The organism is Shewanella spartinae (genome assembly GCF_019457555.1).
Lineage (GTDB): Bacteria > Pseudomonadota > Gammaproteobacteria > Enterobacterales > Shewanellaceae > Shewanella > Shewanella loihica.
In genome coordinates, this window is sequence record NZ_CP080418.1 from 1,782,577 (window position 1) to 1,897,919 (window position 115,343).

Sequence of the window (115,343 nt, forward strand, 5' to 3'; positions counted from 1 at the left end):
AGGGTGTTGAGTTGTTGCTTGGCCGAACTAAGCTGTAACTGGCTCGCAGCCAGTTTCGCTTTCGCCTGATTGTTCTTATTGGTTTGCGCTTCAAACTGTGATTGAGAAATGAGTTCCTTATCTAACAGGTTTTGCAGTCGATGCCATTCTGCTTGGTGAAATATGGCATCGGCCATAGTCGAGTCTATCTGAGTCGATACCTGTTTTATCGATATCTGCTGTAGCTTTATACGCTCATCTATATTGGCAATTGCCGCCTGCGCCATGGTCAGTCCTGCCTTGGCTTGATTGTATTGAGCCAGATAATCTCTGTCGTCAATTTGTGCCAGCAGTTCACCTGCTTCTACATATTGGTTATCGGTTATGTAGACGTGATTAATAATGCCCGATACCTCGGCACTCACTTGCGAAATTTCCCCCTGAACATAGGCGTTATCTGTGCTGATCAAGCCTGCTTTGGGAAACTGGTAATAATAAAACAGAGAAGCGAATAACATCATGCTGCTGATAATTATCGCTTTTTTAATTTTGTTGCCCTGTGTTTTGCGAAGAAGTTGTTTCATGATGACGACCATATATACAATACTGTACCGTTCAGTATCATATCTGTGGTTCGAAAAGGATGCAACCTTATCCTATAAAAAAGTGTACTATGGGGTATCAAAAGTTAGAGGAGGTGTTTATGCGACCATCGAGTTTGAGAAAGCGGCAGAGGTATTTGCAGGTAGCCGCAGAACTCTTTTTAGAGCAGGGCTATGAAGGCACCAGCCTAGATCAGTTGATAGAGCATTGTGGTGGCTCAAAGCTTACCTTGTATAACTACTTTAATGATAAACAAGGCCTGTTAAAAGCCGTGGTTGTTGAACTGACCGAACGCCTGCAACTGGGGTTAAGCGTAGATGTAGATGCCGATAGAGTATTTAGGGAAGAGTTATTGTCTTTCGCGTTGAAATATTTGGAGTTTATCTATCACCCTGAGCTCTTGAAGTTGGCGCGCTTACTGATGACACAGACAAAAACCGCACCGGAATTAGTGGCATTTTTTCTTGAGCGAAGTTCAGGCCATTCTCAACAAGCATTACAGGATTATTTGATGCATCGACAAGCGATGGACAAACTCGTCATCACAGACTTGGCCATAGCGAGCGAACAATTTCTCGGTGCATTAAAGGGAAATCGTCATTTCGAAGCCTTATTCGGTGGGCAAATGCTGACATCTGATGAAATGAAAATTTACGCAAAGCATGCAGTAGATAACTTTATTCGCTGTTATCAATCTTGAATACAATGCTGCCGAAAGCTGCGGACTGGAGTCGACTGGTTCGGTTATTTGCCAAAAGTGCTTATTTATGAGGAATGCTTCTTGGCTGAGATCTATTGAGGCTTGGGAATAGACAGGGAGAGAAAGGGAAGATCTTAGGATCTTCCACTTAGGTTATAGCTCGACCTTTTCCATCTCCAGCTGCTGCAGGGCGATAACTGCCTGGGTGCGGTTTCTCACCCCGAGTTTTCTAAAGATGGCGGTGGCGTGGGCCTTGATGGTGGCCTCGGATACGCCTAAATCGTAGGCGATCTGCTTGTTGAGCAGGCCTTCGGCAAACATCTGTAGCACCTTATATTGCTGCGGCGTGAGATCGGCGAGCTTGGCCGCCATCTGATCCGTGGCATCTTCGTTGATCTCTTGCAGTTCTATGTTTTCTGGTAGCCAGATATCGCCATAGAGCACAGCCGTGAGGGCCTCCGAGAGGGTTTCCATGGAGGCAGACTTGGGAATAAACCCGGCGCTACCATAGTGGACGGCGCGGCTGATGGTCATGGCATCTTCGTGAGCGGAGATCACCACCACAGGCAGTTCGGGGAAATGGGTTCTTAGGTGTATTAAGGTGGAGTAACCATGGGAGCCGGGCATCTGTAGATCCAGCAACACTAAGTCATAGGCGTTGTTGCCCTGTTCCAATAGGCCTTGTAGGGCTTCGGCGCTATCGGCCTCAAACCATTGGGTGTCGGCAAAGGCGCCGCTCAATGCCTGTCGCAGCGCATTCCTAAATAATGGATGATCATCTGCGATGATGATGTGCAAGTTTTCGAGCTTCATTGCTTTTTGATTATCTTTGTTGCACTTGAAGGTAAAGTCAATGTAACAGATAAATGACTCAGTATTCTATTGCTTTTGTGTCTGGGCGACGGGATTTTTTCGTTTTTACAAACAATTATTAGACTTAAGTCTAATGAGTCTTGGCTGAGAGCAGGAGATACGAGGTGCGAGATTAGGGAAGGTTAGAGGCGAGAGGTAAGAGGTAAGAGGTCGGCAGGTGTGCGCCCGCCGACAGGAGACCTTCTTAAAATCAGTCGCCGCTCCACACCTTGGTGGGTTTACGATCTTCATCCAGCGCCACAAAGGTGAAGACGCCGCGAATGGCATGCTCACGATGATCTTGGTACATATCTTCGACGAAGATGTTGACCTCAACCTTGAGGGAGGTGTTACCCACATAGATCACGTTGGCGATGATCTCTGCCAGGGTGCCGGCAGGAATCGACTTATTGAAGTCGATACGATCTGAACTGACGGTCACTAGGGTCTTGCGGCAGAAGCGGGTTGCGGCGATAAAGGCGGTCTCATCCATCCAGGCCAAGGCCTCGCCACCAAAGAGGGTGTTGTGGTGGTTGGTGATAGAGGGAAAAATCGCTTTGATCACCCGGGCTTCTGACTGCGCGATGCGCGCGCGAATGGCGTCAGAATACTGAGTTTCTGTATCGGTTAGGGGCATACGGCAACCTTAAGGTTATGCATTGAAAAAAACCGGCGGATTATACTGATAATCGCGGCGTAATGACAGCGCTGTAGCCCGGTAATGTGGTGGGTTTCATGACATTAAAAAAGGCTTCACGAGGAAGCCTTTTTAAAATAATCACATTAGGTATTAGCTAAGCTTTGCCATGCGCGCCTTGGAGGCTGCAGCAAGGTCTCGCAGTAGCTTTTCAGAGTCGGTCCAGTCGAGGCAGGCATCCGTGATGCTCTTACCGTAAACCAGTGGTTCACCGGCAACCACCTTCTGGTTGCCCTCTTCGATAAAGCTCTCGGCCATGATGCCGGCAATCGCGGTCGAGCCTGAGGCGACCTGTGCCATGATATCTTTGGCGACCTCGAGTTGACGCTTATGCTGCTTCTGGCTGTTGCCGTGGCTAAAGTCCACCACCATACGGTGAGATAGACCCACGTCTTTAAGCTTCTGCGCCGCAGCCTGAATGTCGGCCTCATGGTAGTTAGGCTGCTTGCCGCCACGCAGTATGATGTGGCCATAAGGGTTACCACTGGTACGGTAAACGGCCATGGCGCCATCTTTATCGGGCGAGTAGAAGATGTGGGGTTCCTTGGCGGCGCGCACCGCGTCGATGGCGATATTGATGTTGCCATCGGTACCGTTCTTAAAGCCTACGGGGCAGGAGAGCGCCGAGGCCATCTCACGGTGGATCTGACTCTCAGTGGTTCGGGCGCCAACCGCGCCCCAGGTGATGAGGTCGGCAATATACTGACCGTTAACCATATCTAAAAATTCGGTGGCGATAGGCAGGTTTAGCTCGGTGATCTCTTGCAGCAGGTGACGCGCCAGGCGCAGGCCCTTGTTGGCATTAAAGCTACCGTCGAGATCCGGATCTGAGATCAGTCCCTTCCAACCAACCGTGGTACGAGGTTTCTCGAAATAGACGCGCATCAGGATGCAGAGTGAGTCTTTGAGTTCTTTGTGCAGCACGGCCAGACGCTTAGCGTAGTCGATGGCAGCCTGGGTGTCGTGGATAGAGCAGGGGCCGATGATCACCAGAAGACGTTTGTCTTCACCTGTGAGAATGGCTTCAACTTCACGTCTCTGTTGAACCAGGTAGTCGGCGGCGTCTTGAGTAAGCGGGTATTCAGATGCGAGTTTAGCAGGTGAAATGGCCTTACATAGTAATGTGGTGCGTAGTTCGTCTGTTTTAATGGTCATTCAATATACCGAGCGTTTGTCTTGGCTTTCGCCTGATTGCCTCGGATTATAACCAATAGTTGCTAGCTGCACAGGGGTAAACAGATGAAAATTTCCGGTATTTGTCTACATCTGTGCAGTTAGCTTGCCATTTGGGGCGCTTAACTTGCCTCTATATAGGCAGAGGTCAGCCTAGTTTTAGAACATATGACGTTCCAGGCCGGTGACATCCAGAATCTTGGTGGCGATCTCTTCTACCGAGTGGTTGGTGGTGTTGACGAAGGGAATGCGCTCGCGCTTATACATCATCTCTACCTCTTTTACCTCGATACGGCACTGTCTCAGCGAGGAGTAGCGGCTGTTCTCCATGCGGCTCTGACGGATCTCATGCAGGCGCACAGGGTCGATAGTCAGACCAAACAGCTTATGTTTGTTCTTCTTTAACACCTCGGGCAGCTTAAGGTTGTCCATGTCATCTTCGATGAAGGGATAGTTAGCCGCCTTGATACCAAACTGCATCGACAGATACAGGCTGCTGGGGGTCTTGCCGCAACGGGATACACCCAGCAGCACTATGTCTGCCTTGTCGATATGTTTGAGGGTCTGACCGTCATCGTTTTCCATGGCGTAATTGATGGCGTCGATACGCGCCTCATAGCTGTGGTTTGCTTTGCCGTGAGTTCTGTGGGTGACGGGAACCGCCTTGACGCCTAACTGATCTTCCAGGGGGGCAACGAAGGTGTTCAAGAAGTCATAGTCGATACACTCACTACTGTAGATGATGTCTCGGATCTCGGCTTTGACGATAGAATGGAACACAAGTGGTCGTTCGCCTGTTGTAATAAAACAATCATTAATTTGTGCTTTTACCGCCTCGGCTTTCTGAGTTGTCTCGACAAATGGAATAGTAAGTGCTTCAAACTCAACTGGAAATTGAGACAGTACCGCATGGCCAAAAACCTCGGCCGTGATCGCCGTCCCATCTGAGATATAAAAGACTTTACGTGACATTTTGACCTCTTGTAGTAATAAAATTACAAATAAAATTATAGATTTACGCGTCTTGCTGTGGAGTGTAAAATGCCGCTGCCCTCGTGTGAAGGGGCCACACTGAAATAAACTTGCGGAGATAGAACTGTGCAGCAATATGTACTCTGGTATCAAGAATTAGGCATGGGTGACGTCAACAAGGTAGGCGGTAAAAATGCCTCTCTTGGGGAGATGATCAGCAATCTAGCTAATGCAGGTGTTCAAGTGCCTGGTGGCTTTGCGACCACTTCCTTTGCGTTCAATGAATTTCTTGAACAAAGCGGACTTAACCAGAAGATATACGAGACGCTAGAAGCTCTAGACGTCGACGACGTGAATGCACTCGCCACCGCAGGTGCACAGATCCGACAGTGGGTTATCGATACCCCGTTCCATAGCGAATTTGAGCAGGTTGTACGTGAGTCGTACGACAAGCTTTCCTCAGAAACTAACGATGCATCGTTCGCAGTACGCTCTTCAGCGACTGCTGAAGATATGCCAGATGCTTCATTTGCCGGCCAACAGGAAACCTTCCTGAACGTTAAAGGCTTCGACGCAGTACTGGTTGCTATCAAGCACGTATTCGCCTCTCTCTTTAACGACCGAGCTATCTCATACCGTGTACACCAAGGTTATGACCACAAAGGCGTTGCGCTTTCAGCTGGCGTACAGCGTATGGTTCGTTCAGACACCGCCGCTTCAGGTGTAATGTTCACCATGGATACTGAGTCAGGTAACAACGATGTAGTCTTCGTGACCTCTTCATTCGGCCTGGGTGAGATGGTAGTACAAGGCGCGGTGAACCCAGATGAGTTCTATGTTCACAAGCCAAGCCTGACCGCAGGTCACAAGGCCGTTGTTCGCCGCAACATCGGTAGCAAGTTGATTCAGATGGTTTACTCTGACGACCTGAGCCACGGTAAGCAGGTGAAGATTGAAGATGTACCCGCCGATATGCGTCGTCAATTCTCTATCAGCGATGAAGAGGTGATGGAGCTGGCTAAGCAAGCCATGATCATCGAGAGGCACTACGGTCGTCCAATGGACATCGAGTGGGCTAAAGATGGTAACGACGGCAAACTGTATATAGTACAGGCGCGTCCAGAAACCGTGCGTTCACGTGAAGATGTACAGCTGATTGAGCGTTTCCACCTCAAGACCAAGAGCGAAGTGATTGGCGAAGGTCGTGCCATCGGTCATAAGATCGGTAATGGTACCGCAAAGGTACTGGCTTCTATCGAAGATATGGATCAGATCCAAGAAGGTGACGTACTGGTTACCGATATGACTGACCCAGATTGGGAGCCAATCATGAAGCGCGCCAGCGCTATCGTTACTAATCGTGGTGGCCGTACTTGTCACGCGGCGATCATCGCCCGTGAACTCGGCGTACCGGCGGTAGTAGGTTGTGGCGACATCACAGACAAGATCAAGCATGGTCAACAGGTGACTGTTTCTTGTGCCGAAGGTGACACAGGTTACATCTACGAAGGTATCCAAGAGTTTGACGTTATGTCTTCTCGCGTCGATTCCATGCCTGAACTGCCGATGAAGATCATGATGAACGTTGGTAACCCAGACAGAGCGTTCGACTTCGCTCGTCTGCCTAACGAAGGTGTGGGTCTGGCGCGTCTTGAGTTCATCATCAACCGTATGATCGGTATTCACCCTAAGGCGCTGCTTGAGTTCAACGACCAAAGCGCCGAGCTGCAGCAAGAGATCCACGAGATGATCGCCGGCTACGAGTCACCAGTAGAATACTACGTGGCACGTCTGGTTGAAGGTATCGCGACTATCGCATCGGCCTTCCATCCGAAGAAAGTTATCGTACGTATGTCAGACTTCAAGTCTAACGAGTACGCTAACCTGGTTGGTGGTGACCGTTACGAGCCGGAAGAAGAGAACCCAATGCTGGGCTTCCGCGGTGCGAGCCGTTACATCTCTGAGTCGTTCCGCGACTGCTTCGCCCTTGAGTGCGAAGCCATCAAGCGTGTTCGCAACGAGATGGGTCTGACGAATGTAGAGATCATGATCCCATTTGTACGTACGCTTGAAGAAGGCCGTCAGGTTATCGAACTGCTGAAAGAGCAAGGCTTGGAGCGTGGTAAAGATGGTCTACGCGTCATCATGATGTGTGAGCTGCCTTCTAACGCCCTACTAGCCGACCAGTTCCTCGAGATCTTCGACGGTTTCTCAATCGGTTCGAACGATTTGACCCAGCTAACCCTAGGTCTGGACCGTGACTCAGGCATCATCAGCCACCTGTTCGACGAGCGTAACGAAGCCGTTAAGGCTCTGCTGGCAATGGCTATCAAGGCCGCCAAGGCGAAAGGCGCTTACGTGGGTATCTGTGGTCAAGGTCCTTCTGACCACGCGGACTTTGCGGCTTGGTTGGTAGAGCAGGGCATCGATACCGTATCGCTTAACCCAGATACAGTGATCGATACCTGGTTATACCTGGGTGAAGCTCACGCTTAATTATTCTTTAGATAGAATAAGCTAATTGACGAAAGCCGCTTTTTAGCGGCTTTTTTTTGTTTATAATGGCAACATTATTTTAATAAACACCAATTAAAAAGAAGTCATCATGCTCCCTAAGTTATCCCATCAACAGACCCTAGAGCCTGTCTATTTGGCGTTTCTCGACGCCCTTGCCCAAAGCAATTATTGTGGCGATATCGACAAGCGTTACAGCGCGCGTCTCGCCCAGGCAACGGATAACTCTATCTACCAGTTTCTGCCTCAGGCGGTCTTGTATCCCAAGACTCAGGCCGATGTTAAGCTGATCATGACCCTGGCGACTAAGCCAGAGTTTAAACAGGTCGTCTTTAGTGCGCGCGGGGGCGGCACAGGCACCAACGGTCAGTCGCTGACCCATGGCCTCATTCTGGATCTGTCGCGTTATTTCAATCAGGTGGTTGAGATCAACGAGAAGGAGCGCTGGGTGAGGGTGCAGGCCGGGGTGGTCAAAGATGCGCTCAACGACGCGCTGCGCCCTCATGGTTTCTTCTTTAGTCCAGATCTCTCAACCTCTAACCGCGCCACCATGGGCGGCATGATCAACACAGATGCCTCGGGCGCCGGCTCGCTGGTCTATGGCAAGACTTCTGATCATGTGCTCGAGCTGACCAGCGTACTTTACGACGGTAGCGTGTTGGAGACCAAGCCGCTGGATCTTAAAGCGCTCGAAGCCTTAGATGCGCTGGAGTCCCCAAGCCTGGGGCAGGCACTGCAGCGTGATATCGCCCGCATGACCCGTGAGCACAGAGGCGAGGTAGAGAGCCGCTTTCCCAAGCTTAATCGTTTCCTGACGGGTTATGATTTGAAAAACGTCTGGAACGAGGCTGTCGATGAGTTCAACCTGTCGCGCATTCTTACCGGCTCCGAAGGCACGCTGGCGGTGATCACCGAGGCCAAGCTGGATATTACGCCGCTGCCCAAGACGCGCATGATGGTCAACATCAAGTATGACTCTTTCCAGTCGGCGCTGCGTCATGCGCCGGACTTGGTCAAGGCCGAGGCGACCGTGGTGGAAACCGTGGACTCTAAGGTCCTTAATCTGGCCAAGCAGGATATCATCTGGCATTCGGTGTCATCTCTGATTGAAGATGTGCCGGGCGCCTCCATCGATGGCCTCAATATGGTGGAGTTCGCCGGTGAGCCTGACGAGGTGGAAGCCAAAGTTAAACAATTAGAGGCGATGCTAGATACTCAGCTTGCCGCTAATCAGGCTGGCCTGCTGGGTTATCAGGTCACATCGGATAAGGCGAGCATCAACACCATCTACGCCATGCGTAAGAAGGCGGTGGGGCTGCTTGGCGCCACTAAGGGAAGCCGCAAGCCTATCGCCTTCGCCGAAGATACCGCTGTGCCGCCTGAGAAGCTTGCTGACTTTATCTTAGAGTTCAGGGCGCTGCTGGACAGCCATGAGCTGCAGTATGGCATGTTCGGTCACGTGGATGCGGGCGTGCTGCATGTGCGTCCGGCGCTGGATATGTGCGATCCGCAGGATGAGCGACTGCTCAAGACGGTATCTGATCAGGTGGCGGCCCTGACCCTCAAGTATGGCGGTCTGATGTGGGGCGAGCATGGTAAAGGGGTACGTGGCGAGTATGGTCCATCTGTCTTCGGTGAGACCTTGTTTGGTCTGCTCGAAGAGGTCAAAGGTTATTTCGACCCCAATAACAAGCTTAATCCCGGCAAGCTGGTGGCACCCAAGGGCAGCGGACCTCTGCTCTATAATGTCGACAGCGTTAAGCGCGGAGCCTTCGATCGTCAGATCCCGGTCAACACCCGCGAGGCTTTCCCGGATGTGATGAACTGTAACGGCAATGGCCTCTGTTTCAACTACAGCGTCTATTCGCCGATGTGCCCCTCATTTAAGGTGACCGGAGACAGGGTACAATCGCCGAAAGGGCGCGCGGGTCTGATGCGCGAATGGCTGCGCTTATTGGAAGCAGAAGGAGTGGATGTCGAGGCCTTAGCCAAGGCCAAGCCTCTGGGCTGGCTGCAGCGCACCCAGAACACCCTGAAGAAAGAGCGCGAATATGATTACTCCCATGAGGTGATGGAGTCGTTGAAGGGCTGTCTCGCCTGTAAGGCCTGCTCGTCTCAGTGCCCGGTGAAGGTGGATGTGCCCAAGTTCAGGGCGCAGTTCTTTAACATCTATTACCAGCGCTATCTCAGACCGGTGAAAGACTATCTGGTGGCGGGGATTGAAGAGAGTCTGCCATTGATGGCCAAAGTGCCTCAGATCACCAACTTTGCCTCACAAAACAAACTGAGTCAGTGGGTGATTAAACAATCTATCGGCTATGTGGATGCGCCGGCGCTGTCAGTACCGACCCTCAAGCAGCGTCTGGAGAACCACGCCTGCCGTGGCTATGACCTCAATGCCTTGCAGCAGATCCCTGAAGCCGAACGTGACCAATATGTGCTGGTGGTGCAAGATCCGTTCAACAGCTTCTACGAGGCCGAGACGGTTTATCACTTTATTAAGCTCATCGAGAAGCTGGGCTTCAAGCCAGTGCTGTTGCCCTTTAAACCAAATGGCAAGCCGATTCATATTAAGGGATTCCTGGATAAGTTTGCCAAGACGGCTCAGTCCAGCGCCGATTTCTTGAATCAGGTGCACGCCCTTGGCATGCCTATGGTGGGGGTAGATCCTGCCATGGTGCTCTGCTATCGCGATGAATATAAAGAGATCCTGGCTGAAAATCGTGGCGACTTTAACGTGCTGCTGGCCAACGAATGGTTGCTTCAGGTGATCGACGCCGTGGCGCCGACAGCCAAGTCAGCTAAGTTAAATGTGTCAGCAGATTCGGCTAATGCGGCTAGTTCTGATAGGCAGTTTACCTGGTTCAGCCACTGCACCGAATCGACGGCCAAGCCCAATACGGCTAAAGAGTGGCAGGCGATCTTTAGCGCATTTGGCGCCGAGTTAAGCACAGTCAGCCTTGGCTGCTGCGGCATGGCGGGCACCTATGGTCACGAGAGCGATAACCTTAAGCGCTCCAAGGCCCTGTATGAGATGTCCTGGGAGAAGGCCATAGAATCGCTGCCACATGAGCAGATATTGATCTCGGGTTACTCCTGTCGTAGCCAGGTGAAACGTTTCGGTGGCTTCAAACCTAAGCATCCGGTGCAGGCGCTGCTAAGTCTTATTGATAATGTTTAGTAAATGCATGGCTAATCTGTTCATGGCTAATCTGTGCATGGCTAATGAGCCAATGAGAGACTATGCCTGAACTCGAACCCGCCGCCCAGCTGCGGCAAATCACTCAGGGCGCGCCGCTATGCGATGAGGCGCCCCTGTTTCATATCGATAACCTGGGGCGCTGGTTTTATCGCGGCGAGCCCTTGCCTGATAAATTTTGCCGGCTTTTTGCCACCATTTTGCATCTTAAATCTGAGGGATATTTCCTGATGACGCCGGTGGAGACGGTGAGGGTGGAAGTTGCCGAGTTTCCCTTTATTATCAATGATTATGAAGAGACGCAAGACGGATGTTTTACTCTGACCAGCTCCATAGGCACCCAGTTTCAGGTGGCCGGGTATGATGCTTTTGTAGTGGATGAGGCGGAAATATCCGTCTCCTTAGCCAGAGGATTATCGGCTAAACTTGGAAGAGCCTGTTATTATCGTTTTATCGAGCAATACCTGCTAAATCAAGACGGCGACGCGAACTAAGAGTTAAGCCTTTCTTAGATAAGACAATTGGTTTTTCGTTACGAATTAGCGTTAGCCGAGCCCTAGTTTCTTTAGGACCAGATGTTAGTATTAATGCATGACCGCTGTATCTGGAGGTGCTGATTGAAACATTATGAAAGCTTGGGATACCTAGTGTCTCATCTTAATATCGAGCTTCAGAAGGCCTTGGATGAGAGGCTAAAGCGCTATGAGCTGGACATTAAGCTCTGGCCCGTCCTGTTTGCCCTGTGGCAGGAGGAGGGGATCACCCAGACAGAGCTGTCTAAGCGCTGTGACGTGGCTAACTACACCATGACCCGCCTGTTAGATCAGCTGCAGGTGCAGGGCTATATCACCCGTCATCAGGAGGCGGACAATCGCCGCGCCTTCAAAATCTTCCTAACCGACAGTGCCAAGGCGTTGGAGCAAGACCTTATCTGCGAGGCCGAGCGGGTCAACGAGCAGTTTCTCGGTAATCTGTCTGAATTTGAATCACAACAATTTATCTATCTACTCAATAAGATCAATGGCCTATCCTAGGCAATCTGACCTATTATCAAACCTCACCTAAATCAACGGATGATCGAAATGCTGAAACCTCTGCTAACGGCGACGCTTGTAATGAGCCTGTCTGCTTGTATGGTCAATATCGAGAAATCGCCCAAGTCTTCAACTCAAGCCTCAAACCAATCCTCAACTCACTCTTCCACATCTCAAGCTGCTGCCTCCGAGCCAGAAGCGGTTGGTGCATCGAGTGTGGGCAGTGATAGCTATGCTAAAGCCTTTACGCTGGCAAACGGCTACAGCCTGGTGGTGGTCGAGGGGGCGCTGGAGCCAAGATCTATCGGCAGCGTGCAGGTGAGTCTGTATCGTAACCTGGATGTGGGGGATTTTGTCGCTAGTCTGGCCTTTGTGCGGGACGGCACTATCTTAAAGGCCGAGCTGGTGGATAATTCTCAGAAGCAACAGAAGCTAGTGGTTACCACGGTGACGGCGGGCAGCGGTAACTATCAGAGCACTCAAGCCGTCTGTGTGGTGGGGGAAAGCCTGACGCTTTGCTAATAAGCAGAGCTTTATTTTGGTGTCTCGGCGCGGATGGTCTCAGAAGCTTGAATACTTGTCTGCGCTATTGTGTCTGTCTGGTTAGATCTGTTCTTTTATTTGAATAGGCGATTAAGCTCGGGATGTCGTCACTTTGAGTTACACCACCAGCAACATGCCCAGGCTCGAGACGGCCATCACTATGATGACAGATTGTAGCAGCAGGCGGCTCTGCATCAGGTTTTCCTTTCCCTGTTTGATGCTGGTGATCAGGCGGTTTTGTTTGTAGATGCGGCAGATCATCTGCTCGCTATTGGGATCGATAAAGAGTTGAAACTTACAGGGATCGCCGCTGTGTAGCTTCACCTCATGTTCGCTCTTGGGACCGAAATTCAGCTTACGCGAGACCCGCTTGCCGTTAACAAATACCTGCTCCAAGCCTATCCAGTTACTGGCCTGTAACTCCACTAAATCCTGATTAAAGTGGTACTTGAAACTTATCATAATGCAATCCTAGCGAAGATGATGAGCCTCTAAGTCAAGCAGAGGAATATGACATTTTCCAGTACGCCTTTGTGAAAAATCTGTGTCTGAAAATTATCTCTTTGGCGCTAAAAGAAAAATCTAATCAGAAAATTTTTGAGCTGTTTTTTATCGGTTGAGTAGTCTATGGCCTAGCGCAAAACTCGGGTTGCAGGCAATAAAAAAACCACCGAACTTGTCGGTGGTTTTTCAATCCGGCTAGCACCAGTAATTAGCGTCAGAAATTATTTTTCGCCGTTGATGATGGCGCGTGCCAGTTCGTCGGCAACATCCGCAGTGGTGCGGTTTTGCGCATCAGACTGCTCGAAGATCTTCAGAAGGGTGTTGTAGATCTCTTCTACCTTGGCGGTAGATTTTTGTGCGTCGTAATCTTTTTCGAACGAGACGTTGATGATACCGCCGGCGTTGATCACATAGTCTGGCGCGTACAGGATGCCCAGCTCTTTAAGCTTCTCGCCATGGCGCAGTTCGGCAAGCTGGTTGTTGGCACAACCTGCCACAATCTTAGCCTTCAGCAGTGGAATCGTGGTGTCGTTGATGGTGGCACCCAGGGCACATGGCGCGTAGATATCGACATCTTGATGATAGATATCTTGAGGCGCAACCACGGTAGCACCAAACTCGGTAGCGACCTTGTCCAGTGAAGACTGGTGAATGTCGGTTACGATCAGCTCGGCGCCTTCTTCGTGCAGGTGACGACACAGGTAGTAACCTACGTGGCCAACGCCCTGAACGGCAATCTTAAGGCCCTTGAGGCTGTCCAGGCCACGTTGATGCTTAACGGCAGCCTTGATACCCAAGTAGGTGCCAAGCGCAGTAAATGGTGATGGGTCACCGCTCTGACCTTCAAGACCCGCCATGTATGGGGTTTCCTGGTGAGCAATCATGATGTCGCTGGTAGACACGCCCACATCTTCTGCAGAGTAGTACTTACCACCCAGAGTATGAATACAACGACCGAAGGCGCGGAATAGGGCTTCGCGGTTTTCCACTTTAGGATCGGCGATGATCACCGATTTACCGCCACCCATGGCCAGACCGGCGAGGGCGTTCTTGTAGGTCATGCCACGAGACAGACGTAATACGTCGGTCAGTGCTTCGTCATCAGACTCATAGTTCCACATTCTGCAACCGCCGACCGCTGGGCCCAGGTTGGTGTTGTGAATGGCTATGATTGCACGTAAGCCACTTTCTTTATCATGACAAAATACGACCTGTTCGTGGTCATCAAATGAGATATGATTAAATACTGCCACTTTATGAGTTCTCCGCTTGGGAATTAAAACGCCGAATGCCAAAGAGGCACCTTCGACGGCTTGTTATATTTATTGCAGAACGATAGCATTTAGCGATACTCTCAACAAAGCAAAGATTGGGATTAATTGTGATCGGTGTGGCAATTTTGCTTTCCACTTTACGTTAACGTAAAGTTGTGTGTGAATTTTCACGCAATATGCAGTTTGTCAGCTCCATTTCGCCCTTCACAGCATAACTATAACAATAGGAAGCAGTATGACGGAACAAGCAGTCGAGAACACTAAAGCACTCTCTCCAGAAGAACAAGAAGCCCTGACACAACAATGGGTTAAAGAGCATTTTCAGAAGGCAAACCGCTTTCTGGCGGAAAAAGGGGTGATCCCAAGTAAAGTGATTGCCGAAGAGAGCCGTTACCTTGCGCCTTTCCTCGCGGTATGGAAGATGGAGTCTAAGCAGCCAAAGCCACAGACCTTCTGGGTGATGTCTGGCGATCTGCCTTCAGACTATGTGGATGTTAAGGTTGCTGCCACCGCGCGCGACGCGATTCGCCATTTCTCTATGATGTGGCAGCTTAAGGCGGAAAACCTGGTGAAATCTGGCGCCGTAAAGGACAAGACCCAGGCTCAGTTTGCGCAGCTGTTGGTGTCACGTGCCGAGAGCCTGTATCAGATCCACAACGACGAAAAATTGTGGAAAGAAGGCTAAGCGTTTTAAACAGCCATCGCTGTTAAGAGTGTCTTTAAAAAGCGCTTGAAACGAGAGCCTAAAGCCCAATAAAAAGCCGCCTATTTGAGGCGGCTTTTTCGTGTTCTCAGCTTCAATACTTTCCTGTTATCAGATACAGGTCATCAGCTATTTGGTATCAGCTACAGGGTATCAGCGACTGGAGAAGAGCATCTGGCTGCTTATGCCAGGTAGGCGTAGCCAGAGTTGAGTAACCAGACAAAGTATTGGCCTATGGCCTCATGCTGACACAGGTCCAGCGCCTGCTCGCCCTCGAAGCTAAATGCATTAGCCAGCAGCATAAGTTCGTCATCTAGCTCATCTGCATCGTCATCATCAACAGCATCAAAGTCGTAGATCTCACCATTGATAAAGAGCCTAGCGTGTTTATCGTCTTCGAGACGAATCACCTTCAGCCCGCCGATGCGTTGTAGGCAGGCGCCATCTTCCAGGGCCTCCATCAGCTCATCCTGGCTGTAACTTTCCCCTTGCTCAGCCAGATCAAGTTCGAAGCGGTTCTGACTCAGGGTCTGACCCAACACGGTTTGATAGTGGTCCGGCTGCGATAATATCTCAGAGACCAAGGCTAGCATGCCTGCTTGTTGCTCGACGCTCAGCAGCCCTGGGCTAGCGGGTTCCTGGTTCGAGGTAAAGCGCTTATTGCCGCTGTTGGTGTCGATCAAGTGATCGGCTATGCTGCTAAAGAGCTCCTGCTGGCTGGGCGCACGAAACCCTATGGAGTAACTCAGCGCCGTCTCCAATGTCTCACCGCGGTGAGGGAAGCCTGGCGGGATATACAGCATGTCGCCAGCCTCGAGCACCACATCCAGGATGGGCTCAAAATCATCGATCAGCGCCGTGTGGGTATCGCCGCCGCGGGGCGAATATTGTCCTTTGGCACCGACTTTCCAGCGGCGTTTACCTTCGCCTTGCAGTAAGAAGACATCATAGTTGTCTATATGAGGGCCGACGCCACCACCGGGGGTGGCGTAGGAGACCATAAGATCATCGAAGCGCCAGTCGGGGATGAAACGAAAGGCGTTGACCAAGGGTTCTACATCCGGGTACCAGTGGTTGACTGCCTGGACCAGTAGCTGCCAGTTGGTATCGCCAAAGGGGGAGTAGTCTTCGATGGGGCCTTGGATGATCTCCCAATTATCTTTTTTGGTCAGGACGATGCGTGAGGCGACTTCCTCTTCGCAGGCGAGTCCCGCCAGTTCATCGGGAGCGATAGGATCTTGAAAGTGCGCGAAGGCGCCTTTAATCACCAGAGGCTGCTTCTGCCAGTGATGGGCTAAAAACTCTTGGGTATCGAAGTTGGGAGTATACATGGCGTCGGTCATCAGGCCTGAATAATAGGGGGCAGTATATGCCGAAAATAACATAATCCGGAAACTACATATTCAGGAAAGTGCATTTTCCTGAAACTAGGTGTTGCGGAAACTAGATATTCCAGAAATAAAAAGGCGGTAAGCTGCTGCCTACCGCCTTTCATAAGGTGTTAGGGATGATTACTTGAGATCATCCACAAAAGCTTCGGCGCGGCCAATGTAGTTGGCAGGCGTCATCTTCTTCAGCTCAAGCTTCACATCATTTGGTAGCTCGAGAGTGTCGATGAACTGTGCCAGTTGCTCGCCATCGATACGCTTACCGCGAGTCAGCTCTTTAAGCTTCTCGTATGGCTTCTCGATGCCGTAGCGGCGCATAACGGTTTGTACTGGCTCGGCCAATACTTCCCAGTTTTGGTCCAGCTCTGCACGCAGGTGAGCCTCGTTCACTTCAAGCTTGCTGATGCCTTTCAGAGTTGCCTGATAAGCGATCAGCGAGTGCGCCATGCCCACACCCAGGTTACGCAGTACCGTCGAGTCGGTCAGGTCGCGCTGCCAGCGAGACACAGGCAGTTTAGCCGCCAAGTGCTGCATCAGGGCGTTAGCGATACCCAGGTTACCCTCTGAGTTTTCGAAATCGATAGGGTTAACCTTGTGCGGCATGGTCGATGAACCGATCTCGCCGGCAACCGTCTTCTGCTTGAAGTGACCCAGGGCGATATAACCCCAGATGTCACGGTCAAAATCGATCAGTACGGTATTGAAACGGGCGACGGCATCGAACAGCTCTGCGATGTAATCGTGTGGCTCGATCTGTGTGGTGTATGGGTTCCAGTTAAGGCCCAGGCTGGTCACGAAACGCTCTGACAGTGTATGCCAGTCAACTTCAGGGTAGGCCGACAGGTGAGCGTTGTAGTTGCCCACGGCGCCATTGATCTTACCCATGATCTCAACCGCTTGGATCTGCTTAAGCTGACGCTCAAGACGCACGGCAACGTTGGCCATCTCTTTACCTAGGGTAGAAGGTGAGGCTGGTTGGCCATGGGTACGTGACATCAGTGGTACAGAGCGATATTCATGGGCCAGTTTCTTCACGCCATCGACGATCTGTTGGCAGTATGGCACCAGTACCTGCTCGCGGGCTTCGCTCAGCATCAGGCCGTGAGACAGGTTGTTGATATCTTCCGAGGTACAGGCGAAGTGAACAAACTCACCGATGGCGGTAAGTTCGCTGTTGTCTGCGATCTTCTCTTTGATAAAGTACTCAACGGCCTTCACATCGTGGTTAGTGGTGGCCTCGATGGTCTTGACGCGCATTGCGTCTTCTTCGCTGAAGTTGTCTTTGATCTGGTCGAGCAAGGCCAGTGCGGCTTCGCTAAAAGGAGGAACTTCTTCAATTTCTGGGCAGCTGGACAGCAGCTTTAGCCAGTTGATTTCGACTTGAACACGGTATTTGGTCAGGCCGTACTCGCTGAAAATCCCTCGCAATGAGGCGGTTTTACTACCATAACGACCGTCTACCGGAGAGATAGCAGTTAGTGCGGAAAGTTCCATTAGAAGCTCCTTTAATGAACTTAACTTATTATTTATAGGGTGAGGCTTTTCTTAGCTGTATCAACTATTGTTTTTCGCGAGAAGACAAGGTGCCTGCGCTTGCCTCCAAGTTGGCGCCACAGGACTGCGCTGCGCATGGCAGCCAGTAGCAGGGCGCGTATCTTATGTTGCACCATAGGTTGTTTCAGGTACTCGGGATTGCCCGAGATCTGTATCTTGGGGCCTAAGGTGCTGATTATATCGCTGTAGATGCCAGCGAAGTTAGCAACCACCTGCTCGTCGGTAATGGCAAAATGGTGCAGCTGACGGTGTACTTGATTGATGCGCTCGGCCAGCATGCCCATGGCGTTTGAGCTGCGTGACAGCTTACGCTCCAAAGCCAGGATACCGATAAGGTAGCGGGTTACCTCGACATCTTTCTGCTTGTCATCGCCCAGCTGGTTCAACACCAGTTGGTAGCCGCGATTCAGCGCGACCTTGTCTTGATATACATCGGCAGTGCTGTCTGGGTTGGTCACCATTATGGTACCCAAACAGGCGCCAAGCATCTCATCGTCAGCCTGGCCGTGTCTGGCAACCTTTTGTACCTGACCTATCGCCTGCAATATACCGGCAAAGGCCATGGTTCTGTCGAAAATCGGCTCGCTCACGGCTTACTCTCTAATCAGATTGTCTATGATGCCGCCGCCAAGGCAGACTTCGCCGTCATAAAACACGGCAGACTGACCAGGAGTTACGGCGGCAACTGGCTCGTCGAAGATCACCTTGATGCGATCGTCCCCTTCATAGGTGAGGGTACAGGCCACGTCCTGCTGACGGTAACGTGTCTTGACCGTGATCTTGGCGCCATCAACGGGCCCTTTTCTATCGACCCAGTGTAGCTGATCGGCGTAGAAACCCACCGACATGAGGCGAGGGTGTTTGCCACCTTGACCGACAACCAACACGTTACGCTCGAGATCTTTATCGACCACATACCAAGGATCGTCGTTGCTGTTCTTCATGCCGCCTATCCCCAGCCCTTTACGCTGGCCCAGGGTGTGGTACATCAAGCCTTGGTGCTCACCTATGACTTCGCCTTCGGCGGTCTCTATTTTGCCGGGCTGCGCGGGCAGGAAGGTGCGCAGAAAATCGGTGAACTTACGCTCGCCGATAAAGCAGATGCCTGTGCTGTCCTTCTTGTCATGGGTAACCAGCCCCATCTCCTTGGCGATTTCACGCACTTCGCTCTTCTCCAGTTCACCCACAGGGAACAGGGAGCGGGCGATCTGCTCATGGCTCAAGGTGTAGAGGAAGTAGCTCTGGTCTTTGTTGCCATCGACGCCACGTAGCATCTGGCTTTGACCCGAGGCATCGCTTCGGCGCACATAGTGGCCCATGGCGATGTAGTCGGCGTCTAAGATGTCGTCGGCAAATTCGAGAAACGCTTTAAACTTGATCTCTTTGTTGCACATGATATCTGGGTTAGGGGTACGGCCCGCCTTATATTCGGCGAGGAAGTACTCGAACACGTTGTCCCAGTATTCGGCGGCAAAGTTGACCGTGTGCAGCTTGATCCCCAGTTTGTCGCAAACGGCTTGGGCATCTTTAAGATCTTCTGCGGCGGCACAATACTCATCGGTATCGTCCTCTTCCCAGTTTTTCATGAACAGGCCTTCGACCTGATAGCCCTGTTGCATGAGGAGATACGCCGAAACAGATGAGTCGACACCGCCGGACATACCGACGATCACTTTTTTACCGTTTGGGTTGGGTTCGATTGCTGCCATAAATCCTAAAAACCATTAAATTCGTGTAGCTATGGTGGCTGTTTTCTGGGGTTAAGCAAGCCGGTTTGCCTGCTTAGCCCTGTGTCTAATTGCGCGTTGATCGTGCATCACTTGCCGGGAAAATCATCACCATAATATGCGGGGGCATATTCTATCACGCATTGTGACTTTGGGCTAACTAGAGAAAGCGGCAATTGACCACATCAGTCGAAAAGAGTTTTCCCTGACGAAAGTCGTGAATACATTGCAGTACCAGGGGGCTTCTGAGCTGGCCCTTGAGCTGGGTTATCTCATCGAGCGTCATCCACAGGGCGCGGCAAATCGCGCTGTCTTGGGGCTTGGGTGTGAGCGGCTCATCTAAGGTGCAGGCATAGGTGAAGCGCAGGAAGGCCAGATCGTCTCTTGCTTGAAATTGATAGATGTTGATCAGCGACTGCACCTTAATGCTAAGGCCTGTCTCTTCCCATACCTCGCGTTCGCAAGCCTGGTTAAGGCTCTCAAAGGCTTCTAGATGACCTGCGGGCTGGTTGTAGGCGAGCTTGCCATCGATGAGCTCCTCGACCATCAGGTATTTGTCGTCACAATTGATGACGCAGGCGACGGTGACATTGGGTTTATAACGTTCCATCTATTACCTCGTTAGGATTGGGGGGGCACCTTATATTCGCCATTTGCGATACCATCCAGGCTCCATTGACCTATTTTATAACGAATCAATCTTAGCGTCGGGTAGCCCACATGGGCGGTCATGCGCCTGACCTGACGATTACGTCCCTCGCAGATGGTGATCGCCAGCCAACTGGTGGGGATCTGTTTGCGCTCTCGCACCGGTGGGTTGCGGGGCCAGACATCCGGTTCGGCGATACGCTCCACCTTAGCCGGCAGGGTCGGACCATCTTTGAGAGTGACGCCATCTCTTAGTGCCTGAATCGCCTCGTCGCTGGGAATGCCTTCGACCTGCACCCAGTAGGTCTTATCGGTTTTCTTCTTGGGCTCTGTGATGCGCGACTGCAGCTGGCCATCGTTGGTCAGTAGCAGTAAGCCTTCGCTGTCTCTGTCGAGCCTGCCAGCGGCGTAGACATCTTGAATCGGGATGAAATCCTTCAAGGTCTGACGGCCCTGCTCATCGGTGAACTGACACAAGACATCGAAAGGCTTATTAAACAAAACGATGACGGGGTTCTGCGGCCTTGGCTTTGGCTTAGGTTTGGACTTAGGCTTAGTAAGCTTAGGTTTGTGTTTGACACCCTCTGCCGCGGTGGCGCTCACCCCTCGTTTTGGTTGATTAGAATTGCCTTTGGATTTAGTGGCTGGGGCGTTGGTTTTCGCTCCCTGACGACGAGAAGCTAGCTTATTGGCACTGGGTGTTTTTGGACTCACGAGGCAAACTTTTGGCTGAGTGTATGCTAATGCTGACATTGTACTGTGCATTCGCCATTAGTGGAATTTGAATATTGGCGTGAATGATTTATGATGTCGGCCAACTAAATGTGATCGATAGCAAAACGTGAACAGATTTTGAGATGTTAACCGCGCTTTGTTTTGCATTAAATCGATTTAAGTGTCAGGGGAGAGCCCCAGGGCGTTCACCCTTACTATTTATCCTTTTCATGCCTCGCATTCGCCATCGTAAAATTATAATAATGACATCATAGTGGTTTGATTAATAAACGATTTATTTTACAAAAAACGTAGGAAGTAATAATGAACGACAATCCAACGATCATCTATACGGAGACAGATGAAGCTCCGGCTCTCGCGACCCTATCTCTGTTGCCTATTATCAAGCATTTCACCGCAGCTGCCGGAGTTGGCGTTGAGACACGCGACATCTCTTTATCTGGCCGTGTTATTGCCAATTTCCCTGAATTTTTAAAGCCAGAACAGCAGATCTCTGACGCGCTCGCCGAGCTGGGTGAGCTGGCCACTAAGCCAGAAGCAAATATCATCAAGCTGCCTAACATCAGTGCCTCGATTCCACAGCTAAAAGCTTGTATCAAAGAGCTGCAAGATAAGGGTTATGCGCTGCCTAACTACCCTGATGAGCCGCAAAATGAAGCAGAAGCCGATATCAAGTCGCGTTACGACAAGATCAAAGGTAGTGCCGTTAACCCAGTGCTGCGTGAAGGTAACTCAGACCGCCGCGCGCCGACTTCTGTAAAAAACTACGCCAAGAAGAACCCACACTCAATGGGTGCTTGGAGCAGCGATTCTAAGTCTCATGTTGCGCACATGGAAGCCGGCGATTTCTACGGTAGCGAGCAGTCGGTGACGGTTGCCGAGCCAACCAGCATCGATATCCTGTTCGAAGGTAAAGATGGTAGCAGTAAGACACTAAAATCTGGCCTTAAGTTACTGGCCGGTGAGGTGATTGACGCTTCGACCATGAGCAAGAAAGCTCTGGTTGCCTTCATGGAGCGCGAAATCGAAGCCGCTAAGGCCGAAGATGTATTGCTGTCTCTGCACCTTAAGGCGACTATGATGAAGGTTTCTGACCCTATCATGTTCGGTCACGCGGTTAAGGTGTTCTACAAGTCACTGTTTGAAAAGCATGGCCAGCTGTTTGAAGAGCTGGGCGTCGATGTTAACAACGGTTTCGGTGACGTCTATGCCAAGATAGCCAGCTTGCCAGCCGACAAGAAGGCCGAGATCGAAGCCGACATCGCCGCTATCTACGCCGAGCGTCCAGCCCTGGCTATGGTCGATTCAGACCGTGGTATCACCAACCTGCACGTGCCAAGCGATGTGATCATCGATGCCTCTATGCCTGCGGCGATTCGCTCTTCAGGTCAGATGTGGGGTCCAGATGGCAAGCTGAAGGACACTAAGGCGCTGATCCCAGATCGTTGCTACGCAGGTGTTTACCAAGAAACTATTCAATTCTGTAAAGAAAATGGCGCCTTCGATCCAACCACTATGGGCAGCGTACCAAACGTTGGCCTGATGGCTCAAAAAGCCGAAGAATATGGTAGCCATGACAAGACCTTCGAAATTGCCGCCGACGGTGTGGTCAAGGTTGTCGATGCCGCCGGTAACCTATTGATGTCTCACGACGTCGAAGCCGGTGATATCTGGAGAATGTGTCAGGTTAAAGACGCGCCTATCCGTGACTGGGTTAAGCTTGCCGTTAATCGTGCGCGTCTGTCATCGACGCCAGCCGTGTTCTGGTTAGACGAAAACCGTGCCCACGACGCACAGCTGATTGCCAAGGTGGAGCAGTATCTGCCTGAGCATGATACCGATGGATTAGAAATTCACATCATGGCGCCTGTGGCGGCGACTCGTTTCTCACTGGAGCGCATCAAGCAAGGTCTGGATACCATCTCGGTAACCGGTAACGTGCTACGTGACTACCTCACCGATCTCTTCCCAATTCTTGAGCTGGGGACCAGCGCCAAGATGCTGTCAATCGTGCCGCTGATGAGTGGTGGTGGATTGTTCGAGACTGGTGCCGGCGGCAGTGCGCCTAAGCATGTTCAGCAGGTGGAGAAAGAGGGTCACCTACGTTGGGATTCTCTGGGTGAGTTCCTGGCACTGGGCGCCTCACTCGAGCATCTGAGCCAGAACTATGGCAACCCTAAGGCGCAGGTATTGGCCGATGCGCTGGACAATGCTATTGGTAAGTTCCTCGATGAAAACCGTTCGCCTTCACGTCGTGTGGGTGAGCTGGATAACCGTGGTAGCCACTTCTACCTGGCGATGTACTGGGCACAGGCTTTGGCCGCACAGGATAGCGACGCTGAGCTAAAAGCGCAGTTCGCGCCACTTGCCGAAGCGCTCACCAATAACGAAGCTAAGATTGTTGCCGAGTTAAATGGTGCGCAGGGCCCTGCGGTTGATTTAGGTGGTTACTATCGCCTGGATGCCACTAAGGCGGAAGCGGCGATGCGTCCAAGTGCGACGCTGAACAAGCTGATTGGCTAATTTAGCCATATAATGAAAGAGGGCGCCACGGCGCCCTTTTTTTATTGCTTTATAGGTGCCTGTTAGCGATTAAAAATCAGTAATAAAAAAGGCAGGGTTAACCCTGCCTTTTTTGTTTTTTTGACCCACTATTTAGTGGGCGATATCGCTGACGCGTGCATCCCTTTAGGCCCCTGTTCCACCTCGAATTGGACTGATTGGCCTGCTTTTAGAGTTCGATAGCCTTCCATTTCAATGGTAGAATAGTGTGCGAAAACGTCTTCACCACCAGCTTCAGGGCAGATAAACCCGAATCCTTTGGCGTTGTTGAACCATTTCACAGTTCCGTTTGCCATACTTCCACTTCCTTCTGTTGTTTACTGACCAGTAAGATAGTAAAACTTATGAGGCGGGGTAAATTCACCGCTCGATGAACAGAATGAAACCAGTAAAAGCGGATGTCAAGACCAATTTAACAAAAAGGCAACATTTACGCTAAATTCGTCAGCAATTGGTTCTAATGGTCGGATGAGTAACAGGTTTATCCCGGGTGGTCAGCAACTTTTGGAAGAAGCCAAAACTAGAGGCTAATATTGAAATATGGGTAAAGTAGGTAATATTGAGCATATCGAAGAGCGCGCGGAAACTGAACTCATGCCGCCTTCGATGTACAAAGTGATCTTAAACAACGATGACTATACCCCGATGGACTTCGTCATCGAGGTGTTACAACTCTTTTTTAATAAAAATGAACAAGAAGCCACAGATATCATGTTGGCAATTCATCATCAGGGTAAGGGAATTTGCGGCGTTTTCCCTTTCGGCATTGCAGAAACCAAGGTCGCACAAGTAAATCAGTTTGCAAGACAAAACCAACATCCGTTACTGTGTTCATTAGAGAAAGCCTGAATATCGAAGTTTTGTGATTATTTTAGGGGGTGCTTATGTTAAATAAAGATTTAGAGGTCACCTTGAATCTGGCGTTTCAACAAGCCAGAGACGCGCGACACGAATACATGACCGTAGAGCATCTGCTATTGGCGTTAATCGATAATCCTGCGGCTCAAGAGGCGCTGCTCGCCTGCGGTGCAAACCTCGATAAGTTAAGAGAAGAGGTGTCGAGTTTCATCGAGCAGACCACGCCTATCATCAGCGATCCTAACGACGACAGAGAAACCCAGCCTACCTTAGGTTTTCAGCGCGTGCTGCAGCGCGCCGTCTTTCATGTGCAATCTTCGGGTCGCAACGAAGTGACAGGTGCCAACGTCTTGGTGGCCATCTTCAGCGAGCAGGAATCTCAGGCGGTTTATCTGCTGCGTAACGGTGAGATCACTCGTCTGGATGTGGTGAATTATATCTCCCACGGCGTGTCACGTGATGAGCTGGATAATGCTCAGGAACCCGAACAGATTGAAGATCACAGCGAATCGGAAGAGCACAGCAAGCTGTCGCAATTTACTTCTAACCTCAACGAAGAGGCCCGCAAGGGCAATATCGATCCCCTGATCGGCCGCTCCGATGAGATAGAGCGCTCGATTCAGATCCTCTGCCGTCGCCGCAAGAATAACCCGCTGCTGGTGGGTGAGGCCGGCGTCGGTAAGACGGCGATTGCCGAGGGGCTTGCCTATCGCATCGTCAACGATGAGGTTCCCGAGGTGATGGCCGATGCCACTGTCTACTCGCTGGATCTCGGCGCCTTGCTGGCGGGCACCAAATATCGTGGCGACTTTGAGAAACGCTTTAAGAGCCTGCTCAAGGAGCTCTCGCAAGATAAGCACGCCATACTGTTTATCGACGAGATCCACACCATTATCGGCGCAGGAGCGGCATCTGGTGGCGTGATGGATGCGTCTAACTTGCTAAAGCCGCTGCTCTCTAGTGGCCATCTTCGCTGTATGGGCTCGACCACCTTCCAGGAGTATCAGAGTATCTTCGAGAAAGATCGTGCCCTGGCCAGACGTTTCCAGAAGGTGGATATCAACGAGCCTTCGGTGGCGGAAACCACTAAGATCCTACAAGGTCTCAAGAGCAAGTATGAGGAGCACCATGGCGTGCGCTATACCATGGCGGCCTTGTCGGTGGCGGCGCGTCTGGCTGATAAGCATATCAACGACAGACATCTTCCCGACAAGGCGATTGACGTGATCGACGAGGCGGGCGCGCGCATGGCGATGCAGCCGGCGAGCAAGCGCAAGAAGACCATAGGTCAGGCGGAGATCGAGTCTATCATAGCTAAGATAGCGCGGATCCCTGAGAAGACGGTATCGGCCACCGATAAGGATATGCTGAAGAATCTCGAGCGTAATCTTAAGATGGTGGTGTTTGGCCAGGATAAGGCTATCGAAGCTTTAAGCTCGGCGATTCGCCTGTCACGCTCTGGCCTCAGCGGCGCCCACAAGCCTGTGGGTAGCTTCCTGTTTGCCGGTCCGACCGGTGTGGGTAAGACAGAGGTCACCAGTCAGCTGGCATCTTGTCTCAGCCTCAAGCTGGTGCGTTTCGATATGTCCGAGTATATGGAGAGTCATACTGTGTCTCGCCTTATCGGTGCGCCGCCAGGCTATGTTGGCTACGATCAGGGGGGCTTGTTAACCGATGCGGTGATCAAGAACCCACATTGCGTGGTGCTGCTCGATGAGATCGAAAAAGCCCATCCCGATGTCTATAACTTGCTGCTGCAGGTGATGGACCACGGTACCTTGACCGACAACAATGGTCGCAAGGCGGACTTTAGACACGTGACCCTGGTGATGACTACCAACGCAGGTGTGCAGGAGACGGTACGTAAATCCATTGGCTTTAAGCAGCAAGATCACAGCCAGGACGCTTTGTCTGAGATCAACCGCGTCTTCTCGCCCGAGTTCAGAAACCGCTTGGATGAGATCATCTGGTTTAACCATCTCGATATGACGGTCATCGCCAAGGTGGTCGACAAGTTCCTGGTCGAGCTGCAGGCGCAACTGGATGAGAAGTCTGTGGTGCTGGATGTGAGCGATGATGCCAGAACCTTACTGGCCGAGAAGGGCTATGATAAGGCGATGGGGGCACGGCCTATGGCCCGTGTGGTCACCGAGATGATCAAACGACCACTTGCCGATGAGATCCTCTTTGGCAAGCTGGAGAAGGGCGGTGTGGCCCATGTGGATGTCGACGGTGATAAGCTGACGATTAAGATTGAGCAGTCGGAGCGGCTGACACAGGCGTAATACACTGACGTAATAAAAAGGCTGCAGATGCAGCCTTTTTTCATGATTTGGTTTTTGTGGCAGATCCTGCTTAGTTGCTAGAACTTTCCTCAACTTTCTTCGCTGCCTGATTCGGCTTGGTCGGGACTGTGTCGGTTTCCGCCAGTCTCTGCCATTGTCGCTATCGATTAGGAACAAAAAAACCGGCACTGCCGGTTTTTATTATTCGCAAGCTAACGATTAGCGTGAACGGAAGACGATGCGCCCTTTGCTCAAATCATAAGGGGTCAGCTGAACTGTGACCTTATCACCCGTTAGAATACGGATGTAGTTTTTACGCATTTTGCCTGAGATATGGGCGATTACTACGTGACCATTCTCTAGCTCTACTCGAAACATTGTATTTGGCAAGGTTTCAAGAATAGTGCCTTGCATCTCAATGTTGTCTTCTTTCGCCATTAATCAGTTATCCTGTTAGCCTTCAAATATTAAAAACGGGCGTATCATGCCGCAAATTAGCGCTTCTGTAAAGAGGTGTTCGTTATCTGGGCAAATATCTGTTTGCTTTATTTTTTCTAATTAAGCGCGCTTATTCACTGCGTTGCCAACCATTTGCGGTCAATATCTCGTAGGGATGGTAGGCGGTCTTGTAATTCATCTTACGAGACTCATGGATCTGATAACCCAGGTAGACATGCGCCTTGTGCATCTGCCTTGCGAGATCGCACTGCAATAGAATCATCAAGGAGCCCAGAGAGCGTTTATCCAGCTCGGGAGCAAAGAAGCTGTAGATGGCCGACAGGCTGTTTGGTAACACGTCTGTGACCGCTACGCCTATCAGCTCACCCTCGAGCCGCAGTTCCAGCAGCTTTGGTGGATGCCAGCTGCACTGCACGAAATGATCGTATTGCTCTCGTGAGGGGGGATACATGGGACCATCGTGGTGGCGCGCCTTGATGTACCTGTCATAGAGCGCGTAATGCTCGTCGGTGCAGGTGTCGACCAGGCGCCAGCTAACATCCTGATTCTGTTTCAGGGTGCGTTTCTGCCGTCGTGACGGCGTAAAGAGTTCCACCGGAATACGTATCGGCAGGCAGGCCTGACAGTGGGGGCAATGTGGCTTATAGATGGTCTCGCCACTGCGGCGAAAACCCAAGGCCAAGAGCTTCTCAAACAGGGTGAGGTCGAGAGACTCCTCCTGCAACACTAACAGTTGTTCCTGCTTGCCCGGCAGGTAGCTGCAGTCGAAGGTATGTGTCATACCCACCTGTATGGTGTCGGATCTAGAGTTCAATCTGCACCTCTTGTGGGTGCCAGGCATCGCTGGCGACCTCGATATCGCGAAAACGCTTCAATAGGTTGATGAAATCGGCTCGCTTTAATGCCTTGGCACCCAGGGATGCCAGATGAGGGTTCATGACCTGGGCGTCGATCAGTCGGTATCTGTGTGATAGCAGGTGTTGGTGCAGCATGGCCATGGCTGCCTTGGAGGCATTGCTCTGCAGGTGAAACATGGACTCGCCGCAAAATACCTGGCCGATGGCAACCCCATAGAGGCCACCAATGAGCTTATCGCCGTCCCACACCTCAATCGAATGGGCCTTGTTGTACTTGTGCAGCGCCTTATAGGCTTGCTGTATCTCTAAGGTTATCCAGGTACCCTCCTTGCCTTGGCGGGTGAGGGCGCAGTGCTCGATCACGCTGTTAAAGGCGCGATTGACGCTGAAGCGCCACTGACGGCGTTTGATATCGCGCTTCAGGCTACGACTGACCTTAAGTGAACCGGGCACAAACACGGCGCGGGGGTCGGGGGACCACCAGAGAATAGGGTCGTTTTCATTAAACCAGGGGAAGATCCCCTCATAGTAGGCGTTAAGCAGACGCTTGGGGTGTAGATCGCCGCCGATGGCCAAGAGTCCGTTTGGATCGGTTAGGGCAAACTCCGGCGAAGGGAACTTTGCCAGCTCATGATTTAAATAGGACAGTGAGTTCACAATTGAGTAAAATTAGTTATCGGCCTCTTTATAAGTTAGCGGAAAACCTCTTATGTTGAAACCTACACCCCGCCTCTTTCGCTTTATTTGGTCAGTTTTTATCTTGCTTGCCAGCCTAGGGCTGAGTGCTGGTGTCAGTGCCGCCTACGAGCGTAATCAAGCCGTTCCCGTCGAGAAGGTAGAGTATGGTTATGTCACCTCGGTACGTAATATTACCCAGACTCAGTTAGTGGAAGATCGTAACCAAGGCTGGCGCACATTTGGTGGCGCCTTGATAGGTGGCGTCATAGGGCATCAGTTTGGTGGCGGTAGCGGTCAGGACGTTGCCACAGTATTGGGGGCCCTCATTGGTGGCGGCATTGGACATAATGCGGGCGGCGATTACTATCAGCAGTTGAAGCTGGTGGAGCTGATGATACGTTATGAAGATGGTCGGGAGGTAATGGTGATTCAAGACCTGGATCCCGGCATGATTTTCAACGTCGATGATGAGGTGCGCGTGATCTATCTGCAGGGGGACGTGCGAGTCGACCTGGCGATGTAGCAGTCGTACAGCGACGTAATTTAAAGCTAATTCAATGAAAGCTAGTCGTATAAAAGCATTCAACAAAAAAGGAGCCATGGGGCTCCTTTTTTATGACGATACGTTTTTATAGCGATAAGCTACTTAATTAGAAGCCGCGAGGAAGTTGTCCTTTACCCGCCAGCTTTGCACGCCAAAGCTCTTTCGGTGTCATGCCACCAGAGGTTGATTTGCTGGCTTTCGACTCTGCCTTAGGCTTGGCTGCTTTCGCAGGTGCGGCTTTCTTAGGCGCTGCCTTAGGTTTTTCCGCTTTCGCCGGAGCCTTAGCTGCAGGAGCTTGCTCACCTTGTTCAGCCAACATAGCTTCTAAATCACTAAAACGAAGAGACTTACCACCATCGATCTTGTACCAGCTTCCTTTCTGCTCGATGGTAACGCTCTTACCCTGCGCCTTGCTCAATGCAGCCTCGAGTGTGCTGATCACCTCTTCTTTGGTCAACTTTGACATAGTATTAACCTATTTCTTTTAATGTGTAATTGAAGGTTTGGCCTAATTTTATAGCTGAAACGCCTGAATTGTCCAATTTTCACAGAAATTCAACGTATTTCTATGAACTGAGGCTCAGATATGGCTAAACTAGGCGCTATCGTCACGGTCATTTTTTCAGCCCTTGAGCGCTGGAACGACCAAAGTTATCTGATTCATATGAGGAGCTTAGATGAATCGCACAGCATTGACTCGATACCTTACGGAATTTCTGCAGGTAGGCAACTACAAGGATTACGCCCCCAACGGGTTACAGGTCGAGGGGAAGGAGCGGATTAAGACGATTGTCACCGGGGTAACCGCCTGTCAGGCATTGATCGACAGGGCGGTTGAGCTAAACGCCGATGCCTTGCTGGTGCACCATGGCTTCTTCTGGAAGGGTGAGCCTGAGACCATTACCGGGATGAAGTATCGCCGCATCAAGTCGCTGATTAACAATGATATCAACCTCTACGGATATCACCTGCCGCTCGATGGCCATCCTATGCTGGGGAACAACGCTGAGTTGGCGCGAGAGCTTGGGATCATAGATGCCGAGTCGGTGGAGGGGGTTGCCCAGGGGCTGGTGTGGCAGGGGCGTCTCGATGAGCCTATGGCGCCGAGTACGTTTGCCGAGTATCTGGCCGGCGTTCTGGGTCGTCAGGCATTACATCTGGGTGAGAGTAACAAGCCGATTTATCGTCTGGCCTGGTGCAGCGGCGGGGCACAAGACTATATAGATATTGCCGTGGATTTGGGCGTCGATGCCTTTATCAGTGGCGAGGTGTCTGAGCGCACCTTCCATAGCGCGGTCGAGCAGGATATTCACTACTTTGCTGCGGGTCATCACGCCACGGAAAGATTTGGCATCAAGGCATTGGGTGAGCATTTGGCTAACGAGTTTGGCCTGACTCACCATTTTGTGGATATCGACAATCCGGTGTAGCGAATCGATTGTTAAAGCTGACTCAAGTCGAGTATCTAAAACAAAAGGCCGCTAGTTAGCGGCCTTTTTTGTGTCGTCTCGGCTGAGTCCCGAACAAGCGACTTATTTCACGCGCATGCCAGGTTGGGCACCTTCATGTGGCTCTAGGATCCACAGATCTTTCTTACCTGGACCGGCCGCAAGCACCATGCCTTCAGACATGCCGAAACGCATCTTACGCGGCGCCAGGTTGGCCACCATCACAGTCAGCTTGCCTTCCAGATCTTCTGGGGCATAGGCAGACTTGATGCCTGCAAACACCTGCTTAGTCTCGCCACCCAGGTCCAGCTGCAGCTTAAGCAGCTTGTTGGCTTCAGGCACATGTTCCGCCTTGGCGATACGGGCGATACGCAGATCTAACTTGGCAAAATCATCGAAGCTGATCTCTTCGCTGATAGGGTCGAGATCCAGCTGGCTCTTAGGCGCCTCGGCTACCTGCAGGTTCTCGGTCGATGCTTCGATAATAGCTTCGATGTTCTTCATCTCGACACGTTGCATCAAGGCCTTGAACGGCGCAATTTCGTGACCGCTGAGATCTCTTGCCAGATCATCCCAGGTCAGCTCAAGTTGCAGGAAGGCTTCCACGTCCTGGGCCAGCTGAGGCAGCACTGGCTTGAGGTAGGTCACCAGGATGCGGAACAGGTTCAGCGCGTTGCTACATACCTGGTGGGCTTCCTCTTGCTTATCTTCCTCTTTCACCAGCTGCCATGGGGCGGCATCGGCGACAAAGGCGTTGGCGATATCGGCTAGCGCCATGATCTCACGCATCGCCTTACCAAATTCACGGGTCTCGTAAAACTCGGCGATGGCATCGGCCTTGGCGAGGAAGGTCTCGGTCAGGCTAGCGTCGGCAACCTTGGCCAGCTTGCCGTCGAAACGCTTGCTGATAAAGCCAGCGGTGCGAGAGGCGAGGTTGACCAGCTTACCCACGAGATCTGAGTTGACGCGCTGGGCGAAGTCTTCCAGGTTTAGGTCGAGATCGTCGATACGGCTGCTGAGCTTAGCCGCGTAGTAGTAACGCAGGTACTCAGGATTCAGGTTATCCAGATAGGTCCTGGCCTTGATGAAGGTGCCTTTAGACTTTGACATCTTGGCGCCGTTCACCGTCACATAACCGTGGGCATAGACGCTGTTTGGCTTACGGAACCCCGCGCCTTCGAGCATGGCAGGCCAGAACAGGCTATGGAAGTAGACGATATCTTTACCAATGAAGTGGTATACCTCGGCGGTTGAGTCTTTGGCCCAGAATTCGTCGAAGTTAAGGTCGCCGCGCTTGTTGCACAGGTTCTTGAACGAGCCCATGTAGCCGATAGGCGCATCTAGCCAGACGTAGAAGAATTTACCCGGTGCATCTGGGATCTCGAAGCCGAAGTAAGGCGCATCACGGGTGATGTCCCACTGCTGCAGGCCCTGTTCGAACCACTCGCCCAGCTTGTTGGCCATCTCTTGTTGCAGTGAGCCTGAACGGGTCCACTCTTTCAACATCTCTTCGAAGGCGGGTAGGTCGAAGAAGAAGTGCTCAGTCTCCTTCATCACAGGTGTGGCACCCGATACCGCCGATTTAGGATCGATCAGATCCGTTGGGCTGTAGGTCGCGCCGCAGCTGTCACAGTTGTCGCCATATTGATCCACAGACTTACATTTAGGGCAGGTGCCCTTAACGAAGCGGTCCGGCAGGAACATAGACTTTTCAGGATCGAACAGCTGAGAGATGGTCTTTGACTTGATATAGCCGCCATCGCGAAGTTTGAGGTAGATCTCGCTCGCCAGCTCTCGGTTTTCGTCGCTGTGGGTGCTGTGGAAATTATCGAACTGAATATTAAAGTCGGCAAAATCCTGCTGATGCTCTTTCTGTACCTGAGCGATCATCTCCTCGGGTGCCATGCCGAGCTGCTGCGCCTTAAGCATGATGGGCGTGCCGTGGGCATCGTCTGCACAGATATAGTGACATTCGTGGCCGCGTAGCTTTTGAAAACGCGCCCAGATATCGGTTTGAATATATTCAAGCATGTGACCTAAATGAATGGGGCCATTGGCGTACGGAAGTGCGCTGGTCACGAGAATTTTACGTTGTGAAGTTGCCATCTTGTCTCTAAATCAGTAAGTGCCCAAAAAGAATGGCATAGATACTAACCGATCATCGCTAAAGTTTCATCAAAAGCTGCTTTAAGTGAACTAAATCTATCCGAATATGAGGAGTTTTTCTGATACACTTAGCCAAATTTATTTTTGGAGGTAGTCGTTTTGTCTTCAGCGTCTCAGAATTATCATCTCAGCGATGATCTGCTCGGTCCGGTTTTGGCTATTTTAGATGCCCATCAAGACCCCTATTTAATGCAAGGTCTGGTGAGCGCAGGTTGCGTGACCAAGCTGGATATTGAAGGCAAGCGATTGCAGCTGGGGCTGTGCTACCCCTATCCCTGCCAGAGCCAGTATCGCGATACCGTCATGGCGATCACCAATAAGCTTGCGGTGCTCGATGCCATAGATGAAGTCGAGTGCGAAATCGATTTCCAGCCTGCGGTGATTTCGGCCGGTGCGGTCGAGCCGCTACCAAACGTCAAACAGGTAATTGCCGTAGCCTCGGGCAAGGGCGGCGTGGGTAAGTCGACTACCTCGGTCAACCTGGCGTTGGCGTTAGCAGCTGAAGGCGCCAAGGTGGGGATTCTCGATGCCGATATCTATGGCCCCTCGATTCCGCTCATGCTGGGCGTACCCAACTTTAACCCTGTTTCACCGGACGGCAAGATGATGACCGCCGCCGAGGCTCATGGCATCGCCGCTCAGTCTATTGGCTTTATCGTCAGCGGTGATGAGGCCGCCGTATGGCGCGGCCCAATGGCGGCTGGCGCACTGGCGCAGCTGTTAAACGAGACCCTGTGGCCCGAGCTGGATTACCTGGTGATCGACATGCCACCAGGCACAGGCGACATTCAGCTGACCCTGTCACAGAAGGTGCCGGTAAGCGGCGCCGTGGTGGTCACCACTCCGCAAGATATCGCCTTGGCCGATGCCAAGAAGGGGATCAGCATGTTCCAGAAGGTGAACATTCCTGTGCTGGGTATCGTCGAGAACATGAGTTTCCATATCTGTAGCGATTGCGGTCATAAGGAGCATCTCTTTGGTGAAGATGGCGGCCTTAAGATGGCTGCACGTTACAATGTACCGCTTTTGGGGCAGCTACCGCTGCAACTGAATATCCGCGAGGATGTGGATAAAGGCACGCCGACCGTGGTGGCGGATGGCGAGAGCCAGGTGGCCTTGTTGTATAAGGAGATCGCCAGAAAGGTGGGGGCACAACTTGCCCTGAGCCAGACACAGAGTGTCGTATCTATTTCAATTTCAGATGATGAGTAAGGTTTACAAAGCATGAATTCGCAATGTGTCATAATTGGTATCGCAGGGGCATCGGCATCGGGTAAGAGCCTAATCGCGAAGACGATTTTCGAGGAGCTATGCCGTGATCTGGGCACAGATCAGATAGGGGTTATCGCCGAGGATGCCTACTATAAGGATCAGGGTCATCTGTCGATGGATCAGCGTGTCCTAACCAATTACGATCACCCAAAGGCGCTGGATCATCAGCTGCTGTGTGAACACCTTAGCGCCCTGAAAAATGGCGAGGCGGTGGAGATCCCTCAATACAGCTATACCGAGCATACCCGTATGGCCGAGACGGTCACCATGACGCCTAAGAAGGTGATCATCCTTGAAGGGATCTTGCTACTGACAGATCCTAACCTGCGCGAGCAGATGGATGCCAGCGTCTTCATGGACACGCCACTGGACATCTGTTTCATGCGCCGCCTGACCCGTGATGTGGCGGAGCGTGGCCGTACCATGGAGTCTGTGATGCAGCAGTACACTCAGACAGTGCGTCCTATGTTCCTGCAATTTATCGATCCTTCTAAGCAATATGCCGATATTATCGTGCCGCGTGGTGGTAAAAACCGCATCGCAACCGATATATTAAAGGCTAGAATTCAACACCTTTTAGCAAAATAGTCGCTTGATATGGGGAGTTAGGCTGGGATGCGTTTAACGGATTTAGAGATAGCAGCATGTTTAGAGGAGGGGAGTATTGTCATCGATCCCCGTCCCGACGCCGAGGCCATCAGTGGCGTCAGCGTCGATGTGAAGCTCGGTAATCAGTTCCGCGTATTTCAGGATCATACGGCGCCCTATATCGATCTCAGTGGCCCCAGCAGCGAGGTGCAGGCGGCCCTTGATCGCGTGATGAGCGATAAGATAGTGATCCCCGAAGGGGAAGCGTTTTTCCTCCATCCCGGCGAGCTCGCACTGGCCGTCACCCATGAGAGTCTCACCCTGCCCGCCGATATCGTCGGCTGGTTGGATGGCCGCTCCTCTTTGGCACGGTTAGGGCTCATGGTGCATGTCACGGCCCATCGCATCGATCCCGGTTGGCAGGGAAAGATAGTGCTTGAGTTCTTCAACAGCGGCAAGCTTCCCCTGGCCTTGAAGCCCATGATGACCATAGGCGCCCTCAACTTCGAGCGCCTAAGCTCGCCCGTGGCGCGCCCCTACAATAAGCGCAAGAGTGCTAAGTACAGGGATCAACAAGAAGCCGTTGCCAGCCGGATCAGTCAGGACAAATGATGTCGCAGACTATCTGGGTAAATGGTGAACAAGCAGCAAGTGTTTCGGCATTCGACAGGGGACTGGCCTACGGCGATGGCCTGTTTGCCACCATGCGTTGTCGAGGCGCTGAGGTACTCTTCCTAGAGAGTCACCTGCTTCGTTTGGCTCAAGGGGCTCATCGCCTTGGATTCCCGCTGCCAGATTCAGCTGCGCTGAGCGAGCAATTAGCAAAGGCCTGTGAGCAGGGCTGCAAACAGTTTACCCAAGATTATTGCCTCAAGTTACTCGTAAGCCGGGGCACTGGCGGACGCGGTTATCTGCCGCCGCAAACGCCCGCGCCGACTTGTGTGTTGTCGCTGCATGAGATCCCGGCGCATTACCGTCAGTGGCAAGTTGCTGGCATCAAGTTGCAACTAAGTCCGGTGACGCTCGGTCAGCAGCCGCTGTTGGCGGGCATGAAACACCTTAATCGTCTCGAGCAGGTGCTGATCCGCACACACAAGTTAGATGACGGATTCGATGATTGGCTGGTCTGCGACACGGCCGGTAACATCATAGAGGCCTCCATGGCCAATCTCTTCTTTATAAAGGGTCGCACCCTAGTTACGCCGAGTCTGGAGCAGGCTGGGGTGGCTGGTGTGATGCGCGAGCAGTTGCTGCTCTGGTTTGTCGAGGCCGGGTTTTCTCTCGAGGTGCGCCGCGTTACATCCGATGAACTAGCAGATTTTGACCATGTTCTGGCCAGCAACAGCCTGTTTGGCGCTGTGCCCGTGAACGGCATAGCCAAGCACTCATTCGGCCATAGCCCTCTGCTAACCCAATTGCTACACGATCTAAAAATAATATTATGAAAAAACTGATCAAAGGCGTGCTGACCGCACTCTTTAGCCTATTAACCTTGAGCGCAATTGGCCTGTATTGGGTCTATCAGAGCGTGGTGAGTTACGGCCAGATGCCGCTCAAGCTCGATGCCCCCGTCGAGTTTGAGGTGGCGCGTGGTACCTCCTTTTCACAGATGGCGAACACCTTGGCACAAACAGGTGCCGTGGATGAGCTTTGGAAGCTTAAGCTGCTGGTTAAGCTGCGCCCCGAACTTGCCAAGATCCGCAGCGGTCTGTATCAACTCTCCCCCAATGACACTGTGGTCGAGCTGCTCGAAAAGCTACGTCAGGGTAAGGAGATGGTCTTCACCGTGACCCTGGTCGAAGGGCAGAGCATCAAAGAGTGGCGCGAGCAGCTAAAGCAATTACCGCGCCTGAAGTGGCAGGAGGGTGCCTTCTTGGAAGTGCTCCAGGATAATGGCGATGAGTCTAAGCTGCCCGAGGGCAAGTTTTATCCCGACACCTACCATTATGGCAATGGCGATTCGGTCAAGGTAATTCTGCAGCAGAGCTATCAGAAGATGCAGCAGGAGCTAGACAGGGCCTGGCAGGAGCGCGACCAGAGCATACCGCTAAAGAGTCCCTATGAGCTGCTGACCATGGCATCGATTATCGAGAAAGAGACAGGCAAGGCCAGCGAACGCCCCTGGATCTCCGCGGTTTTTACCAATAGATTGCGTAAGGGGATGCGTCTGCAGACAGATCCTACGGTGATCTATGGCATGGGTGAGCGTTACCAGGGCAATATTACCCGCAAAGATCTGCGTGAACAGACGCCCTACAACACCTATCGTATTCATGGCCTGACGCCGACGCCTATAGCCGCACCGAGCGGGGCATCCCTGATGGCGGCGGCGCGTCCGGCCGATGTCGACTACCTCTACTTCGTGTCGAAGAATGACGGCAGCCATATATTTTCTAAAACATTAACCGAGCACAACCGTGCTGTAGACAAGTATCAGAGAAATCGATGAAGCAAAACAGCGCGAAATTTATCGTTATCGAAGGATTGGAAGGGGCAGGCAAGTCGAGTGCCATCGCCCTGGTGAGAGATTTTATCGAGAAACACAATGGCGTTCCGCCCGTGTGTACCCGTGAACCAGGCGGCACGCCGCTGGCCGAGCGCATTAGGGATCTGGTGAAGATTGCCGACCCTAACGATCCCCTGTGTGATGAGTCTGAGTGTTTGCTCATCTATGCGGCCAGGGCGCAGCTGGTGGCTAACGTGATAAAACCGGCCTTGGCCCAGGGTAACTGGGTGCTGGGCGATCGCCACAACCTCTCATCTCTGGCCTACCAGGGGGGCGGGCGTCAACTCATGCCGCTGGTTGAGGCGGTGAGTAACGCGACCCTGAAAGATTTTAAACCTGACCTGACTCTATACTTGGATATCGATCCTCAGCTTGGCTTGCAGCGCGCCAGAGACAGGGGCGCCCTGGATAGAATCGAGCAGCAGGCGCTGAGTTTCTTCGAGCGTGCCAGGGCAACTTATTTGCAGCTGGCGGCGCACGACGAGTCTATAGTGGTGATCGATGCCAGCCAGACGATGGCGCAGGTGCATAAAGAGATCTTGGCCGTGTTACAGCGCCAAGACTGGTGATGACAGTTGTGGAGTCTTTGATGGATCTACCTTGGTTAACCCCGGCTCGTGAGGCTTTCTGTAGTCAGCTAATATCTGGCCAGCAGGGCCACGCCTATCTGTTGGGGATCCACCAAGGCTATGGCGGCATGCAACTTGCCAATACCTTGGCTCAGGCCAGCCTGTGTATGGCGGCGCCGACCCAAGGTGGTGCCTGCGGGGTGTGTAAGAGCTGTCAGCTGTTTATCGCCGGTAACCATCCTGATTGCTATCAGCTGGAGGCCGACGGCAATCAGATCAAGGTAGATCAAGTCAGGGAGCTGTGTCAGAAGTTGACCGCTACCGCCCAGCAAGGGGGCAGACGGGTCGCTGTGATTAAAAACTGTGAGCGACTCAATACCGCGGCGGCCAATGCACTGTTGAAGACTTTGGAAGAGCCGGGCAGAGAGACTCTCTTGCTGCTGCAGAGTGATACCCCAAGTCGTTTGATGGCTACCATCAGCAGTCGTTGTCAGCGCCTGCATTGCCAGCTGCCGAGCCGTGAGGCGGTGCAGGAGTGGCTGGCGGCGCAGTTTACACTTACCAGTGATGTGACCTGGTGTCTGCCGGTTGTCGGCGGCCCTGTCGATCTGCTCACCGCCTTAAATGATGGCCGCTATGAAGCCTTGATCGGCCTGAGAAAAGCCTGGGTGCAAAGTTTGTCGTCTGGGCACCTGTGTGCTAACTTAACTAATATAGATGAAAAGCAAGTTTCTGATGCACTTAAGGTTTTGTATGTTGTCCTGCGACAAAAACTGGTGAAGCAGAAAAATGCTGATGCATTAATTAACATCAAGATAACAAAATTTGCAGCCAAGGTTATGGAGACGTATCATAGCCTGAGTATGATGCCTAATGTGAATTTTATGGCCGTTTTTCAGGCGTTTATCTTAGAGTATCAGTCGCTAACAACAAGTTAAAATAATATGGTCGATCTCGTGGTTAATTTTGATACATTACATCAGCTATATAGAGCCTACATGCCCTTCATACAGCCCGCGGGCCTGTTTGTGGCGACTACCGAAAGCCACTATCTGGGGCAGGAACTTACTATCGCCTATCAACTACCGGGCTCAACCGTGCGTCATGAGTTTCAGGGGCTGGTGGTGTGGATCAATCCTCTGGGGGCATCCGGTGGCCGACCGGCGGGCATAGGGGTGAAGATCATCACCGACGCCCAGACCCACAAACATCATATCGAAAACCTACTTTCCCGCGAACTGGCCTCAGGCGATTTGACCTGTACCATGTAGATAGCTATCCTTTGGCTCCTTTTGTAGTGACTTAGGATTTTTGCGTGCTTATCGATTCCCATTGCCACCTCGATCGCCTCAAGGCGGCGCCCGATCAAGATTCATTGAAGACCTTGCTAACTCAAGCCAAGGAGCGTGGCGTGGAGTATTTCCTGTGCGTCAATGTGCGCCAGCAAGGTTTTGCCTCTATGCAGGCAAAAATGGCAGCCTTCGACCAGGTGTTCCTATCGGCGGGCGTGCATCCGCTGGATGTGCAGGAGGGGCTGGATACGGCGCAGCTAAACAGCTATCTGCAAGATCCTAAGGTGGTCGCCATCGGTGAGACAGGCCTGGATTATTACTACTCGGGCGAGACCAAGACGCTACAACAGCAATGTTTCGAGCAGCAGATCGCCCTGGCGGTCGAGGTAGATAAGCCGTTGATCGTCCACACCCGTGATGCCCGTGAAGATACCATCGCCATGCTGAAAGCAGGTAACGCGGACAAGGTAGGCGGTGTGCTGCACTGCTTCACCGAGAACTGGGAGATGGCCAAGGCCGCCATCGATCAGGGCTTCTATATCTCTGTGTCTGGCATAGTGACCTTTAAGAATGCCGGTGAGCTGCGCTCTGTGATCCGCAAGGTGCCAAAGGACAGACTTCTGGTGGAAACCGATGCGCCGTATCTTGCGCCTGTGCCTCATCGCGGCGAAGAGAATCAACCTGCGTTTGTTCGGGATGTGGCGGAGTTTGTGGCCGAGCTGCGCGGCGAGAAGTATGAAGAACTGGCAGAGTATACCGGTGATAACTTCTTCAGGCTGTTCAAAGACGCGGCTAAGTTAGTGAAAGCCTAGTGGCTGTTGAGTGATATAGGTTCACAGTATTTGGCATTTATAGCGTATTTAGCATATTTGGCGGCATTGAGAAGTGTTGCTGAGCAAAGCGTTTAAGAAAGGCTGCGAAGAATAGGCTTATCTAACAAGCCCAGAGAAGCAGATAAAAAAAGACCCAAAACTATTCCAATTGTTCTGGGTCTAGGGGAATGGCTCTTTGCAGAGCCGTGCGCTACTGTTTGAGATTGCCTCGAATTTCATCTCAGGCTTTTAGTGTAGTCAAACTCCACCTCACTGCCGGGCTCGTCTAGGCAAATCTCAGATTAAAATGTAACAAAATGTTAATGCATGGTCGCTGACGTGAATTCAGTGGCTTATGCTTTAGTCTGCGCCAGTAGCTTGCTGATCCACTGCCATCGCCGAAGAAGAGCAGATTTTATCCCGCACCAGGTCTCTTGGCAGGCTGTTTTTAAGCTTATTGCCCAGGTGTTTCACCAGGCCTAAATGGGCGCCCTGGTAGCTGACCAGCTGCTCGCCTTGTGGCTTCTCTTTGGTGGCTAAGGCGATATCACGTCCCATCAGGTATTGAATCGCCTGAGCCTCATCAAGGGGGATCCCTCGTGACCTGTCGGCCAGCGCCATTACGGCCTCGTGTCTAGGCTTAAAGCCTTTCTTCAGGGCGTCGGCCAGCTTGAGACCGATCCGCTGAAAACGGATCTTACCGATAAGTGGTTCGACATTAGTCGGAAACAGCCAAAACTCATCGTCTCTCTGCATCAAAATCCCCTGACCATCGAGTTTGATGCCGAAGCTGGAATCAAAGTAGTCGCAGAGGGCCTGGCGAGACTTCTTGTCGATTGGCGCAAAAGGAAAGTTCTTCTGCTTGCGTGGCTCCTCGCTGTCTCTTGGCACCGCGGCGAGCTTGGTTAGCTTGGCGATGAAGAAGCCTTCGCTGTCGAAGATCTGTGGCCAGACATGGAGGAAGCCTTCACTGGTGCTGGCCTTCTCGGCGCCGGGGAAGAGCTCGGCAAGGGATTCAAACTGCACCGCATCGCCATAGGTGGCCTTGAGGTGCAAACAGACGTCCTGATTTTCGCGGCGGTTGAGGGTGCAGGTGGAATAAACCAAACTGCCGCCCGGCTTTAGTGCCAGAAAGGCCGACTCGATCAGGTCGCGCTGCACGCTGGCAATGGCCTCTATCTCAGCCTCGTCCCAATGCTTGAGGGCGTCGGGGTCTTTACGTACCGTGCCTTCACCGCCGCAGGGGGCATCGAGCAATATGGCGTCGAAGCTCTCGAACAGATATTCGCCAAACACTCTGGCATCGAAATGGGTAAGGGCGAGATTGCTGGCACCCATGCGCTGCATATTGGCGTGTAGCACCTTGACCCGGCTAGAGGAGTATTCGTTGGCGACCAACAAGCCTTGGTTGTTCATCATGGCGGCAAGCTGAGTGGTCTTAGAGCCCGGCGCCGAGGCCATATCCAGCAGGGTGAGGGAGGTCGCATCTTCTATCGGCTCGGGAAACAGTGCCTTAGGCGGCAGCATGGAGCTGGCCTCCTGAATATAAAACAGCCCCTGAATATGCTCTACCGTGTTACCCAGCTGCACCGAGTCATCCACCTTGACCCAGAAGCCGTCCTCGCACCAGGGAACAGGTTCAAACTGCCAGCCTTTGGTACTCATCATGGTGATAAAGTCAGCGGTGGTTATCTTGAGGGGGTTGACCCGGATGGAGGGACGTAAAGGCTTGGCGCAATAGCTGATAAATTCATCCATCGAGAGATGATCCGGCATATCTTTCGCTATGCTATTGATAAAATTTTGATTTAGTTGAACCATAGGTAACAGAATAGAGATATCGTTAGTCGCCAGTATATCACATCCATTATCGGGCCTTGAGCAAAGCTTGGGGTGAAAGGAGTCTCGGGTGTTAAATCGCGTTTGGTTTGCCTTTTTTGTCACCGCCTTAGTCGCAATCGCCATCAGTCTGTTTCAGGGGCAGTGGCAGATCCTCTCTGCCGTGGTCGATGCCCTGTTTGCCAGTGCCAAATTAGCCGCCGAAATTGCTTTGGGGCTGATAGGCGTGCTTTCCCTATGGATGGGCTTGATGCGAGTGGGAGAGAAGGCGGGTGTGGTGGGCCTCTTTGCCCGTCTGTTTGAGCCTTTACTCAGCCGTTTGATGCCAGAGGTGCCCAGGGGACACCCCGCCTTTGGCAGCGTTACCATGAATTTGACCGCCAATGTGCTGGGGTTAGATAACGCTGCTACGCCGCTAGGGCTCAAGGCGATGCAGGATCTGCAGAGCCTGAATCCGGTGAAGAGTGTGGCTACCAATGCGCAGATCCTTTTTTTGGTGCTCAACACCTCTTCGGTCACCTTAGTGCCAGTCACCGTCTTTCTCTACCGCGCCCAGCAAGGCGCCGAGTCGCCGGCGGATATCTTTCTGCCTATCTTACTGGCGACCACGGCCTCGACTCTGGTGGGCGTATTAGTGGTGGCCATCTATCAGCGTATCTCACTGCTCAATAGTGTTTTGCTGGGATATGCGGCCTTGATGCTGGCGGCGGTATCTGCCCTAGTATTTTATCTGGGCACTTTAACCGTTTCTGCCATAGGTGAGTTTTCGACGGCGCTTGGCAACGGCATCTTAGTGCTGCTGATCTTCAGCTTCATTCTGGTGGCAGGATTGCGTAAGGTGGCCGTTTATGATGAGTTTGTCGGCGGCGCCAAGGAGGGCTTTACGCAGGCGGTGCAGCTGATCCCTTATCTGCTTGCCATGCTACTGGCCATCGCCTTGCTACGCGCCTCGGGCGCGCTCGACTATCTGCTAGGGGTTATCGCCGCCCTGGTGAATCTGGTCGGGGGGGATACCCGGTTTGTCGATGCCTTGCCAACCGCCTTGATGAAGCCCTTCAGCGGTTCGGGCGCCCGCGCCATGATGCTGGAGACGATGCAGCATTATGGGGTCGACTCCTTTGCCGGTCGCTTAGCGGCCGTGGTGCAGGGGAGCACCGAGACCACCTTCTATGTGCTGGCGGTCTACTTCGGCGCCGTGGGAATACGTAATGGTCGTCATGCTCTGGTGTGCGGCTTAAGCGCGGACTTTGCCGGGATCTGCGCCGCGATCTGGGTCTGTTATCAGTTTTATGGTTGATCGGCGTATGCAGGCAGCAAGGCTGGCGAACTGCCAAGCGGGAATTAGTGACGTAAGTATTGCCGCTAGGGGTGATCTCCTAACGGCCTTCAGTGGAAGATGTTGTGAAGCTTAGAAGCGATAGCTTACCGACAGCATTGGGCCGATAAAGCTGTAATACAGGTTATAGTCCGCCACGTTAAGCTGATCTGAGACGCTGTGTTTAAAGTCAACGTCGACCTTGTAGTAGTTAAAGGCGGCTGACATGTGCCAATTCTTGGTGATCTCAGCTTCGACACCGGCGCGGATATCGACCAGGCTGCCCTTGATATCATCAAGCTTGATGTAGAAATACTGTGCGTGAGCGTTGAACTTGAAGCCTGGGCTGAACTCATAGTCGCCATACAGGCCAACGTCCGGCAGTGGCGCCGTGACCTCTTCATCGACAAATCTTGGTGTGGCGGTCTGCGCGCATTGTTGTAGCGTCTCACCTTTGGCACAGACACCTATGTCACCGTCAAACGCGGTCTTGATAAACATGGTGTGTACGCCCAGGGACAGGCCAAGATTGAAGTTATTCCCCTGATAGAAGTTATAACCATAGCCGAGGCGGGCGATGTCGATATTGAGGGTGGTCTCCAGACGACCGCCGGATTGAATATCGTAAACCTGATCGTCTAGGGTGACTTGAAACGGTATGGTAAGTTTCTGTACTTCGGCGTTGCGGTGCAGCTGTTTCCAGTCGAAATAGATGCTGTGACGCGAGTTGAAATGGTAGCTGGCCTCGAAAAATGGCAGAAACTGCGACTCTTCCAATGCCAAGTCTTCTTCAAAATCAAGCCTGAAATTATTACCCTGAACCGGGTTGGTGACATCCATGCTGGAGTTAGAGTTGGAGTAGAAACCGCCGATTTTTAGCATGACTTCGCTGGGTTCTACCGGTGCCGACACCGAATAGGAATTGGCAGCTCCAGCGGCGAAAACCGAAGAGCTAAAGAGACCCAAGCTAAATATGGCGACCGACTTAATCACTAACTACAACCTCTATCAACTAATAATTATTATAAGTTATTGATTTATTTAGTAAGACTTTTTTACTACGTTATCATTCTAGCAGGATATTTAAAATTGTGAATGATTTGTATCAAAAAATGTCAAGGTTGCGGCGTTTTTGTTGATATTGGGAGCTGGATTACAGAAATAAAAAGGCTCCCGATAGTGTATCGAGAGCCTGGTGTTCAAGCTGGCAGCGGGTTAGAAAACCAGTGGCCAGAGGATCAGTAGCCAGGTGATACCACACAGGGCCAGGGCGATAAAGACAGCCGCCGAGGCGATATCTTTTGCCTGTCCGCTTAGGGGATGGATCTCGTGACCGATACGGTCGACTACCGCCTCAATGGCCGAATTAAGCAGCTCGACAATCAAGACTATCATCAGCGTCATGATGAGCAGGATGCGCTCAACCATAGGCACGTCTACCAGTAGTGCGACAGGCAGCATGAAGAGGACCAAGATCAACTCTTGGCGAAAGGCCGCCTCAGATTGCCAAGCAAGTTTAAGGCCTTGCATTGAGAAACCTGTCGCTCTGAAGATACGTTTAATGCCGTGGTTATTTTCCGGTTTCATAGGTGTCCATTTCGTTTCTGGTCGATTTACTGTTTCAGCCTGCCTTTCTCTGATGCAGGCAGGCGAGTTACAAATTGGGCGCTAGTATAACACTCTAGTTACCTCCATAACATCTGCATGGGGGGCTTTGGGCTAAACTTAACGCTTAGCTATCATTCAGTTGCTCAAGGAGGAGCTATGTTGTGTTCTACTCGCCCTATGGTTATTGGGAGTATTGCTTTACTCCTGAGTTGGCTGTCGCTTACAGCGATGGCCGCCGAGTCGCCCGAGTTAATCGAGTCGTATAAGCCAGCTGAGCCGCCCAAGGCATTAACTGTTGAGGCAAATCAGTTGATGCCAGAACAGCTAAAACCAGAACCGCTTGAGCCAGCACAACGACTCCCGGGCATACAGTTGGCCGGGAGTCTCGAGGCCGACCGACCTATATCAGAGTATCTGGTGAGCGAAAAGTTCGATGGCGTCAGAGGCCGCTGGACGGGAGAACGTATGCTAACCCGCTCGGGGCAGGTTATTAGGCTCCCAGCTTGGTTTACCAAGGGCTTTCCGACGGAGCCCTTAGATGGCGAACTGTGGATTGCTCGCCAGCAGTTTGAGGCGATCTCAGCTCTGGTGCGTGATAAAGATGCCGACCCTGAGCGTTGGCGCGCCGTTCAATTTATGGTCTTCGATTATCCCACCATTGATAGTCCCTTTGCTGAGCGCTATGCCCTCGCCGTTAAACGCTACGCAAATTTGTCGCCTTTCCTGCAGATCATCCCTCAGTGGCGAATTCAAGACAGTCAGGCGCTGAACGCCGCCTTGGATGAGTGGGTGGCTCAAGGCGCCGAAGGGCTTATGCTGCATCACCAGGCTGCACACTATCACGCAGGGCGTAACGGTGACCTGGTAAAACTCAAACGCTATCAAGATGCAGAGGCCAAGGTTATCGCTTACTTCGAGGGGAAGGGCAAGTATAGAGGAATGATGGGCGCCCTAGAGGTCGAAACAAATGAAGGCATACGTTTTAAGTTAGGCACAGGATTCAGCGATGAGCAGCGCCAGCATCCTCCGGCCATTGGCAGCACGGTTACCTACAAGTATTATGGCCTCACCCACAATGGGGTGCCCAGGTTTGCCAGCTTTATGCGGGTACGAGAGCCCTTGTAAGAAGAATACGAATTAAGTAAGAAAGGAAGGCTATGTCTAAGGTTAACTCTGTCCTATTTGTCTGTCTCGGGAATATCTGCCGCTCACCGACGGCAGAGGCTGTGTTTAGGGGGCTGCTCAGTGAGCGCGGCTTGTCTATCGGCTGCGATTCGGCGGGCACCTCTGCCTATCACGAGGGGGAGGGCCCTGACAGACGGGCGCGCTTGGCAGGCGAGCGCCGCGGACTCGATTTCAGCGGCATTCGCGCCAGAGGCGTGATGGATGAAGATTTTGAGCGTTTCGACCTTATCCTGGCGGCCGATAAGGCAAATCTGAGCGATCTGCGTGCGCGCTGCCCGGCTCAACATCAGTCTAAGCTGGCCTTGATGCTCTCTTTTCTTGGGGAGGGGGAGCGGGAGGTGCCAGATCCTTACTATGGTGGCGATGATGGCTTCGAGCAGGTGCTGGATCTACTGCAACAGAGCTGTGAAGGGCTGCTGTCACAGATTGCTAAGTAATTAAAATCAGCAGGGTTAATGAGTAGAGCTAAATTAAGCAGAGTTAGCCAAGTGGGGCCTTATAAGGTAAGGCTATAGAAGGCAAAACCGCTTGCAACTGACGCCTATTGGAATAGTCCCAAGCACATCACCTTGCAAGCGGTGTAATGTCAGTATTTCAATCAGACAGCTTAGTTGTTATGACGCACGCCGGAGCGTTTCAGCCGCTCGGCCTCGATTTTGGCCTGTTTCTCGGCCTCTTTCTCGGCCAGGATTCGAGCTACTTCCGCCTTCTCGGCCTCGGCCATCTCTGGAGTCTCCAGGGACAACTGGCCTATCTTACCCGAGCGGAACTCATGCAGCAGAAGCTCAGAAGCTTTGTGCAGATCGATTCTGCCACCCGGTCTCAGCGCGCCGCGCTTACGGCCGATCGCCTCGAGCAGGCCGATATCGTCATTGGGTAACTCTTTAAGTTTATAACGCTCAAGCATGGCATCGGGATAGGCCTTGAGGAAGTATTCGGCGGCAAACATGGCCACATCTTCATATTCCATTGCCGTATCTTTGATGGCACCGGTTACCGCAAGGCGATAGCCGCTGGCCTCATTGTCCACCTTAGGCCAGAGAATGCCTGGGGTGTCTGACAGCACTATGCCATTTTTCAGATTGATACGCTGCTGGGTCTTGGTTACCGCAGGCTCATTACCCGTTTTGGCGATCACTCTGCCCGCCAAGGTATTGATAATGGTTGATTTACCTACGTTAGGGATCCCCATGATCATGGTGCGGATATCTTTCTCTATCTTGTCGCGACTAGGCACCAGCTTACGGCAGAGTTCGGGGACCTTACGCACCTGGGCAGCCTGCAAGGTGGTGATGGCCATCGCCTTTACCCCTTGCTCCTGCTCAAGATAGTCAATCCAGCGCTGGGTGATCTCGGGATCGGCCAGATCTGACTTGTTGAGCAGTTTGATACAGGGTCTGTCACCGCGCAAACTGGTGACCATAGGGTTTTCGCTGCTGTAGGGGATACGGGCGTCGAGTACCTCGATCACCAGATCGACCTGAGGCATCACCTCTGCTATCTCTTTGCGCGCCTTGTGCATATGGCCTGGAAACCACTGAATTGCCATCTCTGTACTCTGTCTCTGTGCAAATTTGGGGAGGGATTTTACCTTGATATGGCTTAAAAATCATAAATAAAAAGCGCCCTGAGGCGCTTTTTATCTTAGTCGAGGAGGTTAGATAACGCCTAATTCTCTCAGACGCTCCATCAGATAGCTGTCGGCGGTGTAACGCTCTGACAGGACCACCTCTGGCTTAGGATGTAGGAAGAGGGGCAGAGAGATGCGCGAGCGTGTCTTGTCGGCGCCCTCTGGGTTGACCACCCTGTGGGTCGTCGATGGGAAGTAGCCGCCTGATGCTTCCTGGAGCATGTCACCTATGTTGATGATCAGGTTACCGAAATCGCTCGGTACGTCTAACCATTCGCCCGATTTGGCTTTTACCTGCAGGCCTGGCTCGTTAGCGGCCGGTAGTACGGTAAGCAGGTTAATATCTTCGTGAGCCGCGGCGCGAATGGCGCCTAGCTCCTCGTCGCCCGACATCGGTGGATAGTGAAGGATACGCAGCAGCGTCTTGTGGCTGTTCTCGATCATCTTAGGCAGGGCGATAGAGTAATTGACCGCCACTTCTGCCGGTGTATGAGCTTCCACCCAACCTAGCAGCTCTTCGGCCAGGGCATTGGCTTCCTGGTAATAGCGCAGAATGTTTTCCCTGAGGGAATCGGGGATACGGCCCCAAGGGTAAACATGGTAATACTCTTTAATATCTTTAACCGTATGACCCTTAGCGGTTTCAGAAACATCGGCCGGGAAGAAACCATCGTGGGTCTCCGGCTTAAACAGGTAGTCATGTTTCTCATCGCTATTGAAGAAGGCTTGCCACTCTTCATAGATGGTATCTACTAAGGCCTTGTCGATTGGGTGATTTGAGAGTACGCCAAATCCAGTTTCACGCAAGGACTCAACGAAGCGCGGGGCGCTGTCCTGAGCATGGTAATCTATTGTTTCTAATTTCATATTTTGTTTTCTTGTTATTGAACCCCGCAGGCAGTGTACCCCTGGGATCGCCTTTGGGCAATTGGGTGTGATAAAAATCACGTTTTCATTGTTTGGCCATAAGAAGAGGCTAGATCACCGCTAATATTTTCATCATTAAAATCATAGGCTAGCTAATAAACAGCCGATAATTGATATAATCATGTAATAACCTACCTATTTACTAGGTCTTTTATCTGCTATTGTGAGTAGTGTGATCTTATTGACCCTAAGGGTCGTATTAGCGGTACAGGAGTGCAAGAGTCTTTAACTATGCGTGAACTAACGGAATTTGAGCGGTATGTGATTGAGAGCAAGGGGACCGAGCGCCCCTTTAGTGGCGAGTATAACCAGCACGATGCGCCTGGTGCCTATCATTGTAAGCGCTGTGATGCGCCTCTCTATCTGTCCGAGCATAAGTTTAACGCCCATTGTGGCTGGCCTGCCTTCGATGATGAGATCCCGGGGGCGGTCAAACGCTTGCCCGATGCCGATGGGCATAGGGTGGAGATAGTGTGCGCTCAGTGCGGCGCGCATTTAGGCCATGTGTTTGAGGGAGAATACCTGACAGACAAGAATTTACGCCACTGCGTGAACTCTGTCTCCATGGTCTTCAAAGGTGAAGCGACGCAGCAGAGCGATGACAGTCATATTCGCTGGGCGACCATTGGCGGTGGCTGTTTCTGGTGTCTCGAGGCGGTATTTAGTCAGCTCAGAGGCGTGATAGCGGTGAAATCTGGCTATGCGGGGGGGGATGCTTCCAGCGCTAACTACCGCGCCGTCTGCGCCGGGGATACGGGCCATGCAGAGGTGGTACAGGTAGAGTACGACAGTCATATCATCAGTTTTGAAGAGCTGCTGGAGGTCTTCTGGCAGAGCCATGATCCCACCACCCTTAATCGGCAGGGTAATGACGTCGGTACCCAGTATCGCTCGGCGATCTTTGCCCATGACGATGAGCAGATTAGGGCCGCAAGTCAGATGATAGACAGGCTAACCGAGGCCAACATCTTCGATAAGCCCATAGTTACAGAGCTGGTGGCGCTGGATAACTTCTATCCCGCCGAGCCTTATCACGATGCCTACTTCGAGCATAACCGGCAGCAGCCCTACTGTCAGATGGTTGTTAAGCCCAAGGTGGATAAGATAAAGGCCCTGTTTAAGGAGCGGCTCAAGTCGGGCGGCGGATAATAAAAAAAGGCGCATCATGCGCCTTTTTTGTTGTTAAGGGTTAGCCAGCTTATCTGGCGCTGAACACTTAAGAATCGAGTTTGTCGTCGGCCACCTTGTAGTGGGGATCTTCGATCAGGTTGACCTCCACCAAGTCGCCCGCCTTATGCAGCAGCTGCTTACAGTCGTGGCTGAGGTGACGCAGATGCAGTCGCTTACCCGCACTCACATAGCGCTCGGCCAGGGTGTCTATGGCTTCGAGGGCCGAGTGATCGCACACGCGAGAGTTTTGGAAGTCGACAATCACATCTTGTGGATCTGTCTTGGCGTGGAACAGCTCTAAGAACTCGGCAACTGAACCGAAGAATAGCGGACCGTTTAGCTTATAGACTTTCCAGCCGTTGGCATCTTCGCTCACATCGACGTTGATGTGTTTGGCATGCTCCCAGGCAAAGACCAGCGCTGAGACGATAACGCCGACAAATACCGCAAAGGCGAGATCGGTAAACACTGTCACCACAGTCACCAGCACTATAACGAAGGCATCATGCTTAGGCACCTTACGCATCACCTTGAAGCTTGCCCATTCAAACGTGCCCAGTACCACCATGAACATCACACCCACAAGCGCGGCTAGCGGGATCATCTCGATCAGCGCCGAGCCGAACAGGATAAAGGTGAGCAGGGCGATGGCCGCCGTGATCCCCGAGAGTCTGCCGCGTCCGCCCGAGTTAATGTTGATCATCGACTGACCTATCATGGCGCAGCCACCCATGGCGCCGAAGAAGCCACTGGTGATGTTACCTATGCCTTGGCCGACACATTCCTTGTTGCCTTTGCCTCGGGTGCTGGTCATTTCATCGATCACCGTCAGGGTCAGCAGTGATTCGATAAGACCAACGGCCGCCAAGATAAAGGAGTAGGGCAGGATGATCGACAGTGTCTCCAGGTTAAAGGGCACAGAGGGAATGGCGAAGCTCGGCAGGTTACCGGCTATAGTTGCATGCTCGTCACCAGACATGGACTTCAAGAAATCCAGTACGTTGCGGGTATCGAGTTCGAAGTAGACCACGATGGCGGTCACAGTCAGTATCGCCGCCAGCGACGATGGAAACGCCGTGGTGAGCTTAGGCAGGAAGTGGATGATCGCCATGGTGAGGGCCACTAGACCCAGCATGAGGATCAATTGATCCTGTGGCAGCCAGGTTAACACACCGTTAGCGTCGGGGACCTTAAACTGGCCAAGTTGGGCCAGAAAAATCACTATGGCCAGACCGTTCACGAAGCCTATCATTACCGGATAGGGCACGATACGGATAAATTTTCCCAGCTTAAACAGGCCACAAGTCACCTGTATCAGGCCAGCCAGCACGACCGCCGCAAAGAGGTATTGCACCCCATGTTCGCTTACCAGTGCCACCATGACAACCGCCATGGCACCCGTGGCGCCAGAGATCATGCCGGGACGACCGCCGATAAGGGCGGTGACCAGTCCCATGATGAAGGCGGCGTATAGGCCGACCATAGGCTCGACACCGGCGACGAAAGCAAAAGCAACGGCTTCGGGGACCAATGCCAAGGCAACCGTGAGTCCCGACAACAGGTCTGCTCTGTGGCTGCTGGTTTTGTGACGAATAAGATCGAACATTTAGCCTCTGTTATTAATATGTTAGTTGAGTGATTTTCGGTCGCGCATACTAGCAAAATAGTGGCGCCAATAAAATAAAAAGCCATGCATTATTGCATGGCTTTTTTGACTTAAGGCTTAGTATACCTTAGGGACGTGCCATTTCCGAGTTTGCGCTGTTACCGCGTTTCACTGGCTCGGCCGACGCTTCTTTTGCCGTGGCTTCATATTGACGTCCCGATGGGGTGTCGACGAGCGCCCTGGCTTCTACCTCAGGTTTGGTCATGGTAGAACTCACCATGGAACCGAAGCGGCTGGTGGCCTTAGGCGCAGGCTTCTCAGCCTCGTCGCTAGCCGTCTCTTCTGGCTTATCCTCTGCTGGCGTTGCCTCAACTTTAGCTGCAGGTTTCACCTTAGCGGTTGGGGCTGGTACGGCTGCAGGCTTTGCCATAGGGGCTGATGCGGCGCTGCTCTCTTTGGCAGCAGGCGCTTCAGTCTTAGCTTCAGTTTCGACTTCAGGCGTCTCGACTGGCGCAGTTTCTACTGCTGCTGGCTCTTCGGCCTGCGCAGCGACGTCTTCTGCTTGAGGGGCCGCTTCTTGGCTGGCCTTAACCTCTTCAGGTGTGCTGGTTAGATCCAGCTCCGCCTGAACTTCCTCTTTCAGACTGGCTTTCGCCTCGCCTGCCAGTGGTAGGCTCTGCTGAGCTTCTTCTACAGAGGTTTCCTCTTCAGAAGCGACTTTGGCCTTAGGTGCACGACGTCTTGGCTTAGGCTTGCTCTCTTCTTGAGAAGCTTCTTCGGCGGCCGCTTTAGCAGGTGCTTCCTCAGCGACTGTGGTTTCGGTGACAGTCGTTTCGGTGACAGTCGTTTCAGCGACTGTAGTTACTTCGTCAGCCTCTTGTTTTACCGCTTCTTGCTCGGTCGCAGTTGCCTGTACTTCGCTAACGGCTTCAACAACGCTGCCTTCTTGCTCTAGCTGCTCACCCAGCAGAGGCGCAGTTTCCACCTCATTTGGAATGAAGGCGGGCTCGCCATTGTTAACTTCACCATTGCCTTCTTCATCGCGGCGACGACGTTGACCGGCGGCGCGCAGATGACGTGGGCTACGACGACTACGACGTTGGCCTTCTCTTGGCTCGCGTTTGCCTTCTGACTCGCCCTCTTGTGGTTGAGCACTAGCCTCTTCAGCTTGAGCTTCGTCTGCATGCGCTTCGACTTGTGTTGTCACTTCGGTATCTTTAGGCTCGTTTGCGGCTTGAGTCTCGACAGCTGGCTGCTCGCTGGCAGTGTCTTCATCGGCGACTTGCTCGGCTTGAGTCTCTTCCTCTAGCTTGTCGGCTTTATCCTGCTTAGGCTTGCTCTTACGTGGCTGACGCTTCTGACGCTGTGGCTTATCGTCTGCAGTGGCTTCTGCAGCTGGCACTTGTACCTGCTCGTCGTTGGCCTTCTCGGCAACTTCGACGGCGAGTGCGGCCTCATCGGCGAGCTGCTGCTCTGACTGCACGCGGACCTTACGGCGCATGTTGCGGCGTTGACGACGCTCGCGAGCGGCTTCTTGTTTTGGTTGCTGCGCTTGGCTTTCAGTGTCTTTGCTCTGACTCTGTGGCTTGTCGTCACGGTCACGCTTTTGGCGTTTCTCGTTACGGCTCTTCGCACTGCGGCTATCCGCGTCATCAGGCTTGGCACTGCGGCTGCGTTTGTTGTCTGTCTCTTTGCCTTCGTCGCGGCTCTTACGTGTATCGTTGCGACGGTTGTTGCGACGACTGTTACGGTTCTGCGCGTTGCGACGAGGCTGCTCTTTCTTGACCTCTTCCTTTGGCTGCTCTGGCTCACCACCAAACAGCTTGCCGATGGCGGCAAATAGCTTGGCGATCAAACCTGGCTCTTGAGCCTTTTCAGCTGGCTTGGCTGGTGCGGGAGCCGCCTGGGTTGGCGCATCCTTAACCGGCGTCGAGAAGCCTTTCAGTGCTGGCTCAGGTGATGCGGCGCGCTCTAGTTTGCGCGGCTCGTAGAGCTTAGACTCAGGCTGCTCGAGCAGCTTGTAGCTTGACTCGCTGATCTGATCGTCTTTGCGGTGACGGGTCACACGGTAGTCAGGTGTCGTCATGTTTGGATCAGGGATCACATAGACTTCGACATCATGACGCTGCTCAGTGATACGAATGGCTTTACGCTTTTCGTTGAGCAGGAAGGCGGCGACATCGACAGGGACGATCGCTTCAATCTGAGAGGTGTTCTCTTTGATCGCTTCCTCTTCCATCAGACGCAGGATAGAGAGCGCCAGTGATTCGGTACCACGGATGGTGCCCTGGCCATGACAGCGTGGACACAGGTGCGCGGCAGACTCTTCCAGTGACGGACGCAGACGCTGACGCGACATTTCCATCAGACCGAAGCGAGAGATGCGTCCTAGTTGGACACGGGCTCTGTCGTGATGCACGGCGTCGCGCATTCTGTTTTCGACTTCGCGTTGGTGTCTGACCGGTGTCATGTCGATGAAATCGATAACCACCAGGCCGCCCAAGTCACGCAGACGCAGCTGACGGGCAATCTCGTCGGCCGCTTCAAGGTTGGTATTGAGCGCAGTTTCTTCGATATCGCCGCCCTTAGTCGCACGGGCCGAGTTGATATCGATTGAGGTCAATGCTTCGGTTGGATCGATAACGATAGAACCACCAGAAGGAAGACGCACTTCACGCTGGAAGGCCGATTCGATCTGAGTTTCAATCTGGAAATGGGTAAACAGTGGTACTTCCGCTTCATAGCGCTTGATACGATCGACAAAGTCAGGACGCACCAAAGCCACGTGTTGCTTAGCCTGTTCGTAGATACGTTGATGGTCGATCAGGACTTCGCCAACGTCGCGGCGCAGGTAGTCGCGGATGGCACGTACGATAACGTTACTTTCCTGATGGATCAGGAAAGGAGCGGGGCGGTTTTGCGCCGCTTCTTCGATGGCAGCCCAGTGGTGCTGGAGAACCTTAAGGTCCCATTTCAGCTCGGCTGCGTCTTTACCTACACCGGCGGTGCGCACGATAAGCCCCATGCCTTGCGGTACTTCCAGCTCTGACATGGCCGCTTTTAGCTCGGTACGCTCATCACCTTCGATTCGGCGAGAGATACCGCCGGCGCGAGGGTTGTTTGGCATAAGAACCAGGTAAGAGCCTGCCAGACTGATGAAGGTGGTCAGGGCCGCGCCCTTGTTGCCACGCTCTTCTTTGTCAATCTGTACTATGACTTCCTGACCCTCTTTAACCACCTCTTTGATATTAGGACGGCCTTGGAAAGAGTAACCTTTAGGGAAGTATTCGCGTGCAATTTCTTTGAGGGGAAGGAAACCATGACGCTCGGCGCCATAGTCGACGAAAGCCGCTTCGAGAGAGGGTTCTACGCGGGTGATTTTACCCTTGTAGATGTTGGCTTTCTTCTGCTCGTGACCAGGACTCTCAATATCGAGATCGTACAGTTGTTGCCCATCAACGAGGGCAACGCGCAACTCTTCAGACTGAGTCGCATTAATTAACATCCGTTTCATGATGACGTATTTCTTCTTAAAATAAGGTCATCAAACGTAGCTGTTGTCGATGCATTACGGGCCCAGAATGGTAAGTGGAGCCTCACGGCTTGGGTCTGGGCTAGGGTGCGCAATCTCTGTAAGACGCAATCGCTGCGTGTCGCACCCTATTTATGGCTTATTTTTTAAAATCGCTAAAAACAAGGAATTCGTTGTTAAACGTCAACCAACCCCATAAATTCTAATGTACTTTCCGGTAATGCCAAAATCGATAAGTGCTCGTCTGACGACAAGTTAATAGTAAACTTCGAAATTTGGGGGCGCTATTCTTAGAGAAACCACGTTGAAATGTGGCATTGATACTGTGTTTAGTCGTTTAAACTCGTTTTCTCGGTTTATTTTTATCCAACGACTTGTAAGTCAATCACTTACTACTCAGTAAAAATGGCTTTTAGTCTCCGCTCTTCGCGCCTGCATTGGGGGATTTGTGAACACTTTATTCACTATTTATCCCCATTGGCGTTGCAAATATAGCAACAATCCTGAAAATCAGCAAATGGAAAGGCACAAAACTTGTTATCTGATGTACAATGTGCAGCTTGAAAGAGACAAGGCGTAGCATGAACAATCAACAAGCGTTAAATAAAGTCGAACTGGTAACGATCGACGAGGATAACCTCGGCCAGCGAATCGATAACTTTCTGGTCACTAAACTGAAAGGCGTCCCCAAGAGCATGATCTACCGTATCGTGCGCAAGGGCGAGGTGCGCGTCAACAAGAAGCGGATCAAACCCGAATATAAGCTGCAAGACGGTGATGTAGTGCGTATCCCGCCTGTTCGCGTCTCCGCCAGCGAGGACAAGCCAGGCCCAAGTGCCAAGTTGACTAAGGTGTCGCAGCTCGAGGGGCGCATCCTGTTTGAAGATAAGGCCATCATAGTGCTTAACAAGCCCGCGGGCATTGCTGTGCATGGTGGCAGTGGCGTGGATTTCGGTGTGATTGAGGCGATGCGCTCGCTCAGACCCCAGCAGAAGTTTCTCGAACTGGTTCACCGCTTGGATAAGGAAACCTCAGGCGTCTTGTTGATCGCCAAGAAGCGCAGCGCGCTTAAACACCTGCACGATCAGCTGCGTTACAAGAAGATGCAGAAGGACTACATGGCCTTGGTTCGTGGAGAGTGGCAAAACCATGACAAGGTGATCAATGCGCCGCTGTTGAAACTCACTCTTAAATCGGGCGAGCGTATCGTGCGGGTCAACCAGGAGGGTAAACCCTCGGAAACCCGTTTTAAGATAATGCAGCGTTATCAAGGTGCCACCCTGGTGCAGGCCAGTCCGGTTACCGGACGTACTCATCAGATCCGTGTGCATTGCCAGTATGCCGGACACCCCATCGCCTGTGACGAGAAATACAGCGAGCAGAAGTTCGATGATGCCATGCGCGAGTTGGGCCTCAACCGTCTCTTTCTCCATGCCGCCCAGCTGAAATTTACCCATCCAGTGACCGAAGAGGTGATGCAGGTGAAGGCGCCACTGGATAAGGCACTACAAGACTTGTTGAATAAATTGGATAAGGCATGAAACGTTACGATTTAGTGATATTCGACTGGGATGGCACCCTGATGGACTCTGTCAGCAAAATTGTGGCCTGCATGCAGCAGACCGCCAGGGAGCTGAGCATGATGGTGCCGAGCGAGCAAGCGATTCGCGACATCATAGGCCTGTCGATGAATGAAGCGCTAAATGTGCTGCATCCGAGCGCCTGCGAGCAGACCCGTCAGAATATGGTTAGCGTGTATCGCCAGCAGTATCTGCAGCTTAATCAAACCCCGAGCCCAGTATTTGACGGCGCCGAGCAGCTACTCCTGTCCCTTAAGGCGTCCGGACATCAACTGGCGGTGGCCACCGGCAAGGCTCGCGCCGGGTTAGACAGGGTGCTCAATGAGACAGGTTTTCATCAGCACTTTGTGGCCAGTCGCTGCGCCGATGAAGCCAAGAGTAAGCCTCACCCGCAGATGCTGCACGAGCTGCTCTCACTGCTCGATGTTGCTCCCGAGAAGGCGGTGATGATTGGCGACTCGGTGCACGATCTCAACATGGCCAGCAATGCGGGCATAGATGGTATAGGGGTGAGTTATGGCGCCCATTCGGCGATGAAGTTGCAAGAGGCCAACCCTGTCGCCATCGCCGAGCATCCGCTGGCGCTGCTACCACTCATCACTGGCGAGCCTCGTTAAGCTGCTTACGGCGCTTGTTGCGGTACATTGATTTGTCCGCCAGACAGATAAGCGCCGAGACATCTCTCTGATCCGGCTCGACCCAGTGACAACCGATACTGGCGGCGAGCCTAAGATGATCTCCCTCATGCTTAATGCCTTCGTCGAGCATCTGATTAAGGCTTAGGCAGAGACCGGAGAGTGCGCGGCTTTTGTCTCTCTCATCCTGAGCATCGAAGCGATGCAAAATGATGAACTCGTCGCCGCCGATCCGCGCCACTATCTCAGCCTCGGGACATACCTTTCTTAAGATCTCGGCAACCTTCTGCAGTACCTTGTCGCCAACCAGGTGGTTGTAGTTGTCGTTAATCAGCTTGAAATCATCCAGGTCCAAATAGAGCACGGCCAAATCTGCTTGGCTTTGGGGCTGGCTAGAGAGCAGCTCGGCGAAATGATTAAACAGCGCCAGGCGATTAGGCAGCTGGGTCAGCGAGTCATGAAAGGCCAGATATTCACTTTGCTCTTTTGCCTTATGCAGCTCGGTAATGTTATGAGCCGAGACTATGACCCCGCTTATCTGGCCATTTTCATCCTGGTGTGGGTTGTGATGGACGTTGAGGTATTGCGGCTCAGACACAGAAGGGGGATGGATGCGGGTCTGGGTGTTGATCGATTCCCCGGCGAAGGATCTGTCTAGCAGTGGCTTAAGGTGAGTCTCGAATATCGCCTTGCCGTGGATCTCGCTGGCATGTTTACCGATGATCTGGCCCGCATCACAGTTCAGCAGGTGCTCATAGCCTTTAGACACCACGTGATAGCGATAGTCGAGGCCGACGAAGGACATCATGTGGTGGGTCGATGCTATCATCTCCTTGTGCACCGACAATTCCCTCGACATCAGCAGGCGCTTGTACTCGATACCGATTCGCTGGGCGAGTAGCCGGAAAAATTCCCGTGACTTAGTGTTTTCCCGCTGGGGGAGGGTATCCATGACTAAGATGTGCCCAATCGGGCCGCCTTCGTCGTCCAGGATCAATTCGGCCTGGTAGCTGACTGCGCCGAGATCTTTGATGAGCTGAAAGTCGGGAAAGCGCTGCTGCAGATCATTTGCATACAAGAGATGGGTATTGGGGTAGCGCATCTGATAGATGGCTTCACAGGGGGAACCCATGAGATCGAATTCAAATCCGGGAATGGTTTGTTTCACGTCGCAAAAGGCGACCACCTCTATTTTTCCGCGATGGATTGAGGGGCGGGCGAAAGCCGCCCAGCGACACTGAGTCACCAGCGCGAGTGCTTTTAGGGCTCGCTGAAAAAATCGCTCGTCGATACAGGGGGCGGCGAGCAAGGCAAGCGCTTCTTCGAGATCGGTCATAATAACTAACCACCCAAATGCAATTGACTTCCTTGTCGCTAAGTTATTGGCGTTTGAAAATCTTAAACTTCAAAGTAGCTAGTTTTTATCCGTTTGTGAAGTCTGGATTTAGTGAATAAAACTAAACATGTTTAATTGTGTGGAGCGAATGCCTGGTTGCGGGCTGCGGTATGGCCTTGCGAAGGCCTTTATCCTGGATTCGAATCTGCCAACCGTGGTGAAACCGGTCGGCACATACGTTCTGGTGAATACCTACTTGTGAACAAGTGCTGGTGAATAGTGCTAGTGATTAAGGTTTGACGATTCACTATCAGCTATTAGCGGATGAGCTTTATTTCGTTCTCGGCGCCAAAATGTCCACCCCTTGCTTAAGCAACATCTGGATGAGGGCGATCAGAGGCAAGCCAACCAGAGTGTTAGGGTCCCGTCCCTCGAGGCGTTCAAATAGAGCTATGCCCAGGCCTTCAGATTTGAAGCTGCCCGCGCAGTAGAGCGGCTGCTCAGTATCGACATAGTACTGGATCTGCTCAGTCGTTAGTGCCCTGAAGTGTACGGTGAAGGGCTCGCAGATCACCTCGCTCGTCTCATCGGCCACGTTAAACAGGGCTAGGCCGGTATAGAAGGTGATGGATTTACCTGAGACGCGCTCGAGCTGTGCAATGGCGTTGGCACGAGTCAGCGGCTTACCTATGATGTCGCCATCGACCACGGCGACTTGATCTGAGCCTATGATGAGCCCGCTCTGACGGCCCACTGCTCCCGCCTTGGCCTTGGCTAATGCCAGGCGGGTTACCAGTTGCTGAGCCGATTCGCCCGCAATGGGGGTCTCGTCGACCTCTGGGGCGCAGGTATCAAACTCGATAGCGAGTTTTTGAAGTAAAGACTGACGAAATACCGAGGTGGAGGCGAGTATGATAGCCGGGGTCATGGTTTAACCTTGTTATCTGTTATCTATTGCGGAGCAAAGCTTTATGTAAGTGGCGGCTATCATAAGCCATCTTGGGTAAAAATGCAGAATTGAGTCGTGTAGAAGATGAGATGGGCGAGTAAAGTTTTCACGCAGTAGGCACAAAAATGAATGCATGCTTAGACCGGCAAGCAAGGTGCGGACTATATTTAGGCAAGGGTAATAAAAAGAGGCGACTAAGGCCGCGCGAATGCTTCTATTTTAAGCGTGCGGGGCTTGAGTATCCTTTGGCCCTTGGGTAAAATTTTCACTCCAACAATTTTTGAATTATTGATGGGTTTTATCGCTTTCGTTAACGGGATCGATAAAGGAGATAAATTTTCCTTTGACTCAAGGTAATTCAAACTATAATATGCGCGCCTTATGCAAACAGTAAAGATACCGGTTTCAATTGATCCTATACGCGCAGCGGCCAGCAAGCTTTCTTATGAAGGTATTGTACCCGGTGTGCAGTTAAAGCGATTAAATGAGTTATGTGCCGGCGACTGTTCCGATGTGGCAGTGTCGCTTGAATGTGGTGTAGATATACAGGGGATAGTCTACCTGAAAGGGAAGGCTGTGACGGAGCTCACTCTGATATGTCAACGTTGCATGACGCTTTTTACCACTGAGGTTACGGTCGACTTTTGTTTTAGCCCTTGCGGGTCTGAGGCAGAAATCGATGAGCTCCCGGATGCGTATGACCCTATTGAGTGCAATGAGATAGGTGAGATTCGTCTGCATCAATTGATTGAAGATGAATTGATAGTAACTATGCCTTTGATTCCGATGCATGCAGAAGAAAGCTGCAGCAAAGGCGATCAGGATGTAGTAGTAGGCGAGATTGAACCCGCTCAAGAGGAGCGTCCAAATCCGTTTGCAGTGTTAGAAAAACTGAAGAGCAAGTAATCTAGGAGACAGGTCAAATGGCTGTACAACAGAATAAAAAATCTCGTTCAAAGCGCGGTATGCGCCGTTCACACGACGCGTTGAGCACTGCTCAACTGTCAGTTGATGCAACGAGTGGTGAACTACACCGTCGTCACAACGTGACTGCAGACGGTTACTACCGTGGTCAAAAGGTTATCAACAAGTAATCTGTTGATTGCCGATGACTAATCTGACGCTTGCGTTAGATGCGATGGGGGGCGACTTTGGCCCCCGCATCACAGTGCCTGCAACTCTGCAGGCACTTCGCTTATACCCCTTCTTACACGTCATCATGGTGGGTGACAGGTCGCAAATCGAACCTCTGCTAAGCCACCTTGAATCTGATTTACTCTCGCGTATTGAACTCGTGCACACCACAGAAGTGGTGAAGATGTGCGATCGTCCCGTGCATGCGCTGCGCAACTGCAAGCAAAGCTCTATGCGTCTGGCAATAGAGCTGGTACGAGACAAGAAGGCACAGGCCTGTTTAAGCGCGGGTAATACCGGGGCCCTGATGGCCATCTCCAAGGTATTACTCAAGACGCTTCCCGGCATAGATAGACCCGCCCTGGTTAGCTGCTTGCCGGCGGTTAATCATAAACCCGTATATCTGCTGGATCTCGGCGCCAACGTCTCCTGTTGCTCGGAAACCCTGTTTCAGTTTGCAGTGATGGGCTCGGTTCTGTGTGAGGCGGTGGATAAGAATCCTGCCCCTAAGGTTGCCCTGCTCAACGTGGGCATCGAAGAGATCAAGGGTAACGATCAGGTACAGCAGGCGGGACAATTACTGCAACAGAGCCCGCAGCTTAATTACGCCGGATTTATCGAAGGCGATGACATCTATTCGGGTAATGTCGACGTCATCGTCTGTGACGGTTTCGTTGGCAACATTACCCTGAAAACCTCAGAGGGGATCGCAAGGCTCCTCGTCCATCAGTTGAAGAAAGGCTTAACTCAAGGCTTTTTCGTACGATTACTGGCCAAGTTAATCGCCCCGCGCATTAATAGTGTTTTAAATCAGATGAACCCCGACCACTATAACGGAGCAAGTCTGATAGGATTGCGCGGAATTGTAGTAAAAAGTCATGGAAGTGCGGATGAATCTGCCTATTTACAAGCAATTAGTTTGGCAGTGACCGAAGCACAACGTCGACTCCCCAAGATGATCGAAGAGCGTCTTGAGTCGATCCTTTTAGACATAAATAACTGATATCTCCTTATGCATACAAAAATTCTCGGAACTGGTAGTTATTTGCCAGCGCAAGTCCGTAGCAATCAAGATCTGGAAAAGATGGTGGATACCAGTGACCAGTGGATTGTTGAACGTACCGGTATTTCAGAGCGCAGAATAGCCGCCGAAGACGAATCAGTATCAACCATGGGCTACGCCGCCGCCTTGCGCGCCCTGGAAATGGCAGGGGTAGACCCTAGCGAGCTGGATATGATCGTATGTGGCACCACGAGCGCAAACAACGCCTTTCCTGCCGCGGCCTGTGAAATTCAGGCGATGCTGGGCGTGCATACTATTCCGGCCTTCGATGTCGCCGCCGCCTGCTCTGGCTTTGTCTATGCCTTGTCGGTTGCCGATCAGTTTGTGAAGACGGGGGCGGCCAAGAAAGTCTTGGTGATTGGTGCCGATGTCTTGTCGCGTCTGTGTGAGCCTGAAGATCGCACCACCATCATCTTATTTGGTGATGGCGCCGGCGCCGCCGTTGTGGGCGCCTCAGAAGAGCCGGGCATCATCTCGACCCATATCTACGCCGATGGCCGTCAAGGCGATCTGCTCAAATGTTCCTTCCCGCCAAGAGCCAGTGAGTCTTCAGAGGCCGTTGGTTATATGACGATGAAGGGTAATGACGTCTTCAAGGTCGCCGTGACTCAACTTTCTCATGTGGTCACAGAGACGCTACGTATCAACCAGATTGATAAATCTGAGATCGACTGGCTGGTGCCTCATCAGGCGAACTTCCGCATCATCAAGGCGACCGCCAAGAAGCTCGACATGAGCCTGGACAAGGTGGTATTGACCCTGGCTAAACATGGTAATACCTCGGCTGCCTCTGTGCCTATCGCTCTGGATGAGGCGGTGCGCGACGGACGTATTCAACGTGGTCAGCTTCTGCTTCTCGAGGCCTTCGGTGCCGGATTTGCCTGGGGCAGCGCGCTCGTTCGTTTTTAGTCGATTTTAGTACTAGAATACATTGATTTAGTAAAGGTATATAAAAATGGAAAAGATTGCTTATGTCTTCCCTGGGCAAGGTTCTCAGGCCGTAGGCATGTTGGCCGACCTGGCGGCGGAACATGAAGTCGTCGGTCAAACCTTCGCCGAAGCGAGCGAAGTGTTAGGCTATGATTTGTGGCAACTGGTACAAGAGGGACCTGCCGAGTCTCTGAATCAGACTGACAAGACTCAGCCTGCATTGCTTACCGCAAGCGTCGCTATCTGGCGCGCGATCCAAGCCACCTCTGCGTCTAAGCCAGCCCTGCTTGCCGGCCACAGCCTAGGTGAGTACTCGGCGCTGGTGTGCGCTGGTGTGATCGATTTTAAAGACGCTGTAAAATTGGTTGAGCTACGTGGTCAGCTGATGCAACAGGCTGTGCCTGCGGGTACTGGCGCCATGTTTGCGATTATCGGTCTGGACAACGATGGCATAGCTAAAGCCTGTGAAGAGGCGGCGCAGGGAGAGGTGGTTGCACCAGTTAACTTTAACAGCCCAGGTCAAGTGGTTATCGCCGGTGAGAAGGCGGCGGTTGAGCGCGCGGCGGATGTCTGTAAGGCGGCCGGTGCCAAGATGGCCGTTGCCTTGCCTGTGAGCGTGCCGTCTCACTGTCAATTGATGAAGCCTGCGGCGGATGAACTGGCCAAGGCGCTGGACGCGCTAAGCTTCAGTGCGCCTAGCATTCCTGTTGTCAACAACGTCGATGTCGCCATGCCTGAGTCAGTTGAAGCCATTAAAGATGCCCTAGTGCGTCAGCTTTACTGTCCGGTCAGATGGTCTGAGACCGTTGAGAAGATGGCGGCAGAGGGCGTTAACCAGCTGGTTGAAGTGGGCCCTGGTAAGGTGCTTACCGGCCTAGCGAAAAGAATTAATAAATCGCTGAGCTCGAAAGTGGCGAACGATCCCGCCTCTGTTGCCGCGCTGAGTGAATAAGGAGTAATAGATGAGTTTCAATCTAGATTTAACCGGCAAGGTTGCCCTGGTCACTGGTGCTAGCCGCGGTATTGGCCGTGCGGTCGCCGAAACATTGGTCGAGGCCGGTGCACTGGTTATCGGTACGGCGACCAGCGAGCGCGGCGCAGCCGCTATCCAGGAATATCTGGGTGATAAAGGTCATGGATTAGTATTAAATGTCACCGATGGTGAGTCAATTGACCATTTATTTGCCTCGATCAAAGAAAAAGTCGGTGAAGTTGATATTCTGGTGAACAATGCGGGTATCACGCGCGACAATCTTTTGATGCGTATGAAGGAAGATGAGTGGACGGATATCATAGATACCAACCTGACCTCTCTCTATCGCACCTCTAAGCAGGTGTTACGTGCAATGATGAAGAAGCGCAGTGGCCGTATTATTAACATTGGCTCTGTTGTAGGCACAATGGGCAATGCAGGTCAGACAAACTATTGCGCAGCTAAGGCTGGTTTGATTGGATTTACAAAATCTCTTGCAAGAGAGGTTGCATCTCGTCAAATAACAGTGAATGCTATTGCTCCTGGGTTTATCCAGACCGATATGACGGATGAGCTGACGGAAGAGCAGCAAAAAGGTATTATGTCACAAGTTCCTATGGAAAGACTGGGACAGCCGCAAGAGATTGCAAATGCTGTACTGTTTTTAGCATCGGATTCAGCGGCTTACATCACAGGGGAAACTCTGCATGTAAACGGCGGCATGTACATGGTTTAAACGTCGGTTATAACAACTGACTGATTTTGATTGATTTTTGGCGTAGACTTACGTAGGTTTTGTGGTTAGACCACAAAAGTTAAGCTTGCATTGTGTGCCAAATTGAATAAACTACTCGCAATCTTACGCAAGTGCGTAATTTGAATAGGAAAGAAAACTAATGAGCAACATCGAAGAACGTGTAAAGAAAATCATTATCGAGCAACTGGGCGTTAAAGAAGAAGACGTAAAACCAGCAGCATCTTTCGTTGACGACCTAGGTGCAGATTCTCTGGACACCGTTGAGTTGGTAATGGCTCTAGAAGAAGAGTTTGACACTGAGATCCCTGATGAAGAAGCTGAAAAGATCACTACTGTTCAAGCAGCGATCGATTACGTTTCTAAGAATCAGTAATACTGAATTCTCTAAAACAGGCGGCAATTATGCCGCCTGTTTTTGTTTGAGGGCTAGTAGCTGGAAAGGGCGGATGCCCGCCTGAGTTTCCTGTGCTATAACCTAATAAGCCTTGTTTTTCCGGTCTCCTTTGAGGCCTCCCATCTCATTCTAGTGAAAGGTGAAAACGTGTCTAAACGTCGTGTAGTCGTCACAGGTATTGGTCTTGTTACCCCTGTGGGCAATACCGTAGAGGCGTCCTGGAAAGCCCTGCTTGCGGGACAGAGCGGTATCGCACCGATAACCAAATTTGATGCCAGCGAGTTCTCTACTCGTTTCAGCGGCTCGGTCAAAGATTTTGACGTAGAGCAGTACCTACCGAAGAAAGAAGCCCGCAAGATGGATCTCTTCATCCAATACGGCATGGCGGCAGGTATTCAGGCGATCGAAGATGCCGGTTTGAATATGGAAGTGGAAGATCCCACCCGTGTCGGTACAGCTATCGGCGCCGGTATGGGCGGTATGCCGCTGATCGAGGCGGCTCACTCAGCCTTGTTGAAGGGCGGTCCTCGCAAGATCTCGCCATTTTTCGTGCCAAGCACCATCATCAACATGATCGCCGGTCACCTGTCGATCAAGTACGGTATGACAGGCCCTAACTTTGCGGTCACCACCGCCTGTACTACGGGCGTACACAACATCGGCTTTGCTGCCCGCACTATCGCTTACGGCGATGCCGACGTGATGATTGCCGGTGGAGCAGAAGATGTGACCTGTCCGTTGGCCGTTGGCGGCTTCGGTTCGGCCAAGGCGCTGTCGACCCGTAACGAAGATCCTGTCGCCGCAAGTCGTCCTTGGGACAAAGACAGAGATGGTTTCGTCATAGGTGATGGCGCAGGCATCATGGTGATGGAAGAGTATGAGCATGCTAAGGCGCGCGGCGCGACCATCTATGGTGAGCTGGTTGGCTTTGGTATGAGCGGCGACGCCTTCCATATGACCTCGCCACCGGCCGATGGAGCTGGCGCTGCCCTGGCGATGGAAAACGCTATCAAAGATGCGGCTATCGACAAGCAGCTCGTGGGTTACATTAATGCCCACGGCACCTCTACCCCTGCAGGCGACAAGGCCGAGGCTTCTGCGGTGAAGAGTGTGTTTAGCGACCATGCCTACAACCTGCTGGTCAGCTCGACCAAGTCGATGACCGGCCACCTGCTCGGCGCGGCCGGTGCAGTCGAGGCGATCATCACCTTGCTTGCACTGCGCGATCAGATGATCCCACCGACTATCAACCTGGACAATCCAGACGAAGGTTGCGATCTCGATTTCGTGCCCCACACGGCACGTAGTCACGCGTTCGATTACGCCCTGTGTAACTCGTTCGGCTTTGGTGGCACTAACGGTTCACTGCTGTTTAAACGTGGTGAGTAAGCCTCGGTTTTAAATTAAAAAAGCACCTTAATGGTGCTTTTTTTATGTTTGAATGAAGGCGAAATGGCGCCGGGATGAAGCTTAATTCATCTCTCTTGGCAGCGACCAAATCTGGGCGGATAATCTGGCTCTGTTAACTTCACTCTGATGGTGTCAAAGTGTTAAATCCTGTCGTTGTTCCGTTAATGCCCTTGGTTGGTCTACTCACCGCTAACCTCAATGGACTTATTCGTGGTGAGCATTCCTTAAACCTACCGGTAGGCCTCAAGACCTTCATCCTTGCCTCTGCCGCCTTTGCCACTGTGTGGTTTGCGCTGCTGGTCACCGCCATCTATAGCGGTGGAGAGACAGATTTGGGCGCCGGCGTCGAGGTGCTTGTGCTGTTCTTGCTGGGGATCGGATTGTATCGTTTCGTCAAGGTTTCAAGCATTTTTGGTGAGCAAGTCCTGCTTTGGCTGTTTCGCCTGAGTCTGCCGCTGATCCTTGTGGCCTGTCTTGCGGTGATCAATTGGGGATAATTGCGCTAATCGCATGATTCTTAGTTACTATCGCCAAGGTATTTGCAGTACACTTTAGTTTTAATCAATGAGATAAGGTGGCTGTGATGGCGGGACAAGATAGAGAGATCACCCTGCGATTTTTGGCCGAGCCGGCCGATGTAAACTTTGGTGGCAAGGTCCATGGTGGCGCGGTCATGAAATGGATCGATTTAGCCGCCTATGCCTGCGCGGCGGGGTGGAGCGGTAAGTACTGCATCACCGCCTATGCAGGGGGGATACGTTTCGTCAAACCCATTCATGTGGGTAATATCGTCGAGGTGGGGGCCAAGGTGATCTATACAGGTCGCACCTCGATGCACCTGGGGATAGACGTGAAGGCAGGCGACCCCAAACATCCAGAGCGACATCTTACCACCCACTGTATCGTGATCATGGTGGCGGTGGACGATTCTGGTCAACCCTCTCCAGTACCCGAGTGGGTGCCAGTCACCGAGTCGGACAAGGTGATGCGCGACTCTGCCATCCGCCTGATGGAGATGCGTAAGAAGATCGGCGCCGAGATGGAGGCCCACCTCAAGCCTTAGGCTTTGGTCTTTTATTATTGTCTATGACCTTAACTTCAACTCCCGCTTCTACTGCTAGCACGGGCGAGAATCCCTATTTTCTCGCCCTGGACTATGGCACCCAAAGCGTTAGGGCCTTAGTGTTCGACCGCCAGGGACAGCTAGTGGCTAAACGTCAGCACGCCGTACAGCCCTATCGTGATGGTGCGCCTGGCGAGAGTGAACAGTCGGCCGATTATTGTTATCGCCAACTGGTGGATGTGGTCCGCGGCCTGTTTGAGCATACTCAGGTGTTGCCAGCACAAATTAAGGGGATGGCGCTGACCACCCAAAGGGCCTGCACTGTGCTGCTCGATGACGTGGGGCAGGCGATATCGCCCGTCTACATGTGGTCCGACAGACGCCTGGCGAGCGATAACCTGCCGCCCATGGCCTGGTACTATCGTCTGGGATTTTTCTGTATCGGTCTCAGTCGGCGTATCGCCTATCTGCGCCGCGCAGCTAAGGTGAACTATCTTCTAGAGCATCAAAAAGACAGGTTAGCTGCCGCCGATAAGGTGGGGCTGCTAAGCGGCTACCTCATCGGACAGATCACCGGCAGGCTAGTTGACAGTCAGGCCTCACAGGTCGCCTATCTGCCCTTCGATTATCGCCGCAAAGCCTGGGCGCATTCGCGCAACTGGCGTTGGCAGGCGCTGGCTTGCCGTCCATCGCAGATGGTGCCCTTGACCGCCCCGACCGAGCAGTTGGGCCAGGTGAGTGAGCATTTCGCCAAGGATTCTGGTTTAACACCTGGCCTTGCCGTCTATGGCGCCGGTGCCGACAAGGCCTGTGAAGTCTACGCCGCGGGCTGTGGTGAAGAGGAAATTGCCTGTATTAGCCTTGGCAGCGCGGCCATACTTGCCTGGGGCGGTGAGCGCTACCGCGAGGCCTATCGTTATCTTCCGGCTTTTCCCTCGATCGAAGCAAATGACTATATTACCGAGATCCAGCTAGAGCGAGGCTTCTGGCTGCTGAGCTGGCTCATTGAGCAGTTTGGCGCCCAGGATGTGGCCGAGGCCAGCGGGCTTGGCATCAGCCCTGAGCAGTATATCACCCAGGCTATTGGCAAGGTGCCTGTGGGCGCAGATGGTCTTTTGCTGAGCCCGCTCTGGGCCCAGGGCGTTATCTATCCAGGCCCTGAGGCGAGAGGCAGCATAGTCGGCTTTACCCCAGAGCATGGCAGGCTGCATCTATACCGCGCCACCATCGAAGGGATCCTGATGACCCTCAAACAGGGGCTGCTTCGCCTGGAAAGACTCAAGGGCTCGCCCTTCAAGGTGGTTCGCATCACGGGCGGCGGCGCCCAGAGCGACCTGGTAATGCAGATGTGCGCCGATATTTTTAATCGTCCCGTGGAGCGTTTATCGCTGCATGAAGCTTCGGGCCTTGGCGCCGCCATGTGCTGCGCCGTGGGCGCGGGGATCTACCCAGATCTCGCCAGTGCCAGAGGTCAGATGTGCCGTCTTGGTGAAAAATTCGAACCCGAGGCTGCTCATGTGGCACAATATGCCCGCGTATTTACAGCCTTCGAGGCCTTGTACCCCCAAATAAAACCTTTCTTCAAGAAGGTGAACAGGCAGTATTAAACAACAAAGAGATAGGACAGAAGATGGCAAAGGTAGCATTTTTAGGATTAGGCGTGATGGGATACCCTATGGCGGGGCATCTGGTGAAGCATGGTCATGAGGTAACTGTCTACAACCGTACTCAAGCCAAGGCCCAGGCCTGGTGTGATACCTATGGCGGTAACTGGTGCGCCACCCCAAATGAGGCCGCCAAGGGACAAGATTTTGTGTTTGTCTGTGTCGGTAACGATGACGATCTGCGCTCTGTGGTGCTGGGTGATACCGGCGCGCTGGCGGCCATGGCGCCGGGTAGCATACTGGTCGACCACACCACGGCATCGGCAGATGTCGCGCGCGAACTTGGCGCCGTGGCTAAGGCCAAAGGGGTTGGCTTTATCGATGCGCCAGTTTCTGGTGGACAGGCCGGCGCCGAGAACGGCGTGCTGACCGTCATGGTGGGCGGCGAAGCGGCCAACTTCGAGGCTGCCAAGCCAGTGATGCAGGCCTATGCCCGCTGCGCCGAGCTGCTGGGTGAAGTGGGCAGCGGTCAGCTGACTAAGATGGTGAACCAGATCTGTATCGCCGGTGTGGTGCAGGGGCTGGCCGAAGGCTTGCATTTTGCACGCAGCGCCGGTCTAGATGGCGAGAAGGTGGTTGAGGTGATCAGCAAAGGCGCCGCACAATCTTGGCAGATGGAGAATCGCTATCAAACCATGTGGCAGGGTCAATATGACTTTGGTTTCGCCGTCGACTGGATGCGCAAAGACTTAGGCATCGCTCTGGGGGAAGCCCGTCGTAACGGCTCTCACCTGCCGTTAACCGCACTGGTGGACCAATTCTACAGTGAGGTTCAGGCTCAGGGCGGACAGCGCTGGGATACCTCAAGCCTGTTAGCGCGCCTGGAGAAGAGTCGCGGCTAATGCCAGCATCTAGGTATCTATAACCTGCTTGTTAGATAATAAAAAGGACTGCCAAGCAGTCCTTTTTTGATCCTTAAGGTGTGGAATCAGACCTTAAACCGGATCGACCATGATGTGTTCAAGTTCTACGGCGGCAACCGCGTGCAGGGCATCCATGGTGGCGCCTACCAGGGAGATCTTGCCCTGGCTGGATTCGATCAACACGGCGCGATTGATCTCGCTGAAATCACGGTTATGTCTGGCCATGGCCGACAACGCCATCTGCATCGGCAGCATGGAAGGGTTGAAGGCGGCGTTTTCCGCATAGCGGCCGCAGAAGGTCTCGCCATCTCGGGTCTCTAACACTACGGCGGCATAGCTTTCACTATAGGGCGCGTAGCTCAGGCTGAGATGATCCAGCGCCTCGATGATCATAGGATCGGCGCTTTCCAGGGCAAACTCGTGTTGCTGTTTGGAGAGCAGTGGCGTCTTGATATTCAGATCGGCCGGACCGAAGGCGTAGGGCAGATAGTGAGACAAGGGCTGAGTGGCCTGCTCAGGCAGGTGGATGCGGATGGCTTGCCCCTCGACCAACTCGTTCATAAACTGGCGACAGTGACCACAGGGAGAGGCGTTGACTATGATATCTTCGATGCCAGTCTCACCGCTTAACCAGGCGTGGCTGATGGCGCTCTGCTCGGCATGGACGCTATGGAACAGGGCTTCGCCGTCCAGTTCCAGGTTGGCCCCCATGTAGATGTCGCCGCTGGCGCCCTTGGCGATGGCGCCCACATAAAACTCGCTAATGGGCGGCTTGGCAAGTGCGGCGGCGATAGGCAGCAGGGCTAACAGCAACTCATCCTGGCTCATCTGAGTGGCAGCGGCTAAGTCAGCTACCTGCTGGGCGTCCATATGCCCCACAAAGTCCTGGTTCAATAAAGGGACTAATTGATCTGCCAAAGGTTGAGGCAGTTGAGCTATGCAGTGAACAAATCTATCTTGCATGAGCTTGATCCTTAATTGTTAAGCTATTGGAAAATCATTTTAGTAACTAAGTTACCATGAAAACGGGATCTGACGCCCATTTTGATCGCCATTTCCCCCAAATCACCGCAATTTTGGCTACAGGTTGCTAAGATAATGACACAAAGCCGTCAATAACTTCTGTTTTTCTTCGTCAGCCTCTGTGTCGTTGACCAAGGTTTCCAGCTTGATCATATAGTCAGGATCATTCAGGCGTGACTGACAGAAGGTGCGCCAACGTTGCTGCTCGGTATCATCCAGGGTTTCCGGATAGTTACGGGCGCGGTAGCGAAACAGCATTTCCGGCAGACGCTCGTCATCAAAGTCTAACTCCAGCGCGGCTAAGTGTTGCGGAGCCGTATGACGTATGATCTCCATCTTGCTCTTGTCGGCGTGACTGAAGAAGCCACCGCTGTAGAGTTGCAGATCCGGATCGCTTATCTCATTGCCATGCTCGGTATCGAAGACGGCCACCAGTTTCTCTCTGATCTCAGGATGTTGACGCAGGCGTTTGTATTGGGCGCGGGCAAATTCCTTGTCTATCTCTAAACGCTGGGCGTTGCCGTCTGTAAGTGTCTTGGCGGTTGCAATAAAGGGACACTTGTTGATGTGTAGCTGTTTTAGGCCGATTGGCAGCTCGTCGCCGGCGAGATCGGCCCTTGGGGTATACATGCGCTCACGGATCTCATCGGCGCTCAGTTCAATCAGCGGCGTGACATCCATGGCCAGATTGACGCAGATGATCGCATTCTTATTGGTGCTATGGTGAGCCACCGGCGCGATCAGCGTGGTACAGCCGTGAAGGGCGCTGATCTTGGAGCTGACATGTATCAGAGGCTGCATGTTCAGCACGTCGATCTGCTTGCTCACTTCATTCTTCTTACGCAGATTGAAGTAGTAGTCGAATAGCTTTGGCTGACGCTCTTTAATCAGTTTGGCCATGGCGATGGTAGCGTACACATCTGACATGGCGTCGTGAGCCTTGTCATGGCTTAAGTTGTTGGCCTGTGTGAGGTGTTCAAGCTTAAAACTCGGGCTGCCATCCTCTTTCTCGGGCCAGTTGATGCCTTCGGGCCTTAGCGCATAACAGGCGCGCACCAGATCTATGATGTCCCAGCGGCTGTTGCCGTTCTGCCACTCCCGCGCATAGGGATCAAAAAAGTTACGGTAGAAACCGTAACGAGTCACCTCATCGTCGAATCGCAGTGAGTTATAGCCTGCCACACAAGTGTTGGGCTGGGAAAACTCGTTATTGATCCTGGCCATAAACTCTGTTTCCGGCATCCCCTTGAGATTGGCGAGCTGGGGCGTGATCCCGGTGATAAGGATCGCCTCAGGCGAGGGCAGGTAGTCGCTGGCCAGCTTACAGTAGAAGGTCACCGGCTCAGAGATGATGTTGAGATCCATATCGGTTCGAATACCGGCAAACTGAGACGGCCTGTCTTTGGCCGGGTTTGCGCCGAAGGTCTCGTAGTCGTGCCAGAAGATGCTGGGAAGGTTATTTGCAGGCATAGCGTAAGGTAGCGTGTGAATAGTGGCACTTATCATAGCACCCTAGTTTACGCCTGCACTAATTTAACGGTTTATTTTCCCTATTTGATTGAAATCGCGTCATTTTGAAGTTGGCAGCGGCTCAGTTGGCCAGTTACAATGGTCGGCTAACGAGGAATAACCCGATGTTTGAACCCTTACTGACTCAGCCACAATTTATCGAACTGACCCAGAGGCGTCAGTTGCATCTGCGTTTGCGTGAGTCGGTGAGCGATTTTAGCCTGCTGCAGACCATGGGGGGACACCTGCTCGAATGCGTGGTGACCCAGGCCTGCAGCGACAAGGGCTTGATCTTAAGATCCCATCCTTACCTTATCTGCGAGCTAGTGTCCGGGGAGGCACCTGCGCTTGATGCAGCAATGCCTCAAGAAGAGATCTTACACCGCTCCCACGGCCAGGGCTGGCGTCTGTTTAGCGCACTTGGGATCTCGCCCGTGATGTGCGCCGAAAGGTTACGTAAAGGTCTGGTGATAGCGGTTGAGACCCAGGGCGATAGCGTGTGCTTTAGGCCGCAGTTTGATCAGAAATGGTTGCTGGTGACCCTGGAGCGCGACCTGAGACTCTTCGGCGGTCCCCTGGAGCTGCGAAGAGCCAAGGCGGTACTTGCCCGGGCGGAAGATCTCAGCCAGAACGCCGAGGCGCTGCTGCTGGAGATAGGTGAGATAGAGCTGGTTCGTCAGGAGCTGGCCCATTTTGCCAATCATGGCGATGTGAAGCAGCACGGGGTGATCTTAAGCGAGGTGACCAAGGTGGATGAGCAGTTGCTACGCAAGAAGCAGTTATTGTCCCATCATTATTACCAGAAGGTACAGCGTCCTAACTGGCAGCATGCCGCCAATCAGCATGAAGATCTCGAGGCGCTGCAGCGCAAGCTGGAGTCCTATCAGCTGCTGGCACCACCCGAACTTAACCTCATGGTTGAGCAGATGTTTTTAGACGACTAGTCGGTTTATGACCCGACTAGTATTGGAATATTGTAATGAATTACCTTTGTCCTATCTGTCAGCGCACGCTGTCACTCATAGATCGCACCTGGTGCTGTGAGGCAAATCATAGGTTCGACTGTGCCAAAGAGGGTTATGTCAACCTGTTGCCGGTGCAGAAGAAGCGTTCTAAAGATCCCGGCGACAACAAAGAGATGATGTTCGCCCGGCGGGAGTTTCTCAATAAGGGCTACTATGAGGCGATGAGCGATAGGGTAAATGCCCTGGCGCAGGAATATGCCGGTGAGGCTCGTCATGGATTGGACATAGGTTGCGGTGAGGGTTACTACAGCCACAGACTGCAACAGGCTATGGGCAGCGCCGAGGCGTTTAGCCTCAGTGGCTTGGATATCTCTAAGTCTGCTCTTAAATATGCGGCCAAGCGCTATCCGGATATTCAGTTTTGTGTGGCCAGCAGCTTCGAGATGCCCTTCGCCGATCAGAGTTTTGACTTCATGTTGCGCATCTACGCGCCGTCGCAAGATGACGAGCTTAGACGCGTCGCTAAGCCGGGCGCCATACTGATCACCGTCTCGGCTGGCCCCCAGCATCACTTTGCCCTCAAGCAGGTGATCTATGACCAGCCAAGGCCAAATCCCGAGGTGGACAGCCAAATAGCGGGGTTCGAGCGTCTGCATAGCGAGCGACTGACGCAATCTATGACCATCAGCGACAGTGCGGATATTGGCCATTTTCTGGCGATGACCCCCTACAATTGGAAATTTACCGATGCGCAGCGCGCCTTGCTGACATCCAAGCCCTTGACTTGTGAACTGGATTTTAAGCTTGAGGTCTTTCGGGCCTGCTAGCTGGTTAATCCTTGTTTAATTTGTGTTTTTTATCCGCTTAAAAAAACTTAGTGTTTTTACACGAAGTTTTAGAAGGTTTTTTTGTAACAACTGACAGATATGTAAGTAAAAAATAGGATTTGCGCCTTTTAATGTTTGTTGACATACGGTCAGAATGATTTATAGTGAACTCAGCTTGAAGGTTGGGCTTAACTTTATGTGTTCAATACGACCAGTTCGTCCTGTTAACATAAGTAATACCGGCATTTTCCAGCTCTACTGCCGTTTAAGGCTTTATTTTATTTAGTTACAGGATTTATATCATGTCTCAAGTTACTGGCGTTGTTAAGTGGTTCAACTCTGACAAAGGTTTTGGTTTTATCGAGCAAGAGTCTGGCCCAGACGTTTTCGTACACTTCCGTGCGATCAACTCTGACGGTTTCAAAACTCTAGACGAAGGTCAGAAAGTGCAGTTCACTGTGACTCAAGGTCAAAAAGGTCCACAAGCTGAGAACGTAACTGTTATCTAAGCTGACCTTTGGGTAACTCAAGGTTACCTAAAAACAGAATTCCAAGAGCTGTGATGAGTATCACAGCTCTTTTTTTGTCTGCAATTTCCCGCAAAGCCCATTCTTGAAGCCTAATCCACGGCTTATCTTTCATGCTTGATTTTCGCTTCCGCGAATTTACGATACGAGTCGAGGATTCGTTACCAGTTTTCGTTGCCAGCGTCAGGTTTCAGCCTCTGGTGCCAGCTACCAGTTTCGGCCCCCGGCTCCAGCATTGGGAGGCTAGGGCAAAAGAGCGAGTGAGAGACGAAGAGAGTAAAGAGTTAGAGAGTTGAGAGTTAAAGAGTAGAGGCGGTCAGCCTAAGCGCAGCAGTTAGTTAGCGGGCACGGCATAGGCGCCGTGCCTTAAGTGACACTCTGTATTAGTGCCACTTTATCTCAGTGACATTCTGGCTTAAGTGTCACTTTATATGCGTGACACTCTGTATTAGTGTCACTTTATCTCAGTGACATTCTGGCTTAAGCCTGTGAGAACAGCTTGTCTTCCAGGGTGCGGCCTCGTTGAATGGCCCGGTAGCGCCAGTCTTGGCGATTGAAGAGGGCGAACAGCTCGGTTTCCAACGCGAAGCCTGCCGTGACCTGATAGTGGATCACAAACTCCTTGCTCTGACTGGATTTCACCGATATGACCTGAGGCAGTGCCTCTAGCGCCGCCATCAGCGCCTCGTCGTCGCAGCTCTGCATAGTCAGGGTCAGGTATTCGTCGGCCAGCTCGTCCTGAATCGAGATAGATTGATTCAGCACGCCTTTATCCAGATAGAGCACCTTGTCACACAGCTTCTCCAGCTCCGCCAGGTTGTGTGAGCTGATGACGAAGGTGGTCTTGCCTATCTGAGCGCGCACTAACTCACGTATCGCCTTGGCGTTGGCGGGATCCAGCCCAGCGGTCGGCTCATCGAGCAGTACCAACTCGGGAGAACCTATGAGTGCCTGGGCAATCGACACCCGCTTGCTCATGCCATGGCTAAGAGAGGAAGGCTTTTGCGCAGCGACCTCAGCCAGATCAACCAAGGCCAACACCCGCTGGCACTCCTGGCGCGCCGCGGCAGCGTTATAGCCTTGTAACTGGGCAAATAGCTCCAGCTGCGCCGCTATGGTGAGGTTAGGATCGAGCCGCGCATCCTGGGGCAGGGCGGCAACCTTACCCAGGAGCGCCGTGCTGCCAGGGGCATGTCCTAAGATCTCCACAGCTCCCTCTGTAGGGCGAATATAGCCACACAGCAGCGAAAACAGGGTTGTCTTACCCGCACCGTTGGGGCCGACCAAGGCGATTGGCTGGCCAGCACTAAGTTCCAGGTTGATGTCGTTGAGTGCGCGTTTACTGCCGAACTGCTTGCTCAGCGCCTTACAGGTGATTAGCTTCATAGTGCGATCCTCGCCATATAACTTCTTCCTAATAGCAGGAGTACACCGGCCTGAAGCAGGGGAATGGCTGCTATGGCAAGGCTGCTCAGGCCCTTGGTATTAATCATCATATCGAGCTGGGCACCGGGCACCAGCCATTGCAGGATGTTACTGAGTCCAGGTAGATAATAGGAAATGATGCCGTTGGCTATTGTGCTACCCGCCAAGAACAACACAGCATAGATGCTCGCCTGTCTCGCCGAGTTGGCGTGCAGTGACAAGATTGCCATCATGGCGGTAAAGGGGGCCAGGACGATCATGATATTGATAAACACCAATACCCCCGAGCCCATGGCGGCCCACACCAAAGCCGTGTCGCGATAGGCCACCAGTAATAGTGTCGCCACCAGAGTGAGTATCAGCAGTAACGCCTGGATCAGCAGATAGCCAGTGACCCGACCGAAGAACAGGGTGTCGCGGCTGACTCTCAGTGTGAGGAAGCGAAAGCTGCCTCTGGCCTTGTCAGAGGCAAACTGATCGGCGCCCACAAACAGGCTGAAGATGGGGAAGAGGTAGAGCGCGGCGACCCATAAAATGGCCATCTCGGCCACGTCCCACGAGAGCAGTTCTCCCACATTGGCGGCGCCAAATACGCCCTCGAGTAGCTGCTTAAAGTCAGGCGAAAACAGGTAGATAGAAGCCTGCCTTATGGGGTACCAGAGGATGAGGCACCAGGTTAGCGCAAAGGTGGCCAAGCCTATCATGCCTCTTGTACTAAAGAGGATTTTTTTCAGTTCGAACCTGGCCAACACCAAGGCTGCGTTCCATGAACTGCGCGGAGTAAGATTATCCAAAGATGATTCCTTTATCATGTTAATGAAGGCTCAGCCTAACATTCATCTGTTTGTCTAAATGTTTCAGATTGTTGTTAAATTTTGCCTAAGAGCTCGGCAACTTGCTGTTTTAGCTCGGCGACTTGCTGCTCGAGCAGCGCGACGCGCTCCACAAGCTCATCATTTGCCTGGCTACTCGCTTGTGCTGGCTGCGTTGCCAGTTGAGTATCGAGCTGCGCCTCGGCCTCGCTGATGAGTTCGATAAAACGCGATTCGCGCTTACCCGGCTCTCTAGGTAGCTGACGAACCAACGCCGGCTCCATCTGCGCAAGGATGTTGAGGGCTTGCTCGACCTGGGCGACATCGTTAAAGCCATATAGGCGGTTGCTGCGGGTTCTCAGCTCACCTGCGGTCTGCGGTCCTCTCAACAGCAAGAGACAGATGATGGCGACCTTGTCTTCGCTCAGCTGGAGATCGCTAAATTCTGTGTTGCAGAATCTGTGCTTGTATTTGACGACGCGCGAGCCGAAACCACTCTGTTCGGCCACCAGGCGTTTCTTCGCCAGAGAGTCCAGCGCGGCCTGGGTATCAGCTTCCGACAGGTTCATCACAGGCTCGCGGCTCGATTTTTGGTTACAGGCCAAAGTGAGGCCGTTGAGGGAGAGGGGATATTGCTCTGGCGTCGTCTTCTCTTTTTCCAGTAGACAACCTATCACACGCGCTTCATGGGAGGTGAGTTTCATGATTTTGGTACCCAGATAAAAAAAGCATAGCCCTGTTATAACAGAGCCATGCTTTTATGCAAAGACAATCAGAGGCTTGGCGCTTTCGCTGCCTAACTTCTATTCAGTCAGGCGGATACCGTCTGCCTCGATGGCGATCTTCTGCTGCTTGTAGAGGCCGCCGATGCTCTTCTTGAAGGCCTTCTTACTCATGGCAAGCTCGGCGTAGATCACCTCGGCATCTGTCTTATCGGTGAGGGGCAGGAAGCCGCCAGCCTGGTTGAGTTTCATCAAGATGGCGGTGGCGTGCTTGTCCAGCTCCTCTTTGGCGCCGCGCTGCAAGATCAGGTCGATCTTGTCATCACTTCTGACGCGCTTGATGAAGCCTTTGATGCGCTGACCAAACTTGAGGGGTTGATATACCTCATTCTTATACAGCACACCCCAGTGGCCATTGTCGACGATGGCCTTGTAGCCAAGGTCTGTGGTGCCGGCGATGATCAGGCTCACCTCTTGGCCGTTGCGATAGGGCGGTGGCGTGCGGTCGAGGAACTTGTCTATCTTCGATGAGGCCACGATGCGATCGTCGGCGCTGTTAACATAGACATAGACCAGATAGGAGCGTCCCACCTCGATCTCCCTGTGCTGCTCACCGAAGGGCAACATGAGATCTTTATCCAGGCCCCAATCCAAGAAGGCGCCGTAAGGACCGGTCGCGACTGCCTTAAGGTAGGCAAATTGGCCTACCTGCGCCTTGGGACGCTTGGTGGTGGCGATCACCATATCTTCTGAGTCCAGATAGAGGAAAACCTCGACGCTATCGCCTACTTCGCAGCCTTGAGGGGCAACTTTATTTGGCAGTAATACCTGGCCGAATTCATGGGCATTTAAGTACACCCCAAAATCGACGCGTTTGACGATCTCTAAGGTGCAGCGCTTTCCTATCTCTATCATGTGGTTCTCTATGGATAATGGCTTAGATGTGAAATGTGGCGATTATAGTGGAAATCTTGCCAAGATGCTTTAGCCTAAGCAGTTTATTCTGAAGTGAATGACATTAATTTTGGCTCAGGGGCGAGTGAGTCAGATAGACTCCAACGGCTGACAGTGTGGGAACCCGGTAAACGATAGGGCCGACTGTCTGTTTAATACCCGGCTGTTGAGCGAATTTACTGTAAAAAACGCTGAACACCCGTAAGGGATAAAAGGCAGTCTGGGCGCGTGCTTGAGTGCAAAAAACCTTGTAATAAATTAATGTGATAATGATACTTGCATTTAGTTAAATTCAGGGGTTTAATTGCGCGCCTTTTTTTACTTTAGACAAGTATAAATTGAGTTAACTAATATGGCGGGGACTCGAAGGATAACTTCGATATCTGACACCCAAAAACGGTGTTGATGTTGCGGCTTATTTACCTGATAGGTGCGATAGTAAGTAACATTAATGTGTTGGCAGACAAAGCAGCTGCCGAATATGAATGTAAATAGACAGGTTGAGAGAATATGAGTAATTGGTCTATTAAAGATGCTTATGTTGGTTATAACGTTAATTACTGGAGCTCTGGGCTCTACGGCATAAGCGAGGCCGGTGAGGTGACGGTGTCCCCCGATCCTAATCATCCTGAGCACACTATAGGGTTAAATGAACTCGCTAAGGATATGGTGAAATCCGGCGTGGCCTTGCCTGTGTTGGTGCGCTTCCCGCAGATCCTGCATCACAGAGTCAACAGCCTGTGTAACGCCTTCAATCAGGCGATCACCCGTTACGACTATCAGTCAGACTATCTGCTTGTCTACCCCATCAAGGTGAACCAACAGCAAACTGTGGTCGAAGAGATCCTGGCGAGTCAGGTCTCTAAAGAGGTGCCACAGCTGGGTCTTGAGGCCGGCAGTAAGCCTGAGCTGATGGCGGTACTCGCCATGGCGCAGAAGGCCAGCTCGGTGATCATCTGTAACGGCTACAAAGATGTGGAATATATCCGTCTGGCGCTGATCGGCGAGAAGCTTGGCCATCAGGTCTATATCGTACTCGAGAAGCTGTCTGAGCTGAAAGTCGTCCTCGAAGAAGCCAAGAAACTGGGTGTGACTCCACGTCTGGGTCTGCGTGTGCGTCTGGCCTTCCAGGGTAAGGGCAAGTGGCAAGCCAGCGGCGGCGAGAAGTCTAAGTTTGGTCTGTCTGCGGCGCAGGTGCTGAACGTGATCAACTCACTGAAAGATGAAGACATGCTCGACAGCCTACAGCTGCTGCACTTCCACCTGGGATCGCAAATCGCCAACATCCGCGATATCCGTAGCGGCGTGAGCGAGGCGGGCCGTTTCTACTGTGAACTACAGAAGATGGGCGCCAACGTGAAATGTTTCGACGTGGGCGGTGGCCTGGCGGTGGACTATGACGGTACCCGTAGTCAGAGCAGCAACTCGATGAACTATGGCCTGACCGAATACGCCAACAACATTGTCAGCGTGCTGAACGACATGTGCCGCGAACACGATCAGCCTATGCCGCGTCTGATCTCTGAGTCTGGTCGTTACCTGACAGCTCACCACGCAGTGTTGATCACCGACGTGATTGGTACCGAGGCCTATAAGCCTGAAGATCTGCAAGCGCCGGATGAAGAAGCGCCGCAGCAACTCAAAAACATGTGGGATTCATGGGGTGAGGTGAGTGGCCGCGCCGATCAACGCGCCCTTATCGAGATCTACCATGATGTGCAGAGCGATCTGGCCGAGGTGCACTCGCTGTTTGCCCTGGGACAGATGAGCCTGTCTGACAGAGCCTGGGCAGAGCAGATGAACCTGCGTGTCTGTTACGAGCTGAAGGGTGTGATGAGCGGTAAGTATCGTTTCCACCGCCCGGTGATCGATGAGCTTAACGAGAAGCTGGCCGACAAGTTCTTCGTGAACTTCTCGCTGTTCCAATCGCTGCCAGATGCCTGGGGTATCGATCAGGTGTTCCCTGTGATGCCGCTAAGTGGTCTGGATAAGAAACCTGAGCGCCGCGCCGTGATGCTGGACATTACCTGTGATTCTGACGGCACTGTGGATCAGTACGTAGATGGTCAGGGTATCGAAACCACACTGCCGGTACCTGCGTGGAGCGCTGAGAGCCCATATCTTATCGGTTTCTTCCTGGTGGGTGCCTACCAGGAGATCCTCGGGGATATGCATAACCTGTTCGGCGATACTAACTCTGCCGTGGTGCGACTGGACGACGATGGCCTAGTGAATATCGAGTCGGTTCTGGCCGGTGATACGGTTGCCGATGTGCTGCGTTACGTTAACCTGGACGCCGTCTCTTTCATGCGTACCTATGAGGAGCTGGTGAACCTGCACATTCAGGAAGATGAGCGCGCCAATATTCTCGAAGAGTTGCAGATTGGACTGAAGGGCTACACCTATCTGGAAGATTTCTCCTGATTGGCAGGCTAGCCTGTTTCGCCTGGGATCTCGGCTAAGGCTGCCGGGATCCTGTTATACCAATCACGGCAAGTAAGTGATCAGAAATAGCACAGGAAAAACGGCCGAGAACAAGGCGAGATTTTTCGATAAGTAGTTATTCTACAATCAAAAATAGTAACGCCGTTATCGGACGTTTTAACAAGCTAGCATGACCAGTTATTTACCATGACCAGCTATTTATTAGGATTGGTATTAGACGATGAGGAGCGGGTCGATGTATTTTGAAGGGGCGGAGAAGCGCTTATCGCTGACGCTGGCGGCGGGTTGTCCGTCGCTTAGGGCGTTGGGCGATGCGTATTGGCGCCGCGCCCTGGCCAAGAGTGATACAGAGATCCTCTCAAAGCTGAGCAGTGAGCAGTGCGATGCTTACCTGCTCAGCGAATCTAGCCTGTTTGTCTGGCACGATAGTCTGGTGCTGATCACCTGTGGCAACACACGGCTAATCGAGACCGTACTTTCCCTGGTGGAGTCACTGGGTCGCGATCAGATTGCCAGCCTGAGTTATCAGCGTAAGAGCGAGATCTTACCCGCCTTACAGACTAGCCGCTTCGAAGAGGATATCGCCCGGCTTGGCACCATGCTAAGCGGCGCCGCCTACCGCATAGGCCATTTAGATGGTCATCACCATCATATTTTCTTCTCTGGCAGTAAGGTAAGGCTTAAACCCGCCCAGACGGTGCAGATGTACCATATTCGCGGTGAGCTGGCTGATTATCTGCTCAGCGATGGGCAAACGATTGCGGGGATAGCCAGCCGGCTTAATTTATCTCAGCTACTGAGCGGTTTTGATATTGATGCGCACCTGTTCTCGCCACTGGGTTATTCCCTCAACGCCATCAGGGGAGAAGATTATTTTACCTTGCACATAACCCCGCAAGAGACGAGCTCCTATGTGAGCCTGGAAACGAATTTGTCGCTCGGCGCAGGGCTTAACGGTATAGTAGGTAAGTTGTTAAACCGCTTAAATCCGGTAAGCTGGGACTTGGCAGGATATGAAGCCGAGACGTTAGCATACTGCGCCAAACAGTATAGCCTAGAGGCCCGGGGCGAACTTGCCTTGGCGGATGGCCAAGGCCTGTATGTAAAACACTATAAACAGCGCGATTGTGAGCAATTGCTGCCCGTTGCGTTGTGATCTTTACTTCTATAGATTTGGAGCAAATATGACCACTATTGCAGATAAGCCTGATTACTCGCTTTACTCAAATGCATTTGGTTATTTAAGACAGCCACTGGATTTTAAACCGCTCGAGAGCGATGCCGATGTGGTGGTAATAGGTTTGCCGTTTGATATGGCCACTACGGGTCGTTCTGGCGGCCGTATGGGTCCTGGCGCTATCCGTCAGGCGTCGGTCAATCTGGCCTGGGAAGAGTGCCGCTGGCCATGGGACTTTAAGTTGTCCGATCACCTGAAAATGGTCGATGCGGGCGATCTGGTGTTCGATTGCGGTGATGCAGCCGATTTCACCCAACGTGTCGAAGACTTCGCGACGGCCGTGCTCGACTCTGGCAAGGCGCTAATGAGCTTTGGTGGCGATCACTTCGTGACCCTGCCGCTGCTGCGTGCTCACTACAAGAAGCATGGCAAGATGGCACTGCTGCATTTCGATGCGCACACAGACACCTATAGCCAGGGCAGCAAGTATGACCACGGCACCATGTTCTTCCACGCGCCAAATGAGGGCATCATCGATGCTTCTCACTCAGTGCAGGTGGGGATCCGTACCGAATATGACAAGCCAAGCCATCTGTTCAAGGTGATCGATGCGGCCGCCGCTAACGAGATGACTGCCGATGAGATAGTGGCTCAGATTAAAGATCGTGTCGGTGATATGCCATTGTATGTCACCTTCGACATCGACTGTCTGGATCCAGCCTTCGCACCGGGCACAGGCACGCCTGTATGTGGCGGTCTCACCAGCGACAAGGCGATGAAGATCATTCGCGGCCTGCGCGGCATGAATGTTGTCGGTATGGATGTGGTCGAAGTGGCGCCAGCCTACGACAGCGCCGAGATCACCGCACTGGCCGGGGCCACCTTAGGCCTTGAGATGCTACACGTTTGGGCCTGCGCCCATAAGAAGTAAGCAATACGGGACAGGGTAAGGAAGCAGATGTCGAACTTAAGTGATATTAGACGAGAATACACCCTGGGCGGGCTGCACCGAGAGGAGCTGCCCGACAACCCCATGGTGCTGTTTGAGAAATGGATAGAGCAGATTAGGGATTCGGAGATCCTGCCGGATCCCACGGCCATGTCGGTGGCAACCGTCGATGCCGAGGGGCAGCCGTTTCAGCGTATCGTGCTCTTAAAACGTTTCGATGACAACGGCTTTGTGTTTTTCACTAACCTGGCCAGTCGCAAGGCGGAGCAGATAGCCCACAACAACAAGGTGAGTCTGCTGTTTCCCTGGCACGCCCTGGAGCGTCAGGTGGCGGTGACGGGTGTGGCGGAGCAGCTCTCGACCACTGAGGTGCTTAAGTACTTCGTGACGCGGCCCAAAGAGAGTCAGATCGCCGCCTGGGTGTCGAAGCAATCGAGCAAGATCTCGGCGCGCCAAGCGCTGGAGAGCAAGTTTGCCGAGATGAAGGCCAAGTTCAGTCAGGGTGAGGTGCCGCTGCCTAAGTTTTGGGGCGGTTACCGGGTGCGTCCTAGTAGCATAGAGTTCTGGCAAGGCGGCGAATATCGCCTGCACGACCGCTTCCTCTACAGCCGTAAAGATTCAAGTCTTAGCTGGGATATCGACCGTCTGGCGCCTTAAGCGTTCCGATAATAGCGATAAAAAAACCACCGCAATGCGGTGGTTTTTTTGTCTTCGGCGGCCGTTACCATTTCTTCTTTGGCTGGAACAGCACGTCGATATCATCTTCGTCGCTCTTCTGCTGCGGCGCGTTAGGCTGCGCCATCTTTTGGGCGCCCATGATCTCATCGAGTAGCAACTTGGCTTCATCCACCTTCTTGGCGATAAAGGGATCGTTAGGGGTCAGGCCCTTGATGGTGTGCAGGGTCGCCAATGCCTTAGTGACCATCTGCTTGGCGGAGCCATATTGCTTCATGAAGCAGGCACTGCGAGCGCGCGACAGCATAGAATCTACATTGATTCTGAGTTGCAGGCTGTCCACACGAGCCTCTTCCTGGGCAAAGATATTGGGATCGACCTTGCCCTTGTTGTGCTCGGCGCGCAGGATGGCCTTGAGTTTTTTCAGTACCTTAACCAGATCCAGGATCTGCTTGTCGGTATCGGGCAGGCGAAAGCTTTCGATGGCAGGTGTCTGTTTCTGGGCGTTTTGTAGGTTTTCGACCTGGCCGGTAAGGTCGGTGAGACGACGCTGATAATCCGCCGTCTGTGGTCCACCAAGGCTGACAGATTGGCTTAAGGCTTCTTGCACTCTTCTGTAGAGGATCAATACCAGATTAGTCGAGCAGGGAAACATTCCGGTGCAAGAGAGCACGTTCTCGGTTTCGTCGATGATGGCTCTTTGTCTGGCTAATTCTGTTCTTCGCTCGGCCTCGGCACGTTCTTTTTGTTGTTGGATGACATTGATGCCAATAACCAATAGCAGCAATGCACCGATGAGGATCAGAACCAAAGTAAATATCATAGATCTACCAATTTTTATGCAATTCCATTAATGCTACTATAAATCAACACGCTAGCATAGTTATCTTAGACTAGCTTTCTCTTTATGTCGTGTGATTCATCTCACCTCTATGCTATATTCCCCTTTGATTTAATTTTTCGCCTGTACTATAACTAATTCTTATACTAACTCTTATGTTAGGGTACCGATTTCAGGCCGTGGCTCCCTTTGAGACACTGACCTTTGCAAAGGAAAGACGATGAAGCTGCAACAACTCAGATACATTGCCGAAGTGGTAAATCACAACCTTAACGTGTCGGCGACCGCTGAGAACCTCTACACCTCTCAGCCTGGGATCAGTAAACAGGTGCGTATGCTCGAAGATGAGCTGGGCATTCAGATCTTTGGCCGTAGCGGTAAGCATCTGACTCATGTGACGCCGGCCGGTCAGCAGGTGATCAATATCGCCAACGACATTTTGGGCAAGGTCGAGAGCATCAAGAAGGTTGCCGAGGAGTATACCAAGCCGGATCAGGGTGAGCTGAATATTGCCACCACAGATACCCAGGCGCGATATGCCTTGCCGGGGATCATCCGTGCCTTTATCGATCGCTACCCTAAGGTGAATCTACACATGCACCAGGGCACACCTTCGCAGATCAGCGAGTTGGCGGCAAGGGGCGATGCGGACTTTGCCATAGCCACCGAGGGGATGCACCTCTATACAGATCTCATCATGCTGCCTTGCTACCACTGGAATCGTTCTATCGTGGTGACAAAAGATCATCCGCTGGCTTCGCGCACTCAGATAAGCATCGAAGACTTAGGCCGTTTCCCGCTGGTGACCTATGTGTTTGGTTTCGATAGGGAGTCTGAAATTGAGAAGGCCTTTAACCGCGCCGGTATCGACCCGAGAGTGGTGTTTACCGCGACCAGCGCCGATGTGCTCAAGACCTATGTCAGATTGGGCCTAGGGGTTGGGGTGATCGCCTCCATGGCGGTGGACCCTGTGATAGATAAAGACTTGGTGGCCATAGATGCCAGCCATCTGTTTGCCCACAGCACCACTAAGATAGGCTTCAGGAAGGGCAATTTCCTGCGTAATTATATGTATGAGTTTATTGAGCATTTTGCGCCGCACCTGACCAAGGATATTGTCGAGAAGGCGGTAGCACTGAGGGACCCTCAGCTGATTGAAAACCTGTTTGCGGATGTGGAGCTGCCGATCCGTTAAGGCGAGCGTTTGAACTTAGCTTAAAATAGGCTGATGTGTAGCCATAAAAAACTCGCCCTAGGGCGAGTTTTTTATGCTTTATATAAAGTCGATTAACACTCGACTATGTTCACCGCCAAGCCGCCCTTGGCTGTTTCCTTATACTTGCTGCGCATATCCTTGCCGGTATCCATCATGGTCTTGATCACCTTATCCAGAGAGACCTTATGGTTACCGTCGCCGCGCATTGCCAGACGTGAGGCGTTGATCGCCTTGACCGCGCCCATGGCGTTACGCTCGATGCAAGGCACCTGCACCAGGCCGCCAACAGGGTCACAGGTCAGCCCCAGGTTGTGCTCCATGCCGATCTCTGCAGCATTCTCCACATGTTCTACCGTGCCGCCCATGATCTCGGTGAGCGCGGCGGCGGCCATAGAGCAGGCCACACCGACTTCACCCTGGCAGCCCACTTCCGCTCCTGAGATAGAGGCGTTCTTCTTGTAGAGAATGCCGATGGCGGCTGCGGTCAGCAGGTACTGACAGCAGATATCCAGATCTACCTCTTGAACGAAGGTGTCGTAGTAGCAGAGTACGGCAGGGATGATGCCGGCGGCGCCGTTAGTTGGCGCAGTCACCACGCGATCGCCGGCGGCATTTTGCTCGTTCACTGCCAGGGCGAACAGATCGACCCAGTCCATGGCGGTGAGCGGATCGACCACTGTCTTGCTCTCGGCTTTGAGGCGACGATAAAGCGCCGGGGCGCGGCGTCTGAGTTTCAGCCCGCCCGGGAGTATGCCTTCCTTCTGATAGCCACGCTCGACGCAGCTCTTCATGGTCTGCCATATAGTCCACAGACGCTCCTTTACCTCTTTCTCGCTGGCGATAGAGAGTTCGTTCTCCATCATCAGCGCAGAGATGCTCAGGCCATTCTCGACACACATATCCAGCAGTTCGGCGGCGCTGTTAAAGTCATAGGGCGCGGCTTCGATAGGGGAGGCAGGCGAGGCATCCTGAGCCAGGATCTCATCTTCATCTAAGATGAAGCCGCCACCGACAGAGTAATAGGTACGCTGATAGATGCAGTTACCCTTGTCATAGGCGTAGAGGGTCATGGCGTTGGCGTGGGCAGGCAGACTCTTGCGTCTGTGGTAGGTGATGCCATCTTCACGGCTGAAGCGAACCACCTTGTTGTTTGGCATTGTTAAGCTTTGTGTGTCATGAACCTGTGCCAGGGTGGCATCGATCTTGTCGGTATCAACTGTTTCAGGGGCTTCGCCCATCAGGCCTAAGATCACGGCCTTACCCGTGCCGTGGCCCTTACCGGTTTGGCCGAGTGAGCCAAACAGCTCAGATCTCAGCTCATCTGTTTCTGCTAGATGACCATGTTTTTCTAAATCTTGAATGAAGATATTACCCGCTTTCATCGGGCCTACGGTATGGGAGCTTGAGGGCCCGATACCAATTTTAAACATGTCAAAAACGCTAATCATTATAAAACCCTGTTGTAATCATTATTTTCGTTATTCAATCTCAGTGATTTTAGGCCAATTTAATTATTCATGCCTGAAGGGGCGTTAATGTCGCCCCGTTGTGCTAACCTTGCGAGCACATTAAGATTGTCAATTATTAAGTATCCCATACTTTAGTCGCAGCTTTCGCATTAGTTTTTTTTAAGAGTGAGTTTCGCATTAGGCATACTATTGCTAATCGCAGAGGGCTGAGGAAAGCTGCTCGAAGGTTTGTGGTTTTATCAATTGTATACAAAAGCTTAGACAACATTGCCTTGCTAAGTATTTGTTAATCATCGGCGTCGATAAAACTGATTTAACAGTTTTTCTAGGGGGAGTTGTGAGTTATTTAATGATGGATTTGTTATCCACCGAGATGAATGCGCAGGAGCAAGCGCAGTTGATGCATCCCATGGTCGGCGGGCTGATATTGTTTTCCCGCAACTATCAAGATCGTGACCAGCTCTGCGCCTTGGTGGCCTCGGTGCGTGCCCTGAGACCCGATCTGCTCATCGCCGTGGATCATGAAGGCGGGCGGGTACAAAGATTTATCGACGGCTTTAGTAAGATCCCCGCCATGGGCGACATATTGCCAGCGGCGAAGCAAGACCTTCAATTAGCCAAGGGCTGGGCGAGGGAGCTTGGTTTTCTCATGGCCGTTGAATTGCTGGCCTGTGATATCGACTTAAGTTTTGCCCCTGTGCTGGATCTGAACGGCATCAGTCAGGTGATTGGCACCCGCGCCTTTAGCGATAAGCCCGATGAGGTGATTGCCCTGGCGGATGCCTTTATTCAAGGGATGCAGGATGCAGGCATGGCCGCCGTGGGTAAACATTTCCCCGGTCATGGCAGCGTGGCGGCGGATTCCCATATTGCCAAGCCGGTGGATGAGCGTAGCGAAGCTGAGATCCGCGCCCTGGACATGATGCCGTTTGCGCATCTCATGGGGGCGAAGCGATTACAAGGGGTGATGCCAGCCCACGTGATCTATCCTAGGGTCGACCCCAATCCCGCGGGTTTTTCCTCCTATTGGCTTAAGCAGGTGCTGCGTGATGAGCTCAAGTTTGATGGGGTGATCTTCTCGGACGACCTTGGCATGAAGGGGGCTGGCGTGGTGGGTGGCTACCCAGAGCGGGCCAGCGCCGCCATTAAGGCGGGCTGTGACATGATCTTGCTGTGTAATGACAGTCAGGGCGTCAGCGAGCTGTTAACCTCGTTTGAGTGGCCTGAGCAAGGTCCACAGGTGTCGGCTCGTAAACTGCTGGCCAACAGACCTCAGGTTGCCAAGGCGCTGGAGGATGAATCTCGTTATCTGGCGGCAAGAAGGATAGCAGAGCAGATCTGTATGGGCTAAATTTGATGTAGCGCAACAACAGCCTATGATGAGTTAGCTAAAGTTAATATTCACATACAGTTAGCAGGTAACAGGATGATCCTCTATTTCCACGGTTTTGACGCTACCAGTCCAGGTAATCATGAAAAAATGCGCCAGCTGCAGTTCGTCGACCCCGACGTACGGCTGATCAGCTACAGCACGCTTCACCCTAAGTACGATATGCAGTATCTGCTCAACGAGGTGAGTCGTCAGCTAACCCAGAGTGACGATCCCGCGCCTCTGGCGATAGGTGTCGGCCTCGGCGGCTATTGGGCCGAGCGGATAGGTTTTCTCAATGGTCTTAAGACAGTGATGATCAATCCCAATCTGCATCCGGAAGACAATATGCTCGGCAAGATAGACAGACCGGAAGAGTATGCCGATATCGCCAGCAAGTGTGTTAGTCAGTTTAGGGAGAAGCATAAGGGGCGCGGCATGTGTATCTTGTCTCGCCAGGATGAGGTGCATGACAATCAGGCGGTGGCCAGCACCTTAGCGCCTTTCTATCCCATCGTCTGGGACGAGGAGCAGCGCCATAAGTTTCCCTCGCTGGCCGCGCATCTCGCCGAGATAAAGGCCTTTAAAGAGCAGCAGTAATGCGATTCGAACCTAACAAGGAGCCAACTGGCTCCTTTTTTATGTGCAGATACTAGATGTGCAGATACTAGTGACGGCAAAGCGGCCCGACACTGTGGTCTGATAAAGCGACCTGATTCGTATTTCTGCACCAAAAAAGTTTGGCTGTGCGAGCGGGTTTGACTCGGGAATGAGATTAATGAAAAGCCTTGCTGCTTTGGATAGAAGCCTCGCTGGCCGACAGGAGGCGATTAGGGCGTTTTTCTGCAGTGTATTGATCGCCATTTTTCAGGGGCTTATGGTGAGTAAGCGATAAAAAGTGGTCGAATATCCTGAATTTAGGTCGAAGCTGAGCGTAAGTGGTTAACAATTTTTGTTATTCAAATCTAGCATAGCTTATCCCTTTTATGATACAAAGTGATACATATTGCTACATGATGGTCTTACAGACCTTTTCCCAGTTTGCGTATGTCGCCCGATGCAGCTAACCACTTTATTAGTTAGCTGTTTTTTTTGTCTATTTTTTGCCCATCCCCCAAGTTTAGGTTATCTTCAAAGGGTTAGATCGATAAGAAGAACGAGGCGCAGATGAAGCGGGTATTATTGACAATATCGGGAAAGGTTCAGGGCGTGTGTTTCAGGCGATACAGTCAGCTGAAAGCCAATGAATTGGGGCTGACGGGGTATGCCAAAAACCTGGAAGACGGCAGGGTGCTGATTTTATTGCAGGGAGGCGGCTTAGCTGTCGATCGTTTCATCGCCTGGAGTGAGCAGGGTTCGCCTCAGTCTGTGGTCGATAACGTGCTGGTGGAGGAAGACGAGGCAGATGAGATCTACCTCGATTTTTCTGTCTATTAGCTATCTGTTTTCTAACTAGCTATTAGCTAGCTATTTAGTTTAGTTCTGCGGGACCACGTTTGGCTGGCTCACCTCGAGGGTGCGCTCGCCGGGCTGTTCCATCTTTCTGATCTGTAAGATCATTCCCATATTAGGGTGATCGAAATAATGGATTTCGTCACTCTTCACACGCTTATTCTGCGTCATATAGATGTTGTACAGATAAGGCACCTGGTTCATTACCGTCTCATCCTCAAGCTGTGGCTGCGCTTTACTGCCAGCCCTGTGCAGGGTTAACGCCGTTTCCACATAGAGGTAATGGTTCAGATAGATGTTGAGCGTACCATCCAGCGCCCAGATAGGGGCCGTTTGTTTTTCTTCGAAATTCAGATCGAAGTTAAACTGCGGAATGCCGCTGGTATCACTTTGGGGCGCCGCGTTCACCGCGTAGCCATCCTCATTGAAGCGATCTGAGAAATCTTCACCGGCATAGAGACGCACGGGTTTCGCCTGATGACGGGGCAGCATAGATTGTTGCCATGTCATATGCAGCAGGCTCTTGTGTCCGGCTTCGCGCTTTAAGGTGGTAATCATCTCGCCAAACTGCGACTGGGAGTCGGCCAATAAGACAGTGCCGGCCCCTAAGGTTGCATATTGCGGGGTTGGCGCGCCTATGGTGCTTGGGATCTGGCTAGGGTGAGTCACCTGCGCCTGTTGCAGCTGCCTGTCGCAATCTTCTGGCGTTTCCAGCCACTGCTGTGCGCTGCAGCCCTCGAGGCCCAGGCTGGCACCGGTAATATCCGTGGCAAACAGCGGCGAGATCATGTCTATCGGTTGACGCGTGTGACGATTGCCTGGGCTTGCCAAGGTTTCTTCCAATTGACTTCCCTGACGCTCAAACAGGTAAACTTCCACCTCAAACCAACGCTCGTTATCTGCCCAGGCGGCGCCGGATAGTGAGGCAAGGGTGGTCACCAATAAAAGACTCTTTTTAAACACGCGGTTCTCCAAGGCGATGTTGCATGAGTTGAGAGATGATCAGGGATAACAGGGCTAACCTATCCTTGTCTGTCTCTGTCGGCATCAAGAATTTTAACTTACTTGGGCCGTCCATACGATAATTTTGTGGCTGACTCTGTAATAGTCCGATGATAAAGCCAGGATCTACACAGTGATCGTTATTAAATTCCAGGCTGCCGCCCTTGGCGTGCATCTCTATCTTGGCGATGCCGAGCGCCGTTGCCTGGTGCTTAAACAGGGAGACTTCCATCAGGTTCTTCGTGGCCTGAGGCAGGAGGCCGAAGCGATCGATCAGCTCGACCTTTAACTCGTCCAATGCCTGGGCGGTGGCGCAGTTGGCGATACGTTTATAGAGCGACAGGCGGATGTTGACATCGCCCACATAATCTTCCGGTAGCAGGGCAGGGATCCGCAGGTCAATCTCACATTGACCCCTTAGCATCTGATCCAGCGAAGGCTCCTTGCCCTCCTTGAGGGACTTCACCGCATCTTCCAGCATCTCCATGTAGAGGGTAAAACCTATTTTAGAGATATGACCGCTCTGCTCATCGCCCAGGAGCTCACCCGCGCCGCGGATCTCGAGATCTTGAGTCGCCAGCATGAAGCCGGCACCAAGATCTTCCAGCGTGCCAATGGCCTCCAGACGCTTGATGGCATCCTTGGTCATGCGTTTAGGATGGGGCGTCATCAGATAGGCATAGGCCTGATGATGTGAGCGTCCCACGCGGCCCCTGAGCTGATGCAGCTGAGCTAGGCCGAAGTTATCGGCTCGCTCTATGATGATGGTGTTGGCACTGGGCACATCGATGCCAGTTTCTATGATGGTGGTGCACACCAGCACATTGTATTTCTGGTGATAGAAGTCAGACATCACCTTTTCAAGGTCGCGTTCTCTCATTTGACCATGGGCGGTGACAACTCGCGCCTCGGGCAGTAGCGCCTCAATCTCACGGGCGCGCTTCTCTATGGTCTCGACACTGTTGTGGAGAAAATAGACCTGGCCGCCCCTTAAGATCTCACGCAGCAGCGCCTCGCGTACCGTGGCATCATCATATTCGCGCACGAAGGTCTTAACCGCCAGGCGCTTGGCCGGCGGCGTAGCTATGATGGAGAGGTCGCGCATGCCAGACATCGACATGTTGAGGGTACGCGGGATTGGGGTTGCCGTCAGGGTCAAAATATCAATATTGGCGCGCAGGGCCTTGATCTTCTCCTTCTGACGCACGCCGAACCTGTGCTCCTCGTCGATGATAAGCAGGCCTAAGTTTTCAAACTTGGCCTCAGACTGGAGTAGCTTATGGGTACCGATAACGATATCCACCTGGCCAAGCTCCAGCTGCTTGAGCACCGCCTGTTGCTCCTTGGCGGTCTTAAAGCGTGACATCACCTCTATCTTGATGGGCCAGTCGGCAAACCTGTCTTTGAAGTTTTCATAGTGCTGCTGAGCCAGTAGCGTGGTGGGCACCAAGATGGCCACCTGCTTGCCGTCGTTGACCGCCACGAAGGCGGCGCGCATCGCCACCTCAGTCTTACCGAAGCCGACGTCGCCACACACCAGACGATCCATCGAGATGGGGCTGCACATGTCGGTGAGCACGGCGTCGATGGCGGTCTCCTGATCTACCGTCTCTTCGAAGGGGAAACTGCCGGCAAACTGGGCGTACTCTTCGCGATCTAATCGGCAGGCCTCGCCGGGGCGGGCCTGACGGCGGGCGTAGACATCTAACAGTTCGGCGGCCACGTCGCGGATCTTCTCGATCGCCTTGCGTTTGGCTTTGGTCCAACTCTCGTTGCCCAGCTTGTTGAGCTGTGGCGCATCATCGGCGCCGACACTGTACTGGCTAATGAGGTTGAGGGAGGCGACAGGCACATAGAGCTTGTCACCGCCGGCGTATTCCAGTTTTAGATACTCGGCGACCAGGCCGCCCGTGTCCAGGGTTTCCAGCCCTTGATAGAGGGCGACGCCGTGATCCAGATGGACTATGGGTTGACCGACTTTGAGCTCGGCCAGATCCTTGATGAGTGCATCCTGGCTTACCTGACGCTGTTTATCGCGACGGCGTTGCTGGGCGATGCGCTGACCAAACAGCTCGGTTTCACACACCAGTGCCCAGCTAGGGCCCTTCTTGGGGTGATAGATGGCGCCTTGAGACAGCGGCGCGACGATCAAGCCAAAGGGCTGAGGCTTATGGCTGAAGCTCTCCAGATGATCCAGCAGCGCAGGTTTAATCTCTATCTTGGCCAGTAGTTCCAGCAGCGCCTCGCGGCGGCCTTCCGATTCGACGCAGAATAAAATTGGCGTGCCGCCATCGGCAAATTCTTTAAGGCTGATAAGTGGCTGCTTCAGCTTATGGTTGGCGGCGATGTTAGGCAGTGCCTCGAGCTGCGCCACAACGCTGGTGCCTGTGGCCTCATCGCCCTTGACCAAGAAGCGCGGCAGCTGCTTAAAGGCCTCGAAGACCTGTTCGGTCAGCAGGTAGAGATCCTTTGGCGGTAGCAGTGGCCTCAGGGGATCGACCCGGCGGTTCTCATAGCGCTGGTTGATCTCCTGCAGGTGGTGTTTGGCAGCATTCTCAAGATCGCCCACCTGCACCAATTGGCACTCGCCGGGCAGATAGTCGAACAGGCTCGCCGTCTCATCGAAGAAGAGGGGCAGGTAACTCTCGATCCCGGCGGGCATCACCTTGCGGCTCACCATCTGATAGATGGACTCCGGCTCCTTGACCACTACCTCAAACTGGCGGCGGTAACGTTGGCGAAACCCTTCGATGGCGGCGTCATTGGTCGGGAATTCCTTGGCCGGCAGCAGGCGAATCGATTCAATCTCGCCGCTGGAGCGTTGGGTTTCCGGGTCAAATTCGCGGATCGATTCGACCTCATCATCGAACAGCTCGATGCGATAGGGGCTCTGGGCGCCCATGGGGAAGAGATCTATGATAGAGCCGCGCACGGCAAACTCGCCATGCTCATATACCTGCTCCACGTGATGATAGCCGGTATTGACCAGCTGGCTGCGCACCGCTTCCAGGGGATAATTGTCGCCCTTGCTGAGCAGCAAGACGTTGCCGGTTAAGAATGATTGCGGCGGCAACTTCACCATCAGGGTGCTCATGGGCACAATCACCAGGCTATGGCCGGCGCTTGGGATCCGCGATAGGGTCTCAAGCCGTTGAGATACCAGATCCTGATGGGGTGAGAAGCTGTCGTAGGGCAAGGTCTCCCGGTCGGGGAACAGCATCACGGGGATCGATTTTGGTGCTAACAGGTAGCCTAGCTCTGCCTCTAGCCTGAGCGCGCTGGGCGTGTCTGGCGTCACCACTAAGGTCATGCCGCTATACTGCTCGCACAGCTTAGCCAGGCTGATCGCCTGGGCGGCGCCGGTTAACTGGCTAAGGGTTTGGGGCGACTTAACCCCTTTGACTTTAGGTGGTGTGAGGATGGAAAAAGCAATCATGAAAACAGACTAAGGCCAACAATCGACAATGATGCGGCCATTGTAGAGACTTAGCCCCGTCAGTGCCAGTGAAAACTAACTCGGGTCTTGTTGCTGTTTTTTGCGTTGTTGTAATTGTTTTTGTTGAATATTCAGGCTGGCTTTGACCAGTTGCTCGACATCCTCATCGAGAATTTGAATAAAGCTGAGTTCGCAGTCGAAACCACCTTCAGAGGCTTCATCGTCACAGCGGGTGCACTCCCCAATGCAGAGGATGGCGATAAGCGCCTCCCTGATATGCAGTGTGATGCGGTAGCGCTCGCCGGGCACCAATTTTGTGGGGCTTAGGAGATGTATGCCGCTACCGCCAAAATGCAGGCCGCTGCAGCGCTCGCCCTCGTGGGGCTGCTGCTCGAGTACATGCTGCAGCACCAGGTCTATCTTGCGAGACTGTAACTTGAGGTAATCCACCACGGTGCGGGCCTCATCATCAAGGTGCCTGAGCTGGAGTAGACAGTCGGCTTCCATCGCCTTGACTTGGCTGATGAGCTGCATGCCGAGCGGTAGCATACCTCTTAGCTCATAGTCGTTGGGCAGCGGCTGCTCCTTAGGCCAGGGCGATAGGTAAGCGGCGAACCCATGCGCGACGCTAAAATAGGAGTTTGATTGGCTGTTCAACGGATTGCCTCTTGTTTTTAAGGTGCTATTCCCCCTATTATCGTGCCCATCTTAATGATTTATCAAGGCTCTGACGCAAAGAGACCCTGCCAAAAATGAATTTAGCGTTATCTTGGACCATAGGTTATCGGTACTGGCGAGCACGTAAGGCCAATCCATTTGCCTCATTTATTACCCTGTTTGCCGTGTCGGGTATCTTGCTCGGGGTTGCGGCCCTGATCATCGTCAGTTCTGTGATGAATGGTCTCGAGGGACAGCTCAAGCAGCGCATTCTTGGCGCTGTGCCACAGCTGACGGTGCACAGCGAGCAACACCTTGGCAACTGGCAAGATGTCGCCAATACCTTAATCGATGGTAAGCAGATCCTGGCGATGAGCCCGAGCGTGGCCACCCAGGCCATGTTACAGGCGCCGAGCAACATCAGCGCAGTGCAGGTGTATGGTATCTATCCCGAGCTTGAAAAAGACAATCTGGCCCGTCTGAACCGTCACTTCAACGGCTCCCTCGACAGCTTAGAGGCGGGCAAATACCGCATCATCATTGGCGCCGAGTTGGCGCGTCGTCTGGATGTTAAGCCCGGCGATAAGATACGTGTACTCAGTGGCGATGGGGTGGTTTATTCGCCGCTGGGGCCTGTGCCGAGTCAGCGTAAGTTTATCGTAGCCGGCGTCTTCGAGATGGGCTCCCAGGTCGATGCAAGCCTTGCCTATATACACCATGAAGATGCGCTGCGCCTGATGCGCAAGTCCCCCAATGAGATCAAGTCGCTGCGTCTTTATCTGGCCGATCCCTTCAAGGCGAGCAAGCTGGCACCTAAGGTTAAAGCCGCGTTTGAGGCAGCGGGCGACAGCGTGACCACCAGTGATTGGCGCGAAAACTATGGTCATCTCTTCTCTGCGGTAAAGATGGAGAAGAACATGATGTCGTTGATGCTCAGCCTTATCATCGCCGTAGCCGCCTTTAACATAGTCTCGGCGCTGGTGATGATGGTGGTGGATAAGACCACAGACGTTGCCGTGCTCAAGACCCAAGGCCTGACCACGGGGAGCATCATGGGGATCTTCATGATCCAGGGCTCGCTTAACGCCGTCTTAGGCTTGGTGGGCGGCCTGGCTATTGGCGTGCTGGCCACATTGAACATCAATACACTCTTCTCAATGCTCGGCATTCATGTACTGGGGGCGGGGCAACGCCTGCCGGTGCAACTCGAGTGGGGGCAGTTGTCCCTCATCGTGGTCGGCACCCTGGCAATTACATTTTTGGCGACCGTTTATCCCGCGCTGCGGGCGGCAAGCGTGCAACCAGCCACAGCTTTAAGGTACGAATGATCTATGACCCAACAGGAAAAATCTTTGTTACTTCAAGTCAATAACGTTAGCAAGCGCTATCACGAAGGCAGCATAGACACCCAGGTGCTCAGCGGTGTTAACCTCAGTATCGCCAAGGGCGAACAGGTGGCTATCGTTGGCAGTTCGGGATCGGGTAAGAGTACCTTGCTGCATATCATGGGCACGCTGGACAAACCCAGTAGCGGTCAGGTGATGTTCGATGGGGAAGATCTCTACCAGCTTTCCCCCTCGCGTCAGGCAGCGATCCGCAACCAGGAGCTGGGATTTATCTATCAGTTCCATCATCTGTTGCCCGAGTTTACTGCCCTTGAGAATGTGGCCATGCCTGGGCTAATTCAAAAGCGCCCGCGTCAGGAAGTCGAGCAGGAGGCCAAAGAGCTGCTCAGTCGTGTGGGTCTTGGCCACCGGCTACATCATACACCGGCCGAGATGTCGGGTGGTGAACGCCAGCGTACGGCGATAGCCAGGGCGCTGATCAATCGCCCGAAACTGGTGTTGGCCGACGAGCCTACCGGAAACCTGGACGCCGCCAGCGGCGATACCGTCTATGAGCTTATCCGTGAGCTGGGCAGCCAGCTGGGTACCGCCTTTGTGGTGGTGACCCATGATCCTAAGCTGGCCGCGCGCATGGACAGACAACTTAAGATGCAAGATGGACAGTTAAGCGCCTGGGAGATGGCATGAGAGAGAGACTCGCCTTCTGGGTAGGCTGGCGCTTTTACATGGCGCGTCAGTCCAATCGTTTTATCAGTTTCATCTCTTTTGCCTCGACGGCGGGTATCGCCCTTGGGGTGGCCGTGCTGATCACAGTACTGTCGGCCATGAACGGCTTTGAGCAGGAGCTTGAGCAGCGTCTGCTGGGGGTCGTGCCCCATGGAGAGTTGACCGGGGTGAATGAGCCGCTTCATGATTGGCCCCAGATAGCCGAGGATGCCAAGAAGATCCCAGGCATTCTGGCCAGCGCACCCTTTGTGCGCATTCAGGGGCTGATTCAGAAGCCCGGTGGCTTTCAAGGGCTCACGGTTATCGGCATCACGCCAGCGCTAGAAGCCAAGGTGTCAAACATAGATGACTTTATGCCAGAACCTGCCTGGCAGGCACTGGCCAGCAAAGAAAACAATATTGTCCTGGGTAAGGGACTGGCCGATGCGCTGGGGCTGTCGCTGGGTAACACCCTGAGCCTCTACACGCCAAACCTTGCCAGTCAGTCAACGGGACGCGGCCTTGGCTCGGCCAAGAGTCATCAGTTTAAGGTGGCGGGAATTTTTGCACTTGGCGGCGAGCTGGATCTGACCACTGCCTACATCTCGCTGGATTATGGCGCCGAGCTCTTGGGGCTGGGGGACGGCGTGAGCGGGATCCGTATCAAGGTAGATGATGTCTTTGCCGCGCCGCAGCTGATCCGCACCTTGGGCTACAGCCAGTCGCAATATATGTACCTTTCCGATTGGACCCGCACGCAAGGCCACCTTTATCAGGATATTCAGCTGGTGCGCGCCGTGATGTATCTGGTGCTGGCGCTGGTGATCGCGGTGGCCTGTTTCAATATCGTCTCGACATTAGTGATGGCGGTACGTGACAAGCAGTCGGAGATCGCCATCTTGCTGACCATGGGGATGGCCAAGGCCACCATTATGGGGATCTTCGTGGTGCAGGGTGCGCTAAATGGCCTGTTGGGTTGCTTGATTGGTGCGGGGCTGGGGATCACCCTTGCGCTGAACCTCAGTGCTATCGCCAGCAGTATTGAGCAGCTGTTTGGCGTGCAGCTCTTATCGGCCGATGTTTATTTCATCGACTTCTTACCCTCACAGCTTAACCTGCTGGATGTGGCGCTGGTGGTGTCTCTGGCCTTGCTGATGAGCCTATTGGCCACCCTCTATCCCGCCTGGAAGGCAAGTCGTATCCATCCCGCCGAGGCGTTGGCCGGGCGATAAGACTAGGTCGTAAATTAAGATGGGTCTTTAGCGACTTTCCCGGTAGGCGCGTTTTTGTTGATACATCCGCTTGTCGGCATCTGAGAGCAACTCTTTGATGTCGGCATTCTGACCATCATAGATTGCATAGCCTATGCTGAGTGAGGGCGTCAGTTGTTGTGACTGCCAGCTAAAGGGCTGGGATTCTATCGCCTGGGTGATATGCGCCATGATCTCCTCGATTTCCTGCATTTCGGTGAGCTCATAGAGCAAGATCAGAAACTCATCGCCGCCAAATCGGGCGACCGAGCCCTTAATACCAACCTCTGTCACAAGACGATTGGCGATATATTTTAGCAGCTCATCGCCCGCTTCATGCCCCAGCTCGTCGTTAACCCCTTTAAAGTCGTTGAGATCTATGTTGAGCAGGGTAAAAGGGGGCTGATTTGGTTTGTTCATCAGACGGTCGAGTTCGTTGATGATGAAGCGCCGATTAGGTAGGTGGGTCAACTCATCGTGCAGCGCCGCCCTGTGGGTGTGCTGATAGTTGCGAAACAGGAGTAGCATCAGCATATACAAGGTAAAGGCCGCAATCGTGCCGATACCGCCTATGCCCAGGCGCAGCTGGCCGATGCGTTCGAGATTCTCGATATGAAACCTTGCTGCCATATTCCAGGTGGCGCTGGGCAACTTGATGGGGTAGATAACATCGGCATTGTCGAAGATGCTGGCATCACCGTAGAAAACCTGTTCGGGTTCGTTGGCGGTGATCTGTTTCTTGATGGCGATATCGCCGCCCTGAAATTGGGTGATCCCTGTGTCATGGAGTAATTGGTTATAGTTCATCACTACGCTCACCCCGCCCCAGTATTGGGTGTTTTTGGGGTAGTCGGCGAAGATAGGGTAGCGTGCGATGAGGCCCAATCCACCTTGGACCAGATTTACCGGGCCGGCGATATACACCGACTGCTGCTCCTTGGCCAGAAGCACTGTCTTTAGCTGGTTTGGCTGGGTGCGAAAATCGAATCCAACTGCCGCTTCGTTGCCTTTGAGGGGATAGACTAAGGAGATTACATTGTTCGGCGCGATGGCGACGTTGCGCACGTACTGCGCCTTGTCGAGCAACTTAGCGGCGATCACATGCCAGTTTTTCATGGCAAATTCGGGATCTATGGTCACCACTGTGGCCAGGCTATCGGCCAGATAGGTGTCTTTGTAGATGGTGGCCTCGAAGTTAAAGCGGATCAGCGCCAGGTTCTTGCGCAGGTTTTCCTCTTCTTGCTGGATCTCATTGTCGACAAAGTATTTTGTTAGCGCACTGATGGTGATCACTGAGGCGAGCAGAAACAAGCAGGAGAGCATTGCGAAGATCGCAACATGTTTTCTATTTGAATATAAGTGCATGGCCTTCCTGCATTTTTTGTGATTATTCTAACGAGCGACTTCATCCAAGGCATGTCATTCAGATAGATACAAAGCATCAACTTTGTGATCAATTTGTTTATTCTATCTTAAGTTTCTCTTAGATGCGAAGTGGCAATTGCAGCAGCTCATGCTGCAGCTAGCCTAATGTGCAGTGTTATCGGCGAAAATAGCGTGATGATTTGGTTAACAAAAGCTTATTGGTATCACAGCCCGGCTAAGTTTGAGTGCCAGGCATAGCTTAATGCTTGATAGCAAGATCCATTGGGTCTTGTGATCAGATCAAAGGCGCCAGGCGCCATGCATTAGTTCGCTACTTGGTGCGATTTTTCCACTTGAACAGGATAGAGTACTTCCACAGGTTGTGGACGACAAAGTAACCCACGGCGGAAAAGATGATCCCAAACACCAGACAGCCGAGCAAGAACGGCGGGCCTATGGTGAAAAGTGAGGCCTCGATCCATTGCCAGCTGGCTTCGAAGGCAAATTCTTGGGGAGGGTGGTTGAGCAGTTTGGCGCCAAAGAGGTAGGCGGCGTAGAACATAAAGGGCATGGTGACTGGGTTGGTGACCCATACCAAGGCGACGGCGACAGGTAAGTTACAGTTGAACAGGATCGCCAGCGCCGCGGCTAACACCATCTGAAATGGCATGGGGATCCAGGCGACAAACAGGCCGACCGCAAAGGCGAGGGGAGCGGAGCGTCGATTCAGGGCCCAGAGGTTAGGCTTGTGAAGCAGCTTACCGAACATCTGCAGGTGCTTATGATTCTGCAGTGTTTCAGGCTTGGGCATATATCGTTGAATGAATTTTTTTGGCATAGCTTAGTGTTGCAGTCTTAAATTATTCATTATGAATCGATTCATGTTTGGCTATTGTGCCACGCTCATTTCCGCGCTGCTCTGGCCTGCCTTGCCAACCTTTTCCCTTGCATGTGCCGTCTTGGTAATTGCCGTCATCATGCTGAAATGGTCGAAATTATTGGCCGGTAGCCTTCTGGCTATAGCTTGGATGAGTCTATTTTGCCACCAACTTTTGGTTTTTACGTCCGATAAATCGAGCGAGCTGCCATCAGTAAGGGGCGAAATCATATCACTAGTTTATCGAAACGGCGACTGGATAAATGCCGATATTCGTATTTTAACGGACCATCCCTTTCATTTTCCTGACAAATATTTACGCTTACGTTGGCAAAGCGAACAAAAAGTCGCCATAGGTGAGGTGTGGCAATTCACCCTTGCCCCAAAGCCCATCACCAGTGTGCTTAACCAAGGGGGATTTAATCAGCAGGCCTATCTGCTCTCGAAGCACATCATAGGCAAGGGCAGAGTCATTGCGGCCAAACGCCTTTTACCACCACAGGGCATGCGGGCCAAGCTACTGACAAAGTTGCGCCAGGATCTGGCCTCACTGGCCAATGGCGATTTGATGCTGGCGCTCATGCTGGGCGATAAACAGCAGATAAGCGATGCACATTGGCAGGGCCTGAGGCAAAGCGGAACAGGGCATCTGGTGACCATTTCGGGGCTGCATCTGTCTGTGCTGGCAATCTGGGTGATGGGGCTGGGGGGCTATCTGTTAGGGCGGCTCACTCCTCGTCTGGGACTTGGTAATCGTCAGACCATCGCCCTGGTGGCGCTGATTTGCTGTGGTCTCTATGCCTTTCTCGCCGGACTTGGGCTGCCGACCCTGCGGGCGCTCATCATGTTGGTGATGGTGATCCTGCTTGGTCTAATGCGCCGTTACGCATCGCCCTTCGAGCGGCTGTTATGGGCACTTTTCATTGTACTGCTGCTTGACCCTTTAAGTATCCTCGGCGCCGGGCTTTGGCTCTCTTTTGGTGCGCTCGCCATCATTCTCTGGTTTACGCAATCATGGCCTGCGCCTGATGAGCGTCTATCAAGCTGGCAACGGCTGAAATGGCGTCTTAAGCAGATGTGGCAGATCCAGTGGCGCCTGAGTCTATCGCTTGGCTTGCTGCAAGGGCTATTGTTTGGCGGCTTTGCGCCCTACGCGTTGATATTTAACCTTATCTTTGTGCCTTGGTTTAGTCTGGTGGTGATCCCCCTAAGTTTTATGGCGCTGATAACCTGGATAATCGGCACTTATCTCGGCGTGTCCGTTCGCCTGCCGCTTTATCTGTTGGATCTTGCCATTTCACCCATGACTCTTTCGTTCGATTGGCTAGGGGAGCTACCGCTTCACTGGCTGCCAGCCTCGATGCAGCTGATCTCAGCCCTAGTGTTTGGCCTGCTCGGGCTTATCCTTTGGCGACTGGTCTCAGGCGCCTGGCGCTGGATGATCCCTGTGTTGTTCATGCCCCTGTGTCTCTGGTTCTTACCACAGAGGTTGACGGACTCTCAGCGCTGGCAGGTGCACCTGCTTGATGTCGGGCAGGGGCTCAGCCTGGTGGTTGAGAAACAGGGGCGGGCATTGATCTATGACACAGGCGCGGCGTTTGGTGAGCATTTTAGTTATGCAGATAGGGTCATAGTGCCTTTCTTGCATTACCGTGGCATAGGTGAGCTGGACTATCTGGTGCTCAGCCATAGCGACAATGACCATGCCGGCGGCGCCGATTATCTGTTAGGTCGCTACCCTAAAGTGAAATTGGTGACAGATCTCAGCTATCCCGGCGCCATCGACTGTCGTCCTAAAAGCCTCAACTGGCAGGGGTTAAGCCTTGAGATTTTGGGGCCGCGCGAGCCGCAGCCCGGCAATAATGGCTCCTGTGTCGTGCGGATAAGCGACGGCAGGCGAAGTGTACTCATCCCTGGGGATATCGAGACTGAGGGTGAGCAGTCACTCCTGACCCAGAGCGCCGAGATTGGCAGCACAGTGTTGATCGCGGCCCATCACGGCAGTAACACCTCATCAAGCGGGGCCTTTATTCGGGCAAGCGCGCCCGGTATCGTGCTCTACGCCGCCGGATTCAATAATCGCTATGGCTTTCCCAAGGCTGAGGTGGTGAGACGTTTTCGCGACCAAAAGGCGCTTCAGTACAGCACGGGCGATAACGGTCAGCTGAGTTTAAAACTGGATGAGCAGGGCATTACCGTACTGGGTTATCGCCGGGAGCTGGCGCCATTTTGGTACAATCAACGCTTTGAATTTGGTGAGTTTGGCAATCCAGAGTAGAATACGCTTTTTTGCACCTACGATAGAATCCTGAATGACAAATTCTTCGAAAAGTGAAGTTGGCAGCGTTTTTCTCAGACTGCTCACTTATCTTGTCCCGCTCAAAGGGGTGTTATTTTTGTCTGTGTTTGGCCTAGTGCTTTACGGCTTGGTGGACGCAACCTTTATTTATTCAATTAAACCTTTTATTGATCAAGGTTTTGCCAGCAATGTGCCGACCACGCCGGGTCTGGTTGAAGGGGTCGACCTTGGCATGGGCGGCGGCTTTAACTCCGACAGCGACGTGCTCAAAACCGCGCCTTTCGTGGTGATTGGCCTGTTTACCCTGAGGGGACTGGCTAACTTTCTCTCCACCTATGGCATCTCCTACATCAGTGCGCGCATGATCATGGATATGCGTCAGCAGGTGTTCGAGCATTACCTGAGATTGCCAGTGAGCTATATCGACGCGGAAAGCAGTGGTAACTTGATCTCCCGGGTGACCTTCGATACCGAGCAGATCGCCAGGGCATCTGGCAGTGCGCTGATCACCATAGTGCGTGACGGCATCACAGTGATCGGCATGCTGGGGGTGATGTTCTATAACTCCTGGAAACTCTCGCTCTGTATCCTGATTGTCGGGCCTCTTATCGGCTTGGTAATTGCCGTGGTCAGCCGTAAGTTCCGCAAGGTCTCCAAACAGATCCAGACCGCCATGGGCGGTGTGACCTCAGTTACCGAGCAGATGATCAAGGGCCACAAGAATGTGTTGGTCTTCGGTGGTCAGCAGGCCGAGTCGCAACGTTTCGCCAAGGTGAACGACGACAACCGCTCGCGCACCATGAAACTGGCACTGGCTCAGGCGATCAGTCAACCTTTGGTGATGGTCATTGGCTCACTGGCGCTGGCTTTCGTGTTATACGCCTCGAGCCTTGAGAGCATGCGCGCCGATCTCACCGCGGGTACCTTCGCCACCATCTTGGCGGCCATGCTCGCCATGTTGCAGCCAATCAAGAGCCTAACCCGCGTCAACGCCGAGTTTCAGCGTGGTATCGCCGCCTGTAGCACCATCTTTGCCGTATTAGATACCCCGGCCGAGGTGGATAACGGCACCTTCGAGACCAAAAGAGTCGAGGGCCGCCTGAGCTTTGATAAGGTCAACTTCCGCTACAACAATCAGGAAGGCTTGGCGTTAAAAGAGGTAGATTTTCAGGTTAATCCCGGTGAAACCCTGGCCCTGGTGGGACGCAGTGGCTCGGGTAAGTCGACCATTGCCAGCCTGATCACCCGCTTCTATTCGGATCTCGACAGCGGTGATATTCGCTTGGATGATGTCAGCCTGAGAGATTACAAGCTGGCGGCGCTGCGCCGTCAGGTGGCATTGGTGTCACAGCAGGTGACGCTGATCAACGATACCATAGCGGCGAACATCGCCTATGCCTATCCGGGCGAGGTCACCGAGGAGCAAATCATCGATGCGGCTAAGCTCGCCAATGCCTGGGAGTTTATCTGCAACATGCCTGAGGGGATCTATACCCAGGTTGGCGAAAACGGCGTCATGCTCTCCGGTGGTCAGCGCCAGCGTATAGCCATTGCCAGGGCGATACTGCGCGATGCGCCTATCTTGATCCTCGATGAGGCGACCTCGGCGCTGGATACCGAGTCGGAGAAGGCTATTCAGACGGGTCTGGATAACCTGAGACAGAACCGTACATCTATCGTGATCGCTCACCGTCTGTCGACCGTTGAAAATGCCAATCAGATCTTGGTGGTGGATCAGGGCAAGGTGGTCGAGCGCGGCACCCATAGCGAGCTACTGGCCAAGCAGGGGATCTATTACAACCTGTACCAGATGCAGTTTGGTAGCTAAGCACAATGCAGGCGTTGGTTAATCGTCTCTGGTATGACAGGCAGGCCGGTGTTCACTGGCTGCTTGTACTGCTGCTTCTGCCACTCAGTTGCTTGTTTTATCTATTGACGAGCCTCAGACGACAGCTGTTTCGTTTGGGGCTTAAGGCAAGCGCGCGGCTCGATGTGCCTGTGATTGTGGTGGGCAACATCACAGTCGGTGGCAGCGGCAAGACCCCCACGGTTATCTATCTCATCGAACTGCTTCGCCGTAATGGCTATCGCCCTGGGGTGATCAGCCGCGGCTACGGCGTCGAGTTTTCCGGCTGTAAGCGAGTTATCGCTGGCATGCCAGCCAATGAAGTAGGCGATGAACCGGCCATGATAGTGGCGCGCACCCAGGTGCCTATGGTGATAGGTAGCGATCGCGTGGCGGCGGGTAAGGCCCTGATGGATTGGCAGGCGGTGGATGTGATCATCAGCGACGATGGCTTGCAGCACTATCGCCTTGAACGGGATATCGAGATCTTAGTACTCGATGGCAAACGCCGCTTCGGCAATGGTCTGCTGTTGCCTGCCGGACCATTGAGAGAAGGGCGCTGGCGTCAAGGCTGCGTCGACTTTACCTTAGTCAACGGCGAGTGTGGCGGGCCTGAAGAGTTTGAGATGGCGCTGGCGCCCGGCAACTGGCGCAGCGTGGCTGATGGCGAGGTCGTTACAGCTAATGTGGACAAGAGTCATGAGAGTGTGGCTATTGCCGGTATAGGCAATCCACAGCGATTCTTCGATACCCTTAGCGAGATTGGGGTTCATCCAATTGGTCAACATGCCTTTGACGATCATCAGGCCTACAGTCTCGAGGCTATCGAGACGGTTGCGGCGGGTCGGGGCGTGCTAATGACAGAGAAAGATGCGGTTAAATGTCGCGAATTTGCAAAGTCTAACTGGTGGTATTTGCCGGTAGATGCCAAGATAGCACCAGAATTTGAACAGCAATTGTTAACGCTGCTAAAGCGGCGCGAAAACGTACAACAAGGAAATTAACATGGCGTTTGATAAGAAACTTTTAGAGATAGTTGCCTGCCCTGTGTGTAAGGGTAAGCTTGAATATGACAAAGCTAATCAGCAGCTTATCTGTAAGGCCGATCGTTTGGCCTATGCCATTAACGAAGGGATCCCTGTACTGCTTGAAAACAAGGCAACCCCTTGGAACGAAGAAGCGTAACTCGTTTTTTTTCTATTAAATGTCGCGCTTTGCTTTAAGTAGTAGCTTATCGCGTGGCAAGCTAGAGACGTGCCGATCGGCACGTCTTCTGTTTCATCTTCACTTTTTATCTTCATTTTTTTATCTTCAAGCCAAGTTGCTGTCGCTCATAGTTTCCCCGCTCAGGTCCTCGAAGATTGCATTTGTCTTAGCTTGCACACATAATCCCTTTTCACTTTTACCGGAGTACTTTGTGTGACTGTTTCTAGCCTTCAACATGTGATTGATAAACTACTTGTCGAAAATCAGGGCGAACGAATAGTCAGTTTCGAGCATCAAGGCCGCAAGTATTGGCTTAAACAGTCAGAACGCCTTACCGGCGCCATGCGTTGGCTAAAGTCCCAGCCCCAAGCGGCGTTGCAGCTCGAGATTTCAACCCTCACTCAACTCGCCAAGCGAGGCGCGCCTGTGCCCGAACTGGTTGCCAGTGGCGAAGGTTTTCTGGTGGTTGCCGATGTGGGCATGCCCGTCAATGGTTGGTTAAATGCCGATATCTCAGAGGCCGAGAAGCTTAAGATATTGCAAGATAGTGCCACTGGGTTAGCGCATCTGCATCTTAAAGGCTTGGCTCATGGCAGACCTGCGCTTAGGGATATCTGCTGGGAAGAGGGAGATGTTGCCTTTATCGATTTTGAGGCGAATCAGCAAGACAGTGACATGCATAGTCAGCAGATCAGAGATCTCCTCGTCTATATCCACAGCCTGTATCGTTACATAGGGCCCCATCCTGAGATCGCCGAGCCCGTCATTGCAGCCTATCGCGCCGCGGGGGGAGAATCACTCTGGCAGGCGTCCAAGCAAGAGATGGCTAAATGGCAATGGCTAAACTATCTAATCGCACCGCTTAGATCTATCGGCGGTAAAGATCTGCGCCCCGTCTATTGGCTACTGCGCCACTTTAAACAAACCCTCTAATCTTCCATTTATCTCCTATTTGCCATATCTCATACAGTCATTTCTGTGCCATTTCGACGCTATCGCTTTCACTTGATGGCTGCATATGTTACATCGCGGCATTTCTATCTATTAGTTTCCTTGATGGTAGTTGATTTGACTGTTTTGTGGATCTGACATCGAGTTTTGCGCCAGCAACCGCTGTTTTGGTAAATTTTATCCACTCATTGTGTATTGATTTCCATAGGGTTTTAAATATTGGTTAAAAAATGATCAATTTTTGGTTGAGCTTCGCTTAAATTAATTGCTAGAATGCCCGTGTTCTCTGGGCTGTAGCAGCTTAGAGGTTTAGTTCGAAAGCACTCTCGAAACGGCAAGCATTAAGTAATTAATGTACGCAAAGCCACAGGCCCTAATTGCATAGCAAAAGGGTGGCTGGGTTACCGAATGAGCGTTGATAGAGCCTAGTACTTGTACTTGGAGCTTTCGAAGTGATGTTGACTTTGAGAGGTCCAAGCTATGAGTTCAGTTCATTGCGCAGCTGCGCGTACCGATTCTACTTTCCTGAAAACCTTTGGTTTGGGCCTATTGGGCGCAGGCCTGTTGTCGGCGTCGGCTATCATGCCTGTACATGCGGGCACTCATGGTGAACAAACCTCTGCGGCGGCCCAGGCTAAACGTGATGCCAAGCAACAGGCGCGTCTGACTCATAAGGCGGAACTTGAAACTCAGACGCTGCAACTTTCAGCAGTTGCAGCGCAATACCTGGATGCCACTAAGTCTAATGGTGCATCTCATGCCTCTGACGCCGCGCTTTACCAGCAACTTGAAGCGCTGGTGGCGGCTAGACAAGTAGAACAGCAATCACTCATCGCACTCGATCCTTTCAGTGTCGTTTCTTCTGTACTGCCAATGGCTAAGCGTCGTGGCATACCCGCCGAGATCCAAGCCAAACTAGCCCAGAAAAAGGCAATCAGCGGTGAGCTGGAAATGGTCTATGAAGATTTTGATGACGCAGGTGAAAATCGTCTGCAGTACATGGTGCGCACCGAAACTGGTCTGGTTAAATTTTTCTTGGCTTCAGGTAGTTCAAAAGCTCAGGCTAATCAATTACAACCCGGAGCAAAGGTTCGTGCAGAAGGTTGGCTATTTGGCGGCGATGAGGCGGGCGATGCCTTAATTGGCGATCTCGAAGTGCTTGCCCTAGCCGATGGCAACACAGTTTCCTCTTCGGGCACCGGCGCTGCGCTTTCTCTTACCGATACCACTGGTGAACAGCGCACCTTAGTGCTGCTGGTTAATTTCCAAGACAATCCTCAACAGCCTTGGACTCTGGCCGAAGTACAACAGATGGTATTTGGCAAAGTCAATGATTTCTATCGCGAGGCCTCATACGGTCAAACTTGGTTAACTGGCGATGTTAAAGGTTATGTAACCTTGCCAATCAACAGTACTTGTGACTATTTCGGCATGGACAGTTACGCGCAGCAGGCGGCCCGCGACAGCGGTATCGACGTTAGTCAGTATCAGCGCTTAGTCTATATGATGCCTCAAAACAGCAGCTGTGGCTGGCGTGGTCAGGGTACAGTGGGGGGGGCACCTTCGCGTGCTTGGATTAATGGTGAGCTAAATCTGATGACTATCGGTCACGAACTGGGTCATAACCTGGGACTCAAGCACGCTAAAGAACTTAACTGCGGTAGCGGTTATCTCAGCGATGCTTGTGTCGAGATCACTTATGGCGACACCCTGGATATCATGGGTAAGTCTGAGGGGCACTTTAACCTCTTCAATAAGGCGCGTTTAGGTTGGCTGAGTGAGTCTCGTGGTGAAATCGCAACAGCCGATGCTGATGGTACTTATCGTCTTGAGCCGTTAGTGGGTGATTCACAAGGTGGTGCTAAGGGATTAAAGGTACGTCGTGGTACCGATAGCCTGACTGGTGAGCCATTATGGTATTACCTAGAGTATCGTCAAGCACAAGGTTTTGACAGCTTTATGGCTGGTAAAGCGGTTACTGAAGGCGTATTGGTACACCTAAATAGCAGTGCACAAGATATCGAAAGCAGCCAGCTACTGGATATGACACCAAAGAGTTCACTCTATGACCTGGATGATGCGGCGCTTCAGGCAGGTTATAGCTATAGCGATGACACTGCTGGTGTAACTATTACCACAGAGTCGGTAGATAACGCTGGTGTTGACGTTACCGTGGCCTATTCAGGTGGCACATGTGTACAGGCTAATCCTACACTTGCGCTTTCTCAAAACAGTGATTGGGTTGCACCAGGTACAGCCGTTACTTATAGCGCAACTGTAACCAACAACGATAGCTTAGAGTGCGGTGATTCTCAGTTTAGTGTTAGCGTTCAGGTACCCGCTAATTGGAGTGCCAGCAATGCAAGCCTAAGCTTGGCACCCGGCGCCACAGCTAATGTGAGCTTTAGTGTCGTTTCGAGCGGCGATGCCAACGACGGTTTCTATGACCTAGATGTCACCGCGTACAATGCACAAGATAGCAATCTAGTGGCTACCGGACTGGTTAGCTATGTTGTTCAGGCTCCAGTTGCACAGTGTGTGTTAGCAGCGCCTCAGTTCGTACTGACCAACAACAGCAGCGGTGAGGTTGCACCTGGTACAGGCGTGGTTTACCAAGGCACAGTGACTAATCTAGACAGTGATAGCTGCGATGCGAGCGACTTCAATTTGGCAGCCAATGTGCCTGCGGGTTGGTCGGCAACTGCGACTAAGGTAAATCTTGCTCCTGGCCAAAGCCAGAACGTCAGCCTAACGGTGACTTCTAGCCTAAGCGCAGCCGATGGACAATTTGATTTCAACCTGATTGCTAGCAATGGTCAAAATGCGGGACTACAAAGCAGTGCGAATGCCAGCTATACGGTTCTTGATCCTGCCAAGCAATGCACTCTGGCTCAACCAAGTGTCAGCGTGAGCGGTGGAGCTGGCGAGTATGATGCGGGTAGCCTGGTACCCTATACAGTGACAGTGACAAACCAGAATGCTGACAGCTGTGCCGATGCCGTGTTTGTGATCAGCGCAACCGTACCTCAGGGCTGGAACGCCAACGGGGCGACCGTTAGCCTAGCAAGTGGTCAAAGTACGAGTGTCGTGGTGAGTGTTAGCTCTGCGCAGTCTGCGACAGCAGGTGCCTATGGTCTGGGCTTTAGCGCGGCAGATAAGAGCGACAATCAATATCAAGCAAGCGCACAGGCACAGTACAAGGTGGCTCAGCAAGCGAATACAGCACCGGTTGCGGTAAACGACAGTGCATCGGTATCTAGCGGTTCATCAGTCATCATCGCTGTGCTGAGCAATGACAGTGACCCTGAAGGTGATACCTTAACTGTGGTTAGCGTGACTCAAGGTAGCAAAGGTAGCGTAACCTTGCTGGCCGATGGTAGCGTGAAATATACACCGGGTAAGCGTTTCAAGGGTAGCGATAGCTTTAGCTATACCATTAGCGACGGTGAGCTAACTGCGACGGCGACAGTGACCATAGGTCAGAGCAGCGACAGCACTGGTGGCAATACCGGTGGCGGTACTGGCGGCAAAGGTAATGGTAAGAAGTAAGCTATACCAATAATAGAAAGCCAAGGGCATCGCCCTTGGCTTTTTTAGTGCGGAGGTATTACCGTTAAGTATCTCTCACGCTATTACTCAATTGCACCTACCTGGATGCTGACATCGGCGGTAGACTTGTCATTCTGGCTATTTGTCAGTTCAACCACTACGTCTTCTAAGAAGGCGATAGGATCTGTATTTTCAAGTCCTGGTTTGAGTTCTATTGTAAAGGCACATTCATAGTCCTCAGTGCCTGAACCTGTGTAGCCGAAGAGGTGATTAAAGCCACAAGCACCGTATGAGGTACCATTGTACATACCTCCTCCGTTGATAATCTTGAAGCCTGCTGTATCTGGTTCGGCGAAGACATCTAATATGCCTATAGTAAGCTTAGTCAGATTGGCGTTGTTCACGTCAGCATTATGCATGCCTAGGACGACTAACATGGTTGCAGCAAAGTCCATATCCACAGCAGGAGCGGCCGGTGTAAAGGTCACTGTGGCATCATCGGAATCAGACACAGCTTGGCCATCTTCGTCAGTACCATCTATGGTGGCCACGTTGGTGTGGACATCGGTGCGGTAACCTTGAATTTGCAGCGTGATAGTACAGCTGGCGTTTTCACCAGGTAGAAGCACGAAGCCAGCTAATGGTGTATCTGCAATTGGGGCTCCATTCTTCATATCGACCATACAGTCACCTGTCAGAACACCAAATATGTCATCTGTCAGTGTGGCAAAGGTTACTGAGTCAACGGTATTTTGACCGCCTACTTGATCGTCAACGCTGAACCAGAAGGTAAAGTCGACGTCGCGGTAGATATCTGGATTATCACCGGTTTCCAGCACAGAGGTTGGATTAGCAGTTTTCTCCAGCGTGATCATAGATGGAATATCATTGATGATCACGGTGGCCGAATCGGCATTCATGGCTTCAGTATTTTCATCGTCGACCGCTTTGGCGGTTGCGGTGTTGGTATGAGAACCTGCGCCTGTGCCACTGATGAATTTATCGAAACTACATTCATAGTAGCCACCGAAGGCAATGGTTCCACCGGTCGCACAAGTACCTTGACCATTAAGATCGCCAAACTTGTCATCGTTCAGATAGGTCAGGGTTAGCGGTGAGTCATAGTCTGCAGCAGTATTGTCGACTCTAACTGTGTAGGTCACCCAAGCGCCTGATTCAGGAACTTGATCAGGAACTGCAGATTTATCGACTGTGATGCTAGGTGGTAGGTTAGTCACGTTCACCTGAAGCACGTTAGAACAGTGATCGCCATCGACGCCGCCTATGGCTGCGCAGCTGCCACCATCCACAACGGGATCGTCGTTCTTATCTATCAACGCTAGCTTGATGATGTCGTTATACAGTTCAGGACTCTGGTCGTCAGGTAGATCTCTGTCGACGATAGTGACAGTGAACTGACAGCTGTAGGAGCCGCTAGGTACTATCTCACCGCCGTTGGCAGGTTGACTACAGTTACTGGCGGTGAGGTATACACCATCAGCTGCGCCAGCTGCGCCAACACCATTCCAAAGATCGAGTGTAGTTTCATAACTACCATTTGCGCCTTCGTCTACTTTATCGTAAAGATCTGTGATAAAGAGTGAAGTATAGGCGTTAGGGTTATCGAAGCTGAGTTTAAAGGTATAGGTGCCACCTGGTTCGGTGTGCGTGTCTGTTCCCATTAGCTCCTTAGTAATGGTAGGTGCATTAGGTTTAATAAACACATCTATGTCAAATGAATCACAACGACACTTAGATGGGGTACCGGGCGCTGCAGGATCATCTTCGCTACAGTCTTCGCCAGTCTTGTTATGCCAGGCCATACAGTAGTTAAATTCTGCCTTGCCGGAATTATCATCGTCGCGACAGAAGAGAGTGATCTCTTCATCGGCATATACGTGGGTTGCGTCGTAACCTGCTGCCTTACTTATGTCAGCACAGGCATCTAGGCCTTCTTCCAGATCCACCCCTGGACCATCTGTTCGACCGAGTAAGATTGAACATTCATTGTTGGGGTTAGCGTCTTGAGCACTCCAGTTACCTTCGGGCAGGTAGACAGAGTAATCGTAACGTTCGTTTGCCGTGGTGGTAATGGTCACATCGGCGATGAAGGTGACTTCGTCACCCAGATTACATTCGACCTTGGCATTAGGATCGTTTGGATCTCGAATGTTGTCCACTTTACTGACGCGAACGTCATTAGCGGTACAGTTTAGGTTAAAGCCCGCTTGCTCAGCCATACAGGCCTGATCCATCTTTTGTGGGAAGAAGGAGGCGTTTGCGGTCGTGATGGTAGCGCCATAGAGGCTGGCGCCGCTTATGAGGACGATGCCCAACGCCCTGACAAGCCGGTTGCATTTAAATCGTTTCATAATATTGACCTTTATTAACCAGTTAATATGGATAAAACGTCTTGTTAGTTCATCACTTTATGTCGGTGAAATTGGGCTCAATTTCGACAAAGTGCCTATTCGTTGTTGCTAGGTTATTACTACTATTTCGGCGTATGCCGCTTTTAGTGGCTGCATTGATGGCGAATAAAACAGTGCCTCATGGTGCAGCGTCCAAATCGATGGCCTAATAAGAGCAAGCATTGGGCCAGAAAGATAAGCTTTTGATAAATAGTGGATTACTTTGATTTTGGGGCGATTGGATTAGCTGGGGTGTTACATATGTGTAACACTGTGCGTTGTCCAAATGAAACCTGGACATGACGCTTGCTAAAGATGAGATTTTAATGATTGGCCAAGCTTATGGTGCTTTTGAAAAAATGGTACTGGGTGAGGAAAGTAAAGCGCCGCCAAGTGATACTAGATAAATGCCTTTATAAAGGGCGTTGCGGCGCCAGATTTGAGTTAGTTAAGTTAATTAAGAGTTAAGTTAGTTGAGTTAGTCGAGTAAGTTCAGTTAATTGGTCTGGGTCGGTTTTTCTAAGGCGTCGATCACCGCTTTGAAAGTGTCATAGCTTTGTGCACCAACCACTAGCTTGGGCTCTATGAGTCGATTGTTTTCCAGTTTACCTATGAGGAAGCTTGGCGTACCACGAACGCCTACCGATGAGCCATAGCCGATATCCTGCTCTATCTTGCTCATGATGGCTTGATCTTCCAGGCAGGCAGCGAATTTTGTCATGTCTAGCGAGAGCTGGGTGGCGGTATCTTGGTAGAGTTTGTCCCCTAGTTGCCTCATGTTTTTAAACAGGGCGTCACGCATGGGCCAATAAGCGTCCTGTTGCAGGCTACAGTTGGCGGCTATGGCAGCGCTTTTAGCCTTAGGGTGAAAACCTAAGGGGAAGTCTCTGGCGATATATTTCACCTTTCCGGTGTCGATATAGTCGCTTTTGATCTTGGTGAAGGTGTTGTCCATGTATCGTTTGCAGTAGGGACATTGATAATCGGAAAACTCTATGATGGCGACCTGCGCCGTCGCCTCGCCTAAGGCCGGGAGCTTACCATCTTCGCCCGGATTTATTTGCGTTGGTAGGCTTCTATGCTGCGGTTCCTGACTCTTCATGGCAATGGTGTGTATCTCTTTCACCTGGCTGCCCATAATGGCCACTTGCTGTTTTAATTGGCCCATCTCCTGTTTCAGGTAGGCGAGCTCCTTCTCTAACTTGTCGTCATTTTTTTGCTGACAGGCAGCAGTAAAAAACAGCAAAGATAGGCAGACTATCACTGTCGAATGAGTTGATGGCATAAGTCGATCCTCGTTTGGTGCCACTGACCTTGTCTATAGCGTTATCTTGCACTTCTTGATGAGGCGATAGAAAGTCGTTCGTGAGATGTTGAGTTCACGGGCCGCCGCCGAGATATTGTGGTTATTGCGCTTAATGGCGGCCAATAGAAGTTCAGTATCAATTTCGGTTCTGTGTTGCGCCAGATCGACCACATCGGGATCATCGTTTGCCGAACAAGCGAATTTAATGCCGAGGTCGGCTTCGGTGATGATGTCGCTTTCGGTCATGATGATGGCGCGTTGAATGCGGTTTTTAAGTTCGCGCACATTGCCTGGCCACTGGTAGTTGGTCATGGCATGTAAAGCGTCCTGGTGAAACTGAAATTGACGATTGGGTGGAGCGAGTTTGGTTAAGTAATCTTGAGCCAAGAGAGGGATATCTTGCTTATGTTCTCTTAAGCTGGGTAGCTCTATTTGTATGATATTGATTCGATAGAATAGATCTTCCCTGAATTTGCCCTCTTCGACGGCGTTTTCCAAATTGACATGGGTGGCGAAGATGATGCGACAATCCACCTCGGTGGACTTCTGGCCGCCGATACGTTCGATATAATGCTCTTCAAGAAACTGCAGCAGATTGATCTGTAATTCGAGTGACAGATCGCCTATTTCATCTAAAAACAGAGTGCCCTTGTTAGCTCGCTCTATTCGACCTATGTATTGCCTGTCTGCGCCGGTGAAGGCGCCTTTCTCATGGCCGAACAACTCTGAATGAATGAGGGTTGGGGGCAGGGCGCCGCAATTCACCGTGATAAAGGGGCCATTTTTGCGAGACGATAGAGAATGGATCAAGTTGGCGCACAGACCCTTACCCGTGCCGGTTTCGCCGCCTATCAGTACGGTTTCATCTGACTTAGCGATCTTATAGAGATTATCGCGCAGGGTCTGCATCACGCTTGATTCACCAAAGAAGAAGGACCTTGGCTGATGCGTGGTTTTCTCCTTACTCCATTGCTCATTTAATTGGGCCATGCCACAGAGGTGCCCCAAGGTGTGATCGAGGCGCTGCCAATCAATGGGAAGGTGATGAAAATCCAGGAAATAGTCGGTAAAGCAGAAGCAAAGGTTCCCCAGGTTTTTAGGGCTGTCTAAGGAGATAGCCAGCCAGAGTAAGCCGGGTTGACGCGCGGATAGAAGTTCTATGGCGCGCAGTACCACCTGCTGGTGGGGGAGATCTATGATGGCGATGGCGATCTGACAGGGAGCGCTCTCTAAGGCTTTATATGCCGCACTAAGGGTGCCTGCATGATTGAAATGCCATTGTGTAGTATCGGTATGTTCATCTGTAAGACACGCTTCATCCGTGAGGTTTAATACCAATATGTTACGTTCCTTGTGAGTTAAGTTCCTCTTACGGTTACTCACACTTGATCCTTAGCCGGGGCCCCAAGACAGCCAATGCATTTGCTAGACAGGATGCTTAAATTTTAGGAAAGCTTGGTATTAACGCAAGTTGATAGTGTATCTAATTGTGATTCTTTTTATGTGTGGTCATTAGCACTGC

General features: G+C 52.3%; 104 protein-coding genes and 1 riboswitch (1 of these 105 running past the window's edge). Of the genes, 59 read left to right on the forward strand and 45 right to left on the reverse strand.

The annotated features are described in order from the left end of the window. Window positions 1-575, reverse strand: the 5' portion of a protein-coding gene (locus tag K0I31_RS08015) for an HlyD family secretion protein (protein ID WP_220080474.1). Its footprint begins 484 nt before the window's first position; only the first 575 of its 1,059 coding nucleotides appear in the window; its start codon is at window positions 573-575; its stop codon lies off the left edge, out of view. Between the two features lie 107 nt (window positions 576-682). Here K0I31_RS08015 and K0I31_RS08020 point away from each other — a divergent pair, with 107 nt between their 5' ends. After that, on the forward strand, window positions 683-1,282 hold the full coding sequence (locus tag K0I31_RS08020; protein ID WP_258406607.1) for a TetR/AcrR family transcriptional regulator: 600 nt from the start codon (window positions 683-685) through the stop codon (window positions 1,280-1,282). A gap of 153 nt (window positions 1,283-1,435) precedes the next feature. On the opposite strand, the gene K0I31_RS08025 is transcribed toward K0I31_RS08020, so the two are convergent. The 4 genes from K0I31_RS08025 to ppsR form a co-directional block, all read right to left on the reverse strand. Then, window positions 1,436-2,095, reverse strand: a complete 660-nt coding sequence (locus tag K0I31_RS08025; protein ID WP_220080476.1) for a response regulator transcription factor — start codon at window positions 2,093-2,095, stop codon at window positions 1,436-1,438. Window positions 2,096-2,345: 250 nt separating this feature from the next. Continuing rightward, a complete protein-coding gene (locus tag K0I31_RS08030; RefSeq protein ID WP_144198630.1) occupies window positions 2,346-2,771 on the reverse strand; it encodes an acyl-CoA thioesterase in 426 nt (141 codons plus the stop codon). A gap of 153 nt (window positions 2,772-2,924) precedes the next feature. After that, window positions 2,925-3,986 carry a 3-deoxy-7-phosphoheptulonate synthase gene (locus K0I31_RS08035; protein WP_220080477.1) on the reverse strand — a complete coding sequence of 354 codons (1,062 nt, stop codon included), beginning with the start codon at window positions 3,984-3,986 and terminating at the stop codon, window positions 2,925-2,927. 177 nt (window positions 3,987-4,163) lie between these two features. Then, window positions 4,164-4,976, reverse strand: coding sequence for a posphoenolpyruvate synthetase regulatory kinase/phosphorylase PpsR (gene ppsR / locus K0I31_RS08040; RefSeq protein WP_011865347.1), 813 nt, complete (start codon window positions 4,974-4,976; stop codon window positions 4,164-4,166). 126 nt (window positions 4,977-5,102) lie between these two features. Here ppsR and ppsA point away from each other — a divergent pair, with 126 nt between their 5' ends. The 5 genes from ppsA (at window position 5,103) to K0I31_RS08065 (ending at window position 12,245) form a co-directional block, all read left to right on the forward strand. Next, window positions 5,103-7,472: a phosphoenolpyruvate synthase gene (ppsA, locus tag K0I31_RS08045; RefSeq protein WP_220080478.1), complete on the forward strand. Its 2,370-nt coding sequence runs from the start codon at window positions 5,103-5,105 to the stop codon at window positions 7,470-7,472. A 109-nt stretch (window positions 7,473-7,581) separates the two neighbouring features. Beyond that, complete coding sequence (gene ydiJ, locus K0I31_RS08050; RefSeq protein WP_220080479.1) at window positions 7,582-10,671, forward strand: D-2-hydroxyglutarate dehydrogenase YdiJ; 3,090 nt, start codon at window positions 7,582-7,584, stop codon at window positions 10,669-10,671. 62 nt (window positions 10,672-10,733) lie between these two features. Continuing rightward, complete coding sequence (locus K0I31_RS08055) at window positions 10,734-11,183, forward strand: DUF1285 domain-containing protein (protein WP_220080480.1); 450 nt, start codon at window positions 10,734-10,736, stop codon at window positions 11,181-11,183. A gap of 123 nt (window positions 11,184-11,306) precedes the next feature. Further along, window positions 11,307-11,723: a MarR family winged helix-turn-helix transcriptional regulator gene (locus K0I31_RS08060; protein ID WP_033540720.1), complete on the forward strand. Its 417-nt coding sequence runs from the start codon at window positions 11,307-11,309 to the stop codon at window positions 11,721-11,723. A gap of 48 nt (window positions 11,724-11,771) precedes the next feature. Continuing rightward, window positions 11,772-12,245 (forward strand): PliI family lysozyme inhibitor of I-type lysozyme, encoded by a 474-nt coding sequence (locus tag K0I31_RS08065; protein WP_258406608.1) that lies wholly within the window; start codon window positions 11,772-11,774, stop codon window positions 12,243-12,245. A gap of 138 nt (window positions 12,246-12,383) precedes the next feature. Here the strand turns inward: K0I31_RS08065 and K0I31_RS08070 are convergent, their stop codons facing one another. Beyond that, window positions 12,384-12,728: a hypothetical protein gene (locus K0I31_RS08070; RefSeq protein ID WP_220044890.1), complete on the reverse strand. Its 345-nt coding sequence runs from the start codon at window positions 12,726-12,728 to the stop codon at window positions 12,384-12,386. A 263-nt stretch (window positions 12,729-12,991) separates the two neighbouring features. Beyond that, window positions 12,992-14,023: a Glu/Leu/Phe/Val dehydrogenase dimerization domain-containing protein gene (locus K0I31_RS08075; RefSeq protein WP_011865354.1), complete on the reverse strand. Its 1,032-nt coding sequence runs from the start codon at window positions 14,021-14,023 to the stop codon at window positions 12,992-12,994. Window positions 14,024-14,279: 256 nt separating this feature from the next. Here K0I31_RS08075 and K0I31_RS08080 point away from each other — a divergent pair, with 256 nt between their 5' ends. Continuing rightward, window positions 14,280-14,729: a DUF4826 family protein gene (locus K0I31_RS08080; RefSeq protein WP_220080482.1), complete on the forward strand. Its 450-nt coding sequence runs from the start codon at window positions 14,280-14,282 to the stop codon at window positions 14,727-14,729. 200 nt (window positions 14,730-14,929) lie between these two features. Here the strand turns inward: K0I31_RS08080 and K0I31_RS08085 are convergent, their stop codons facing one another. The 6 genes from K0I31_RS08085 to rluE form a co-directional block, all read right to left on the reverse strand. Further along, window positions 14,930-16,078, reverse strand: a complete 1,149-nt coding sequence (locus K0I31_RS08085) for a ribosomal protein uL16 3-hydroxylase (RefSeq protein WP_220080804.1) — start codon at window positions 16,076-16,078, stop codon at window positions 14,930-14,932. Window positions 16,079-16,258: 180 nt separating this feature from the next. After that, window positions 16,259-17,629 (reverse strand): adenylosuccinate lyase, encoded by a 1,371-nt coding sequence (gene purB / locus K0I31_RS08090; RefSeq protein ID WP_220080483.1) that lies wholly within the window; start codon window positions 17,627-17,629, stop codon window positions 16,259-16,261. Between the two features lie 32 nt (window positions 17,630-17,661). Next, the gene (gene hflD / locus K0I31_RS08095) at window positions 17,662-18,279 is read right to left on the reverse strand and encodes a high frequency lysogenization protein HflD (protein WP_011865358.1); all 618 of its coding nucleotides are present in this window, start codon (window positions 18,277-18,279) and stop codon (window positions 17,662-17,664) included. Between the two features lie 3 nt (window positions 18,280-18,282). Next, window positions 18,283-19,398 carry a tRNA 2-thiouridine(34) synthase MnmA gene (gene mnmA / locus K0I31_RS08100; protein WP_220080484.1) on the reverse strand — a complete coding sequence of 372 codons (1,116 nt, stop codon included), beginning with the start codon at window positions 19,396-19,398 and terminating at the stop codon, window positions 18,283-18,285. A 178-nt stretch (window positions 19,399-19,576) separates the two neighbouring features. Then, window positions 19,577-20,026 carry an NUDIX hydrolase gene (locus K0I31_RS08105; protein ID WP_220080485.1) on the reverse strand — a complete coding sequence of 150 codons (450 nt, stop codon included), beginning with the start codon at window positions 20,024-20,026 and terminating at the stop codon, window positions 19,577-19,579. 11 nt (window positions 20,027-20,037) lie between these two features. Further along, a complete protein-coding gene (rluE, locus tag K0I31_RS08110; RefSeq protein WP_220080486.1) occupies window positions 20,038-20,829 on the reverse strand; it encodes a 23S rRNA pseudouridine(2457) synthase RluE in 792 nt (263 codons plus the stop codon). Window positions 20,830-21,102: 273 nt separating this feature from the next. Between rluE and K0I31_RS08115 the strand changes: the two genes are divergently transcribed. Further along, the gene (locus tag K0I31_RS08115) at window positions 21,103-23,322 is read left to right on the forward strand and encodes an NADP-dependent isocitrate dehydrogenase (protein WP_220080487.1); all 2,220 of its coding nucleotides are present in this window, start codon (window positions 21,103-21,105) and stop codon (window positions 23,320-23,322) included. Window positions 23,323-23,450: 128 nt separating this feature from the next. Here K0I31_RS08115 and cspD read toward each other — a convergent pair whose 3' ends face one another. Further along, the gene (gene cspD / locus K0I31_RS08120; RefSeq protein ID WP_011865363.1) at window positions 23,451-23,657 is read right to left on the reverse strand and encodes a cold shock domain-containing protein CspD; all 207 of its coding nucleotides are present in this window, start codon (window positions 23,655-23,657) and stop codon (window positions 23,451-23,453) included. A 244-nt stretch (window positions 23,658-23,901) separates the two neighbouring features. Here cspD and clpS point away from each other — a divergent pair, with 244 nt between their 5' ends. Then, the gene (gene clpS, locus K0I31_RS08125) at window positions 23,902-24,210 is read left to right on the forward strand and encodes an ATP-dependent Clp protease adapter ClpS (RefSeq protein WP_011865364.1); all 309 of its coding nucleotides are present in this window, start codon (window positions 23,902-23,904) and stop codon (window positions 24,208-24,210) included. 35 nt (window positions 24,211-24,245) lie between these two features. After that, window positions 24,246-26,504, forward strand: a complete 2,259-nt coding sequence (clpA, locus tag K0I31_RS08130) for an ATP-dependent Clp protease ATP-binding subunit ClpA (RefSeq protein ID WP_220080488.1) — start codon at window positions 24,246-24,248, stop codon at window positions 26,502-26,504. Window positions 26,505-26,723: 219 nt separating this feature from the next. Here clpA and infA read toward each other — a convergent pair whose 3' ends face one another. The 3 genes from infA to aat all read right to left on the reverse strand — a co-directional run bounded on the left by infA (window position 26,724) and on the right by aat (window position 28,477). Next, window positions 26,724-26,942, reverse strand: a complete 219-nt coding sequence (infA, locus tag K0I31_RS08135; protein ID WP_011865366.1) for a translation initiation factor IF-1 — start codon at window positions 26,940-26,942, stop codon at window positions 26,724-26,726. A gap of 130 nt (window positions 26,943-27,072) precedes the next feature. Continuing rightward, window positions 27,073-27,777, reverse strand: coding sequence for an arginyltransferase (locus K0I31_RS08140; protein ID WP_220080489.1), 705 nt, complete (start codon window positions 27,775-27,777; stop codon window positions 27,073-27,075). Further along, on the reverse strand, window positions 27,767-28,477 hold the full coding sequence (gene aat / locus K0I31_RS08145) for a leucyl/phenylalanyl-tRNA--protein transferase (protein WP_011865368.1): 711 nt from the start codon (window positions 28,475-28,477) through the stop codon (window positions 27,767-27,769). The genes K0I31_RS08140 and aat overlap by 11 nt, the downstream gene beginning before the upstream one ends. Window positions 28,478-28,529: 52 nt before the next feature. On the opposite strand from aat, the gene K0I31_RS08150 reads away from it, so the two are divergent. Then, on the forward strand, window positions 28,530-29,021 hold the full coding sequence (locus tag K0I31_RS08150; RefSeq protein ID WP_220080490.1) for an outer membrane lipoprotein: 492 nt from the start codon (window positions 28,530-28,532) through the stop codon (window positions 29,019-29,021). A 127-nt stretch (window positions 29,022-29,148) separates the two neighbouring features. On the opposite strand, the gene K0I31_RS08155 is transcribed toward K0I31_RS08150, so the two are convergent. After that, on the reverse strand, window positions 29,149-29,508 hold the full coding sequence (locus K0I31_RS08155; protein ID WP_220080491.1) for a hypothetical protein: 360 nt from the start codon (window positions 29,506-29,508) through the stop codon (window positions 29,149-29,151). A gap of 211 nt (window positions 29,509-29,719) precedes the next feature. Between K0I31_RS08155 and K0I31_RS08160 the strand changes: the two genes are divergently transcribed. After that, window positions 29,720-30,472: a Nif3-like dinuclear metal center hexameric protein gene (locus K0I31_RS08160; protein ID WP_220080492.1), complete on the forward strand. Its 753-nt coding sequence runs from the start codon at window positions 29,720-29,722 to the stop codon at window positions 30,470-30,472. A 102-nt stretch (window positions 30,473-30,574) separates the two neighbouring features. Here the strand turns inward: K0I31_RS08160 and metG are convergent, their stop codons facing one another. Then, a complete protein-coding gene (metG, locus tag K0I31_RS08165) occupies window positions 30,575-32,596 on the reverse strand; it encodes a methionine--tRNA ligase (RefSeq protein ID WP_220080493.1) in 2,022 nt (673 codons plus the stop codon). A gap of 159 nt (window positions 32,597-32,755) precedes the next feature. Here metG and apbC point away from each other — a divergent pair, with 159 nt between their 5' ends. From apbC to K0I31_RS08210, 9 genes are read left to right on the forward strand one after another with little or no spacing between them, the layout of a single operon-like run. Further along, window positions 32,756-33,868 (forward strand): iron-sulfur cluster carrier protein ApbC, encoded by a 1,113-nt coding sequence (gene apbC, locus K0I31_RS08170; protein ID WP_220080494.1) that lies wholly within the window; start codon window positions 32,756-32,758, stop codon window positions 33,866-33,868. Between the two features lie 12 nt (window positions 33,869-33,880). Then, on the forward strand, window positions 33,881-34,516 hold the full coding sequence (gene udk / locus K0I31_RS08175; protein WP_011865374.1) for a uridine kinase: 636 nt from the start codon (window positions 33,881-33,883) through the stop codon (window positions 34,514-34,516). Window positions 34,517-34,543: 27 nt separating this feature from the next. Then, the gene (dcd, locus tag K0I31_RS08180) at window positions 34,544-35,128 is read left to right on the forward strand and encodes a dCTP deaminase (protein ID WP_220080495.1); all 585 of its coding nucleotides are present in this window, start codon (window positions 34,544-34,546) and stop codon (window positions 35,126-35,128) included. After that, window positions 35,125-35,961, forward strand: coding sequence for an aminodeoxychorismate lyase (gene pabC / locus K0I31_RS08185; RefSeq protein WP_258406609.1), 837 nt, complete (start codon window positions 35,125-35,127; stop codon window positions 35,959-35,961). Before dcd ends, pabC begins: the two co-directional genes overlap by 4 nt. Continuing rightward, on the forward strand, window positions 35,958-36,965 hold the full coding sequence (mltG, locus tag K0I31_RS08190; RefSeq protein ID WP_220080496.1) for an endolytic transglycosylase MltG: 1,008 nt from the start codon (window positions 35,958-35,960) through the stop codon (window positions 36,963-36,965). Before pabC ends, mltG begins: the two co-directional genes overlap by 4 nt. Next, complete coding sequence (gene tmk, locus K0I31_RS08195; RefSeq protein ID WP_220080497.1) at window positions 36,962-37,591, forward strand: dTMP kinase; 630 nt, start codon at window positions 36,962-36,964, stop codon at window positions 37,589-37,591. Before mltG ends, tmk begins: the two co-directional genes overlap by 4 nt. 20 nt (window positions 37,592-37,611) lie before the next feature. Next, window positions 37,612-38,529 carry a DNA polymerase III subunit delta' gene (gene holB / locus K0I31_RS08200; protein WP_220080498.1) on the forward strand — a complete coding sequence of 306 codons (918 nt, stop codon included), beginning with the start codon at window positions 37,612-37,614 and terminating at the stop codon, window positions 38,527-38,529. Between the two features lie 6 nt (window positions 38,530-38,535). Further along, window positions 38,536-38,862 (forward strand): PilZ domain-containing protein, encoded by a 327-nt coding sequence (locus K0I31_RS08205; protein WP_011865380.1) that lies wholly within the window; start codon window positions 38,536-38,538, stop codon window positions 38,860-38,862. Between the two features lie 44 nt (window positions 38,863-38,906). Next, window positions 38,907-39,695 carry a TatD family hydrolase gene (locus K0I31_RS08210; protein WP_220080499.1) on the forward strand — a complete coding sequence of 263 codons (789 nt, stop codon included), beginning with the start codon at window positions 38,907-38,909 and terminating at the stop codon, window positions 39,693-39,695. A gap of 360 nt (window positions 39,696-40,055) precedes the next feature. On the opposite strand, the gene rsmF is transcribed toward K0I31_RS08210, so the two are convergent. Beyond that, window positions 40,056-41,516 carry a 16S rRNA (cytosine(1407)-C(5))-methyltransferase RsmF gene (gene rsmF, locus K0I31_RS08215; RefSeq protein WP_220080500.1) on the reverse strand — a complete coding sequence of 487 codons (1,461 nt, stop codon included), beginning with the start codon at window positions 41,514-41,516 and terminating at the stop codon, window positions 40,056-40,058. 88 nt (window positions 41,517-41,604) lie between these two features. Between rsmF and K0I31_RS08220 the strand changes: the two genes are divergently transcribed. Next, a complete protein-coding gene (locus K0I31_RS08220; protein WP_011865383.1) occupies window positions 41,605-42,831 on the forward strand; it encodes a nucleoside recognition domain-containing protein in 1,227 nt (408 codons plus the stop codon). Between the two features lie 111 nt (window positions 42,832-42,942). On the opposite strand, the gene K0I31_RS08225 is transcribed toward K0I31_RS08220, so the two are convergent. Together K0I31_RS08225 and K0I31_RS08230 are read right to left on the reverse strand one after the other, a co-directional pair. Beyond that, window positions 42,943-43,815 (reverse strand): DUF481 domain-containing protein, encoded by an 873-nt coding sequence (locus K0I31_RS08225; protein WP_144199389.1) that lies wholly within the window; start codon window positions 43,813-43,815, stop codon window positions 42,943-42,945. 249 nt (window positions 43,816-44,064) lie between these two features. Then, a complete protein-coding gene (locus K0I31_RS08230) occupies window positions 44,065-44,436 on the reverse strand; it encodes a diacylglycerol kinase (RefSeq protein WP_144198713.1) in 372 nt (123 codons plus the stop codon). 177 nt (window positions 44,437-44,613) lie between these two features. Here K0I31_RS08230 and K0I31_RS08235 point away from each other — a divergent pair, with 177 nt between their 5' ends. Further along, window positions 44,614-45,582 carry a DNA ligase gene (locus K0I31_RS08235; protein WP_258406610.1) on the forward strand — a complete coding sequence of 323 codons (969 nt, stop codon included), beginning with the start codon at window positions 44,614-44,616 and terminating at the stop codon, window positions 45,580-45,582. A 32-nt stretch (window positions 45,583-45,614) separates the two neighbouring features. Beyond that, window positions 45,615-46,079: a low molecular weight protein-tyrosine-phosphatase gene (locus K0I31_RS08240; protein WP_220080501.1), complete on the forward strand. Its 465-nt coding sequence runs from the start codon at window positions 45,615-45,617 to the stop codon at window positions 46,077-46,079. Between the two features lie 170 nt (window positions 46,080-46,249). Here the strand turns inward: K0I31_RS08240 and ylqF are convergent, their stop codons facing one another. Both ylqF and K0I31_RS08250 read right to left on the reverse strand, forming a co-directional pair. Continuing rightward, window positions 46,250-47,191, reverse strand: coding sequence for a ribosome biogenesis GTPase YlqF (ylqF, locus tag K0I31_RS08245; protein ID WP_220080502.1), 942 nt, complete (start codon window positions 47,189-47,191; stop codon window positions 46,250-46,252). A gap of 108 nt (window positions 47,192-47,299) precedes the next feature. After that, complete coding sequence (locus K0I31_RS08250; protein ID WP_220080503.1) at window positions 47,300-48,139, reverse strand: isopenicillin N synthase family dioxygenase; 840 nt, start codon at window positions 48,137-48,139, stop codon at window positions 47,300-47,302. 291 nt (window positions 48,140-48,430) lie between these two features. Here K0I31_RS08250 and K0I31_RS08255 point away from each other — a divergent pair, with 291 nt between their 5' ends. Beyond that, entirely contained in the window at window positions 48,431-49,348 is a 918-nt protein-coding gene (locus tag K0I31_RS08255) for a bifunctional methionine sulfoxide reductase B/A protein (protein WP_220080504.1), read from the forward strand. Window positions 49,349-49,415: 67 nt separating this feature from the next. Here K0I31_RS08255 and K0I31_RS08260 read toward each other — a convergent pair whose 3' ends face one another. Continuing rightward, the gene (locus tag K0I31_RS08260) at window positions 49,416-50,975 is read right to left on the reverse strand and encodes a SulP family inorganic anion transporter (RefSeq protein ID WP_220044910.1); all 1,560 of its coding nucleotides are present in this window, start codon (window positions 50,973-50,975) and stop codon (window positions 49,416-49,418) included. A 127-nt stretch (window positions 50,976-51,102) separates the two neighbouring features. Further along, complete coding sequence (rne, locus tag K0I31_RS08265; protein ID WP_220080505.1) at window positions 51,103-54,489, reverse strand: ribonuclease E; 3,387 nt, start codon at window positions 54,487-54,489, stop codon at window positions 51,103-51,105. Between the two features lie 599 nt (window positions 54,490-55,088). On the opposite strand from rne, the gene rluC reads away from it, so the two are divergent. Both rluC and K0I31_RS08275 read left to right on the forward strand, forming a co-directional pair. Continuing rightward, the gene (gene rluC / locus K0I31_RS08270) at window positions 55,089-56,048 is read left to right on the forward strand and encodes a 23S rRNA pseudouridine(955/2504/2580) synthase RluC (RefSeq protein ID WP_220044912.1); all 960 of its coding nucleotides are present in this window, start codon (window positions 55,089-55,091) and stop codon (window positions 56,046-56,048) included. Next, complete coding sequence (locus K0I31_RS08275) at window positions 56,045-56,704, forward strand: HAD-IA family hydrolase (protein ID WP_220080506.1); 660 nt, start codon at window positions 56,045-56,047, stop codon at window positions 56,702-56,704. The genes rluC and K0I31_RS08275 overlap by 4 nt, the downstream gene beginning before the upstream one ends. Here the strand turns inward: K0I31_RS08275 and K0I31_RS08280 are convergent. After that, a complete protein-coding gene (locus K0I31_RS08280; RefSeq protein WP_220080507.1) occupies window positions 56,685-58,058 on the reverse strand; it encodes a sensor domain-containing diguanylate cyclase in 1,374 nt (457 codons plus the stop codon). The genes K0I31_RS08275 and K0I31_RS08280 overlap by 20 nt on opposite strands. A gap of 331 nt (window positions 58,059-58,389) precedes the next feature. Further along, window positions 58,390-58,986: a Maf family protein gene (locus K0I31_RS08285; RefSeq protein ID WP_220080508.1), complete on the reverse strand. Its 597-nt coding sequence runs from the start codon at window positions 58,984-58,986 to the stop codon at window positions 58,390-58,392. Between the two features lie 402 nt (window positions 58,987-59,388). Here K0I31_RS08285 and yceD point away from each other — a divergent pair, with 402 nt between their 5' ends. From yceD to K0I31_RS08345, 12 genes are all read left to right on the forward strand, one after another. Beyond that, complete coding sequence (gene yceD / locus K0I31_RS08290; RefSeq protein ID WP_220080509.1) at window positions 59,389-59,913, forward strand: 23S rRNA accumulation protein YceD; 525 nt, start codon at window positions 59,389-59,391, stop codon at window positions 59,911-59,913. Window positions 59,914-59,930: 17 nt separating this feature from the next. Beyond that, window positions 59,931-60,101 carry a 50S ribosomal protein L32 gene (gene rpmF, locus K0I31_RS08295; RefSeq protein ID WP_011865398.1) on the forward strand — a complete coding sequence of 57 codons (171 nt, stop codon included), beginning with the start codon at window positions 59,931-59,933 and terminating at the stop codon, window positions 60,099-60,101. A 14-nt stretch (window positions 60,102-60,115) separates the two neighbouring features. Then, window positions 60,116-61,144: a phosphate acyltransferase PlsX gene (gene plsX / locus K0I31_RS08300; RefSeq protein WP_011865399.1), complete on the forward strand. Its 1,029-nt coding sequence runs from the start codon at window positions 60,116-60,118 to the stop codon at window positions 61,142-61,144. 9 nt (window positions 61,145-61,153) lie between these two features. Beyond that, complete coding sequence (locus tag K0I31_RS08305) at window positions 61,154-62,113, forward strand: beta-ketoacyl-ACP synthase III (RefSeq protein ID WP_220080510.1); 960 nt, start codon at window positions 61,154-61,156, stop codon at window positions 62,111-62,113. A 46-nt stretch (window positions 62,114-62,159) separates the two neighbouring features. Further along, window positions 62,160-63,086: an ACP S-malonyltransferase gene (gene fabD, locus K0I31_RS08310; RefSeq protein WP_220080511.1), complete on the forward strand. Its 927-nt coding sequence runs from the start codon at window positions 62,160-62,162 to the stop codon at window positions 63,084-63,086. A 10-nt stretch (window positions 63,087-63,096) separates the two neighbouring features. Continuing rightward, complete coding sequence (gene fabG, locus K0I31_RS08315) at window positions 63,097-63,843, forward strand: 3-oxoacyl-ACP reductase FabG (RefSeq protein WP_144198741.1); 747 nt, start codon at window positions 63,097-63,099, stop codon at window positions 63,841-63,843. 160 nt (window positions 63,844-64,003) lie between these two features. Then, window positions 64,004-64,237, forward strand: coding sequence for an acyl carrier protein (gene acpP, locus K0I31_RS08320; protein ID WP_011865403.1), 234 nt, complete (start codon window positions 64,004-64,006; stop codon window positions 64,235-64,237). A 168-nt stretch (window positions 64,238-64,405) separates the two neighbouring features. Continuing rightward, window positions 64,406-65,647, forward strand: a complete 1,242-nt coding sequence (gene fabF / locus K0I31_RS08325; protein WP_220080512.1) for a beta-ketoacyl-ACP synthase II — start codon at window positions 64,406-64,408, stop codon at window positions 65,645-65,647. Between the two features lie 158 nt (window positions 65,648-65,805). Continuing rightward, window positions 65,806-66,165 (forward strand): hypothetical protein, encoded by a 360-nt coding sequence (locus K0I31_RS08330; protein ID WP_220080513.1) that lies wholly within the window; start codon window positions 65,806-65,808, stop codon window positions 66,163-66,165. An 86-nt stretch (window positions 66,166-66,251) separates the two neighbouring features. Then, on the forward strand, window positions 66,252-66,731 hold the full coding sequence (locus K0I31_RS08335; RefSeq protein WP_144198743.1) for an acyl-CoA thioesterase: 480 nt from the start codon (window positions 66,252-66,254) through the stop codon (window positions 66,729-66,731). 23 nt (window positions 66,732-66,754) lie between these two features. Then, window positions 66,755-68,338 (forward strand): FGGY-family carbohydrate kinase, encoded by a 1,584-nt coding sequence (locus K0I31_RS08340; protein WP_220080514.1) that lies wholly within the window; start codon window positions 66,755-66,757, stop codon window positions 68,336-68,338. Window positions 68,339-68,361: 23 nt separating this feature from the next. Next, entirely contained in the window at window positions 68,362-69,237 is an 876-nt protein-coding gene (locus K0I31_RS08345) for an NAD(P)-dependent oxidoreductase (RefSeq protein WP_220080515.1), read from the forward strand. Between the two features lie 93 nt (window positions 69,238-69,330). Here the strand turns inward: K0I31_RS08345 and cdd are convergent, their stop codons facing one another. Together cdd and sbcB are read right to left on the reverse strand one after the other, a co-directional pair. Beyond that, the gene (cdd, locus tag K0I31_RS08350) at window positions 69,331-70,221 is read right to left on the reverse strand and encodes a cytidine deaminase (RefSeq protein WP_220080516.1); all 891 of its coding nucleotides are present in this window, start codon (window positions 70,219-70,221) and stop codon (window positions 69,331-69,333) included. Between the two features lie 117 nt (window positions 70,222-70,338). Beyond that, a complete protein-coding gene (sbcB, locus tag K0I31_RS08355; protein ID WP_220080517.1) occupies window positions 70,339-71,751 on the reverse strand; it encodes an exodeoxyribonuclease I in 1,413 nt (470 codons plus the stop codon). A 164-nt stretch (window positions 71,752-71,915) separates the two neighbouring features. On the opposite strand from sbcB, the gene K0I31_RS08360 reads away from it, so the two are divergent. From K0I31_RS08360 to K0I31_RS08370, 3 genes are all read left to right on the forward strand, one after another. Then, window positions 71,916-72,734 (forward strand): hypothetical protein, encoded by an 819-nt coding sequence (locus K0I31_RS08360; RefSeq protein ID WP_220080518.1) that lies wholly within the window; start codon window positions 71,916-71,918, stop codon window positions 72,732-72,734. 35 nt (window positions 72,735-72,769) lie between these two features. After that, window positions 72,770-73,582: a 23S rRNA (guanine(745)-N(1))-methyltransferase gene (gene rlmA, locus K0I31_RS08365; RefSeq protein ID WP_220080519.1), complete on the forward strand. Its 813-nt coding sequence runs from the start codon at window positions 72,770-72,772 to the stop codon at window positions 73,580-73,582. A gap of 302 nt (window positions 73,583-73,884) precedes the next feature. Further along, window positions 73,885-74,091, forward strand: coding sequence for a cold-shock protein (locus K0I31_RS08370; RefSeq protein WP_011865413.1), 207 nt, complete (start codon window positions 73,885-73,887; stop codon window positions 74,089-74,091). Here K0I31_RS08370 and K0I31_RS08375 read toward each other — a convergent pair. The 5 genes from K0I31_RS08375 to K0I31_RS08395 form a co-directional block, all read right to left on the reverse strand. Further along, the gene (locus K0I31_RS08375) at window positions 74,084-74,224 is read right to left on the reverse strand and encodes a hypothetical protein (protein WP_220080520.1); all 141 of its coding nucleotides are present in this window, start codon (window positions 74,222-74,224) and stop codon (window positions 74,084-74,086) included. The two genes, K0I31_RS08370 and K0I31_RS08375, sit on opposite strands and share 8 nt — an antisense overlap. 365 nt (window positions 74,225-74,589) lie before the next feature. Beyond that, entirely contained in the window at window positions 74,590-75,495 is a 906-nt protein-coding gene (locus K0I31_RS08380; RefSeq protein WP_220080521.1) for an ABC transporter ATP-binding protein, read from the reverse strand. Beyond that, window positions 75,492-76,346: an ABC transporter permease subunit gene (locus K0I31_RS08385; protein WP_220080522.1), complete on the reverse strand. Its 855-nt coding sequence runs from the start codon at window positions 76,344-76,346 to the stop codon at window positions 75,492-75,494. Before K0I31_RS08385 ends, K0I31_RS08380 begins: the two co-directional genes overlap by 4 nt. A gap of 56 nt (window positions 76,347-76,402) precedes the next feature. Next, entirely contained in the window at window positions 76,403-77,050 is a 648-nt protein-coding gene (locus tag K0I31_RS08390; protein ID WP_220080523.1) for a YceH family protein, read from the reverse strand. A gap of 99 nt (window positions 77,051-77,149) precedes the next feature. Then, window positions 77,150-77,983, reverse strand: a complete 834-nt coding sequence (locus K0I31_RS08395; protein ID WP_220044929.1) for a CvfB family protein — start codon at window positions 77,981-77,983, stop codon at window positions 77,150-77,152. A 549-nt stretch (window positions 77,984-78,532) separates the two neighbouring features. On the opposite strand from K0I31_RS08395, the gene speA reads away from it, so the two are divergent. From speA to pdxH, 4 genes are all read left to right on the forward strand, one after another. Continuing rightward, window positions 78,533-80,446, forward strand: coding sequence for a biosynthetic arginine decarboxylase (gene speA, locus K0I31_RS08400; RefSeq protein WP_011865418.1), 1,914 nt, complete (start codon window positions 78,533-78,535; stop codon window positions 80,444-80,446). Window positions 80,447-80,702: 256 nt separating this feature from the next. After that, window positions 80,703-81,623 (forward strand): adenosylmethionine decarboxylase, encoded by a 921-nt coding sequence (locus K0I31_RS08405; RefSeq protein ID WP_011865419.1) that lies wholly within the window; start codon window positions 80,703-80,705, stop codon window positions 81,621-81,623. 28 nt (window positions 81,624-81,651) lie between these two features. After that, window positions 81,652-82,575, forward strand: coding sequence for an agmatinase (speB, locus tag K0I31_RS08410; protein WP_011865420.1), 924 nt, complete (start codon window positions 81,652-81,654; stop codon window positions 82,573-82,575). 27 nt (window positions 82,576-82,602) lie between these two features. Continuing rightward, on the forward strand, window positions 82,603-83,250 hold the full coding sequence (pdxH, locus tag K0I31_RS08415) for a pyridoxamine 5'-phosphate oxidase (protein ID WP_220080524.1): 648 nt from the start codon (window positions 82,603-82,605) through the stop codon (window positions 83,248-83,250). 64 nt (window positions 83,251-83,314) lie between these two features. On the opposite strand, the gene K0I31_RS08420 is transcribed toward pdxH, so the two are convergent. Continuing rightward, window positions 83,315-84,091: a hypothetical protein gene (locus tag K0I31_RS08420; RefSeq protein ID WP_011865422.1), complete on the reverse strand. Its 777-nt coding sequence runs from the start codon at window positions 84,089-84,091 to the stop codon at window positions 83,315-83,317. 238 nt (window positions 84,092-84,329) lie between these two features. Between K0I31_RS08420 and cysB the strand changes: the two genes are divergently transcribed. Next, the gene (gene cysB / locus K0I31_RS08425; protein ID WP_011865423.1) at window positions 84,330-85,304 is read left to right on the forward strand and encodes an HTH-type transcriptional regulator CysB; all 975 of its coding nucleotides are present in this window, start codon (window positions 84,330-84,332) and stop codon (window positions 85,302-85,304) included. 92 nt (window positions 85,305-85,396) lie between these two features. On the opposite strand, the gene K0I31_RS08430 is transcribed toward cysB, so the two are convergent. Then, window positions 85,397-86,773 carry an L-serine ammonia-lyase gene (locus K0I31_RS08430; RefSeq protein ID WP_220080525.1) on the reverse strand — a complete coding sequence of 459 codons (1,377 nt, stop codon included), beginning with the start codon at window positions 86,771-86,773 and terminating at the stop codon, window positions 85,397-85,399. 358 nt (window positions 86,774-87,131) lie between these two features. Here K0I31_RS08430 and nagZ point away from each other — a divergent pair, with 358 nt between their 5' ends. From nagZ to K0I31_RS08445, 3 genes are all read left to right on the forward strand, one after another. Further along, entirely contained in the window at window positions 87,132-88,145 is a 1,014-nt protein-coding gene (nagZ, locus tag K0I31_RS08435) for a beta-N-acetylhexosaminidase (protein ID WP_220080526.1), read from the forward strand. Between the two features lie 75 nt (window positions 88,146-88,220). Beyond that, window positions 88,221-88,763, forward strand: coding sequence for an alpha/beta hydrolase YcfP (ycfP, locus tag K0I31_RS08440; RefSeq protein ID WP_220044933.1), 543 nt, complete (start codon window positions 88,221-88,223; stop codon window positions 88,761-88,763). Between the two features lie 567 nt (window positions 88,764-89,330). Beyond that, entirely contained in the window at window positions 89,331-89,600 is a 270-nt protein-coding gene (locus K0I31_RS08445) for an acylphosphatase (RefSeq protein ID WP_011865427.1), read from the forward strand. 39 nt (window positions 89,601-89,639) lie between these two features. On the opposite strand, the gene K0I31_RS08450 is transcribed toward K0I31_RS08445, so the two are convergent. The 3 genes from K0I31_RS08450 to K0I31_RS08460 form a co-directional block, all read right to left on the reverse strand. After that, the gene (locus tag K0I31_RS08450) at window positions 89,640-90,578 is read right to left on the reverse strand and encodes a peptidoglycan binding protein CsiV (protein ID WP_220080527.1); all 939 of its coding nucleotides are present in this window, start codon (window positions 90,576-90,578) and stop codon (window positions 89,640-89,642) included. After that, window positions 90,571-94,053, reverse strand: a complete 3,483-nt coding sequence (gene mfd / locus K0I31_RS08455; RefSeq protein WP_220080528.1) for a transcription-repair coupling factor — start codon at window positions 94,051-94,053, stop codon at window positions 90,571-90,573. Before mfd ends, K0I31_RS08450 begins: the two co-directional genes overlap by 8 nt. Before the next feature lie 75 nt (window positions 94,054-94,128). Further along, complete coding sequence (locus K0I31_RS08460; protein ID WP_220080529.1) at window positions 94,129-94,710, reverse strand: hypothetical protein; 582 nt, start codon at window positions 94,708-94,710, stop codon at window positions 94,129-94,131. Between the two features lie 95 nt (window positions 94,711-94,805). Between K0I31_RS08460 and K0I31_RS08465 the strand changes: the two genes are divergently transcribed. From K0I31_RS08465 to lolE, 3 genes are read left to right on the forward strand one after another with little or no spacing between them, the layout of a single operon-like run. Further along, a complete protein-coding gene (locus K0I31_RS08465) occupies window positions 94,806-96,038 on the forward strand; it encodes a lipoprotein-releasing ABC transporter permease subunit (protein ID WP_220080530.1) in 1,233 nt (410 codons plus the stop codon). 3 nt (window positions 96,039-96,041) lie between these two features. After that, window positions 96,042-96,743, forward strand: a complete 702-nt coding sequence (lolD, locus tag K0I31_RS08470) for a lipoprotein-releasing ABC transporter ATP-binding protein LolD (protein WP_220080531.1) — start codon at window positions 96,042-96,044, stop codon at window positions 96,741-96,743. Next, window positions 96,740-97,993, forward strand: coding sequence for a lipoprotein-releasing ABC transporter permease subunit LolE (lolE, locus tag K0I31_RS08475; protein WP_220080532.1), 1,254 nt, complete (start codon window positions 96,740-96,742; stop codon window positions 97,991-97,993). The genes lolD and lolE overlap by 4 nt, the downstream gene beginning before the upstream one ends. Window positions 97,994-98,020: 27 nt before the next feature. Here lolE and K0I31_RS08480 read toward each other — a convergent pair whose 3' ends face one another. Together K0I31_RS08480 and K0I31_RS08485 are read right to left on the reverse strand one after the other, a co-directional pair. Continuing rightward, window positions 98,021-99,334: a diguanylate cyclase domain-containing protein gene (locus K0I31_RS08480; protein ID WP_220080533.1), complete on the reverse strand. Its 1,314-nt coding sequence runs from the start codon at window positions 99,332-99,334 to the stop codon at window positions 98,021-98,023. Between the two features lie 373 nt (window positions 99,335-99,707). Further along, on the reverse strand, window positions 99,708-100,214 hold the full coding sequence (locus K0I31_RS08485) for a DUF2062 domain-containing protein (RefSeq protein WP_011865435.1): 507 nt from the start codon (window positions 100,212-100,214) through the stop codon (window positions 99,708-99,710). Window positions 100,215-100,257: 43 nt separating this feature from the next. Between K0I31_RS08485 and K0I31_RS08490 the strand changes: the two genes are divergently transcribed. The 6 genes from K0I31_RS08490 to K0I31_RS08515 all read left to right on the forward strand — a co-directional run bounded on the left by K0I31_RS08490 (window position 100,258) and on the right by K0I31_RS08515 (window position 110,104). Then, window positions 100,258-102,531, forward strand: coding sequence for a DNA internalization-related competence protein ComEC/Rec2 (locus tag K0I31_RS08490; protein ID WP_258406611.1), 2,274 nt, complete (start codon window positions 100,258-100,260; stop codon window positions 102,529-102,531). 34 nt (window positions 102,532-102,565) lie between these two features. Next, window positions 102,566-104,380 (forward strand): lipid A export permease/ATP-binding protein MsbA, encoded by a 1,815-nt coding sequence (gene msbA / locus K0I31_RS08495; RefSeq protein WP_011865437.1) that lies wholly within the window; start codon window positions 102,566-102,568, stop codon window positions 104,378-104,380. 5 nt (window positions 104,381-104,385) lie between these two features. After that, the gene (lpxK, locus tag K0I31_RS08500; RefSeq protein WP_220080535.1) at window positions 104,386-105,402 is read left to right on the forward strand and encodes a tetraacyldisaccharide 4'-kinase; all 1,017 of its coding nucleotides are present in this window, start codon (window positions 104,386-104,388) and stop codon (window positions 105,400-105,402) included. 1 nt (window position 105,403) lies between these two features. Then, window positions 105,404-105,583 (forward strand): Trm112 family protein, encoded by a 180-nt coding sequence (locus K0I31_RS08505; protein ID WP_011865439.1) that lies wholly within the window; start codon window positions 105,404-105,406, stop codon window positions 105,581-105,583. A gap of 234 nt (window positions 105,584-105,817) precedes the next feature. After that, complete coding sequence (locus tag K0I31_RS08510; RefSeq protein ID WP_220080536.1) at window positions 105,818-106,537, forward strand: BUD32 family EKC/KEOPS complex subunit; 720 nt, start codon at window positions 105,818-105,820, stop codon at window positions 106,535-106,537. A gap of 341 nt (window positions 106,538-106,878) precedes the next feature. Then, a riboswitch (cyclic di-GMP riboswitch) is annotated at window positions 106,879-106,964 on the forward strand. A gap of 71 nt (window positions 106,965-107,035) precedes the next feature. Next, entirely contained in the window at window positions 107,036-110,104 is a 3,069-nt protein-coding gene (locus tag K0I31_RS08515; protein WP_220080537.1) for an Ig-like domain-containing protein, read from the forward strand. An 83-nt stretch (window positions 110,105-110,187) separates the two neighbouring features. On the opposite strand, the gene K0I31_RS08520 is transcribed toward K0I31_RS08515, so the two are convergent. From K0I31_RS08520 to K0I31_RS08530, 3 genes are all read right to left on the reverse strand, one after another. Next, a complete protein-coding gene (locus K0I31_RS08520; RefSeq protein WP_220080538.1) occupies window positions 110,188-112,476 on the reverse strand; it encodes a hypothetical protein in 2,289 nt (762 codons plus the stop codon). Window positions 112,477-113,011: 535 nt separating this feature from the next. After that, on the reverse strand, window positions 113,012-113,800 hold the full coding sequence (locus K0I31_RS08525) for a DsbA family protein (protein WP_220080539.1): 789 nt from the start codon (window positions 113,798-113,800) through the stop codon (window positions 113,012-113,014). Between the two features lie 33 nt (window positions 113,801-113,833). Further along, window positions 113,834-115,204: a sigma-54 dependent transcriptional regulator gene (locus K0I31_RS08530; RefSeq protein WP_220080540.1), complete on the reverse strand. Its 1,371-nt coding sequence runs from the start codon at window positions 115,202-115,204 to the stop codon at window positions 113,834-113,836. Between the last annotated feature and the right edge of the window lie 139 nt (window positions 115,205-115,343).

What these genes read in the sequence shown, in the direction of transcription:
- K0I31_RS08150 (WP_220080490.1), top strand. Translation starts at nt 28,530, where the DNA reads ATGTTGAAACCTACACCCCGCCTCTTTCGCTTTATTTGGTCAGTTTTT.
- K0I31_RS08340 (WP_220080514.1), top strand. Translation starts at nt 66,755, where the DNA reads ATGACCTTAACTTCAACTCCCGCTTCTACTGCTAGCACGGGCGAGAAT.
- sbcB (WP_220080517.1), bottom strand. Translation starts at nt 71,751, where the DNA reads ATGCCTGCAAATAACCTTCCCAGCATCTTCTGGCACGACTACGAGACC.
- ppsR (WP_011865347.1), bottom strand. Translation starts at nt 4,976, where the DNA reads ATGTCACGTAAAGTCTTTTATATCTCAGATGGGACGGCGATCACGGCC.
- K0I31_RS08260 (WP_220044910.1), bottom strand. Translation starts at nt 50,975, where the DNA reads ATGTTCGATCTTATTCGTCACAAAACCAGCAGCCACAGAGCAGACCTG.
- cysB (WP_011865423.1), top strand. Translation starts at nt 84,330, where the DNA reads ATGAAGCTGCAACAACTCAGATACATTGCCGAAGTGGTAAATCACAAC.
- lpxK (WP_220080535.1), top strand. Translation starts at nt 104,386, where the DNA reads ATGCAGGCGTTGGTTAATCGTCTCTGGTATGACAGGCAGGCCGGTGTT.
- K0I31_RS08235 (WP_258406610.1), top strand. Translation starts at nt 44,614, where the DNA reads ATGTTGTGTTCTACTCGCCCTATGGTTATTGGGAGTATTGCTTTACTC.
- plsX (WP_011865399.1), top strand. Translation starts at nt 60,116, where the DNA reads ATGACTAATCTGACGCTTGCGTTAGATGCGATGGGGGGCGACTTTGGC.
- speB (WP_011865420.1), top strand. Translation starts at nt 81,652, where the DNA reads ATGACCACTATTGCAGATAAGCCTGATTACTCGCTTTACTCAAATGCA.
- K0I31_RS08395 (WP_220044929.1), bottom strand. Translation starts at nt 77,983, where the DNA reads ATGATAGAGATAGGAAAGCGCTGCACCTTAGAGATCGTCAAACGCGTC.
- dcd (WP_220080495.1), top strand. Translation starts at nt 34,544, where the DNA reads ATGCGTTTAACGGATTTAGAGATAGCAGCATGTTTAGAGGAGGGGAGT.
- pabC (WP_258406609.1), top strand. Translation starts at nt 35,125, where the DNA reads ATGATGTCGCAGACTATCTGGGTAAATGGTGAACAAGCAGCAAGTGTT.
- K0I31_RS08375 (WP_220080520.1), bottom strand. Translation starts at nt 74,224, where the DNA reads ATGAAAGATAAGCCGTGGATTAGGCTTCAAGAATGGGCTTTGCGGGAA.
- K0I31_RS08030 (WP_144198630.1), bottom strand. Translation starts at nt 2,771, where the DNA reads ATGCCCCTAACCGATACAGAAACTCAGTATTCTGACGCCATTCGCGCG.
- mltG (WP_220080496.1), top strand. Translation starts at nt 35,958, where the DNA reads ATGAAAAAACTGATCAAAGGCGTGCTGACCGCACTCTTTAGCCTATTA.
- K0I31_RS08480 (WP_220080533.1), bottom strand. Translation starts at nt 99,334, where the DNA reads ATGCTCTCCTGCTTGTTTCTGCTCGCCTCAGTGATCACCATCAGTGCG.
- K0I31_RS08390 (WP_220080523.1), bottom strand. Translation starts at nt 77,050, where the DNA reads ATGAAACTCACCTCCCATGAAGCGCGTGTGATAGGTTGTCTACTGGAA.
- speA (WP_011865418.1), top strand. Translation starts at nt 78,533, where the DNA reads ATGAGTAATTGGTCTATTAAAGATGCTTATGTTGGTTATAACGTTAAT.
- K0I31_RS08080 (WP_220080482.1), top strand. Translation starts at nt 14,280, where the DNA reads ATGACGGAACAAGCAGTCGAGAACACTAAAGCACTCTCTCCAGAAGAA.
- yceD (WP_220080509.1), top strand. Translation starts at nt 59,389, where the DNA reads ATGCAAACAGTAAAGATACCGGTTTCAATTGATCCTATACGCGCAGCG.
- K0I31_RS08525 (WP_220080539.1), bottom strand. Translation starts at nt 113,800, where the DNA reads ATGCCATCAACTCATTCGACAGTGATAGTCTGCCTATCTTTGCTGTTT.
- acpP (WP_011865403.1), top strand. Translation starts at nt 64,004, where the DNA reads ATGAGCAACATCGAAGAACGTGTAAAGAAAATCATTATCGAGCAACTG.
- clpA (WP_220080488.1), top strand. Translation starts at nt 24,246, where the DNA reads ATGTTAAATAAAGATTTAGAGGTCACCTTGAATCTGGCGTTTCAACAA.
- K0I31_RS08105 (WP_220080485.1), bottom strand. Translation starts at nt 20,026, where the DNA reads ATGGAACGTTATAAACCCAATGTCACCGTCGCCTGCGTCATCAATTGT.
- K0I31_RS08250 (WP_220080503.1), bottom strand. Translation starts at nt 48,139, where the DNA reads ATGAAATTAGAAACAATAGATTACCATGCTCAGGACAGCGCCCCGCGC.
- ylqF (WP_220080502.1), bottom strand. Translation starts at nt 47,191, where the DNA reads ATGGCAATTCAGTGGTTTCCAGGCCATATGCACAAGGCGCGCAAAGAG.
- udk (WP_011865374.1), top strand. Translation starts at nt 33,881, where the DNA reads ATGAATTCGCAATGTGTCATAATTGGTATCGCAGGGGCATCGGCATCG.
- K0I31_RS08515 (WP_220080537.1), top strand. Translation starts at nt 107,036, where the DNA reads ATGAGTTCAGTTCATTGCGCAGCTGCGCGTACCGATTCTACTTTCCTG.
- rpmF (WP_011865398.1), top strand. Translation starts at nt 59,931, where the DNA reads ATGGCTGTACAACAGAATAAAAAATCTCGTTCAAAGCGCGGTATGCGC.
- cspD (WP_011865363.1), bottom strand. Translation starts at nt 23,657, where the DNA reads ATGGCAAACGGAACTGTGAAATGGTTCAACAACGCCAAAGGATTCGGG.
- K0I31_RS08445 (WP_011865427.1), top strand. Translation starts at nt 89,331, where the DNA reads ATGAAGCGGGTATTATTGACAATATCGGGAAAGGTTCAGGGCGTGTGT.
- K0I31_RS08420 (WP_011865422.1), bottom strand. Translation starts at nt 84,091, where the DNA reads ATGATATTTACTTTGGTTCTGATCCTCATCGGTGCATTGCTGCTATTG.
- K0I31_RS08345 (WP_220080515.1), top strand. Translation starts at nt 68,362, where the DNA reads ATGGCAAAGGTAGCATTTTTAGGATTAGGCGTGATGGGATACCCTATG.
- K0I31_RS08070 (WP_220044890.1), bottom strand. Translation starts at nt 12,728, where the DNA reads ATGATAAGTTTCAAGTACCACTTTAATCAGGATTTAGTGGAGTTACAG.
- K0I31_RS08360 (WP_220080518.1), top strand. Translation starts at nt 71,916, where the DNA reads ATGTTTGAACCCTTACTGACTCAGCCACAATTTATCGAACTGACCCAG.
- fabG (WP_144198741.1), top strand. Translation starts at nt 63,097, where the DNA reads ATGAGTTTCAATCTAGATTTAACCGGCAAGGTTGCCCTGGTCACTGGT.
- K0I31_RS08385 (WP_220080522.1), bottom strand. Translation starts at nt 76,346, where the DNA reads ATGATAAAGGAATCATCTTTGGATAATCTTACTCCGCGCAGTTCATGG.
- K0I31_RS08205 (WP_011865380.1), top strand. Translation starts at nt 38,536, where the DNA reads ATGGTCGATCTCGTGGTTAATTTTGATACATTACATCAGCTATATAGA.
- K0I31_RS08255 (WP_220080504.1), top strand. Translation starts at nt 48,431, where the DNA reads ATGCGTGAACTAACGGAATTTGAGCGGTATGTGATTGAGAGCAAGGGG.
- lolE (WP_220080532.1), top strand. Translation starts at nt 96,740, where the DNA reads ATGAGAGAGAGACTCGCCTTCTGGGTAGGCTGGCGCTTTTACATGGCG.
- K0I31_RS08230 (WP_144198713.1), bottom strand. Translation starts at nt 44,436, where the DNA reads ATGAAACCGGAAAATAACCACGGCATTAAACGTATCTTCAGAGCGACA.
- K0I31_RS08085 (WP_220080804.1), bottom strand. Translation starts at nt 16,078, where the DNA reads ATGTATACTCCCAACTTCGATACCCAAGAGTTTTTAGCCCATCACTGG.
- K0I31_RS08370 (WP_011865413.1), top strand. Translation starts at nt 73,885, where the DNA reads ATGTCTCAAGTTACTGGCGTTGTTAAGTGGTTCAACTCTGACAAAGGT.
- K0I31_RS08115 (WP_220080487.1), top strand. Translation starts at nt 21,103, where the DNA reads ATGAACGACAATCCAACGATCATCTATACGGAGACAGATGAAGCTCCG.
- pdxH (WP_220080524.1), top strand. Translation starts at nt 82,603, where the DNA reads ATGTCGAACTTAAGTGATATTAGACGAGAATACACCCTGGGCGGGCTG.
- msbA (WP_011865437.1), top strand. Translation starts at nt 102,566, where the DNA reads ATGACAAATTCTTCGAAAAGTGAAGTTGGCAGCGTTTTTCTCAGACTG.
- K0I31_RS08490 (WP_258406611.1), top strand. Translation starts at nt 100,258, where the DNA reads ATGTTTGGCTATTGTGCCACGCTCATTTCCGCGCTGCTCTGGCCTGCC.
- K0I31_RS08335 (WP_144198743.1), top strand. Translation starts at nt 66,252, where the DNA reads ATGGCGGGACAAGATAGAGAGATCACCCTGCGATTTTTGGCCGAGCCG.
- K0I31_RS08280 (WP_220080507.1), bottom strand. Translation starts at nt 58,058, where the DNA reads ATGACCGATCTCGAAGAAGCGCTTGCCTTGCTCGCCGCCCCCTGTATC.
- metG (WP_220080493.1), bottom strand. Translation starts at nt 32,596, where the DNA reads ATGGCAACTTCACAACGTAAAATTCTCGTGACCAGCGCACTTCCGTAC.
- holB (WP_220080498.1), top strand. Translation starts at nt 37,612, where the DNA reads ATGGATCTACCTTGGTTAACCCCGGCTCGTGAGGCTTTCTGTAGTCAG.
- rsmF (WP_220080500.1), bottom strand. Translation starts at nt 41,516, where the DNA reads ATGGTTCAACTAAATCAAAATTTTATCAATAGCATAGCGAAAGATATG.
- K0I31_RS08240 (WP_220080501.1), top strand. Translation starts at nt 45,615, where the DNA reads ATGTCTAAGGTTAACTCTGTCCTATTTGTCTGTCTCGGGAATATCTGC.
- K0I31_RS08505 (WP_011865439.1), top strand. Translation starts at nt 105,404, where the DNA reads ATGGCGTTTGATAAGAAACTTTTAGAGATAGTTGCCTGCCCTGTGTGT.
- lolD (WP_220080531.1), top strand. Translation starts at nt 96,042, where the DNA reads ATGACCCAACAGGAAAAATCTTTGTTACTTCAAGTCAATAACGTTAGC.
- K0I31_RS08155 (WP_220080491.1), bottom strand. Translation starts at nt 29,508, where the DNA reads ATGTCAAAGTTGACCAAAGAAGAGGTGATCAGCACACTCGAGGCTGCA.
- rluE (WP_220080486.1), bottom strand. Translation starts at nt 20,829, where the DNA reads ATGCACAGTACAATGTCAGCATTAGCATACACTCAGCCAAAAGTTTGC.
- K0I31_RS08055 (WP_220080480.1), top strand. Translation starts at nt 10,734, where the DNA reads ATGCCTGAACTCGAACCCGCCGCCCAGCTGCGGCAAATCACTCAGGGC.
- K0I31_RS08160 (WP_220080492.1), top strand. Translation starts at nt 29,720, where the DNA reads ATGAATCGCACAGCATTGACTCGATACCTTACGGAATTTCTGCAGGTA.
- purB (WP_220080483.1), bottom strand. Translation starts at nt 17,629, where the DNA reads ATGGAACTTTCCGCACTAACTGCTATCTCTCCGGTAGACGGTCGTTAT.
- K0I31_RS08275 (WP_220080506.1), top strand. Translation starts at nt 56,045, where the DNA reads ATGAAACGTTACGATTTAGTGATATTCGACTGGGATGGCACCCTGATG.
- clpS (WP_011865364.1), top strand. Translation starts at nt 23,902, where the DNA reads ATGGGTAAAGTAGGTAATATTGAGCATATCGAAGAGCGCGCGGAAACT.
- ycfP (WP_220044933.1), top strand. Translation starts at nt 88,221, where the DNA reads ATGATCCTCTATTTCCACGGTTTTGACGCTACCAGTCCAGGTAATCAT.
- K0I31_RS08025 (WP_220080476.1), bottom strand. Translation starts at nt 2,095, where the DNA reads ATGAAGCTCGAAAACTTGCACATCATCATCGCAGATGATCATCCATTA.
- K0I31_RS08035 (WP_220080477.1), bottom strand. Translation starts at nt 3,986, where the DNA reads ATGACCATTAAAACAGACGAACTACGCACCACATTACTATGTAAGGCC.
- mfd (WP_220080528.1), bottom strand. Translation starts at nt 94,053, where the DNA reads ATGATTGCTTTTTCCATCCTCACACCACCTAAAGTCAAAGGGGTTAAG.
- K0I31_RS08020 (WP_258406607.1), top strand. Translation starts at nt 683, where the DNA reads ATGCGACCATCGAGTTTGAGAAAGCGGCAGAGGTATTTGCAGGTAGCC.
- K0I31_RS08065 (WP_258406608.1), top strand. Translation starts at nt 11,772, where the DNA reads ATGCTGAAACCTCTGCTAACGGCGACGCTTGTAATGAGCCTGTCTGCT.
- K0I31_RS08485 (WP_011865435.1), bottom strand. Translation starts at nt 100,214, where the DNA reads ATGCCAAAAAAATTCATTCAACGATATATGCCCAAGCCTGAAACACTG.
- tmk (WP_220080497.1), top strand. Translation starts at nt 36,962, where the DNA reads ATGAAGCAAAACAGCGCGAAATTTATCGTTATCGAAGGATTGGAAGGG.
- K0I31_RS08285 (WP_220080508.1), bottom strand. Translation starts at nt 58,986, where the DNA reads ATGACCCCGGCTATCATACTCGCCTCCACCTCGGTATTTCGTCAGTCT.
- K0I31_RS08305 (WP_220080510.1), top strand. Translation starts at nt 61,154, where the DNA reads ATGCATACAAAAATTCTCGGAACTGGTAGTTATTTGCCAGCGCAAGTC.
- K0I31_RS08430 (WP_220080525.1), bottom strand. Translation starts at nt 86,773, where the DNA reads ATGATTAGCGTTTTTGACATGTTTAAAATTGGTATCGGGCCCTCAAGC.
- ydiJ (WP_220080479.1), top strand. Translation starts at nt 7,582, where the DNA reads ATGCTCCCTAAGTTATCCCATCAACAGACCCTAGAGCCTGTCTATTTG.
- mnmA (WP_220080484.1), bottom strand. Translation starts at nt 19,398, where the DNA reads ATGGCAGCAATCGAACCCAACCCAAACGGTAAAAAAGTGATCGTCGGT.
- rne (WP_220080505.1), bottom strand. Translation starts at nt 54,489, where the DNA reads ATGAAACGGATGTTAATTAATGCGACTCAGTCTGAAGAGTTGCGCGTT.
- fabD (WP_220080511.1), top strand. Translation starts at nt 62,160, where the DNA reads ATGGAAAAGATTGCTTATGTCTTCCCTGGGCAAGGTTCTCAGGCCGTA.
- rlmA (WP_220080519.1), top strand. Translation starts at nt 72,770, where the DNA reads ATGAATTACCTTTGTCCTATCTGTCAGCGCACGCTGTCACTCATAGAT.
- cdd (WP_220080516.1), bottom strand. Translation starts at nt 70,221, where the DNA reads ATGCAAGATAGATTTGTTCACTGCATAGCTCAACTGCCTCAACCTTTG.
- infA (WP_011865366.1), bottom strand. Translation starts at nt 26,942, where the DNA reads ATGGCGAAAGAAGACAACATTGAGATGCAAGGCACTATTCTTGAAACC.
- K0I31_RS08520 (WP_220080538.1), bottom strand. Translation starts at nt 112,476, where the DNA reads ATGAAACGATTTAAATGCAACCGGCTTGTCAGGGCGTTGGGCATCGTC.
- K0I31_RS08465 (WP_220080530.1), top strand. Translation starts at nt 94,806, where the DNA reads ATGAATTTAGCGTTATCTTGGACCATAGGTTATCGGTACTGGCGAGCA.
- rluC (WP_220044912.1), top strand. Translation starts at nt 55,089, where the DNA reads ATGAACAATCAACAAGCGTTAAATAAAGTCGAACTGGTAACGATCGAC.
- K0I31_RS08405 (WP_011865419.1), top strand. Translation starts at nt 80,703, where the DNA reads ATGTATTTTGAAGGGGCGGAGAAGCGCTTATCGCTGACGCTGGCGGCG.
- K0I31_RS08380 (WP_220080521.1), bottom strand. Translation starts at nt 75,495, where the DNA reads ATGAAGCTAATCACCTGTAAGGCGCTGAGCAAGCAGTTCGGCAGTAAA.